This window comes from Streptomyces sp. PsTaAH-124, assembly GCF_000373685.1.
Classification (GTDB): Bacteria; Actinomycetota; Actinomycetes; order Streptomycetales; family Streptomycetaceae; genus Streptomyces; species Streptomyces andamanensis.
This window is the reverse complement of sequence record NZ_KB892167.1, coordinates 1-112,532: the sequence shown is the minus strand read 5'-3', so window position 1 is coordinate 112,532 and position 112,532 is coordinate 1. Positions and strand designations below refer to the sequence as shown.

The following is a 112,532-nucleotide window of genomic DNA, read 5'->3' as shown; positions in this document are numbered from 1 at the left end:
GGGACGGTGAGCAGGTTCATCAGGGCGAGGCCGCCGGCGCGGTAGACGACGTCCTGGGCGGCGAGGGAGGAGTGTCCGGCGCCGAAGGCGAACAGCCGGCCGCCCGCGGCGACGGTGTCGGCGAGCAGGGTGCCGGCGGCCGTGATGGAGTCGGCCTCCTCGTCCCGGACCCGCTGGAGCAGGCCGATGGCGGCGTCGAAGAACTGGCCGGCCAACGTGCGGTCGCTCATGCGGGGTCCGTCCCTTCGGCAGGTCTGCGTGTCGCGGATCACGGTGAGGTCTGAACCACAGCCGTGTCAATACGGCGTGTCCGCGCGGTGAACCGCCCCGGCGGCGCTCGGGAGGCTCAGGGGCTCAGCCGCTCCACCCGCCAGCCGCCGTCCGCCTCGGCGACGTAGCGCAGGCGGTCGTGGAGGCGGTTCTCGCGGCCCTGCCAGAACTCGACGGAGCGGGGTGCGACGCGGAAGCCGCCCCAGTGGGGCGGGACGGGGACCTCCTCGCCCTCGGGGTAGCGGGCGGCGAGTTCGGCGTAGGAGGCGTCCAGGACGCCGCGGGTGGTGATGACCGTGGACTGGGCGCTGGCCCAGGCGCCGAGCCGGGAGCCGTGCGGGCGGCTGCGGAAGTAGGCGGCGGTCTCCTCGCGTCCGGTGCGGCGGGCGACGCCCTCGACGATGACCTGGCGGGCCATGGGGTGCCAGGGGAACAGCAGGGAGATGTGCGGGTTCTCGGCGAGATCGCGTCCCTTGCGGGAGTCGTAGTTGGTGTAGAAGACGAAGCCCTGTTCGTCGAAGCCCTTGAGCAGGACCGTGCGGGAGCTGGGGCGGCCCGCGGCATCGGCGGTGGAGACGACCATGGCGTTGGGCTCGAACAGGCGTCCCTCGGCGGCCGCCTGCCGGAACCAGCGGGCGAACTGCGCCACGGGAGTGTCGGCCAGTTCGGCCTCGGACAGGCCCTCGGCGCGGTAGTGCTTGCGCATGGAGGCGAGGTCGAGCGGCGCTGATTCTCCGGCTTCTCGGTCGGTCACGCGGTCATCCTGCCGTATGGCGGCCCTTGGTCCGCAGCGTGTCCTTCGTCACTGCATGGCACTGAGTGCCGCACTCTCTCCCCAAAGGTGGCACTCAGGGATATCGTGCTGTTGCCGACCCGGTGGGGTGACCGCCGACCGCGCGGGGCATGACAGGGATGACCGCCCCGGACCGCGAGTCTGTGCCACGCGACCGCGGATCCGTACGGCGCGCGCCACTTCCGACCTCCGACAGCTGGGCGTCGTCTCCGTCGCCCCATCTGCCGCACAGACCACGAGGAGCCGCCTGATGTCCGATTTCGTGCCCGGACTCGAGGGAGTCGTCGCGTTCGAGACGGAGATCGCCGAACCCGACAAGGAGGGCGGCGCCCTGCGGTACCGGGGCGTCGACATCGAGGATCTCGTCGGCAAGGTCTCCTTCGGCAATGTGTGGGGGCTGCTCGTCGACGGCGCCTTCAACCCCGGGCTGCCGCCCGCCGAGCCGTTCCCGATCCCGGTGCACTCGGGCGACATCCGGGTGGACGTGCAGTCGGCGCTGGCGATGCTGGCGCCGGTGTGGGGCCTGAAGCCGCTGCTGGACATCGACGCCGAGCAGGCCCGCGACGATCTGGCGCGGGCGGCCGTGATGGCGCTGTCCTACGTCGCCCAGTCCGCGCGCGGGCAGGGCCTGCCGATGGTGCCGCAGAGCGAGATCGACAAGGCGGGCTCCATCACCGAGCGGTTCATGATCCGCTGGCGCGGCGAGCCCGATCCGCGGCATGTGGCGGCCGTGGACGCCTACTGGTCCTCCGCCGCCGAGCACGGCATGAACGCCTCGACGTTCACCGCCCGGGTCATCGCCTCCACCGGCGCCGACGTGGCCGCCGCCCTGTCGGGCGCGGTGGGCGCGATGTCCGGTCCGCTGCACGGCGGGGCGCCCTCCCGGGTGCTCGGCATGATCGAGGAGATCGAGCGGACCGGGGACGCGGCCGGGTACGTGCGCCGGACGCTGGACCGCGGCGAGCGGCTGATGGGCTTCGGCCACCGGGTGTACCGGGCCGAGGACCCGCGCGCGCGGGTGCTGCGCCGCACCGCCCGCGAACTGGGCGCGCCGCGCTACGAGGTGGCCGAGGCGCTGGAGAAGGCGGCCCTGGAGGAGCTGCACAGCCGCCGTCCGGACCGGGTGCTGGCCACGAACGTGGAGTTCTGGGCGGCGATCATGCTGGACTTCGCCGAGGTCCCGGCGCACATGTTCACGTCGATGTTCACCTGTGCCCGTACGGCGGGCTGGTCGGCGCACATCCTGGAGCAGAAGCGGACCGGCCGCCTGGTGCGTCCCTCCGCGCGGTACATCGGTCCCGGTCCGCGCGGTCCGCAGGAGATCGAGGGGTACGAGGCCATCGCGCACTGAGCGCACCCGCGCCGCCCGTCGGGGCGTCGGGGCGTCGGGTCAGCCCAGCGCGTCGTCGAGCATGGCCGCCCACTGGGCGACGACGCGGTCGCGGCGGGCCGCGTCGTCGGTGAGGAGGTTGGCCAGGCCCAGGCCGCGCGCCATGTCGAGGAAGCCCTGCACGCTCTCGCGGGCGCCGGGGCGGCTCTCGTCGGCGCCGAGGAGTTCCACGGCGATGCGGTGGGTCTCGCGGCCGACGCGGGCCTCCAGTTCGGTGACGCGGGCGCCGAGCTGGTCCTCGTTGGAGGCGGCCACCCACAGGTGCAGGGCGGCGCGGAAGAGCGGTCCGGTGAACAGGTCGACCAGGGCGCCCGCGACGGCCCGCCGGTCACCGCGCGCGCCCTGGGTGCCCTGCGGGAACAGGGCGCGCAGGGCGGTGGAGCGCTCCTCGGCGACGTACTCGACGGCAGCGGTGAACAGGTCCTCGCGGGTGGGGAAGTGGTGCTGTGCCGCGCCCCGGGAGACCCCGGCGCGCTCGGCGACGACGGACACCGTGGATCCGGCCCAGCCGTGTTCGGCGAGGCAGGCGACCGCCGCCTGGAGGAGCCGCTGCCGGGTGGCCCGGCTGCGGTCCTGCTTGGGGCGGCGGTCGGCGGGGGTCACAGCACCCATGCGGCATCCCGTCGTTCGAGGAAGGCCGTCATCCCCTCCCTGGCCTGGGCGGAGGCGAACAGCCGGGCCGAGAGCGCGGTCAGGCCGTCCGCCTCCCGGTCGAAGGTCTCCAGCACCTTAGCCGTGAGCAGCCGTTTCGTCGCGGCCAGGGCCTCGGGGGCCGAGCGGCGCAGCCCGTCGAGCATGGGGTCGAGTACGGCGTCGACGTCGTCGCCCGCGGCGGTGAGCAGGCCGATGCGCGCCGCCTCGGCCGCGTCGAAGCGCTCCCCGGTGAGGTAGTAGCGGGCCAGGGCGCGTGGGTCGGCGCGCGGCAGCAGCGGCAGCGAGATCACGGCGGGCGCGACCCCGATGCGCACCTCGGTGAACGCGAAGGTCGACGTGTGCGCACCGGCGGCGATGTCGCAGGCCGTGAGCAGGCCGAGGCCGCCCGCGCGGACGTGTCCGGTGACCCGGGCGAGGACCGGGCGGGGCAGTTCCACGATCCGGCGCAGCAGTCCGGTCAGGGCCTCGGGGGCGGGCGGGTCGCGCAGGTCGGCGCCCGCGCTGAAGGTGGTGCCGGTGTGGGTGAGGACGACGGCGCGGACGCCGGGGTCGGCGGCGCAGTCGGCGAGTGCCGCGTCGAGTTCGGCGACGAGCGCGGCGGACAGGGCGTTGCGGGTGGCGGGCGCGTCGAGGGTGAGGGTCTGCACGCCGCGGGTGCGGGTGCGGGTGACGAGCGCGGTGGTGTCGGTGGTCATGTGCGGTCCCTGAGCTGTCGTCGCAGGATCTTGCCGGAGGCGGCGCGCGGCACGGCGTCGGTGAAGGTGACGCGGCGCACCCGCTTGTAGGGGGCGGCGCGCTCGGCGACGTACCGCATGACCGCTTCCGCGGAGAGTCCGGCGGCGGCGGGGCCGCGCACCACGTGGGCGTGCGGGATCTCGTTGCCGTCGTCGTCGCGGGCGCCGACCACGGCGGCGTCGGCGATGTCCGGGTGGGTGAGGAGCAGGGCCTCCAGTTCGGCGGGTGCCACCTGGTAGCCCTTGTACTTGATGAGTTCCTTGACGCGGTCGACGACGAAGAGCCAGCCGTCGGCGTCGACCCGGCCGACGTCGCCGGTGTGCAGCCAGCCGTCGGCGTCGATCAGGGCGCCGGTCTCCTCGGGCCGCCCCAGATAGCCCTTCATGACCTGGGGGCCGCGCACCAGGATCTCGCCGGCCTCGCCGGGCCCGAGGTCGCGTGCCGGGTCGTCGAGGGCGACGATGCGCATCTCGGTACCGGCGATGAGCTTGCCGACGGTGCCGGGGGGCGCCTCGTGCAGGGCGGTGGGCGGGACGACATGCGTGCCCGGGGACAGTTCGGTCATGCCGTACGCCTGGCCGACCGGGGGCAGGCCCAGGCGCCGGGAGCAGGCGGCGGCGAGCTGGGCGTCCAGGGGTGCGGCCGCGCTGAGGACGTACTTCAGCGACGACAGGTCGTATCCGTCGACCGCCGGGTGCTTGGCGAGGGCGAGGACGATCGGCGGGGCGGCGTACAGGATGCCGATGCGGTGGTTCTGGACGGCGGCGAGGAAGGTGTCCAGCTCGAAGCGGGGCAGGACGACGACGGTGGCGCCTTTGCGCAGCGGGGCGTTCATCAGGGCGGTGAGCCCGTAGATATGAAAAAAGGGCAGGACGGCGAGGATGCGGTCGCCGGGGCCGATGGTGACCGCCGGTTCGAGCTGGGCGAGGTTGGTGCCGATCTGCCGGTGGGTGAGCATCACGCCCTTGGGGGTGCCGGTGGTGCCCGAGGAGTACGGCAGGACGGCGACGTCCTCCACCGGGTCGATCACGACGTCCGGTTCGGGCGCAGTGGAGGCCAGCATGGCGGTCAGCGAGCGGTGCCCCTCCGCGCTGTCGCAGACCAGGATCTCCCGCACCCCGCCCGCGAGGCGGGCGGCCTCGCGGGCGGTGCCGAGCAGCGGCGAGACGGTGACGATCCAGCGGGCCGCGGAGTCCCGTAGCTGCTTGGCGAACTCCTCGGGCGTGGCGAGCGGGTGCACGGTGGTGACCGAGGCACCCGCGCGCGTGGCGGCGTAGAAGGCGAGCGGGAAGGCGATCGTGTTGGGGCTGTGCAGGGCGAGGACGTCGCCCTTGCGCACGCCGGTCTCCGCGAGCGCCGCGGCGAGGCGGCGGTGGAACCGGTCGACCTGTGCGTAGGTGAGGGTGGTGCCGTCCGTGCCGTCGATCAGCGCGGGCGTGTCGCCGAAGTCGGCGGCGTGCCCCAGGACGGCTTCGTGGATGGGCAGTTCCACGGCCGGAACGTCTGCGTACTCGCTGCGGAACACGGTTCCTCCTCGCCCCGCCGACGGCGGGTCGGCGGGTCAGTACGACTTGGGCAGGCCCAGGCTCTGGTGGGACACGTAGTTCAGGATCATTTCCCGGCTGACCGGGGCGATACGGGCCACGCGGGACGCGGTGATCAGGGAGGCGAGGCCGAACTCGCGGGTGAGGCCGTTGCCGCCGAGGGTGTGCACGGCTTGGTCGACCGCCTTCACACAGGCTTCCCCGGCCGCGTACTTGGCCATGTTCGCGGCCTCCCCGGCGCCGATGTCGTCGCCCGCGTCGTACAGATGGGCGGCCTTCTGCATCATCAGGCGGGCCAGTTCGAGGTCGATGTGGGCCTGGGCGAGCGGGTGGGCGATGGCCTGGTGGGCGCCGATCGGGGTCTTCCACACGGAGCGCTCGCGGGCGTACTCCAGGGCCCGTTCCAGCGCGTAGCGGCCCATGCCGATGGCGAAGGCGGCGGTCATGATGCGTTCGGGGTTGAGTCCGGCGAACAGCTGGAGCAGGCCCGCGTCCTCGTCGCCGACGAGCGCGTCGGCGGGCAGCCGCACGTCGTCCAGGGTCAGCTCGAACTGCTTCTCGGCCGCGTTCAGTTCCATGTCGATGGGGCGGCGCCCGAAGCCCTCGGCGTCCGGCGGGACGATGAACAGGCAGGGCTTGAGGCGGCCGGTGCGGGCGTCCTCGGTGCGGCCGACGACGAGCACGGCGTCGGCGATGTCCACCCCGGAGATGAACACCTTGCGGCCGGTGAGCAGCCAGTCGTCGCCGTCGCGGCGCGCGGTGGTGGTGATGCGGTGGGAGTTGGACCCGGCGTCGGGTTCGGTGATGGCGAAGGCCATGGTGCGGGTGCCGTCGGCGATCCCGGGCAGCCAGGCGCGCTTCTGCTCCTCGGTGCCGAAGCGGGCGATGACGGTGCCGCAGATGGCCGGTGAGACGACCAGCATCAGCAACGGGGCTCCCGCGGCGCCCAGTTCCTCCAGGACGAGGCAGAGCTCGGCGACGCCGCCGCCTCCGCCGCCGTACTCCTCGGGCAGGTTGACGCCGAGGTAGCCGAGCTTTCCGGCCTCGGCCCACAGTTCGGCGGGGTGGTGGCCCTCGGCGACGGTGCGGGCGATGTAGTCGCGTCCGTAGCGCTTGCCGAGCGCCGACACGGCGGCGCGCAGGGCCTGGTGCTCTTCGGTTTCGATGACGGGGCTCATGCGGTCTCCCGGGTGCGGGTGGGCTGGGGTTGCTCGCGCGGTTCTCCGTGCCCCTGGTCCTCCCGCACCACCGCCAGCAGCGCGCCGGGCTCGACCTGCTGCCCGGGGGTGGCGTGCAGGGCCGTGAGGGTGCCGGTGACGGGCGCGGAGATCTTGTGTTCCATCTTCATCGCCTCCAGCCACAGCAGGGGCTCTCCGGCCCGTACGGCGGCTCCTTCGGCGAGGCCGTCGGCGAGGCGGACGACGGTGCCGGGCATGGGGGCGAGCAGGGACCCGGGGGCGCGCTGGGCGGCCGGGTCGGGGAAGCGGGGCAGGGCGGTGAGGGCGGTGCCGTTCACATGGACCCGGTCGCCGTAGCGGGTGACGGTGTACGGGCGCCGTACGCCGTCCGCCTCCAGGACGACCCGGCGCGCGTCCACGTGCACCACGCGCACCTCGCCGGTGTCGGCGGCCAGTCCCGCGCGGGTGTGCCGGTAGCGGACCTCGTGCTCCTCGCCCGCCATCAGGTAGCGCTTGACCTGCGGCTGCGAGGGCACGTTGCGCCAGCCGCCGAAGCGGGAGCGGCCGTGGGCGTCGGCGAGGGCGGCGGCCAGCGGGGCGTACGGGTCGCGCTCGGGCGCGGTCAGCCCGGCGAGGTGGCGGCCGTAGAAGCCGGTGTCCATGCGGCCGGCGGTGAACTCCTCGTGCCGCAGGGAGCGGACGAGCAGGTCGCGGTTGGTGACCGGGCCGTGCACCTCGGCGCGTTCCAGGGCCCCGGCGAGGCGGCGGACGGCCTCCGCGCGCGTGGGGGCGTGGGCGACGACCTTGGCGAGCATCGGGTCGTAGTGCACGCCGATGGTGTCGCCGTCGGTGTAGCCGGTGTCCAGGCGGACGCCGTCCGGGACGGCGAGGCGGTGCAGGGTGCCGGTCTGCGGGGCCCAGTCGCGGGCGGGGTCCTCGGCGTACAGGCGGGCCTCGATCGCGTGTCCACGCGCGCGTGGCGGTGCGGCGGGCAGGGCGTGGCCCTCGGCGACGCGGAGCTGCTCGGCGACCAGGTCGACGCCGAACACGGCCTCGGTGACGGGGTGTTCCACCTGGAGGCGGGTGTTCATCTCCAGGAAGTGCGCCCGGCCGTCGGCCACCAGGAACTCGACGGTTCCGGCGCCGGTGTAGTCGACGGCGCGCGCGGCCCGTACCGCCAGCTCGCGCAGTTCCTCTTCCAGGGCGGCGGACAGCCCGGGGGCGGGTGCCTCCTCGACGACCTTCTGGTGGCGGCGCTGGAGGGAGCAGTCGCGGGTGCCCAGCGCCCACACGGTGCCGTGGGTGTCGGCGAGCACCTGCACCTCGATGTGGCGGCCGTCCTCCAGGTACGGCTCGGTGAACACCTCGCCGTCGCCGAAGGCGTGCGCGGCCTCCGCGCGCGCGGCGGCCCGTTCGGTCTCCAGGTCCGCCAGGCGCCGTACGATCCGCATGCCGCGGCCGCCGCCGCCCGCCGCCGCCTTCACCAGGACGGGCAGGTCGGCCTCGGTGACCTCGTCCAGGGGCGCGATGCCCATGAGCTGCTTGGCGCGGGTCTTGGACGCCATCGCCTCGATCGCCTCGGGCGGCGGGCCGACCCAGACCAGGCCCGCATCCAGGACGGCGCGGGCGAATCCGGCGTTCTCGGAGAGGAAGCCGTAGCCGGGGTGCACGGCGTCCGCCCCGGCCGCGAGGGCCGCCTTCACGATCAGGTCGCCGCGCAGATACGTCTCGGCGGGGGTGTCCCCCGGCAGGCGTACGGCGGCGTCGGCCACGCGCGCGTGCAGGGCGTCCGCGTCCGCGTCGGAGTGCACGGCCAGGGTGCGGATGCCCAGTGCGCGGCAGGTGCGGAAGATCCGGCAGGCGATCTCGCCCCGGTTGGCGACGAGCAGGTGGGAAATCACAGGACGGTCCCTCACATCCGGAAGACGCCGAAGCCGCCGCGGGCGCCCTCGTAGGGGGCGGTGTGGACGGCGGACAGGCACAGGCCGAGCACGGTGCGGGTGTCGCGCGGGTCGATGACGCCGTCGTCGTAGAGCCGCCCGGACAGGAACATCGGCAGCGACTCGGCCTCGATCTGCTGTTCGACCATGGCGCGCAGCGCCGCGTCCGCGTCGTCGTCGTAGGGCTGCCCCTTGGCCGCCGCCGACTGCCGGGCGACGATCGACAGGACGCCCGCGAGCTGCTGCGGGCCCATCACGGCCGACTTGGCGCTGGGCCAGGCGAACAGGAAGCGCGGGTCGTAGGCCCGCCCGCACATGCCGTAGTGCCCGGCGCCGTAGGAGGCGCCCAGGAGCACGGACAGGTGCGGGACGCGGGAGTTGGCGACCGCGTTGATCATCATGGCGCCGTGCTTGATGATGCCGCCCTGCTCATACTCGCGGCCCACCATGTAGCCGGTGGTGTTGTGCAGGAACAGCAGCGGGATGTCGCGCTGGTTCGCGAGCTGGATGAACTGCGCGGCCTTCTGCGACTCCTCGCTGAACAGCACCCCCCGCGCGTTGGCCAGGATGCCGACCGGGTAGCCGTGCAGGCTCGCCCAGCCGGTGGCCAGGCTGGTCCCGTACAGCGGTTTGAACTCGTCGAAGTCGGAGGCGTCGACGATCCGGGCGATGACCTCGCGCGGGTCGAAGGGGACCTTCAGATCGCCCGGAACGATCCCGAGAAGGTCCTCGTTGTCGTATTTGGGTGAAAGCGCGAAGGGGGGGTCGGGATGGGCCTTGCGGTGGTTGAGCCGGGCGACGACCCGGCGCGCCTGGCGCAGCGCGTCGCGTTCGTCGACGGCGAAGTGGTCGGCGAGGCCGGACACGCGCGCGTGCATCTCGGCGCCGCCCAGCGACTCGTCGTCGCTCTCCTCACCGGTGGCCATCTTCACCAGTGGCGGCCCGCCGAGGAACACCTTGGCGCGCTCCTTGACCATGATCGTGTGGTCGGACATGCCGGGGATGTAGGCGCCGCCGGCCGTCGAGTTGCCGAAGACGACGGCGACGGTCGGGACACCGGCCGCCGAGAGCCTGGTGAGGTCCCGGAAGATGGCGCCGCCGGGGATGAAGATCTCCTTCTGGGAGGGCAGGTCGGCGCCGCCGGACTCGACCAGGCTGATGCAGGGCAGCCGGTTGGCGAGCGCGATGTCGTTGGCGCGCAGGGCCTTCTTCAGGCTCCACGGGTTGCTGGCGCCGCCGCGCACCGTCGGGTCGTTGGCGGTGATCAGGCACTCGACGCCCTCGACGACGCCGATCCCGGTGACCAGCGAGGCGCCGACGGTGTACTCGCTGCCCCAGCCGGCCAGCGGCGACAGCTCCAGGAAGGGCGTGTCGGGGTCGAGCAGCAGCTCGATGCGCTCGCGGGCGAGCAGCTTGCCGCGTCCGCGGTGCCGTTCGACGTACTTGGGGCCACCGCCCGCGAGCGCCTTGGCGTGCTCGGCCTCCAGTGCGGCGAGCCGGGCGAGCATGGCCTCGCGGTTCGCCCGGTGTTCGGCGGAGCCGGTGTCCAGGGCGGTGGGCAGGACCGTCACAGCAGAGCCTCCGGAATGTCCAGGTGGCGGGCGCGCAGCCACTCCCCGAGGGCCTTGGCCTGCGGATCGAAGCGGTGCTGGGCGGCGACGCCCTCGCCGAGGATCCCCTCGACGACGAAGTTCAGCGCGCGCAGCGCGGGCAGCGCGTGCCGGGTCACGGGCAGCGTGCGGGCCTCCGGGATCAGCTCCCGGAACCGGTCGGCGGTCAGCTCGTGCGCGAGCCACCGCCAGGCGTCGTCGGTCCGCGCCCACACCCCGACGTTGGCGCTGCCGCCCTTGTCGCCGCTGCGGGCCCCGGCGACCAGACCGAGCGGCGCCCGCCGCACCGGGCCGTCCGGCAGCGGCGGCGGCAGATCCGGCGCGGGCACGTCCGCCAGGGCGCGCGCCCGGGGCGCGGGCGGCACGGTGACACGGCGGCCGTCGTGCAGGACGGCGGTGTGCGGGATGGAGTCCTGGGGCACGTGGGCGGCCTCGAAGACGCCGTAGGGGGCGCCCTTGCCGGGCGGGGCGAGGACATGGAAGCCGGGGTATCCGGCGAGTGCCAGTTCCACGGCGGCGCCGCTGAGGGCCCGGCCCACCGCCTCCGGGTCCCGGTCGCGCACGACGAGCCGGAGCAGCGCGCTGGCCGTCTCCTCGGTGTCGGCGTCGGGCCGGTCGGTGCGCACGAGGTCCCAGCGGACCTCGGCGGGGGCGCGCTTCGCGGCGCGCAGCGTGTCGTCGAGCTGCCGCCGCACCAGCTCGGCCTTGCGCTCGATGTCGAGCCCGGTGAGGACGAAGGTGACCTCGTTGCGGAAGCCGCCGAGCCGGTTGACGCCGACCTTGAGGGTGGGCGGCGGCGCCTCCCCGCGCACCCCGTCCACCCGCACCCGGTCGGGCCCGTCCTGGCGCAGCCGTACGGTGTCCAGCCGCGTGGTGACGTCGGGCCCGGCGTAGCGGGCGCCGCCGGTCTCGTAGAGGAGCTGGGCGGTCACCGTGCCGGTGTCCACGACCCCGCCGGTGCCGGGGTGCTTGGTGAGGACCGCGCTGCCGTCGTCGTGGAGCTCGGCGAGCGGGAAGCCGGGGTGGCGCAGACGGTCGAGGGCGTGGTCGGCGAAGAAGGCGTAGTTGCCGCCGGTGACCTGCGCGCCGCACTCCAGCAGATGCCCGGCGACGGTGGCGCCCGCGAGCCGGTCCCAGTCGTCGGGCCGCCAGCCGAAGTGGGCGGCGGCGGGGCCGGTGACCAGGGAGGCGTCGGTGACCCGGCCGGTGACGACGACGTCGGCGCCCGCGCTCAGGCACGCGGCGATCCCGAAGCCGCCGAGGTAGGCGTGGGCAGCGAGGCCGCCCGGGTGGGAGGCGGTGAGGTCGTCGCCCTCGACATGGGCGACACGGACGGGCAGGCCGAGCCGGTCGGCCAGTTCCCGGACCCGTTCCGCGAGCCCGGCCGGGTTCAGTCCACCCGCGTTGGCCACGATCCGCACGCCCCGCTCGTGCGCGAGGCCGAGGCACTCCTCCAGTTGCCGCAGGAAGGTGCGGGCGTATCCGGCGGCCGGGTCCTTGAGGCGGTCGCGGCCCAGGATCAGCATGGTCAGTTCGGCGAGGTAGTCGCCGGTGAGGACGTCCAGGTCACCGCCGGTGAGCATCTCGCGCATGGCGTCGAAGCGGTCGCCGTAGAAGCCGGAGGCGTTGCCGATGCGCAGCGTCACGCGGCCGTCCCCCCGTCCGTCCTCGGCGCGCGCCCGGCGCCCGGCGGTCCGGCGAACGCCTGTGCGATGTCCAGCCAGCGGCCGGCGTCCGGCCCCTCGGCGCATACCGCGAGGTCGGCGCGGTGGGCGCGCTGGGTGACCAGCAGGCAGAAGTCGAGCGCGGGGCCGGTGACGCGCTGCGCGGCGCCCTCGGGTCCGTACGTCCACAGGTCGCCGGACGGCCCGCGCACCTCCACCCGGAACTCCTCCTGCGGCACAGGCAGCCCCCGCACCCCGAACGCGAAGTCCCGCGCCCGCACCCCGATGCGCACCACATGCCTGAGCCGGTCACTGGGTGCGCGCACCACACCCAGCGCGTCCGCCACGTCCTGTCCGTGCGCCCAGGTCTCCATCAGCCGCCCGGTGGCCACCGACGCGGCCGACATGGGCGGCCCGTACCAGGGGAAACGCGCGCCGGGCGGCGCGGCCCGCAGCGCCGTGTCGAGTCCGGCGCGGCCCTCCCGCCACCGGGCCAGCAGCACATCGGACGGCAGCCCGGCGCCTTCCTCCGCGCCCCGGTCCACGAACGCGTCGGGCTCGGCGAGCGCCTTCTCCACCAGCTCCCGGAACCCGTCCGCATCGGTGACGGCGCACAGCGCGGAACGGTCCGTCCAGGCCAGGTGCGCGATCTGATGCGCCACGCTCCACCCGGGCGCGGGCGTCGCCAGCCCCCACTCCCGCGGCGCCAACCGCGCGACCAGCCGGTCGAGTTCTTCGCTTTCCTGCCGCAGATCGTCGAACACGGGTGTCGGATCGGCCATGGCAGGGAGCATGGCAGTGCCCTTGAAAACAATCAAGCGTGCTTGCATGATTTTTTACCGGGCGTAGACGCCCCGGGGCAGTGGCCCGATGTCAGGAGTCCAGTCGGGGGGCCGGGGGCTTGCCTCGGCCTATCTGGGTGCGTACCGCGCCCATGCTCGCCGCGATGACCAGGGCTATCGCGACGAGTTCCAGGGGGGCCAGGGACTGGCTGAGGACGAGGAAACCGGCCAGGGCGGCGATGGCCGGTTCCAGGCTCATGAGGATGGCGAAGGTGGCGGCGGGCAGGCGGCGCAGGGCGAGCAGTTCCAGGGTGTACGGGAGGACGGAGGACAGCACCGCCACGGCGGCGCCCAGGCCGAAGGTCGTCGGGTCGGCCAGCTTCGTGCCGGACTCCGCGATGCCCAGCGGCAGGAACAGCACCGCGCCCACCGCCATCGCCAGGGCGAGTCCGTCGGCCTGCGGGAAGCGCCGCCCGGTGCGGGCGCTGAAGACGATGTACGCCGCCCACATCGCGCCCGCGCCCACCGCGAAGGCGGCTCCGGCCCCGTCGAGTCCGCCGAAGCCACCGCCGCCGAGGAGGAAGACGCCGACCAGGGCGAGGCCCGCCCAGACCGCGTTGACCGCCCGGCGCGAGGCCACCACCGACAGGGCGAGCGGGCCGAGGACTTCGAGGGTGACGGCGGGGCCGAGGGGGATACGGGCGACGGCCTGGTAGAAGAGGCCGTTCATCGCGGCCATGGCCACACCGAACGCGACCACCGTGCCCCAGTCGGCGCGCGAGTGCCCGCGCAGCCGGGGGCGGCAGACCACCAGCAGCACGATCGCGGCGACCAGCAGCCGCAGGCTCACCACGCCCAGCGCGCCCGCCCTCGGCATCAGCGTCACCGCGAGCGCGCCGCCGAACTGCACGGACACGCACCCGGCGAGCACCAGGCCCACGGGCCCGAAGGCCCCGAAGCGGCCCGAGCCGCCGGGGGTACCCTGCGCGCCCCGTGCGTCCTGTGCGCCCTGCGCGCCACCCGGCGCCGACGCCGACGGCAGGGGTGACGAGGACGGCGACGGGACGGAGGTCATGGGTGCGGTGTCGGGGGTGCTCACGGGCGGTCCAGGGGCTGGTGCGGGAAGGGTCGGGGCGGGGGGTGGGATGGGATGGGGTGGTGCGCGCGGGGTTCGCCGCCGGGAGGGGTGGTCCGGCATGCGTCCATCGCGGTGTACTGGTACGTCCACGGTAGTGGACCAGGTCAGGCGTGTGAACCTCTTATGGAACTTACGCCCCCGCGCCGGAGACTGTCATTCCGTGGCGGCACCTCCGTCCCCGCTCGTTCCTGCGTTCGGGTCCGGGTCCGTGTCCGGGGCCGCATCGTCGTCCAGTGCCGCGGCCAGCACCTCCGCCAGGTGTCTGCCGCGCACCCCGGCGAGCTGCTCCAGCTGTGTGCGGCAGGAGAAGCCGTCCGCCAGGACCACCGTGCCGTCCGGGGCGCTGCGCACGGACGGCAGGAGCTGCTCCTCCGCGCAGGCTGTGGACACCTCCCAGTGCCCCTTCTCGAAGCCGAAGTCGCCGGCCAGGCCGCAGCAGCCGCCGGAGAGGTCGCCGGTCAGGCCCGCCGCCGTGCGCAGCCGGCGCTCCGCCTCGTCGCCGAGGACGGCGTGCTGGTGGCAGTGGGTCTGACCGGCGACGGGGCGGTCGAGGCGGGGCGGCCGCCAGCCGGGGGCGTGGCGCTCAAGGGCCTGGGCGAAGGTCAGCACGCGATCGGCGAGGCGCTGGGCGCGCGGGTCCTCGGGCAGCAGGGCGGGCAGGTCGGTGCGGAGCGCGGCGGCGCAGCTCGGTTCCAGGACGACGACCGGGGCGGTGGTCTCCAGGACCGGTTCCATCAGGTCCAGGGTGCGGCGCAGCACCGTACGGGCGCGGTCGAGCTGGCCCGTCGAGACGTAGGTGAGGCCGCAGCAGACGCGGCCCCGGCCCCGCAGGACGGAGAGCGGGTTCACGGCGGCCGATCTCCCGTCGCCGATGCGCGCACCGGGCAGCCGCAGCGTCGGCGGCAGCGCCACCCGGAGTCCGGCCGCCTCCAGCACCCGTACGGCGGCGCTGCCCACGGACGGTGACAGGTGCTCGGTGAAGGTGTCGGGCCACAGGACGACCATGTCGCCGCCGCCCGCCGGGAGCGGCCACCGCCGGGTGCGCCACCAGCGGGTGAACGGCTGGGCCGCCAGGCGTGGGATGGCGCGCTCGGGCGCGATCCCGGCCAGGCGCTTGGCGACGGCGGCCAGCGGGGGGACGGCGGCGAGCGCGTTGAGGACCGGTGCCGTGCGGGTGGCGGCCGCCCAGCGCAGCCAGCGCGGGAGCAGGCCCATGGAGTAGTGGGCGGCGGGGCGGCGGCGCCCGGCGTAGTGGTGGTGCAGGAACTCCGCCTTGTACGTGGCCATGTCGACGCCGACCGGGCAGTCCGAGCGGCAGCCCTTGCAGGCCAGGCAGAGGTCGAGGGCGTCCCGCACCTCCGTGGAGCGCCAGCCGTCGGTGATCAGCTCGCCCGCCAGCATCTCGTGCAGCAGCCGGGCGCGGCCGCGCGTGGAGTGCTCCTCGGCGCCGGTCGCCCGGAACGAGGGGCACATCACGGCGGTCCCGGACGCCTCCGTCGTACGGCACTTGGCGACGCCGACGCACCGGCGGACCGCCGCGCCGAAGTCGCCGCCGTCGGCCGGGTACCCGAAGGCGACGTCCACCGGTTCGCGCGGCAGCACGGCGAAGCGGAGGTTGGCGTCCAGCGGGGCGGGGCGGACCAGCATGCCCGGGTTGAGCAGGTCGTCGGGGTCCCAGACGGCCTTGGCGCGCTCGAACAGGGCGACCGTCGGCGCGCCGTACATCTTCGGCAGCAGCTCGGCGCGGGCCTGGCCGTCGCCGTGCTCCCCGGACAGCGAGCCACCGTGCGCGACCACCAGGTCGGCCAGCTCCTCCGAGAACAGCCGGAACCGCCCGACGCCCGCCTCGCTCAGCAGGTCGAAGTCGATGCGGACATGGATGCAGCCGTCGCCGAAGTGCCCGTACGGAGTGCCGCGCAGGTCGTGGGCCCTGAGCAGGGAGCGGAAGTCCCGCAGATAGGGGCCCAGGCGGGCGGGCGGCACCGCGCAGTCCTCCCAGCCGGGCCACGCCTCGGTGCCGTCGGGCATCCGGGTCGCCGTACCGGCCGCGTCCTCGCGGATGCGCCACAGGGCGCGCTGCGCGCGCGGATCGGTGACGACCAGGGTGTCCACGGCGTCGGCCGCGCCGGTGATCGCCTCGGCACGCGCGCGTGCCTCCGCCTCCGTGTCGCCGCCCGTCTCCACGAACAGCCAGGCGCCGCCCCGGGGCAGCCCGGACGCCGAGGCGGGCACCAGGTCGCGAGCCATGCCCTCCACGGTGAGCGGCCGGTGGGGCAGCAGGGCGGGGGCCGCCTCGGCGGCGGCGCCCTCGTCCGCGTACCCGAGCACGGCCAGCGCCCGTGCGGCCGGAGCGCGGACCAGGGACACGACCGCCTCGGTCAGCACGCCCAGGGTGCCTTCCGAGCCGCAGAAGGACCGCGCCACGTCCGCGCCGCGCTCGGGCAGCAGGGCGTCCAGCGCGTACCCGGAGATGCGGCGGGGGAGGTCGGGGAAGCCGGTGCGCAGCCGGGCCAACTCGCCCTCGGCCAGCGCGCGCAGGCCGTCCGGTGCCCCGGCCCACTCCTTGCCGAGGCGCAGCCGCTCGCCGCGCGCGGTGAGCACGGACAGCTCGCGCACGCTGTCGGCGGTCGTGCCCCAGGCCACCGAGTGGGAGCCGCACGAGTTGTTGGCGATCATGCCGCCGAGCGTGCAGCGGCTGTGCGTGGACGGGTCGGGTCCGAAGCGGAGCCCGTGCGGGGCGGCGGCCTCCTGGAGCCGGTCGAGCACCAGCCCCGGCTGGACGACGGCGGTCCGGGTCCCGGGGTCGATCTCCAGCACCCGGTTCAGGTGCCGGGTGAAGTCCAGCACCACCCCGGTGCCGGTCGCCTGGCCCGCGATCGACGTGCCGCCGCCGCGCGGGACCACCGGCACGCCGTGCTCCCGGCACACGGCGAGCGCCGCCGCCACGTCGTCGGCGTCCCGCGGCGCCACCACGCCCAGCGGGACCCGGCGGTAGTTGGAGGCGTCCATGGTGACCAGCGCCCGGGAGGTGACGTCGAAACCGACCTCGCCCCGGACGGCGCGCCGCAGGTCCGCCTCAAGAGCTGAGGTGGAGGGGGCTGAAGAGCCCGGCCGGCCCGGGAGATCCGTCTGATCCGTCATGCGTCCAGAATGCATCCGGCCACGGATCGTCACCCGAAGTTGTCCACAACGCCTCCATTCTCGTCGTACGAAATGACGAGCACACCACTAGCCGATCTCGTCTCATCGGACGGACACGGTTACGTCCCGTTTCGCCCAGCGACTACCCTCCGATCCGTGGCCGACATCGAGATCCCCGCTGACATCAAGCCCGCCGACGGACGCTTCGGCGCGGGCCCCTCCAAGGTGCGCACCGAGGCGCTGGACGCCCTCGCCGCCACCGGTACGTCCCTCCTGGGCACCTCCCACCGTCAGGCTCCCGTCAAGAACCTGGTCGGCAAGGTGCGCGAGGGCATCAGCGCACTGTTCCAGCTCCCCGAGGGCTACGAGGTGGTCCTCGGCAACGGCGGCTCCACCGCCTTCTGGGACATCGCGACCCACGGTCTGATCGAGAACAAGTCGCAGCACCTCACCTTCGGCGAGTTCAGCTCGAAGTTCGCCAAGGCAGCCAAGCTCGCGCCGTGGCTGGCCGAGCCCACCGTCGTCGCCGCCGACCCGGGCACCCACCCCGAGGCGCGGGCCGAGGCCGGCACCGACGTCTACGCCCTCACCCACAACGAGACCTCGACCGGTGTCGCCATGCCCATCCGGCGCGTGGCCGGTGCCGACGAGGGCGCGCTCGTGCTGGTCGACGCCACGTCCGGCGCGGGCGGCCTGCCGGTCGACGTCTCCGAGACCGACGTCTACTACTTCGCCCCGCAGAAGTCCTTCGCCTCCGACGGCGGCCTGTGGATCGGCGTGTTCTCCCCCGCCGCGATCGAGCGCGCCGAGCGCGTCCACGCCTCCGGCCGCCACATCCCGGAGTTCTTCTCGCTGCCCACGGCGATCGACAACTCCCGCAAGAACCAGACGTACAACACCCCGGCGCTGGCCACCCTGTTCCTGCTCAACGAGCAGCTGGAGTGGATGAACGGCCAGGGCGGCCTGGACTTCACCACCGCCCGCACCAAGGACTCCTCGAACCGTCTGTACACCTGGGCGGAGGAGTCCAAGTACGCCACCCCGTTCGTCGCCGACCCGGCCAAGCGGTCCCAGGTCATCGGCACGATCGACTTCGCCGACGAGATCGACGCCACCGCCGTCGCCAAGGCCCTGCGCGCCAACGGCATCGTCGACACCGAGCCCTACCGCAAGCTCGGCCGCAACCAGCTCCGCATCGCGATGTTCCCGGCGATCGACCCGGCGGACGTCGAGGCGCTGACGAAGTGCGTCGACTACGTGATCGAGAAGCTGTGACCGTCCGTCGCCGACGGAGACTTGCACAGTGAAGGGCGCCCCCGGAGTACGTCTCCGGGGGCGCCCTTCGTCGTGCATACGCGCGCGTGCGTGCCGCCTACGCGAACTGCTGGAGGAACGCCTGCCAGCCGTCACGGGAGACGGTGAGGAGGGGGCCGTCCTGCTGCTTGCTGTCGCGGACGGCCCGGCCGTGGCCGGCGGTGGGGGCCACCTCTACACAGTTGCTCTCCGCACCGGAGTACGACGACTTCCGGAAGGGGCCTATAGCCTCGGTCACGATGAGTCTTCCTTCAAGGTCCGCAGTACACCCCGGATGAGCTTCGCGCTCGCGTCCGGCGCCAGTGCCGCCGATCGTAGTAGGTCGTACATATTCGCGTAAGCGGCAAGGTCTTCAGGCCCTTCAAGAACCGATGTCCCTCTGAGGTTCTCCAGGGCCACCGCCTGGACCGTCGGTTCCGAGTCGAAACTGAAGGTGGAGAAGGCCGAAGTCACTGTGGCCAGTGCTCCTACGCTGAATGGGAGCACCTGCACGGTGACGTTCTTCCGCTTCCCCACTTCAAGGATCGCCGAGAGCTGTTGCCGGTGGATCTCGACGCTCACCAGCGGATGGCTGATCACCGCTTCCCAGATGACAGCGGAGTACGCGGCGCCGCCCTCGTTGATCTTCGCCTGGCGCGCCTCCCGCACCTTGAGCATCTTGGCGACGCGTTCGGAAGGCATGTAGGTGGGGCTCGTCTGGATGACGGCCTCTGTGTAAGCAGAGGTCTGGAGGAGTCCGGGTACCAGGACCTGCTGCCACTCCCGGATATAGGTCGCATCGTCCTCCAAGGCGATGTGGTCCAGGTAGTCCGGTCGCAGGTGTTCCGCGTGTTCGAGCCACCAGCCGCGCTTCTTGGAGTGCTTGGCCAAATCCTCCAGCTTGGAGCGGACTTCCAGATCTTCAATCCCGTACGCGTCCAGCAGCAGCCGCACTTCAATGACGCGCGCGGTCACGCTGCCGCTCTCAAGCCTGCTGATCCTGGCCTGGCTCGCCGCGATGACCTCTGCCGCCTGCGGCTGATCCAGCTTCGCTGCCAGCCGGTACTGCCTCAGCGCCGTTCCCAGGCGCCTGCTGCGCACGGTCGGTCGTCCACCTGCGGGCATGGTGTCTCCCCTCTCCTGGCGGTCACGATGCCACAGAGGTCACCCACCCCGAGAGCCCATCACTCGATCGAGTGGACAAGTGAATGCATTCACTGAAGCCTATTGCAGGCAACTCGGATTCGGCCCTAGCTTCCGGGCATGCCCTCCACGGAAACCTTCCGCATCCCCAAGCACCGAAGGCACGTCCCCGCCGCACGCCAACGCACCGTCAAGGCGCTCGCGGACTGGGGCATCACCGGTGAACTCGCCGACGTTGTTGCCTTATTGACGAGCGAGCTCGTCACCAACGCCGTGCTCCACTGCCGGGTCACCTACGCCCAGGTCAGGGTCACCCTCACCCTGAACGGGCCGGATCTGCTCCTGGAGGTCTCCGATCCCGACCGGGACAGACTGCCCCGGCTCCACGACGCCGCCCCGGACGAGGAGGGCGGGCGCGGGCTGGCCCTCGTGGCGGCGCTGGCCGCCGCGTGGGGGTGCCGACAGGACCCGTACACGAAGTGCGTGTGGGCCCGGTTCACGCTCACGGAGGCCCGGCAGGCCGGCGTCAGGGCTTGATGCTCCGACGGACGCGGGCGATCACTTGCTGCGCGTCGGGACCGTAGACGGCCGACTCGGCGAGTGCGTCCCAGGCCCGGCGGTAGAGAGCGATCGTTTCGGCGTCGTCGAGCCAGAGTTCGGCATGCCAGTCCTCGACCGTGACCAGCCGGTCGTCCAGCACCCAGAACCCGTTCCCGGCCGGCACGCGCAGCGGAGCATCCAGGGGCACGACCCCCAGATGGACGGTGTCCATACCCACGACACCGAGGAGCCGGTCCAGTTGAGCGGCCAGGACTTCCGGCGCGCAAACACGGGACCGAAGCGCGGCTTCCCACATCAGCAGGTTCAACCGCTTGCCCGGCTGGTACAGCCACTCCTGCCGCTTCATGCGGGCTCGCACCGCGTTCTCCGTGTCCTGCGGAGAACGGCGGAGCCCTGCATGCGACGCGAAGAGGCTCCTGGCGTAGTCAGCGGTCTGGAGAAGGCCGTTGACGACATGGTCGTCCCACACATACAGCGTTCGCGACTCGCCGACGAGGGTGTTCCACGTCTCCTGCACCGGAGCATGCCCTGCCGCGAGCAGTCGTCGCCAGGACCGGATATGGCTCTCGAAGCCCTTCAGCCGAGCCCGTAGTTCATCGAAGACGGCCGGCTGCCCGACAGCTTCGGCCCATGCCCGGAGGTCGCCGACCGTGGGCGTCTGGCGACCGCTCTCCAGCTTGCTGACCTTCGACTGGGGCCACCCCAGCCGTTGGGCCAGTTCCGTACCGGTGAGCCGGCCATCAGAGCTCTCTGAGCGCAACTCCCGCAGTCTGCGGCCCAGTTCCTCACGCGCCCTCTGGTAGTCCGTGCTCACCGGTACCCGCTCTTGCCCCTACGTGTCGCTGCGCATCTCCGCCATGAACTGCTTCCACGGTACGGCGTGGTGCCAAGCAGCATCCCGGATCATGCAGCAGCGCACCACCTCCGCGGGCTCGGTGATCAGGTCCACGTGTGTGAGCTGGTCGTCGTCATCGAAGCGCAGGAGTGCGATGAGGCGGCTGTCGAACAACCAGAAGTCCTCGGCGGGCAGCCGGAGTCGGTCGGCGTCGGCCCGCCACATGTTCCGGATGTCCTCGCCGGACTCGATGTTCCACCGCGCGTGCCCCAGCAGGTAGCGCTGGCCGGTGGTGGGCACCTCGTCCACCAGCCGCACCCGTTCGATGCGCTTCCCCTCCGCGCTCTGGGCCTGGATCGTCTTGCGGAAGGCACTGACCGGTGTGTCCTCGGTCCAGTCCTCCGAGACGTGCCCGACCTCCATGAACTGCTTCCAGGCGTCGCCGGTCTCGTCGCTCGCGTACCGCCGCCGCGTCTCCAAGCGCCACGCGGTGTGCTCGAACGTGCCGAACAGGTCGCCGAACTCGTCCAGATCGATGGTCCGCGCCTGCCGCGTCCGCTCCTTCGGCGTCCAGTCCACCAGCAGGTCGCGCGGTACCACCACGGCGACCTCCCCCTCGGAGAGGTGCTGGAGCTGTGCGACGTCGTCCTGGCCGAGCGGAGGGCCGTGCACGATCACCTCGCCACTGTCCAAGTCCTCGTGCACGGACGGGCATCCGCCACCGTTGCTCCCCGTCCCGTTGAATCGCAGCCTGCGCGCCATCCGGATCCACTCCTCAAGGCTCGACGATGTTGGCGCGCTCAGCATGTCCGTGCCTCTGCGTGAATGTCCATGCATCCAGAGTCACCGCGCGAGAATATCGGAGAATATTCGCGCCTGAGTCGACCCCTTCCCGCCTAGCTTCGTCACGCAGAGAAGTCAGGCCGCCACATGGCGACACGGGAAGGACAGAACCCATGCTCAACGCAGACGACGACCTCTACGCCCTCGACCTCACCGACGCCTCCTTCGTCACAGCCTGCGGAGGCCCCTGCACCGAGGGGTGCGTGACCCTCGCCCGCATCGGCGTGGACGCCTGGGCCCTCGGGGACAGCAAGCGGCCGGACGCCGAGCCGCTGCGGTTCACCTCGGAGGAGCTGAGCGCGGCCGGGATCGATCCGACCCGGTTCGGGCTGCCGTTCTGACCCCGGTGCACCACCACGGCTACCTGTGGACCGGCCCGAAGGACCGTTTCGACCAGGACGCGCTGCGGCGCCCGCCGCACCCCGAGCCGCCCCCACCCGGCAGCCGGCCGGAGCTGGTCCAGCGGTACCGGGAGGTCGCCGCCGCGTTCCCGGACTCGGAGCTTCCGCCGCTGGAGACGTCGTACTGGCTGGTCAAGCCGGGCACGGCGGTGCGGGGCACCTGGCAGGAGCCAGCGGGGGCGGTGGACTGGCTCGGTGGGCGACTGGGCGCGTACGCACCACGGTTCGCGAGCGGGGCGGCTCGCGAACCGGGCCGCCTGGCCGCCCTCGTCAGCGCCGCCGCCGAGCGGCTGCGGGCAGGCGGTGACGTGGCCCTCGGGTTCTATCTGGAGCGGCCCTCGTACCTCTCCCTCGCCGTGGTGACCTGCTCGCCGAACCGGCTGCGTCCCCGCCTGCCGTGTCCGCTCACGCCGCGAACCACGGAACCCGGCAGGCGTGCGGAGCATCGCCCTCCGGGCACAGGGCGGTGAGGACCTGCTTGCGGATCGACCGCCAGGTGCGCAGGGAGCAGGCCAGACGGACATGGAGTTCGACGGGTTCGCGGGTGCCGGCCGGGCGGCCCGGGTGCTCGTAGAACCACTGTTCCGCGAGGAAGTCGTACATCTCGGCGGTCGTCAAACCGGTCCCGCTGCCAGGCAGTTCGCGGCGCACCTCCTGGCCCAGGAGCCGGGCGCCGCGGGACCGCGCGGCCTCCTGGACGAGGCCGGTGACCCAGGCCAGGCCCTGCTCGTCGGCGTAGAGGCCGAACCTCAGGGTGCGTGTCCTCATGTCCGCGGTCTCCTCCGCTCGCGTGCGGCGCGGCGCCGCGCCGTCCGGCCGGTGCTCAGGCGACGCCGTCCCGGACGATACTGCGGGCCACCTCGGCGCGCGCGGTGGCGAGTTCGGCGGCGATCCGCCGCTGCCGGGCCTCGTCGAGGACCACGGCGGGCTCGGCGGGCGGGCCGGTCAGGAGGAACGCGCGCCTGAGGTGGGTCGGCGGGTGGGTGGAGTCGACGCTGTGGCCGCGCCGGGCGCCGACGCGCCGCTGACGCTCGTACTCGTGCTCGGGTACGGACGCCAGGTGTGCGGCCAGCCGCGTCCAGAGGTCGCCCCCGTCCCGGGCGCCCGCCGCGTTCCTGCGGGCCGAACGCGCCCCGGCCAACGCCGCGTTGTTGGACTCGCGGCGCAGGAACACGTCGATGGAGTCCAGCACCAGCATCTGGTCCATCAGACCCGCGGCGGCCTCGGTGGAGGCGGTGCGGGCGGCCTCCCGGTCGGCCAGGTACTCGGCCCGCTGGGTCGCCCGCAGGGTGAGGTGGTCGAGCAGGGACAGCGTCCCCTGGACGAGCAGCAGGGGCACCGCGTAGACCGCGTTCACGATCATCTCGCCGAGGGACGGCCGCGGGGTCGGCAGGAAGTAGTAGCGCCAGGTGGCCAGTGAGCGCAGCGCGCTGCCCACCACCCTGCCGTGCCGGGTGTCGCCGTTGGCGTAGTGGCCCAGCTCATGGCCCAGGAGCGCGACCCGCTGCTGCGGCGTCAGCACCTCCCACAGGGGCAGGCCCAGATCCAGGGCGCGGCGTCCGCGCAAGCCGCGGGAGATGACACTGGCGTTGATCTCCTTGCCGACGCTGATCGTGTCCACGCCGCGGGTGCCGACGGCCCGTGCGACCTCGTCGACGAGCGCGTACAGCTCCGGCGCGTCGGCTCGGCGCAGTACGGTGCCGTCGCCGAGGGGCGAGGACAGGCGTGGCCGCAGTGCCACGGCCATCACCAGCAGCACGGCCCCCAGCAGCATCAGACCGCCGCCCCAGCCCCACACCAGGCACAGGACGCCCCCGGCCAGCAGCGCCGCGGTGACGCCGTGCACGGCGAGGGCGAGCGCGTACGCGAGGACCGAGGCACCGTCCCTCCGGGCGCGCAGGTCGGCGCCGTCGCGGGTCATCTCGGTGTGCAGCCGCTCGCCGTGCCGCCGGGCGAGCGCGCGCCGGGCCTCCTCCAGCCTGCCCTGTCCCGGCCGCTTCCCCCGCCGCTTCTCCGTCTCCTGCTTCTGCCGGTGCTCCTGGCGCTCCCCCGGGTCGACGTTCCAGTCGCAGGCGGCGCACCAGACGGTGAACCGCTCGTCGACCGGGACCCGTGCCCCGCATTCCGGACACGGGCGGGTCGTTCCCCCCACAGCGGTGGACATGACGGTGCCGCTCTCCCCTCCTCGCGGCCCCTCCCCAAGGGCCGCCCTGTGCATGACAGGGAGATCTGATCATGTCAACCCGGTCCGGTAAAGCGGCATTTCACGACCGGCGGCGCCGGAACAGCCGCCCCAGCCCGAACACCGCCAGGGCGACGGCGAGCACCGCGACGGCGCCCTTGGTGAGCTTGCCCGTGGTGCCGCTGCCCGCCGCGTCCGAGGCGCCGGACTTGCCGTCCTTGGACGACCCGGAGCCGTCCGCCCCTCCCCCGGGCGCGTCCTCCGCCTTCACGGGGCTCTCGGCGCCCTCGCTGCCGTAGAGGAGCTTGGTGCCGTCGGCGCTGTAGGTGACCGACTCGCCCTGCCGTTGCAGGGGCACGTCGAGGGTGCCGAGGCGTTTGATCTTCCCGCCGTTCCAGTCGTAGTAGATGCCGCCGAAGTAGCCGCGCACGGCGAGCCGGGTGCCGTCGGGGGAGAACGCGGCGTCGGTGGCCCACAGGTCGACGGGGGCGATCGGCCTGAAGACGTTGGTCCCGGAGGCGGACAGGTGGGCCGGGCCCTCGAAGAGGTGGCCGCCGTCCTCCTTCTTGTCGATGATGTAGACGCGTCCCGTCTTCGGGTGCACGATCAGCGACTCGGCGTTGCGGGCGCCGTCGGAGTACTTCACCACGTACTGCGTGGCCCGGACCGTCTGGTCCTTCAGCTCCTTCGGCTCGGGCAGCCGGTAGATCCACACATGGGGCCAGGTGCCGTCGAGGTTGTCGCCGATGTCGCCGACGTAGATCTCGTTGCCGGGGCCTATGGAGATCGCCTCGACGTCGCGGGGGCGGCCGATGCCCTTGAGGGTGACGGTGGCGACGGTCTTGCCGGTGCGGCTGTCCACGGCGTAGAGGTACGGACCGTCGTCGCTGTCGTTGTGGGTCCAGTAGATCCCGGGGTGCAGGTGCGAGGCGGCGAGGCCGCTGGACTCCTTGATCCTCGGGTCGGTGATGGTGAACCCGCCGTCCCCGTCGGCGGCGAGGACGGGCGAGGCGGCGGCGGGCACGGCGAACGCGCCCAAGAGCAGGGCCCCGGCAAGCAGGGCGGACGGTCGGCGCATGCCCCCAAGCCTGCCATCACCTGCGGGTGTTCAGGCGGCGTGGCCGTCCGCACACCCCAGGAACACCCTCCGGAGCAGCCCCGGAGTACCCGCGGAGCACCCCGGGAACACCCCCGGGCCGCCGCGCGCCGCGCCGATCGTCCATCATGAGCGGATGCTCAGGTTCATGCCCGTCGGTGACTCCATGACGATCGGGAGCGCGGGGGAGCACACCTGGCGCTACCGGCTGTGGCGGCATCTGCGCGCCACGTACGACGGCCCGTTCACCTTCGTCGGCCCGCGCGAGGCGCTGTACGACAAGGCAGCCGACGCGGCCGTGTCGTACGCGTACGCCGACCCCGACCCCGCTTTCCCGCGCGCCCACCTGGCCGGGTGGGGCGAGGGCTGGACGCACATGGCGCCGCTGATCGGCGAGGCGGTGCGCGCCTGCCGGGCGGACGTGCTGCTCGTCTCCCTCGGCCTGATCGACCTGGGCTTCTACACCGACGCCGGACAGACGGAGGAGAACGTGCGCGCCTTCGTCGCCGGGGCGCGCGCCAACCACCCGCGCGTCCGGATGGTGCTGCTCCCGGTCGCCCCGAACGTCCGCGCCCGCGACGACGCGCCCTTCGCCGCCCAGGTCGCCCTGTTCAACGACCTCCTCGCCAAGGCCGCCGCCGACCTCGACGAACCGCGCTCCCCGCTGCTGCTCGCCACCTGGCCCAACGGCCACGACCTCGACCGCGACACCTACGACGGCACCCACCCCAACACCCGCGGCGAACACGTCATCGCACGGGCGTTCGCGGACGCGATGCACCAGGGCTGGGGCATCGGACAGCCGTACGTGACGGGAACAGACTGACCAGAATGGCCGAATACCGGCGTCTCTCCGGCGCTGTGCGTATCGTTGTACCGCGCGGTTGCCCTCTCCGCGAGGCAGCCGGGGAGGAGCGCCACGATGACCGTCCTGGAAGACAGGATCGCGATGACCGACGCCAGTACCGAGCAGTTGGACGTGTGGTTCGAGCGTCTTGAGCGTATGCCCGTCCCCGAAGGATTCAGGGTCGAGATCGTCGGGGGCAGCGTCTTCATGACACCGCAGCGGGACACACACTGGAACATCATCTTTCGCATCGCGACAGCTGCGGCCGCCAAGTACGGGACGGAGAGGATGTTCTCCGACGTCCGCATCGACTTCCCCGGCCACCAGAACGGCTTCTGTCCGGACGTCGCCCTGCTCCGTGAGGGCGCGAAGAAGGACACCAAGGGCCACTGGCGCCACCAGGACGTCGTCTTCGTCGCCGAGGTCATCTCCGAGGGCACGGCACCGAACGACTACGGCCCCAAGAAGCTCGCCTACGCGGAGGCCGAGGTCCCCGTCTACGTCATCGCCGATCCCTACCAGGGGCGCTGCTTCGTGCACACCGACCCCAAGGACGGCGACTACGGCAGCAGGACCGTGGTCGACTTCGGTACCGACGTCGACCTGACCGGCACGACGGTCGGCCTCGTCGTGCCGACCGACGAGTTCCCCCGCGACACCCCGCGCGACTGAGGCGACTCGCTCTTGCCTGGAGCGCACTCCAAGCCGTTGGCTTGAGAGTCATGAAGTACACACAGCTCGGACGCACCGGACTCAAGGTCAGCAGGCTGGTCCTCGGCACGATGAACTTCGGTCCGCAGACCGACGAGGCGGACAGCCACGCGATCATGGACGCGGCGGTGGACGCCGGGATCAACTTCTTCGACACCGCCAATGTGTACGGCTGGGGCGAGAACAAGGGCCGTACCGAGTCGATCATCGGCAGCTGGTTCGCCCGGGGCGGCGACCGCCGGGACAAGGTCGTCCTCGCCACCAAGGTCTACGGCAACATGGGCACCGACGGCGAGCCCTGGCCCAACCACGACAAGCTCTCCGCGCTGAACATCCGGCGGGCCGTCGACGCCTCCCTCAAGCGGCTGGGCACCGACCACATCGACCTGTACCAGTTCCACCACATCGACCGCGCCACCCCCTTCGAGGAGATCTGGCAGGCCGTCGACGTCCTGGTGCGCCAGGGCAAGATCCTCTACGTCGGGTCCTCCAACTTCCCCGGGTACAAGATCGCCCAGGCGAACGAGACCGCGGCCCGGCTCGGCTCGTACGGCCTGGTCAGCGAGCAGTGCCTGTACAACCTGGTCGAGCGGCGCGCCGAGATGGAGGTCATCCCGGCCGCCCGGGACTACGGGCTCGGGGTCATCCCCTGGTCGCCGCTGCACGGCGGGCTGCTGGGCGGGGTGCTCAAGAAGCAGGCGGAGGGCGGCCGCCGCTCCGGCGGGCGCGCCGTCGACTCCCTCGCCGATCCGGAGCTGCGCGGCAAGGTCCAGGCGTACGAGGACCTGCTCGACAAGCACGGCCTCGAACCGGGCGAGACCGCGCTCGCCTGGCTGCTCACCCGGCCGGGGGTGACCGGTCCGATCGTCGGCCCGCGCACCGCCGGGCAGCTCGCGTCCGCGCTGCGCGCCGCAGAGCTGGAGCTGAGCGAGGAGCTGCTGACCGAGCTGGACGCGATCTTCCCGGGGCCGGGGCCGTCGCCGGAGGCCTTCGCCTGGTGAGGCGGAACAGGCAGCTGAGGAGGGTCCGGGGCATTTGAACGGGCGCGGGCGCGGTGGCCGTCGCCGCCGCGCCCGCGGTCACCGGCCGACCGCTGCCGCGATGGCGACGACGATCAACATCAGCACAAGCGCACCGGCCATGATCCGGTTCCGGGTTTTCGGGTCCACGCATGCGAGCCTAACCGGCGCCGCCCAGCGGCCAGCGGGCGACCGCGTCGTAGCGGGGCTGTTCGCCGGGCACCCCGGAGGCGGGCAGCAGGCTGCGGACGAGGACGATCTCGTCGACCGTCCAGGTGCGGCCGGTTAAGCCGGCCAGGGCGTCGGCGTGCGGACGGACGTCCGCCAGGGGCGGACGGCCGCGGGCCAGGGTCAGATGGGGCCGGTAGGGGCGGTGCCCGTCCGCCGCCGTACCCGGCGCGCCCGCCCTGCGGCCGGCCGCCTGGGCGCGTCCTGCCAGCAGCCGCAGCGCCGGCAGATCGCCCTCCGCGCCGGTCCACAGCGCCTTCCCGTGCCCGAACCGGCCGCCGCCGCGCAGGGCGAGCGGGAAGGGGCGGGTGCGGTGCGCGGCCTTCGCGAGGCGGGCCTCCAGCTCGGGCACGGTCTCCTCGGCGACCTCCCCGTAGAAGGCGAGCGTGAGGTGCCACCCGGCCCGCCCGGTCCAGCGCAGCCGGTCCGCGCCGGGCAGCGCGCGCAGCGCCGCCACCTCGTCCGCCAGGGCGTCCAGGACGTCCTGTGGGGGCAGGACGGCGGCGAAGAGTCTCATGGGGTCAGTGTCCCCGCCGTACGCCGGGACGTGACCTCCCGGCACGGCGACTACGCGACCGTCACCAAGGTCGGCTTCGGCGACGACATCGACCTGACCGGCACCCCCGTCGGTCTCGTCCTCAGGACCGGCGAGTTCCCCCGGGACTGGCCCGGGGGAACTCGTTCACGCCGCCGCCGCCAGTTCCTCCCGGCGCTCCCGCGGGACGAGGCCGACCCTGGGGTGGCCGCGGTGCCAGCCGACCGTGAGGCGCAGGCCGCCGAGGCGGGTCAGGACCAGGCCGATGGTGACGGCCGCGGTGAGCGAGATGAGACCGCCGAGGGCGAAGCCGACCCGGGCGCCGTAGGCGTCGGTGACCCAGCCGACCAGGGGCGCCCCCAACGGGGTGCCGCCCACGAAGACCATCATGAACAGGGCCATCACCCGGCCGCGCATGGCCGGGTCGGTGGACATCTGGACGGCCGTGTTGGCGGTGACGTTGACCGTCAGGCCGAAGACGCCGATGGGCGCCATCAGCAGCGCGAACAGCCAGTACGACGGGGCCAGCGCGGCGACGATCTCCAGCACGCCGAAGAGCGCGGCGGCGCCGACCAGCACCCGCAGCCGGGCGGTGCCGCGCCGGGCGGCGAGCAGGGCGCCGACCAGGGAGCCGACCGCCATGACGGTGTTGAAGAGGCTGTAGGCACCGGCTCCGGCATGGAAGACGTCATCGGCGTAGGCCGACAGCCACACCGGGAAGTTGAAGCCGAAGGTGCCGATGAAACCGACCAGCACGATCGGCCAGACCAGGTCGGGGCGGCCCGCGACATAACGCAGGCCCTCGCGGAGCTGGCCCTTGCCGCGCGGGGTGCGCCGGACGGCGTGCAGCTCACGGGCGCGCATCAGCAGCAGGCCGCCGATGGGCGCGACGAAGGAGAGGCCGTTGGCGAGGAAGGCCCAGCCGGTGCCGACCCCGGTGATCATGAGACCCGCGACGGCGGGGCCGACCAGCCGGGCGGACTGGAAGTTCGCCGAGTTCAGGCTGACCGCGTTCTGGAGCTGCTCGGGGCCGACCATCTCGGACACGAAGGACTGGCGGGCCGGGTTGTCCACGACCGTGGCCATGCCGACCGCGAACGCGGCGAGGTAGACGTGCCAGACCTGGACGTGGCCGGTGAGCGTGAGCGCGGCGAGCGCCAGGCCGGTGAGGGCCATCGCGGACTGGGTGACGAGCAGGGCGGGACGCTTGGGCAGCCGGTCGACGAGGACGCCGCCGTAGAGGCCGAACAGGAGCATCGGCAGGAACTGGAGGGCCGTGGTGATGCCCACGGCGGCGGAGGAGCCGGTGAGACTGAGGACCAGCCAGTCCTGGGCGATGCGCTGCATCCAGGTGCCGGTGTTGGAGACGACCTGGCCCAGGAAGAACAGCCGGTAGTTCCTGACCTTCAGCGAACTGAACATCGAGGACCTGCGGGGCGAGTCGTGGGCCGTCGGTGCGGGGGCGGAAGCTGCTCCGGATCCCGTACTCAAAGTGGGTTCGCCTCCTTGCGGCTGCTGACGTGCGTTACAGATGCGCGAGTTTCTCCAGCACGGGGGCGGCCTCGCGCAGCTTCGCCCACTCGTCCTCGTCGAGCCCGTCGACCAGGCGGGCCAGGAAGGCGTTCCGCTTGCGGCGGCTCTCCTCCAGCATGGTCTCGGCCTGCTCGGTGCGGGTGACGACCTTCTGGCGCCGGTCCTCGGGGTGCGGCTCCAGGCGGACCAGGCCCTTGGCCTCCAGCAGCGCGACGATGCGGGTCATCGACGGCGGCTGCACATGCTCCTTGCGGGCCAGTTCGCCCGGGGTGGCGCTGCCGCAGTTGGACAGGGTGCCCAGCACCGACATCTCGGTGGGGCTGAGCGACTCGTCGACCCGCTGATGCTTGAGCCGACGGGACAACCGCATCACGGCGGAGCGCAGGGAGTTCACGGCGGCTGTGTCGTCGCCATGGGTAAGGTCCGGCATGTTCTTTAGCGTAACTCATTACTCTCGCTAAAGACCACCGCGGACACGCACACCAACCGTGACCCCGGCCACTCCCGTCCGCTCACATCACTCATATGGGTGATACGGACGGGGAACGTGACACCTCATGCGGAACGGTGCCGCGACCCTCGTCTCCATGGGGACCAGCGTGCTCAGCCTGCGCGTGGACCGCGAGCTGCTCGACCGGCTCCGGTCCCATGCCGCGAAAAGAGGAATGAGCGTCCAGGACTATGTCGTCCAGACGCTCATCCGCAACGATTTCGACGAACGGTTCCGGTCCGCCGTCGAGGAGACGGACCGGTTCTACGGGGTCACCTGAGCGCCCCGGCCGCCGTCCCGCCCCCGCCCGCCAGGGCCACCGGGGCCACCGGGGCCACCGGGGCCACCGGGGCCACCGGGGCCACCGGGGCCACCGGGCTCAGGTGAGACCCAGGGCCGGCATCAGGTAGTAGAAGGCGAAGACCGCCGCGACCACGTACATCGCCACCGGCACCTCGCGGGAGCGCCCCGCGGCCAGGCGCAGCGCGACGAAGGTGATGAAGCCCATCCCGATGCCGTTGGTGATCGAGTAGGTGAACGGCATCATCAGCATCGTCACGAAGGCCGGGATCGCGATCGTGTGGTCGGCCCAGTCGATCTCCCGGATCGAGCCGGACAGGATCAGGAAGCCGACCGCGAGCAGCGCCGGGGTGGCCGCCTGGGACGGGACCATCGTGGCGATCGGGGTGAGGAAGAGCGCGACGGCGAAGAGCAGGCCGGTGACGACGTTGGCGAAGCCGGTCCGCGCGCCCTCGCCGACACCCGCCGTGGACTCCACGAAGCAGGTGGTGGCCGAGGCCGAGCTGGCACCGCCGGCGGCGACGGCGATGCCGTCGACGAAGAGCACCTTGTTCATGCCGGGCATCTGGCCCTGCGCGTCCGTCAGCCTGGCCTCGTCGCTGATGCCCATGATCGTGCCCATGGCGTCGAAGAAGCAGGACAGCAGCACGGTGAAGACGAACAGGATGCCGGTCAGCAGGCCGACCTTGTCGAAGCCGCCGAACAGGCTGACCTTGCCGAGCAGCCCGAAGTCCGGGGTGGAGACGGGGTTGCCCGGCCACTTGGGCGTGGTCAGGCCCCAGGACGTCACGTGCGCCACGGCGTTGATCACGACCGCGAGGACGGTCATGGCGACGATCGAGATGAGGATCGCGCCGGGCACCTTGCGCACGATCAGCGCGAGGGTGAGCAGCGCGCCCAGCACGAAGACCAGGACCGGCCAGCCGTTGAGGTGGCCGTCGGCGCCGAGCTGGAGCGGGACGGTGGTGTGGGCGGCGTCCGGGATGCGGGAGACGAACCCGGAGTCGACCAGGCCGATCAGCATGATGAACAGGCCGATGCCGATGGAGATGCCCTTGCGCAGGCCGAGCGGCACCGCGTTCATCACGCGCTCGCGCAGCCCGGTGGCGACCAGCAGCATCACCACGAAACCGGCGAGGACGACCATGCCCATCGCGTCCGGCCAGGACATGCGCGGGGCGAGCTGGAGCGCGACGACCGTGTTGACGCCGAGGCCGGCGGCCAGCGCGATCGGGACGTTGCCGATGACGCCCATGAGGAGCGTGGTGAAGGCCGCGGTCAGGGCGGTGGCGGTGACCAGCTGGCCGTTGTCGAGCTGGTGCCCGTACATGTCCTTCGCGCTGCCCAGGATGATCGGGTTCAGCACGATGATGTAGGCCATCGCGAAGAAGGTGGCGAAGCCGCCGCGGATCTCGCGGGGCAGGGAGCTGCCCCGCTCGGAGATCTTGAAGTAGCGGTCGAGGGCGCCGAAGGCGGGCGTTCCCGGCTTCTGGGGGGCGGGGACCTTGGCGGTGGCCGAGGTGGACATGCGGATGACCTCAGGGGTGCGGGAAGTACGTGAGTACCGGGCCGGGACGGGGACCAAACGTGAACGAGTCCGCCACTTCCGTCACCGGCAGGTTCCCCCCGGACTGCCCCATTGGTGCTTTTCTACGACAAGAAGTAGCCAGACTCAGACTGTTTCAGTATGAACATATGAAGCCGGAAAAGGCCATCTCCGCGCGTAGACCCCGCATCCGCCCCGCCCCGGACCCGGTGCCTGCCCGCTCCGGAGTCTCCTTCTGCCCGCCGCGCACCGGGCCGTAAGCTGGGGCCATGGCGAAGTGGACCCCCAAGCACGAGGCGCCGGAGCCCCTGGAGGGCCCCGTGGTCGCCACCATCACCGGCGGCACGATCGTGTGGTTCGTCCTCTTCCTGGTCCAGCTCCCCTTCTACGGCTGGTTCGACGACCACGGCCGCACCTGGTGGCTGTGGACCTGCCTGGCCGGCGGCGGCCTCGGCCTGATCGGCATCTGGTACGTGCGCAGGCGCGACGCGGCGATCAAGCGCGCGGCCCAGCGGCAGGACGCGGCTCCGGCGGGCCGCCCGGCCACCGCGGAGTAGCCGCCACGGCCGGGCGGCGGCCACCGCGAGGTGGCGGCCCCGGCGCAGCGGCGGCGGTCCGGCCGGGCATGGGTGCGGGGCACCAGTTCCCCCGGTCAGGGCCCCGACCGGCTACGACCCTCGCAGGACGTGCGTCATCCCCTGGTCGGATCTTGCCCCCGCTCGACGAGTGAAGGCGCACATCGCCACGTACCGTCGAAAGCATGAGCCATACCGACGCGGGCGCGGAGCTGGACCCCGTACACCCCCTACCCGTCCCGCCGGCGCGGGCGCCCGGACTGACCCATGCCGAGGTGGCCGAGCGCCTGGCCCGCGGCGAGGTCAACGACGTGCCGGTGCGCAGCAGCCGTTCCCTCGCCGAGATCGTCCGGGCGAACGTCTTCACCCGCTTCAACGCGATCATCGGCGTGCTCTGGCTGATCACGCTGTTCGTCGCGCCGATCCAGGACAGCCTCTTCGGCTTCGTGATCATCGCCAACACCGGCATCGGGATCATCCAGGAGTGGCGGGCCAAGAAGACCCTGGACTCGCTCGCCGTGATCGGCGAGTCCCGGCCCACCGTCCGGCGCGACGGCGCCGCCACCGAGATCGCCACCTCGGAGATCGTCCTCGACGACGTCCTGGAGATCGGCCCCGGGGACAAGATCGTCGTGGACGGCACCTGTGTCGAGGCCGACGGCCTGGAGATCGACGAGTCGCTGCTCACCGGCGAGGCCGACCCGGTCGTCAAGCACCCCGGCGACCAGGTCATGTCCGGCAGCTTCGTGGTCGCCGGGGGCGGCGCGTTCCGGGCCGTCAAGGTCGGGCACAAGGCCTACGCCGCCCAGCTCGCCGAGGAGGCGTCCCGCTTCACCCTCGTCCACTCCGAGCTGCGCACGGGCATCTCCACCATCCTCAAGTACGTCACCTGGATGATGGTGCCCACCGCGCTCGGCCTGGTCGTCAGCCAGCTCGTGGCGAAGGACGACGACCTCAAGGACTCGGTCGCCCGGACCATCGGCGGGATCGTCCCGATGGTCCCGGAGGGGCTGGTCCTGCTCACCTCGGTGGCCTTCGCCATCGGCGTCATCCGGCTGGGCCGCAAGCAGTGCCTGGTGCAGGAGCTGCCCGCCATCGAGGGCCTGGCCCGCATCGACACCGTCTGCCTGGACAAGACCGGCACCCTCACCGAGGGCGGCATGGACGTCACCGAGCTGCGCACGCTCGACGGCCGGCCCGAGCCGTACGTCCGCCAGGTGCTCGGCGCGCTCGGCGAGTCCGACCCCCGCCCCAACGCCTCCCTCCAGGCGATCATCGACGCCTGCCCGGACACCGAGGAGTGGCGCTGCGTGGAGTCGCTGCCCTTCTCCTCCGCCCGCAAGTACAGCGGCGCCAGCTTCAGCGAGAGCGACGGCGAGTCCAGTACGTGGCTGCTGGGCGCCCCGGACGTGCTGCTGCCCGAGGACTCGCCCGCGCTCGCCGAGACCGTCCGCCTCAACGAGCAGGGCCTGCGGGTGCTGCTGCTGGCCCGCGCCGGGCGCGAGCTGGACGATCCGGCGGTGGCCTCGGACGTCACCCCGGCCGCGCTGGTCGTGCTGGAGCAGCGGCTGCGCCCGGACGCCGCCGACACCCTGCGCTACTTCGCCGACCAGGACGTCCACGCCAAGGTCATCTCCGGTGACAACGCGGTGTCGGTGGGCGCGGTGGCCGCCAAGGTCGGGCTCACCGGCGCCGCCGTCGACGCGCGCCGGCTGCCCGCCGAACGCGACGAACTGGCCCGGGAGCTGGACGAGGCGACCGTGTTCGGCCGGGTCACCCCGCAGCAGAAGCGGGACATGGTGGGCGCCCTCCAGTCGCGCGGGCACACCGTCGCGATGACCGGCGACGGCGTCAACGACGTCCTCGCGCTCAAGGACGCCGACATCGGCGTCTCCATGGGCTCCGGTTCGGAGGCCACCCGGGCGGTCGCCCAGATCGTCCTGCTGAACAACAGCTTCTCGGTGCTGCCGTCCGTGGTCGCCGAGGGGCGGCGGGTCATCGGGAACATCACCCGGGTCGCGACGCTGTTCCTGGTCAAGACGGTCTACTCGGTGCTGCTCGCCGTGCTGGTGGTGTGCTCGCAGGTGGAGTACCCGTTCCTGCCCCGGCACCTGACCCTGCTGTCCACGCTCACCATCGGCGTCCCCGCCTTCTTCCTCGCCCTCGCCCCGAACACCGAGCGAGCCCGGCCGCACTTCGTCCGCCGGGTCATGCGGTACGCGGTGCCGGGCGGGGTGGTCGCCGCCGTCGCGACCTTCGTGACGTATCTGCTCGCCCGCCACCACTACACCGGCCCGCAGGCCCTGGACGCGGAGACCAGCGCGGCCACCCTCACCCTCTTCCTGATCTCCATGTGGGTGCTGGCGATCATCGCCCGCCCCTACACCTGGTGGCGGGTGCTGCTGGTGGCCGCGATGGGGGCGGCCTTCCTCGTCGTGCTGGCCGTGCCCGCGCTCCAGCAGTTCTTCGCACTGAAGCTGGTGGGGACGGCGATGCCCTGGACGGCGGTGGGCATCGCCGTGGCGGCGTCGGCCGTGCTGGAGTTCCTGTGGAAGTGGGTGGGGCGGCGCTTCCCCGTCTAGGGCGTGTCCGGCCCCCGGAGGGCCCGGGGGCGCCGGGTTCAGTCGAACCAGCGGTCCCGGGCCAGCTCCTCCGTGCGGGTCGGGTCCTCCAGCAGGGCGGCGACCTCGAAGCGGCGGGGCCACTGGCCCGCCGCCCAGGCCAGCCCCGCGGCCACGCCCTCCAGGGTGGCGGCGTGCAGGACCCCGTCGTCGGTGAGGCGCCAGTCCAGCTCGGTGCCGTCCACGACCAGTTCCTCGTGCTCGACGTAGGCGGCGGGCGTGCGCGGGCCGAGCAGCACCCGCACCGGCTCCGGTACGCCGTGCTCGGTGCCCTCGGAGTCCACCGCGCCGGTGACCGACTCGCTCAGCCGCCGCACCTGGAGCAGCTCGGCCAGTTCGGCGGCGCGCGCGGGCCGCACCGGCAGCAGCGGGACGCCCGCGGTGAAGGGCAGCAGATCCGGCGAGTCGCACACCACGGCCTCGGCCGCGTCCACCACCTCGACCCGGCCGTCCACGACGGCCCGCAGCTCGTCGGGCAGGGTGACCTGCTCCGGGTCCAGGTCGGCGAGCGCCCCGTACAGGGCGTGCAACTGGGCGGGGGCCACCGGGCGTTCGGGGTCGGCGAGCCGGTCGAGGAGTTCGGCGGCGCCGCCCGGCTCGTCCAGCAGGGCGGCCACGGAGGTGCGCACGCCCAGGGCGCGCAGCACCTGCTCGTCCTCGAAGCCGGTGGCGTCGGCCTCGTCGTACAGGCCGCGCAGCAGCGGGTCGGACCCGGCGGCGCGCAGACCGGCCGGGCGGCGCCCGCCGAGCACCGGGTGCCCGCGCAGCCACCACGCGGTGTAGGGGCGTACGACCTCGTGGGTGCCGTCCGGCAGCAGGATCCGCACCGGCTGGGTGAGCGCGTCGCGCAGCGGCGGGCGGGCGAGCAGGGCCAGCGCGCGCGGCCACTGGTCGTCGTCCACGAGGTCCAGGTCGCGCACGGCGACGAGTTCGGTGGCGACCGGCGGGACCGGGGTGTCCGGGAAGCGGTCGAGGACGTCCTCGCTCCACACGTCGACCGCGTCGAGCAGCCCCGGGTCGTCGGGCTCGGGGAAGTCGGCCTCGCGCGGCTCCAGTTCGTCCGGGTCGAGGACGACGTCGGTGGCGCGGACGAGCGCGAAGTCCACGAGCACCCCGCAGGCGGCCAGCGGCTGTTCGCCCCAGCGGGCGGCCAGCTCGCCGTCCGCGGCGGGCAGTTCGCCCTCGCGCATGACCTGGGCGAACGGGCCGCCGGGGAAGACCAGTTCACCGGCCGGGGCGAGTTCGCCGTCCTCGTCGGGCAGGGCGAGCGCGCCGAGCCAGGGCTCGTCGCCCGGCTCCAGGCCCGCGTCGCGGACCAGGGCGAGGACGGTGTCGGCGAGTTCCTCGGCGTCCGGGGTGTCCGCGTCCCAGGCGCCGCCGTCCTCGTCCAGGGAGGCGGCGACCGCGGCCCGCACCTGCGGGGTGGTGAGCACCGCGCGCGCGGTGGCGGGCAGCGCGCCCAGCTTCTCCAGGATCGGGTGGGCGGCGTCCGGGTGGGCGACCTTCAGACCCAGCCGGGCCAGCACCTCCGGGTCCGCGACGGCGGCGGCGTCACCGGTGGGCAGCAGCACCTGCCGGGGGCCGAGCGTGGTGCGCCCGTCGGCCAGCGGCACGGGCAGCCCGGTGAGCCGGTCCGGGTCGACACCGGCCAGGCTGTCGTACAGCCGCCGCCACCAGCCGGGCTCCTTCTCCAGACCGGCCAGCCGGTCCACGGCGTCGGTCAGCGGGACCCGGGCCACGCCCAGCGTGCGCAGCTCCACCCGCCGCTCCAGCCCGGCGGGCAGCAGGGTGGGCAGCACCTCGGCGAGAACCCGTACGGTCTCGGCGCCCGCGCCCTCCACCACCTCGGCGTCGCGCGGCCGCAGCGCGACGGGCAGCTCGTCGGCGGTGTCTGCGCTGTCTGCGCTGTCGGCGTTCTCCAGGTGGTCGGCGTCGTCCGGTCCGTCGTGGTGGTCCGGTCCCTGACCGTGGGCGGTGGCGGGCGGCAGGAAGGCGGTGCGCGGCAGCCGCTCCAGGATCGCCTGGCGCAGGGTGCCGTCCAGCTCGCCCTTGCCGAGCGGCCCGGGGACGAGCCCGATGAGCGCCTCGGACACCGGCCGCCAGTCGGCGAGGAGCCCGGCGTAGGCGTCGGCGGCGCGCTGGGCGAGGAAGTCGGTGAGCGGGCCGGGCGCGGTGTGCCGACGGGTGGTGTCCAGCGGGAACGAGGCGATGAGCAGGGCGGGGACACCCAGGGGCTCGTCGCTGGGGGTGGGCGCGTGCACGACCGGGCTGGTGCGCGGGGCGCGCGGGGCGCCGTCCTCGTCCACGGGGACCGCCCAGGTCAGGGACCAGTGGGGGCGCAGCCGCTCCTCCACCGGCCGGTCGGCCAGGAGGTCGGCGGTGAGCGGGCCGTGCGCGTCGGCGGTGCGCCAGCGGGTGGTGCCCTCGCGGGTGTCCTCCACGACCGTGAGCGCGCCCTCGGTGCGGCGGCGCAGCGTGCGCGGGGTGTCGTCACCGGTCTCGATCACGACCTCGGCCAGGCCCGGCAGGGCGAGCAGCAGGGCGTCGTCGACCGCGCGCAGCAGCCGCTCGGCGAGGTCGGCGGCGGCCGTGTCGCGCAACGGCAGGATGACGGCCGTGTCGTACGGGCCGGGTGCGGTGCCCTCGGCGGCGAACGGGAGCCGCAGCAGCGGGACATGGCCGTCGCGGCGGCGGATCTCGTCGCCGAGGCCGGGGCTGTGCCGGGCGGTCTCCTCGGCGAGGCTGCGGGCCTCGGCCAGCGACCAGCGCACCCCGCCGTGCCGTCCGACGACGGCGGGCTCGTCGGTGACGGCGAGCACGGCGGCGAAGCCGACGCCGAAGCGGCCCACGGAGGCCACGCGGCCGTCCCCGGTGTCCCGCTTCGCCGAGGCGCGCAACGTGGACAGCGACTCCACTCCGGTCGCGTCCAGCGGGGCACCGGTGTTGGCGGCGACGAGGACGCCGTCGCGCAGGGTGAGCCGCAGGCGGCCCGGTACTCCGGCGCGGGCGGCGGCGTCGGCGGCGTTCTGCGCCAGCTCGACCACGAGCCGGTCGCGGTAGCCGCCGAGGACCAGGTCCTCCTCGGCGTTGGCGTCCTCACGGAACCTGGCCGGGCTGGTCGCCCAGGCGTCCAGCACACCGCGGCGCAGGCGCGCGGTCCCGAACGGGTCCCCCCCGGCGGAGGGCTGCACCAACATGCTCACGTTCATTCTCCTCATGAGGGTGAGGAGAAGGTACCGCGCCGCCGGGAACGGGTGCGCCCCGTCCCGGACAGGGCCCCGGGCGGGGCGGAGAACGGGGTCCCGGGGGCCGCTGGGGGCGCTCCGGGACCGGGGTCCGGCGGGGGCGTACGCGCTACGAGTGCCCCAGCTCGGCGGTCTCGTCGTCGGTGACGGGCACCGAGCCCGAGTCGGGGGCGGGACGCAGCGGGAAGGGGTCCACCCGGGTCTCGTCGACGACCGGCGGGGCGGGCTGGGGCGGCTTCGGCATGACGGCCGCCTCGGAGTGGCCGCCGCAGCCGTACGCCAGGGAGACGACGCGGCCGTCCGCCGGGGAGAACTCGTTGGCGCAGATGCCGAAGGCCTGGCCCAGCGAGCCGCCGACGGGCACCAGGAAGGCGCAGCTCACACAGGACGCCGGGGCCGCCTGCGCCATGGGCGTCTGCGGGCCGTACGCCTCCTCCCAGCGGTCGGCGGCGGTGTGCAGGCCGTAGCGGGACAGGACGCGGGCGCGGCCCATGCCCAGTTCCTCGGCGACCGCGGCGACGGAGCCGCGCGAGGGCGCGGTGGGCAGGTTCCGGGGCGGGCCCGCGGTGACGTCGGCGTCCTCGGCCTCCGCCAGCTCGGCCATCTCCTCGGAGACGGCGGAGTTCGGCGCGGGCTCGTCCTCGCCGGAGAAGCCGGGCTCCAGGCGCAGATCCTCGGCGTCGGTGGGCAGCAGGTCGCCGGGGCCCATGTCGCCGGGGCGCAGCCGCTCGCTCCAGGGCACCCACTCGGGGGCGAGCAGGGCGTCGGGGCCGGGCAGCAGGACGGCCTCGTCCAGGGTGACGATCTTCGCGCGGGAGGCGCGGGCCACGGTCACCGCCCAGCGCCAGCCCCGGTAGCCCGGTTCCTTGCACTCGAAGAAGTGGGTGACGACGCGGTCGCCCTCGGACACCAGGCCCGCGTGCTCGCCGACGACGCCGGGGGCCGCCGCCTCCTCGGCTGCGGCACGGGCGAGGTCGACCGCCTCGGCGCACAGGCGGTCGGGGGTGCGGCTTCGCGTGGTCGCTGCGCTCACAGGTATCGCTTCTCTCCTACGCCGTCTCTCGGGTGCGCCGGCCTGAAGGCGGCGGGGCGGACGGAGCGGACCCTGGACCGCGTCGACGTCCGCGCCCGATCGCGCTCGGGCGCACCTACGTCATCCATTCTGCGGTATGCACGTAAGGCGCGCGGCCGAGAACGTTCGCCACGGCGCGCTACGCACGCTACCTTCTCGTCGCCGCTGGGCCTACACCGACGGTGGCTTCACGCCCGCGCGGCGACCTCCGCGGGGGCGCGCGGGACGCCGCGGGCGGCTGTGTCGCGGGGGCGGGGGGCGCGCATTCCCGGGGCGCGCGGGGGCGATTTCGGGGGCCGGGGCTTGTCGGGCGGCTTCTGCGGGGGACGGCTTCCGGGGCGAGCGGAACTTCTTTCGGGGCACGCAAAACTTCTTTTCGGCGGGCGGCCGGGGCACGGGGTGGGGCGTGCCGGGGCAGGGCGGGGTGCGGGGTGGTCCGGCACGCTCGCGGAGCGGCGGAGGAGGCGGGGCCGGTCCGGGCCGAGGTCCGGCGGCCGGTGTCCGGTGTCCAGGACGCCGGGACGCCGGGACGCCGGGAAGCCGGGAAGCCGGGCGAGTCGGGACGCCGGGCGAGTCGGCTCCCGGTGGGCGCCCCGGGGCTGGGCGGATCCGTCCCGGCGGACGGACGTACCGGGAGCCAGGCGCGTTCTCCTGCTGGCCGGGGCCCCGGAGTCCCGTCGAGTCCTGGCCCGGCAGGCGGCCTGCGGCCGGGCGAGCCCGTCCCCCTCCCCGGCCGGAAGCCGGACCCGAGCAGAGCGGCCGCCGGGGCGGCGGGTGCGGGGTGCGGCCACCGGGGCGGGCGGTGCGGGGATGCGGTGCGGCCATCGGGCCGCCGCGTGCGGGGGGGGGCAGCCGGTGGGGCCGTCGGGGCGGTCCGGGACGGGTGTTCGGGGGTGGTGGCGCTAGGGGCGGCCGTATCGGGGCACTATGACGGAGTGGCAGCCGCGAGGACGCCCCCGGAGACCGCCGGGCTCGAAGAGCCCGAAGAGGTGACGGCGGGCAGCAGCCGGGGCAGCGGTTCGGGCCGGTTCGGCGGTTCCGTCCGCGCGGTGGGCCGTGCCCTGCGGCTGCCGTTCACCGGCACCGCGCGCGGGATCCGCCGGGTCACGCACGCGCACGGCGCGGGCGAGTCCGGCCTCGGCAAGCTGATCGAGCTGCACGCGGTGAACGGCGCCGGTGACGTGATGATCACCGTGGCACTCGCCTCCACCGTCTTCTTCTCGGTCCCCACCGACGAGGCCCGCGGCCGGGTCGCGCTGTACCTGGCCATCACCATGGCCCCGTTCACGGTCCTCGCCCCGGTGATCGGCCCGCTCCTGGACCGGCTGCCGCACGGGCGCCGCGCCGCGATGGCCGCCGCGATGCTGGCCCGCGCGCTGCTCGCGCTGATCATCGCGGGGGCGGCCGCGGGCGGCGGGCTCGAACTGTATCCGGCGGCGCTCGGCGTGCTGGTCGCCTCCAAGGCGTACGGCGTGGTCCGCAGCGCGGTGGTGCCGCGGCTGCTGCCGCCGTCGTTCTCGCTGGTCAAGGCGAACTCACGGGTCACGCTCGGCGGACTGCTCGCCACCGGTGCGGCCGCGCCCATCGGGGCCGGGCTGCACCTCGTCGGGTCGGGCTGGCCGCTGTACGGCGCCTTCGTGATCTTCGTCGCGGGAACGTTCCTGTCCTTCTCGCTGCCCCGCAAGGTCGACTCCGCCAAGGGCGAGCACCGGGCGCTGCTCGCCGCCGACGCGCCGTCCCGCCCCCGCGGGCCGCGCCGCAAGCCGCCCCGGCGTCCCGGGCTGCGCGGTGTCGGTACGGCCGTCACACACGCCCTCGCCGCCAACGCGGCCCTGCGCTGCCTGTCCGGCTTCCTGATCTTCTTCCTCGCCTTTCTCCTGCGCGAGCACCCGCTGGCCGGGCAGAACGCGGCCGTCTCGCTCGGCATCGTGGGCGTGGCGGCGGGCGCGGGCAACGCGCTGGGCACGGCGGTCGGCGCATGGCTGCGCTCGCGCGCCCCGGAGGTCATCGTGGTGACGGTCGTCGCGATCGTGCTCGGGGTGGCGGTGCTGGCGGCGGTGCTCTTCAGCGCGGTCCTGGTGGCGTGCCTGGCCGCGTTCGCCGGGTTCGGGCAGGCGCTGGGCAAGCTGTCGCTGGACGCGCTGATCCAGCGGGACGTGCCCGAGGCGGTGCGCACCTCGGCGTTCGCGCGCTCCGAGACGCTGCTCCAGATGGCCTGGGTGCTGGGCGGCGCGATCGGCATCGTGCTGCCTCTCAACGGCGTGCTGGGCCTGTCCGTGGGCGCCGCGATCGTCGCGTGCGGCTGGCTGCCCACGGCCCGGGGCCTGCTGGCCTCCGCCCGCCGCGGCGGCGCGCCGGACCGCCCCGGGGCACCGGCCTGAGGGCCCGCGCCACGGCCACCGCAGCCACGGGAGGGCAGGCCGACGCGCGGTGCGCCGCGCCGCGGTGCGGGAGCGGCCCGCGGGTGGTCGGGGCGTGCCCCGGGGGGCCGTTCGGGCGCACGCCGCACCCCCGCGTGGCCGGAGGGCTGGACGTGCCCGATAGCCTTCCGCCATGACCTCGCTGCAATCCGCCGTGCGACGCCGCCGCGCCGTCGCCGCTGCCGGCGCCGTTTCCGCCGGACTGCTTCTCCTGACGGCCTGCGACAAGCCGACGCCGATGGCCACGATCACCGTGGGCGACGACTCGGTGCACTCGGAGGCGACCTGCTACAACGACGGCAAGGCGATCAAGACCGCCGACCTGCCGAAGTGCCTGAAGTCGGACAAGTCGATCAAGGTCGACCCCGACGAGACCGTCCGCTTCGGTGTCGACCCGGACATCGCGGACAAGGGCTGGACCATCCTGATGAACGGTCAGCCGCTGACCGACTCCAGCAAGAAGTCGTACCGCACCATCCCGGGCAGCGTGTTCTTCAACGCCCAGTACGGCGCCAGCGGCAACTCGACCTGGATCGCCGTCAAGGAGGGCGACAAGGACGTGACCGGTGTGTGGTCCTTCAAGCTCGAGAAGGACTCCTGACACGTCCTCCGTACGCGTACTCGTCGCCACCGCGGTCCCGGCCGAACGGGACGCGGTGGCGCGGGCGTTCGCGTCCGCCGGGCCGCCCCGCGAGGTGCCGCTGCCCGGGGTGGCCGTGCACCGCCTCGGCGGTCCCGGCACCGGCCTCGACCTGATCGCCGCCGGCGTCGGCCCCGCCCTCGCCGCCGCGTCCACCGCCACCGCCCTCACCGCCGCCGCGCTCGCGGGCGCCCCGTACGGCCTGGTCGTCTGCGCCGGCATCGCGGGCGGCTTCGCCCCCGCGGCGACAGACCTTCCCGGCCGTCCCGGCTCTCCCGGCTCTCCCGGCTCTCCCCGCCGTCCCCGGCTGCCCGGCGCGCCCGTCGGCTCGCTCGTCCTCGCCGACGAGATCACCGCCGCCGACCTGGGCGCCGAGACCGCCGACGGCTTCCTGCCGGTGACCGACCTCGGCTTCGGCACCGTCACCCACCGTCCCCCCGAATCACTCGTACGGGCCGCCGCGTCCGCGACCGGCGCGGCCACGGGCACGGTGCTGACCGTCTCGACCGTGACCGGCACCGCCGCCCGCGCCGCCGCCCTGCGCGCCCGCCACCCCCGTGCCCTGGCCGAGGCCATGGAGGGGTTCGGCGTCGCCGAGGCCGCCGCAGCACACTCGGTCCCCGTGCTGGAACTGCGCGCGGTCTCCAACCCCGTCGGGACGCGCGACCGCGCCGCCTGGCGCATCGGCGACGCGCTCGCGGCCCTGACCGAGGGCTTCGGGAAGCTCGCCCCCGTACTGGAGAGTTGGAACGCCCATGAGCCCCCAGAATCCGCAGAGCCCACACAGCCCGCAGAGCCCGCACAGTCCGCAGAGCCCGCGGATTCCTGAGCAGGTGCGGATCGCCTACTCGCCCTGCCCCAACGACACCTTCGTCTTCGACGCCCTCGCGCACGGCCGGATCCCCGGCGCGCCCGCCCTCGACGTCACCTTCGCCGACATCGACATCACCAACGGCATGGCCGAGCGCGGCGAGCACGACGTGCTGAAGGTGTCGTACGCGGTGCTGCCCTACGTCCTGGACGAGTACGCGCTGCTGCCGTGCGGCGGCGCGCTGGGCCGGGGCTGCGGGCCGCTGGTGCTGACCCGGGAGCCGGACGCCGATCTGAAGGGGCGCACGGTCGCGGTGCCGAGCGAGCGGTCGACGGCGTACCTGCTGTTCCGGCTCTGGGCGGCGGACACCGTGCCCGGCGGGGTGGGCGAGATCGTCGTGATGCCGTTCCACGAGATCATGCCCGCGGTACGGGACGGGAAGGTCGACGCCGGTCTGGTGATCCACGAGGCCCGCTTCACTTACCAGAACTACGGTCTGCACAAGCTCGCCGACATGGGCGAGCACTGGGAGGACACCACCGGGCTGCCCATCCCGCTCGGCGCGATCATCGCCAGGCGGTCCCTGGGCGCGGCGGCGCTGACCGGGCTCGCCGACGCGATCCGCGCCTCCGTGCGCGCCGCCTGGGACGACCCCGAGGTGTCCCGGCCGTACGTCATGGAGCACGCCCAGGAGATGGACCCGGCCGTCGCCGACCAGCACATCGGGCTGTACGTCAACGAGTTCACCGCGGGTCTGGGCGAGGACGGCTACGCGGCGGTCCGCGGCCTGCTCACCCGGGCGGCGGCCGAGGGGCTGGTACCGGCCCTCGGACCCGACGCGCTGGCCTTCCCCTGAGCGGGGACCTGCGAGGCGGCCCGGCGGTTCACGCGCAACGGGCCGGCCCCGGCGTCCGTCCGGGCCGGTTCAGGCGTCCGTCCGGCCCGGCGTCCGTCAGGCCCCGGCGACCGTCCGGGTCAGACGTCCGTCCGGGTCAGACGTCCAGCTGGTCGGCGACCGCGCGCAGCAGTCCGGCGACCTTCTTGCCGGAGGTCTTCTCGGGGTAGCGGCCGCGCTCCAGGGTCTGGCCGACGCTCTCCAGGAGCGTCGTCAGGTCCTGCACGATGGAGAGCAGCTCGTCCGGCTTCTTGCGCTGGGCCGCCGCGACCGAGGGCGCCGGCTCCAGGAGCGTCACCGTCAGTGCCTGGTCGCCGCGCTGCCCGGCGACCACGCCGAACTCCACGCGCTGTCCCGGCTTGAGCGCGTCTACTCCGGCGGGAAGGACCGAGGAATGGACGAAGACGTCACCGCCGTCGTCGCGGGAGAGGAAGCCGAAGCCCTTCTCGCTGTTGAACCACTTGACCTTGCCAGTCGGCAAAGCACACACTCCCTCGATCGGTCCCGGACGCCCTTGAACTGCCGTTGAACCACCTTACCGGGGCTCTCCCCCGCCGAACACGTGCTTAACCACGCCCCGTAACGGCTCCCGGCCGCCGTCCGTCCGGATCCCGACGCCCCGGATCGCGCTCCCGCGCGCGGTGGCGCGAGCGGTCACCGGCTGGCCGCCGCCGGACTGCCGCTGGGACTCCGCCAGGTCGCCGATGGGCTGTCGACGGGCCGCCGACGGGCCGTCCGCGCGGGGGCCTACCCTGGTCGGGTGCGTGACAAGACCCAAGAGAATCCCGCCCCCGGCGACCGGCTGATCCGGGCCGGGGCCATCGTGTTCTTCATCGGCACGCTGGCCACCATGGTCACGGTGGCGCCCCTGTTCTTCGGGGCGAAGCCGTTCCCCACCTATATGTTCGGCCTGAGCATGCTCATGGGCGTCGGCTTCCTGATCGCCGCCGCCGGGGTGCTCCAGTCGATCGCCGCGGGCCGCCGCCAGGCGCGCGGCGAGGCCGGGTAGCCGTCAGGCCACGGACTCACCGGGCAACCGTCAGGCCACGGACTCGTTCTCGGCCGAAACGCGCGCCTGCGCGTCCGGAATCCGGCCCGCGGACCAGCCCGCGAACCACTCGGGGAACGCGGTGAGCGCCCCGAGGACCACGTCCGCGCCCGCCTCCGTCAGCTCCCGCTCGTCGCACGGCCCGGTGGCCACCGCCACCGAGAGGGCACCGGCCGCGCGGGCACCGCGCACGTCGCCCACGTGGTCGCCGACGTACACCCCGGCGCCGTACGCGCGCAGCGCCTCCGCCTTGCGCTCCGCCCACAGACCACCGATCACCGCGTCCGGCTCGATGTCCAGGTGCTCCAGGTGCAGCCGGGCGTTCGGCTCGTGCTTGGCGGTGACGACGATCGCCCGGCCGCCCGCCTTCCGCACGGCCACGACCGCCTCGCGGGCGCCCGGGAGGGCGAGCGTGGGCGCGACGGCGGTCGCCGGGTACAGCTCGCGGTACAGGTCCGCGACGGCCTCGACCCGGTCGGCCGGGAACCAGTTGACCAGTTCGTCCTCCAGCGGCGGCCCGAGCCGGGTGACCGCCAGGTCGGCGTCGACGTGCGTCCCGGTCCGCGCGGACAGTTCCACGTAGCAGGCGTGGATGCCGGGGCGGGAGTCGATGAGGGTCATGTCGAGGTCGAAGCCGACGGTCAGCGGGCGCGAGGTCATGGGGCCATTGTGCCCAGGGGCGACGGCGGCGGGGCGGCCGGTCCGGGATCCAGGACCTCAGCCGCGCCGCCGCTGCGAGCGCCACACCAGGAACAGCGCCGACAGCACGGCCGCCGTCCGCAGCACCCAGGGCCAGGTCTGGCCGACGGCGTCGTTCATCTGCCCCTGGGCGATGGGGGCGCCCCAGCGGCCCTCGCCCCGGCCCCACAGCCACAGGAGCCCGGCGGCGAGGGCCAGTCCGGGCATGCCCAGGACGGCCCACTTGGTCTCCATCGGCGTCAGCCGCCGGGAGCCGTACGCGATGACCCAGCCGAGCAGCAGGGCGAACAGGTTGCCGGTCACCGCGCCGCCCACCAGCAGCGCGGCGGCGAGCAGGAGCAGCGGGTTGCTCCACCGGGCGCGGGCGGTCTCCTTCGCCGCCCGCCGGGGCAGCAGGCCGAAACGCCGACGCGGTGTGCTCTCCGGCACGGCCTCCGCCGCGTCCGGTGCCCGCGGTACCGCGTCCGCCACGTCCGCCGCGTCCGCCGGTGCGGTGCCGGGACCCGCCGGGCCGCCGGGCCGTCGCGGCGGCGGGGCCTTGAGCAGGTCGGGGATCTCCACCCCGCCGACGAAACCGGCCGGCACGTCGTCGCCGAGGCCGAACGGGCTGTCCTCCCCGCGCCACCAGTCGGGGCGGATCCGGGCGTCGCCCAGGTCGTCGGCGGTCGCCAGGTGCGGCGGCAGCGCGCCGCCGGGCGGGGGCGGAGGCGGGGGCGCGGGATTCGGGTCCGGGTTCAGGTCCGGGTCCGGCCGGGCGGGGCGCGGCCTGGGCACGACCCGGCGCAGGCTCTTCAGCAGCGACGGTTCCGCTTCGTCGCCGGTCCCGCCGGAACGGCCGGACCGGCTGGACGGGCCGGAACGGCCGGACGCGGTCCCGGTGGGCCGGGCCGGGCCGGGGTCCCGCTGCACGGGTACGGCGGGCGGCGGCGGGGCGGGCGCGGCACCCGGAGCGGCGCCGAAGACCGCGGCCGCGCCCGCGCCCGGGGCGCCGGTGGCGCCCGTGCTGCCGCCCGCCGCCGTGACGATGTCGTCGGGGCTGCCGAGGCGGTCCAGGATGCGGCGGACGGCGGCGGGACTGTCGACGGCGGTCCTGGCCCGGCAGCGGTCGATCTCGTCGCGCAGCTGCGACACCAGCCGCATCCGGGTGGCCGAGGACAGCTGGCGCTGCTGGGCCACGTCCCCGACGCGGCTCAGATACTCGTAGACGACCTGGTCGCTCTCGATCCCCACGAACCCCTCCGGGGCGGCTGGCCGATGACCCCGTGGCACGACGGTACCGCGTGCCGGGCGGCTCCCGGGGCCGCCCGCCGCGACCCGCCCGCCGCGACCCGCCCGCCGGTGCCCCGCACGCGGTCCGCCCGCCGCCCGTCCGTGCTCCGGACCGGCCCGACGCCTGCCCGGCCGCCGGGGGCACCCGCTACCGTGGGTCGGATGAGCAGCGACGAGAAACCGGTGGCAGTCCCCCGCTCGCTCGCGGAGGACCTGCGCGCGCGGGACGACGCCTCCCTGACCGCGCTCCTGCGCAGCCGCCCGGACCTCATCACGCCGGTCCCCGCCGACCTGACCCAGCTCGCCACCCGGGCCGGTACCCGGGCCTCGGTGGTGCGCGCGCTGGAGCGGCTGGACCGGTTCGCCCTCCAGACGGCGGAGGCGCTGGCCGTGGCGGCGGACCCGGCGGCGTACGGCGAGCTGCTGGGGCTGATGGCCGGGGACGAAGGGGACGGTGCCGTCGCCGCCGCGCTGCCCCGCGCGCTGGCCACCCTGCGCGAACAGGCGCTGGTCTGGGGCGACGACGACCGGCTGCGCCTGGTGCGCACCGCCCGCGAACTGCTCGCGCCCTCCGCGCAGCACCCCTCCCCCACCGGGCTCGGCCCGACGGTGCAGGAGGCCACGGCGGGCATGTCGCCGGGACGCATCCAGGAGATCGTGGCCGCCGCCGGGCTGCCCTCCACCCATGACTCGGTCTCGGCGGCGGCCGCGCTCACCGCCCTGTTCGCGGACCGGAAGCGAATGGCCGCGCTCCTCGCGGATCTGCCGGAGGACTCCCTGGAGGTGCTGGACCGGCTGGTGTGGGGGCCGCCGTACGGGCAGGTGACCGCCGATCCGGCGCCCCGGCTGCGGCGGCTGCTCGACCGGGGGCTGCTGCTGCCCACCGCGCCCGGCACGGTCGTCCTGCCGCGCGAGGTGGCGCTGCATCTGCGCGCCGGACGCGCGCACCGGGCGCCCGAGCCGCTGCCGCCCGCCGTGGAGGCCGCCGCCGCGCACAGCGCGCAGGTCGTCGACGCGACCGCGGCCGGGCAGGCGTACACCGCGCTGGCCACCGTCGAGGAACTGCTGAAGGACTGGGACGAGGGCGGCCCGAACGTGCTGCGCGCGGGCGGTCTGAGCGTGCGCGACCTCAAGCGCGCCGCCGTCGCCCTGGACGTGGCCGAGCCGGTGGCCGCCTTCTGGATCGAACTCGCCTACGCGGCCGGGCTGCTGGCCTCCGACGGCGACGTGGACGAGCGGTACGCGGCGACCCCGGCGTACGACGAGTGGCGGGAGCGGCCCGCCGCCGAACGCTGGGCGCTGCTGGCGCAGGCGTGGCTGGCGGCGACCCGGACCCCGGGAGTGGCCGGCGGGCGCGACGCCAAGGACCGCGTGCTGTCCGCGCTCGGCCCCGGGCTCGACCGCTCGGCCGCGCCGGAGGTACGGCACCGGGTGCTGGCGCTGCTGGCGGGCCTTCCGCAGGGCACCGCGCCGGTCGCCGATTCGGTGCTCGCCCGGCTGCGCTGGGAGCGCCCGCTGCGCGGGGCGCAGCGCGATCACGAGCACGACCTGCGCGAACGCCTCGCCCGGTGGACGCTGTCCGAGGCGGAGCTGCTCGGTGTCACCGGCCGGGGCGCGCTGTCCGCGCACGGCCGGGCGCTGCTCGGGGCGCCGCCCGCGCCGGAAGCGGTCCCTGCGCCCGAGCCCACCGGGCCCGGCGACAAGCTGCCCGTCCACCACCACCGGGGCACCGACGCCCCGCAGGCCCGGCAGTCCGTACAGGCCGCACCCACCGCACAGGCCGCGCGGGCCGCCGCGGCCCAGGCCGCCGCCCGGCTGCTCGCGCCACTGCTGCCCGAACCGCTGGACCATGTCCTGCTCCAGGCGGATCTGACGGCGGTGGCGCCCGGCCCGCTGAGACGTCCGCTGGCGGACACGCTCGGTGTGCTCGCCGACGTGGAGTCCAAGGGCGGCGCGACGGTCTACCGCTTCACCCCGGCCTCGGTGCGGCGCGCCCTGGACGCCGGGCGCACCGCCGCCGACCTGCACGCCTTCCTCGGCCGGCACTCCCGGACGCCGGTGCCGCAGCCGCTGGCGTACCTGATCGACGACGTGGCCCGGCGGCACGGGCATCTGCGGGTCGGCGCGGCGTCGGCCTACGTCCGCTGCGACGACGACGCGCTGCTGAACGAGATCCTGGCCGACAAGCGGTCCGCCGGGCTGCGGCTGCGCCGCCTCGCGCCGACCGTGCTGGCCACCCCCGCCGATCCGGCCGCCCTGCTGGAGGGGCTGCGGGCGATGGGCTACGCACCGGCGGCCGAGTCCGCCGAGGGCGATGTGCTGATCGCGCGCGCCGACTCCCACCGGACGCCGCCGCGCACCGCTCCCGAACCGGTGCCCGACGGTCCGCCGCTGCCCGACGCCACGCTGCTGTCGGCGGCGGTGCGCGCGATCCGGGCGGGCGACCTGGCGTCCACCGCGCCGCGCAAGCCGTCCGCCACGGCCACGGCCGACGGCGGGCTGCCCCGCACCACCGCGGCCGAGACCCTGGCCACGGTGCAGGCCGCCGTGCTCACCGGGGAGGCCCTGTGGATCGGCTACGTCAACGCCGAGGGCACCGCCGGTCAGCACGTCATCGCCCCGATCCGTGTCGAGGGCGGCTTCGTGACCGCGTACGACCACACGGCGGACGAGGTGCGCACCTACCCGCTGCACCGGATCACGGGGGTGGCGGAGCTGGAGGCGGACACCGGCTGAGAGCACGTCAGTCAGCCTCGACCAGGCTTTCCGGCCCGCCTTCCTGACGTCGCGCCAGGTGCGCCGGGGGCCGCGAGTTCGCCCGCCCGCCGGGAACCGATTCCCTGCCCGCCCGGCCCCCGTAACACCTCGCACCCAGTGTTCACCCGTCAACCAGACCCCTGACGACGGGTGCGACACATGGACCTCAGCAGACGCCGTCTGCTCGGCCGGGCAGGAGCGGGCGCCGCCACGCTCGGCCTGTTCACCGCGGGCTTCAGCACGGCGGGCGCCTGGGCGGCGCCGCGCTTCCCCGACGACCCCTTCCGGCTGGGCATCGCCTCCGGCGACCCGCACGACGACGGGTTCGTGCTGTGGACGCGGCTCGCGCCGGACCCGCTGGCCGTGGACAGCCGCGGCGGCATGCCCGAGCGGACGGTGCCGGTGCAGTGGCAGGTCGCCACCGACGAGCGGTTCCGGCACGTGGTGCGGTCCGGGACCGCACGGGCCGTGCCCGAACTCGCCCACTCCGTCCACCCGGAGGTGCGCGGCCTGCGGCCGGGGACCGAGTACTTCTACCGCTTCCGGGCCGGGCACGCGATCAGCCAGGCGGGCCGCGCCCGGACCGCCGCCTCGCCGCACGGCCGCGGCGGCGACCGGCTCAGCATGGCCTTCGTCTCCTGCCAGTGCTGGTACGAGGGCTACTACACGGCCTACCGGCACCTGGCCGACGCCGGCCACGACCTGATCGTGCACCTGGGCGACTACCTCTACGAGAACGGTGTCGGCGCCACCGCGGGCGTGCGGGGCATGCCGGAACTCGACGCGCAGTACCGGCGCGAGACGTACACCCTGGCCGAGTACCGCAACCGGTACGCGCTCACCAAGCTGGACACCGACCTCCAGGCCGCGCACGCCGCCGCCGCCTGGGCGCTGACCTGGGACGACCACGAGGTCGAGAACAACTGGGCCGGTGACGTCGCCCAGGTGGACGGCGACGGCTTCCCGGACGGCGACCCGGCCGCCTTCCGCGCCCGCAAGGCCGGCGCCTTCCAGGCCTACTACGAGCACCAGCCGCTCCGGCTGCCGCAGAAGCCGCACGGGGCGCGGGCCCGTATGTACCGCAGGCTGACCTTCGGGCGGGTCATGGACCTGCACGTCCTGGACAGCCGCTCCTACCGCGACGACCAGGTCGGCGGCGACGGCACCAAGCCCGGTTTCGACGCCGAGCGGCGCGCCCCCGGCCGGCAGATGCTGGGCGCCGAGCAGGAGGCGTGGCTGCTGCGCGGCGCGGCCCGCTCGCACGCCACCTGGAACGTGCTCGCCAACCAGACGCTGATCGCCCAGGTCGACCAGGACCCGGACCCGGCGGTGCTCTCCTCCGGCCTGGACATGTGGGACGGGTACGTGGACGCCCGGACCCGGCTGCTGGGCGGCCTGTACGAGCGCGGTGTGCGCAACACGGTCGTCCTCACCGGTGACATCCACCGCAGCGTCGTCGCCGACCTCAAGCTCGACTTCGACGACCCGTCCTCGCCGGTGGTGGCCACCGAGTTCGCCGGTACGTCGGTCACCTCGGGCAAGAACGGCTCGGCCTCCGACCAGGTCGGCGCCAACTGGCTGGCCGAGGGCGTCAACCCGCATCTGAAGTGGCACAACGCGCAGCGCGGCTACACCACGCTGCATCTGAGCCATGACGAGCTGCGGGCGGAGTACCACGTCACGGACTACGTGACCGCGCCCGGCTCCCCGGTCTCCACCGCCGCCGCCTTCACCGTCGCCCCCCGCCGTCCGGGCGCCCGGCAGGTGTGATCCGCTCCCGCGGCGGGCGGGCGCGGGCCGCCCCGGGCCCGCCCTCCGCGGCACGGCCGGGCCGCGCGGGCGGTGGTGCACACTGGAGTGTTGGCCGAGCCGTCCGGCCGCGTCAGCGAAAGGGTGCCGCGCGTGAATGGTCCGTTGATCGTCCAGTCCGACAAGACCCTGCTCCTGGAGGTCGACCACGAGCAGGCCGACGACTGCCGTCGTGTCATCGCTCCGTTCGCCGAGCTGGAGCGGGCGCCCGAGCACATCCACACCTACCGGGTGACGCCGCTGGGGCTGTGGAACGCGCGCGCGGCGGGGCACGACGCCGAGCAGGTCGTGGACGCGCTGGTGCAGTACAGCCGCTACCCGGTGCCGCACGCGCTGCTGGTGGACATCGCCGAGACGATGGACCGGTACGGGCGGCTGACCCTCAGCAAGCACCCGGCGCACGGGCTGGTGCTGACCACGACGGACCGGCCGGTGCTGGAGGAGGTGCTGAAGTCCAAGCGGATCGCCCCGCTGGTCGGGGCGCGCATCGACCCGGACACCGTGGCCGTGCACCCCTCCGAGCGCGGGCAGATCAAGCAGACGCTGCTGAAGCTGGGCTGGCCCGCCGAGGACCTGGCCGGGTACGTCGACGGCGAGGCGCACCCGATCGAGCTGGCCGAGGACGGCTGGGCGCTCCGGCCCTACCAGAAGCAGGCCGTGGAGAACTTCTGGCACGGCGGCAGCGGAGTGGTGGTGCTGCCCTGCGGGGCGGGCAAGACCCTGGTCGGCGCCGGTGCGATGGCGCAGGCCCGGTCGACCACGCTGATCCTCGTCACCAACACCGTCTCCGCCCGGCAGTGGAAGCACGAGCTGGTGAAGCGGACCTCGCTGACCGAGGACGAGATCGGCGAGTACAGCGGGACGAAGAAGGAGATCCGGCCGGTCACCATCGCCACCTACCAGGTGCTGACCACCCGGCGGAAGGGCGTCTACCCGCACCTGGAGCTGTTCGACTCCCGGGACTGGGGGCTGATCGTCTACGACGAGGTGCACCTGCTGCCCGCGCCGGTCTTCAAGTTCACCGCCGACCTCCAGGCGCGGCGGCGGCTCGGGCTGACCGCGACGCTGGTGCGCGAGGACGGCCGGGAGTCCGACGTCTTCTCGCTGATCGGGCCCAAGCGGTTCGACGCGCCGTGGAAGGAGATCGAGGCGCAGGGCTACATCGCGCCCGCCGACTGCGTCGAGGTCCGGGTGAACCTCACCGACTCCGAGCGGCTGGCCTACGCCACCGCCGAGACCGAGGAGAAGTACCGCTTCTGTGCGACCACCGCGACCAAGCGGAAGGTCACGGAGGCGATCGTGCGCCGCTTCGCCGGGCAGCAGGTGCTGGTGATCGGCCAGTACATCGACCAGCTCGACGAGCTGGGCGAGCATCTGGACGCCCCGGTCATCAAGGGCGAGACGTCCAACGCGCAGCGGGAGAAGCTCTTCGACGCCTTCCGCGCGGGCGAGATCACGGTGCTCGTGGTGTCGAAGGTGGCGAACTTCTCCGTCGACCTGCCGGAGGCGACGGTCGCGATCCAGGTCTCGGGCACCTTCGGCTCCCGCCAGGAGGAGGCGCAGCGCCTGGGCCGGGTGCTGCGGCCCAAGGCCGACGGCCACCAGGCGCACTTCTACTCGGTGGTCGCCCGCGACACCATCGACCAGGACTTCGCGGCGCACCGCCAGCGCTTCCTGGCCGAGCAGGGCTACGCCTACCGGATCATGGACGCGGACGAGCTGCTGGCGGAGGAAGGCTGACCGGGACGGGGTCATCGCGCGTCCGTCCCGGGCGGCGCGGGAGGGCGGCCGCCGCGAGCAGGGCAAGGCCCAGCAGCACGTAGGGCGAGGCCAGGGGCTGCTGCCACCACGGCAGGCGCAGATCCAGCTCGCCCGCGTGCGGCACCAGCCACAGGGTGCGGGCCGTGAAGCAGAGCGCGGTGAGCGCCGCCGCGCCGCGGTGCCCCTCGGCCAGCAGCACGGCGGCCAGGGGGACGCACCACACCCAGTGGTGGGACCAGCTGATCGGGGAGACCAGCAGCGCGGTGAAGGCGGTGAGCAGCACGGCCCACCGCTCCCGGGGCGCCCGCCGGACGAGCCAGAGTCCGGCGGCGGCCACCGCGAGGTCCGGCAGCAGCCAGGCGAGGCCGGGCTCCGGGTCCCGCAGCAGGCGGGCGATCAGCCCTTGGAGGGACTGGTTGTCGACGATCCACAGCTTCCCCACTCGGTCGGTCTCGAAGACATGGCGGGTCCAGTAGGCGACGCTCGCGCCGGGCTGGGCGAGCAGGCCCACGACGACGGTCGCGGCGAAGGCCGCCGTCGCGGTGGCCGCCTCGCGTCCGCGTCCGCGCAGCAGCAGATGGACGACGAAGAGGCCGGGGGTGAGCTTGATGCCGGCCGCGAGGCCGATCGCGGCGCCCCGGCCGCGCGCTCCGGGCGGCCGGGTCAGGTCCCACAGCACGAGGCAGGCCAGGGCGAGGTTGATCTGGCCGTAGCGGAAGGTCTGGAAGACCGGTTCGCACCACAGGGCGAGCGCGGTCGCGGTGCACAGCAGCGGCCACCCGGCCGCCCGGCCCGCGAGCCGCGCGGACAGCTGGACCAGCTTGCCCAGCAGCAGCGCGTTGCCCGCGAGGAAGACCAGCTTCAGCACCGGGGCGGGCAGCAGGGCCGTGGGGACGAACAGCACGGCCGCGAAGGGCGGATAGGTGGCGGGCAGGCGCCCGGCGGTGACCGCGAAGCCGTACAGATCGCGGCCGTGCAGGACGGCCGCGCCCTCGGCCCGGTACACCAGCGCGTCGGGCATCGGCAGCCGCAGATGGGCGAACAGGACCGCCAGGGCGAGGAAGGAGGCGGCGAGGAGGGCCGGAGCAGCCGCCGTGTGTGACCGGAGGGCCACCGTCCGTTCTGTCACGGACCGACCCTAGTAGGTCACTTGTGGCGTATGCCCGCTTCCTCGCCGTACTCCCCGAGGATGATCACGTCGAACGCCGCGCCCGCGTACACCTTCACGGCGTGCAGGGCGTCGCCCAGGCGGTGGTGGTGGCTGCCCCGGACAGCCGTGGCGCCGGCCGGGCGAGCGGCGGGGGCCGGATGGATGGTCGCTGCACTCATGACTCAATGGTGGATCTCGGAGGGCGTGGTCGGCATCGGTCTGCGGAGCCAACCTTCTTGCCCTCCGCGTACCCCTCTGGAGGGAGCACACCCCCTACACCGGACGGGCGATTCCCCCTAGGGGTCACCCGACAAACCGGACACAACAGGACCGGGAGCGGGGCGGCGGACCGGGACCCGGCCGCCCGGCGGGAAAACGGTTGGCCTCCCCCGCACCCGGCGCACTAGACTCTCCGCCCTTGCCCGCCTCCCCACGGAGTGCCGTCGGCCGGACGGAAACCGGCCGGCAGATCCCGCGTGCCCGCGCCCCGCCGCACGGCGCCGCGCAGCGCGCACCGCGCCGCCCGTCCCCGCAGGTCCTCCGGAGGCACCGCCTTGTCGTCGTCCACGCCCACCGACCCCGCCGCACGTCCCACCGGCACCCCCGCGGCCTCCACCGCTGCCACCGCGCCCGCGCCCGCGCCCGCCGCGGACGATCCGCTCGGCCGCGAGCGGTCCCATCTGGCCGCCTCCCGCGCCGCCCTGCGGACCATGCGCGCGGACGTCGAGTCGCTCGACATCCGCGACGTCAGCGCGAACTGGGTCAACGCCGAGGTGCTCGCCCGCCAGATCGACGAGCGCATCAAGGCACTGGCCGACCTGAGCGACACCCCCCTCTTCTTCGGCCGCCTCGACTACCTGCACGCCCCGGGCGCCGACCAGGCAGAAGGGGCGGAGGGCGAGCGCTTCTACATCGGGCGGCGGCATGTGCACGACACCGAGGGCGACCCGATGGTCATCGACTGGCGCGCGCCCGTCTCGCAGCCGTTCTACCGGGCGTCGAAGAAGGATCCGATGGACGTCGCCCTGCGCCGCCGCTTCGGCTACACCGGCGGTGACCTCACGGCCTACGAGGACGAGCACCTGTCCGACCCGGCCGACCCGGCGGGGGCCACGGTCACCAGCAAGCTGCTCCAGCAGGAGATCGAACGCCCGCGCGTCGGTCCCATGCGCGACATCGTGGCCACCATCCAGCCCGAGCAGGACGAGATCGTGCGCTCCGGCCTGTCCGGCACCGTCTGCGTCCAGGGCGGCCCCGGCACCGGGAAGACCGCCGTCGGCCTGCACCGGGTCGCCTTCCTCCTCTACGCCCACCGCGACCGCCTGGCCCGCACCGGCACCCTCGTCATCGGCCCGAACCGCTCCTTCCTGCACTACATCGAGCAGGTGCTTCCGGCCCTGGGCGAGCTGGCCGTGCAGCAGGCGACCGTGGACGACCTGGTGGCCCACGCCGAGGTGCGCGGCACGGACGACGCGGCGGCGGCGCTGGTCAAGGGCGACGCGCGGATGGCGGAGGTGCTGCGCCGGGCGCTGTACTCGCACGTCACGCTGCCCACCGAGCCGGTCGTGGTGGTCCGCGGCTCCCGCCGGTGGCGCGTCGCGGCGTACGAGCTGGAGGAGATCGTCAAGGAGCTGCTGGACCGGGGCATCCGCTACGGCGCCGCCCGCGAGGCCCTGCCGCAGCGCGTCGCGCACGCCGTGCTGGTGCAGATGGAGCGGGCGGGCGAGGCGCCCGACGACCGGGTGCAGGACACCGTGGCCCGCAACACGGCGGTGAAGGCCGCCGTCAAGGCCGTCTGGCCGCCCGTCGACCCGGCGAAACTGGTGCTGCGGCTGCTCACGGACGCGGACTTCCTGGCCGCGCACGCCGAGGGGATCCTCACCGAGGAGGAACAGAAGACGATCCTGTGGGCGAAGCCGGTGCGGTCGGTGAAGTCGGCCAGGTGGTCGGCGGCCGACACCGTGCTGATCGACGAGGCCACCGATCTGGTGGAGCGCACCCATTCCCTGGGGCACGTGGTCCTGGACGAGGCGCAGGACCTGTCCCCCATGCAGTACCGCGCGGTCGGCCGCCGCTGCACCACCGGTTCGGCGACCGTGCTGGGCGACCTGGCGCAGGGCACCACCCCGTGGGCGACCCGCACCTGGGAGGAGGCGCTGGCCCACCTCGGCAAGAGCGAGGGCGTGATCGAGGAGCTGACGGCCGGTTTCCGCGTGCCGACGGACGTCATCACGTACGCCTCCCGGCTGCTGCCGCACATCGCGCCGGGCCTCACCCCGGTCGCCTCGGTCCGCGAGAACCCGGGCTTCTTCCGGATCCGGGCGGCTGAGGGGGACACCGACGTGGTCGCCGCCTGCGAGGAGCTGCTGCGCCACGAGGGCTCGACCGGTCTGATCGCGGCCGACGCCCGGATCCCCGCGCTGGCCGAGGCCCTCGCGGCGGCGGGTCTGACCCACCTCTCCCCCGGTGAGGAGACGACGGCCGAGACCCGGCTCACCCTGGTCCCGGCGTCCCTCGCCAAGGGCCTGGAGTACGACTACGTGGTCCTGGACGACCCGCAGGCCGTGGTGGACGGCGAACCGGACGAGCGGACCGGCCTGCGCCGCCTGTACGTGGCGCTCACCCGTGCCGTCTCCGGTCTGATCGTCACCCACACGGCACCGCTCCCGCGGCAGCTGGTCTGAGCCGCCCGGCGGCCGCGCCGGGCCCCGGCAGCACGACGGCGCGGGCCGCACCGGACAAGGGCGCGGCCCGCGCCGCCGTGCACACGTGGCGTCCCGCCCCCGCGCGGAGCGCCCCGCGCCGCGCCGGTCCGCCGTTCAGACCGCGAGCTGCTGCGCGCTCAGGCCGTCGAGGACCGAGCGCCACTGGGCGACCGCGTCGGCGCAGACCGCGCCGGACCAGCCGCCGGACCGGGCGGCGCCGCCGATGTGGAAGGCGTCGATCCCGGCGGTGCGCAGCGGCGGCACGTGCTCCAGGCGCAGCCCGCCGCCGACCATGATCCGCTGCTCGTAGCCGGGCTCCCCGCCGCGGGCCGCCTCGGCGACCAGGGTGGGCAGGCCCTCGTCCACGCCGCCCGCCGCGCCCGCGGTCAGGTACGTGTCCAGGCCGGGCAGTCCGTCCAGCTGCTTGCGCACGGCGTCGCGGTCGGCGGAGCTGTCGATGGCCCGGTGGAAGGTCCACGGGCAGCCGTCCAGCGCGGTGACCACGCGTTCCACGGCCGCCATGTCCACCAGGCCGTCCCCGTCGAGGAACCCGAACACGAACTCCCCGGCGCCCGCGGCCCGCATGTCGCCGACCACCTCGGCCAGCCTGTCCACGCCCCCGGCCCCGCCCGAGGAGAAGCCGTCCGCGAGCCGCACCATCACGCGCAGCGGGATGTCGACGGCGGCGCGGATCGCGGCGACGGTGGCCACCGGCGGGGTCAGCCCGTCGGCCGCCATGTCGGTGACCAGCTCGAGGCGGTCCGCGCCTCCGGCCTGGGCGGCGACCGCGTCCTCGGCGTCGAGGGCGATCACCTCCAGGACTGCACGCATGCTCATAGGACCCCTTTCCTCGGTTTCCCCTGGGGCTTGACAGGTCTAGTCCAATATCAGGGTACGCCGGATGGCGGCCCCGGCGCAGAACCGGTCACCCGAAGATGTTCAGCTCGGCCTGTTCCGCGCCCGCCAGCTCGTAGCCCGAGGCGGGCAGCGGGCGGCCGGTGCAGAGCCGGACCAGGGTGGCCGCGTCCCCGATGTAGCGGGCCGGGGGACGCGCGGCGCGCACGTCACCGAGGCGCAGCGGCTCGTCGACGTCGTCCAGATCGGCGTGCAGCGGCAGCCGGCGCTTGATCCGGGTGACCCGGGCGAGCAGCGGAAGCGCGCAGGACAGGGCGGCTCCGGCGTACGCGCCCGGCGCACCGAAGGTCTCGCGCACATCACCGGCGTGCACCCATTCGCCCAGCGCGAGCCCGTCCAGCGCCCCGTCGGACCGGGCGATCACCGCACCCGCCTCCGTCATGCCGCGTTCCAGTTCGTCCACCACCCGGCCGTCCGTCCACTCCGCCCGCTCCGCGATGTCCCGCTCATTGCACTCTGGCGAGAACACGCCCTCCTCGAAACGATTCTCCACCACCCTGGTCAGCGCGGCGGAGCAGTGCGCGAGCACATCGCGCACCGTCCAGCCCGGACACGCGGCGGTCGGCAGCGCGAAGTCCGCCGCCGACCGCGCCCGCAGCAGCGGGATCAGCGCGTCACGTTCCATGGCGAGCAGCCGTCCGGGCAGGTGCGGATCGCGTACCTCGTGCAGGTCAGCAGAAGTCATGGTCCCCACGCTAGGGGTTACGGCCGGTCCCGCGACGGGAGAATGAGCGCATGGCCGATCACGTCGACACCGAAGCCCTGCGCATCCGGTGGGCCCGCGCCCTGGAAGGGGCCCGCGGCCCCGCCGGCGGGCCGGACCCCGTCCCGTACGCCGACCGTCTGATCGCCCGCTGGCGCGAGCCGCAGCGGCGCTACCACACACTGACCCACCTCGACGCGGTCCTGGACCACGTCGACGTGCTGGAGGAGTACGCCGCCGCACCGGACACGGTGCGGCTGGCCGCGTGGTTCCACGACGCGGTCTACCTGCCCGAGCGGTCCGAGAACGAGGAGCGCTCCGCCCGGCTGGCCGAGCGGGCGCTGACGGAGGCCGGGGTGCCGGCCGGGACGACGGCGGAAGTGGCCCGGCTGGTGCGGCTGACCACCGCCCACGACCCGGCCGCCGACGACCGCGACGGCCAGGTCCTGTGCGACGCCGACCTGGCGGTCCTGGCCGCGCCCCCGTCCGCGTACGCCGCCTACACGGCCGCCGTCCGCGAGGAGTACCACTTCGTGCCCGCCGACGCCTTCCGCGAGGGCCGGGCCGCGATCCTGCGCCGCCTCCTCGGCCGGCCGCTGCTGTTCCGCACCCCCTACGGCCAGCGGCACTGGGAGGCGACGGCCCGCTACAACCTCGCCTCGGAGCTGGAAATGCTGTCGCTCTGAGGGCGTCGCCGCCCCTACCCTGCGCCCATGGAGCCATGGGGTGGGGAACAGGTGGAGCGGGCCGTCGCCGACGCCGTCGCGGTGCTGCGCACGGCGGTGGACCGCGAGTGGGACGGCGTGCCCGCCGGACGGCTGGAGTGGGACTGCCGGCAGACGGCGGAGCATGTGGCGGGCGATCTCCTCGCCTACGCCGGGCAGTTGGCCGGGCGGGCGGGCAGCGCGTACGTCCCGTTCGAGATCACCCTCGACGAGGGGACCGGCAACGCGGACGTGCTGGACGTGATCGTGACGACCGGCGCGCTGCTCGCCGCCACCGTCCGCACCACCCCGGCCGATGTGCGCGCCTTCCACCCGTACCCCTTCCGCGGCGCGGACCGCGAGGGCTTCACCGCGATGGCGGTGGCCGAGATGCTGCTGCACACCCATGACATCACCGCCGGTCTGGGCCTCTCCTACGAGCCGCCCGCCGAACTGGCCGCGGGCGTGCTCGAACGCCTCTTCCCGCACGTGCGGCCCGCCGATGCCCCCTGGCCGACGCTGCTGTGGGCCACCGGCCGCGGCGAACTGCCCGGCCGCGCGCCGGTGTCCGGGTGGCGCTGGGTCAATCCGCCCGAGGTCGCCGCCGACCGCCTCGTCCTGCGCAGCGTCGTCCCCGCCGCCGCGCGGGATCTGGCCGCCGGTGGCGACGGCGGGTTCCGCTGGGTCGAGGACGGCCCGTGGCGCGGGACGCGCGAGGCCGCCGGGATGACCGTGAAGGCGTACGAGAGCGGGGTGCACCGGGCCGAGTGGGGCCTGTTCGTGCTGGTGCGGCGCGAGGACGGGCGCGCGGTCGGCGGCATGGGCTTCCACGGCGCGCCCGACGAGGACGGCTGCGCGGAGGTCGGCTACGACCTCGCGCCCTCCGCCCGCGGCCGGGGCTACGCCACCGAGGCGTTGCGTGCGCTGTCGGCGTGGGCGCTGGCGCGTGACGGCGTACGGCGGCTGATCGCGCTGATCGAGCCGGACAACGGGCCCTCGCAGCGGGTGGTGACCCGCGCCGGATACCTGCCCGCCCAGGACGCGGACGGCCTGCTCGGCTTCGAACTGCTGCCCTGACCGAGCAGCCGCCGAGCGCGTCCGGCGAGCGCGCGGTGTCCGGGGATCGGGGGCCCGAGGACTGACGTCAGGGCGCAAGGCCGTGCGGGACGTAAAAACACACGGGCGTGCGGAGGTAAGGGCGTACGGGCGTGCGGCCGGGAAGGCCGTGCGGGGCGAGCGTCTCGCGCGTCTCGCACGCCTCGCGCGCTCCTGCGGGCGGCGACGAGGTTCATGACACCTGGTCACCGCCCGCTGTCGTCAGGGCTGTTCCACAGGAGGGGCGACGGGTGACGGGCCGTCCGGCCCACGCGGGGGCGGTCCGCTCGCACCGGTCGCGGGCGGCCCCGCGGGTCAGCGGCGGGACGCGTCCCAGATGACGTCCCAGGACGCCGTTCGCACTGGTGGGACGGTGCTGCCGTGGCCAAGGATGGGGGTCGCCGGCCGGCACCCCCCACTCCTTCGTCCGTCCCACCCGGGCCCGTCCCGGGACTTCAGGGAGAGAGTTCCCGTGCCCACAACGATCCTCCGCGCACCCGGACAGGCGGGCGGCGCCCGCGCCGCCGCGCTGGTGCTCGCCCTCGCCGCGGTCCTGGCCGGACTGCTGCTCGGCCCGACGGCGGGGCAGGCCCACGCGGCGACCGACGTACGCCTGCTCCAACGCGACCTGGCCGGCCTCAGCTACGCCCCGCTCAGCGGGGTCGACGGCGTCTACGGAAGCCGGACCACGGAATCGGTGCGCCACTTCCAGCGCGACAACGGCCTGGACGCGGACGGCGACGCCGGACCCGCCACCCTGTCCGCGCTCACCGCGAAGGTGAAGCAGGTGCAGAGCAAGGCAGGCACCCCCGCCGACGGCGACTACGCCACCGCCACCCTCAACGCGGTCAGGACCTACCAGAGCGCGCACGGCCTGGACGCCGACGGCATCGCCGGGCCCCTGACCATGGGCGCGATGAACATCGACCGCATCACCTCCAGCGGCACCGGCACCAGCGCGGACACCAAGCTGCTCCAGCGCAACCTGGCGGGCCTCGGCTATCTGGCCGCGAACGGCGTCGACGGGATCTACGGCCCCGCCACCAAGGACGCGGTGCTGTCCTTCCAGAGCGACAACGCGCTGTCCGTCGACGGCATCGCCGGACCGCAGACCGACGCCGCGCTCTCCGCGAAGGTGCAGCAGGTGCAGAGCAAGGCAGGCACCCCCGCCGACGGCGACTACGGCACCGCCACCCTCAACGCGGTCAAGACCTACCAGAGCGCACACGGCCTGGACGCCGACGGCATCGCCGGGCCCGTGACCATGGCGTCCATGGGCATCGCCCGCGAGCTGGGCGGTGGCAGCCCCGGGGGCGAGAGCGGCGGCACGCCCACCGTCCCCCCGCTGTCCGGCAGCGCCCGGGACAAGATCGTCCAGGCCGCCCGCTCCCAGCTCGGCGTGCACGAGTGGGGCGCCAACTGCAACCCGTACGGCCCGTGCGAGGCGTGGTGCGCGCTGTTCGCCAGCTGGACCTGGCGGCAGGCCGGGATCAGCTTCAGCACCGCCTTCAGCGGCGACTTCTACTACTACGGACGCAACCACGGCACGCTGCACAGCGGTCTGAGCGACCCGCAGCCCGGTGACGCCATCGTCTTCGGTTCCGGCCCGCAGAACACCAGCACCAGCGTGCACGTCGGCATCATCGAGAAGGCCAACGCGGACGGCACCGTCGACACCATCGAGGGCAACTCCGACGACCAGGTGATGCGCCGCCACTTCGTCCCGGCCACGCGCGGCGCCTACGCGATCGTCTCGCCCGCCGGAGCCTGACCGCGCCTCCGGCCGTCACCGGAGGCGGCCCGGGCGACGCCGTCAAGGCCGTGCCCCGCACGCTGAACCGCGGCGTGCGGGGCGCGCGTCCCGCCGCCGCGACGCGAGCCGCCGAGGCGGCGTGTCGCGGCGGCAGTATGCTTCCTCTCGAATTTCAGGACCGGAGCACCGGGGCTGGTTCGGGGGGCAGTTCCATCAACGGACCGGCGGGGGCGCCGGTCCGCCGCTGTGTCTTCGGTCCGTCCAGGTGGTCCATCAGCGAATGGGCCCACAGTGAGCGAGAGCGACAGAGATCTCCCCGTATCCCCGTCTCCGCCGGATCCCGCAGCCGCGCTGCACGCGGAACTGCTGTCGCTGAAGCAGCGGTCGGGGCTCAGCTACGTCCGGATCGGCGCCCTCACCCACTACTCGAAGTCGTCCTGGGAACGGTGGATCAACGGGAAGCAGTTCCCGCCCCGCGGCGCGGTGGAGAGCTTCGCCGAGGCCGTGCGCACGGACGCGGGTCCGCTGCTGGAGCTGTGGGACCGGGCCGAACTGCTGCGCTCCGCGGTCGGGTCGGGCCCGGAAGGGGAACTCACCGAGGGGGAAGGGGAGTCGGCGGGGACCGAGACGGGTACGGAGCCCGGGACGGCCGGGCCGGAGGCAGCGGGCGCACCGGCCTCCCTCCCCGTCGCGGACTCCCTCCCCGTCGCGGACTCCCTCCCCGTCGCGGACTCCGTCCGCGGGCCCCGGCGGTGGCGGTCGGCGCGGCTGATCGGTGCCGTGGCCGCGGCGTGCGCGGTGCTGGCGGCCGGGGCCTTCGCGGCCGTCCACTACGCCACGGACCGCTCGGGCGGCAGGACGGACAGCGGCAGTACGGCCGACACCGCCATGTCCGCGTACGCCGACCCGGTCGGCTGCACCCGGGCCGGCTGCACGGCCAAGGACCCGGCAGCCATGGGGTGTTCCCGGGACGGGCAGACGCTCGCCCTGATCCGCAACGAGGAGATGGTGATCGAACTCCGCTACAGCAGGGCGTGCGGCGCGGCCTGGGGGCGGATCACCTACGCGAAGCCCAGGGCGGTCGTCGACGTGAACAACTCCGGGGGCACCAGCGAGGCCAGCCCGGTGCACTGGGGCAACGACGTGTACTCCCCGATGACCGAACTGAGCGGCGCCCAGAAAGCCTGGGCGTGCGGGACCCGGCCGGACGGCAAGGGCCGTACCTGCACCGTGCACAGCCCGGTGCCCGCGGCCCGCTGACGGCCGCCGCCCGGTGGGGGCCGCGGCTCAGGCGGGGCCGTGCCGCTTGCGCCGCCGCAGTCCCGAGGCGTGCAGCAGCCGCACCACCTCGCGGCTGCCGACCTCGACGGCTCCGGCGGCCACCGCGTCCGGGTAGCGGTGGGCGGGCAGGTCGTAGTGGTCGCGCTCGAAGGCGCGTCCGGGCACGCCCAGGGCGGCGGCGAAGCGGTGCAGTTCGGCGTAGGAGTCGTCGCTGACCAGGTGCGACCACAGACGGCCGTGGCCGGGCCAGGACGGCGGGTCGATGTAGACGGTCACGACGACGGCTTCCCGCCGAACGCGCGGGCCAGTGCGCCCACCGGCGCGACCTTCACGCCCGCCTGCGCGCACACCCAGTGCGGGTCGGGGCCGAGTTCGGGTTCGACGTCCAGGGCGTGCGGGTCGCCGTAGCCGCACACCGGGCACAGCGGCCAGCGGCCGTACCGCTCCAGCAGGGCGTCCTGGACGTCCTGCGCGACCAGCCCGGCCACGTACCGGGAGCCGTCCGGCCACTGCTCCACCCACCAGCGGCGCTGTACGACGGACTCCTCCACCAGCGAGACGACGTCCGCGTCGGCGACCTCACCGGCGACCAGATCGGCGAGGACCAGGGCGCGCGCGGCGTGCAGGGCCTGCTCCAGGGGGCTGAGGGATTCCATGGCTCCATTGTGCGCATCCGGACCGTCGGCGTGCGCGGGTGCGCCGTCGCGCACTCTTGACCGCACACCGGACAGAAAATATCTTTCATATGTGACCCAGGACGTGAAGGAAATTTTCGCAGGCTCGGGCACCCCCGCGGGCCTGGCCCCGCCCGCGCCCGCCGCCCTCGCCGCCAAGGTGCGCACGCTCGCGCCGTCCATGACCCGCTCCATGCAGCGCGTCGCGGAGGCCGTGGCGAACGACCCGGCCGGCTGCGCCGCCCTGACCGTCACCGGTCTCGCCGAGCTGACCGGCACCAGCGAGGCCACCGTCGTACGGACCGCCCGGCTGCTCGGCTACCCCGGCTACCGCGATCTGCGCCTCGCGCTCGCGGGCCTCGCCGCCCAGCAGCAGTCCGGCCGCGCCCCCGCCATCACGACCGACATCGCGGTGGACGACCCCATCGCCGACGTCGTCGCCAAACTGGCCTACGAGGAGCAGCAGACCCTCGCCGACACCGCCGCCGGACTGGACACGGTCCAGCTCGGCGCGGCCGTCGCCGCCCTGGCCGGTGCCCGCCGCACCGATGTGTACGGCATCGGCGCCTCCGGCCTGGTCGCCCAGGACCTCACCCAGAAGCTGCTGCGCATAGGGCTGATAGCGCACGCCCACAGCGACCCGCACCTGGCCGTCACCAACGCGGTGCAGCTGCGTTCGGGCGACGTGGCCATCGCGATCACCCATTCGGGTTCGACGGGCGACGTGATCGAGCCGCTGCGGGTGGCCTTCGAGCGCGGTGCGACCACCGTCGCCATCACCGGCCGCCCCGACGCGCCCGTCAGCCAGTACGCCGACCACGTGCTGACCACCGCCACCTCCCGGGAGAGCGAGCTGCGCCCGGCCGCGATGTCCTCCCGGACCAGTCAACTGCTGGTCGTGGACTGCCTGTTCGTCGGTGTGGCGCAGCGGACGTACGAGACGGCGGCGCCCGCGCTCGCGGCGTCCTACGAGGCCCTGGCGCACCGGCACAGCCCACGCGGCGGATCCCAGCGCTCCTGACCGTCCGCTGCGAGCCCCGCTCCGACCGCCCTGCTCCCGCCCCGCCCGCTCCGGGCCGCCCCCTCCGGGCCGCACATCCGGCCCGGACCGGCCTCGCGGCCGGGACGGACGGCACCACCACCGTCCATACCGCCGAGCCCACCGGCACCGCCCGCACCGCCGCTCCGGCGCACCCTCACCGCACCCGCACCCGCACCGCACGCACGGAGAGAGCCACCCCTCATGACCTCCACCTCCCACTCCCCCTCGCCCTACGGCCGGCTGCGCGCCGAGCTGGAGTCGCTGACGACCGAGGCGTTCCGTCCCGAGCTGTCCGAGATCGACCGGCTGCCCACGCTGGAGATCGCCCGGCTGATGAACGCCGAGGACACCGCCGTGCCCGCCGCCGTCGCCGAGCGGCTGCCGCAGATCGCCGCCGCGATCGACGCGGTGGCCGAGCGGATGGCGCGCGGCGGCCGGCTGATCTACGCGGGCGCGGGCACGGCCGGGCGGCTCGGGGTGCTGGACGCCTCCGAGTGCCCGCCCACCTTCAACACCGACCCGGCCCAGGTCGTCGGGCTGATCGCGGGCGGCCGTGAGGCGATGGTGACGTCGGTCGAGGGCGCGGAGGACTCCAGGGAACTGGCCGTGGAGGCGCTGGACGCCCTGGGCCTGACCGCCGACGACACGGTGGTCGGCATCTCCGCCTCCGGGCGGACCCCGTACGCGATCGGAGCGGTCGAACACGCCCGCGCGCGGGGCGCGTTGACGATCGGCCTGGCCTGCAACGCGCACAGCGCGCTGGCCGCCGCCGCCGAGCACGGCATCGAGATCGTGGCCGGTCCCGAGCTCCTCACCGGCTCGACCCGGCTGAAGGCGGGCACGGCGCAGAAGCTCGTCCTGAACATGCTGTCGACGATCACCATGATCCGGCTGGGCAAGACGTACGGGAACCTGATGGTCGACGTGCGCGCCTCCAACGAGAAGCTGCGCGCCCGCTCGCGCCGCATCGTGGCGCTGGCCACCGGGGCGCCGGACGAGGAGATCGAGCGGGCGCTGACGGCCACCGACGGCGAGGTGAAGGACGCCATCCTGGTGCTGCTCGCCGGGGTCGACGGACCGACGGCGGCCCGCCTGCTCACGGAGTCCGGCGGCCATCTGCGCGCCGCGCTGGCGGCCCCGGACGCGCGCGGACCGGAGACCGGCCACGGCGTCCCCGCGGTCTAGGGCCTGAGACTCGCTGCCCCGGCCCCGACCCGCGCCCCGGAGCCGATCTAGGACACGATCCGACCTATAGCGGTCCTACCGTGGTGCACGTACGAAGGAACACGGGACAGGACACCACGGAGGGCCGGCCATGACCGAGACCACGCAGAACGAGACCGTGCGCACCGACCGGGCGGCCGTCACCGGCGAGCGCGCGGATCTGCTGGCGGCGCTGGCCAAGCAGCGCCACTTCCTGACCTTCCCCGCCCGCGGCCTCACCGACGAGGAGGCCGGGCGGCGCACCACGGTCAGCGAACTGTGCCTGGGCGGCCTGATCAAGCACGTCACCGCGGTCGAACGCAGCTGGACGGCCTTCATCGAGCAGGGCCCCTCCGCGATGCCCGACTTCTCGGCGCTGACGGAGGCGGACTTCGCCCGGCGGGCCGACGAGTTCCGCATGCTGCCCGGGGACACCCTGGACGGGGTGCTGGCCGCGTACGCGGAGGCGGCCCTCGGCACCGACGAGCTGGTCGTGTCGCTGCCCGACCTGGACGCCGACCACCCGCTGCCCAAGGCGCCCTGGTCCGAGCCCGGCGCGCGCTGGTCGGCCCGCAGGGTGCTGCTGCACATCATCGCGGAGACCGCGCAGCACGCCGGGCACGCCGACATCGTCCGCGAGGCCCTGGACGGCGCGAAGAGCATGGGCTGAGGTCCCGGGGGCCGGCGTCCGGGACCGGTGAGGTGTGCGACGCTGGCCGGTATGAACCACGCACAGCTCACCGCTCTCGGACGGGCCCTGCGGGTGATCGGGGAGCACGGTGAGGAGCTGGCCTCCGACACCCCGGCCGCGCGGCTGCACGAGGTGAAGGCGGATCTGCGGCGGGCGCTGGACCTGCTGGAGGAGAGCGTCTCGCAGGACCGGCCCTCGACGCGGTGCGCCGAGCATCCGACCGGGCCGGTCGACGAGGACGCCCCCGACCTGTGCCTGCTGTGCGAGACCCGCCGCCGCGCGGCCCGCCGCGACCGGTACGACGGCGGCTCGCGCCCCGCCTCCGGGCCGGGCTCGGGCACCGCCTCCTCCCGCTACGGCGTCCGCGAGGACCGCCCGCAGCCCCAGCAGCGCTGGCTGCCGGAGCTGTGGAACGGCCGGGAGTGGCAGCTGTGCGGCACCCCGCGCCGGGACCGGCGCGAGGCGGAGCTGTTCGTCGCGGCCCAGCGGCGCGGCCCGCACGCGGCGGCGGCCTACCGCCTGGTGCACGAGTTCACCGACTACGAGGTGGTGCGCACCTGGGGGACGCCGGTACGGGTGGACATCGAACCGATGGGCAACCTGTGAGGGCCCCCGGGGCGGTCGGCCGGGCAGGCCCTGGCTAGCCCTTCGGTCCGACCGCCCCGGTACCGGCGACCCGCGCCGCCGGGTCCGCCGCGCCCGGGGCGCCCGGGGCGGGGGCGGTGCGCCGGCCCGGGATGAAGGCGGCGATGACGAAGCCGAGCAGGGCGGCGCCCGCGCCCAGCGCGAGGACGGTACGGAAGCCGTTCTCCGAGGGCAGCTCGTAGGGGCCGAACCGGGTGGTCAGATGGGCGAGGACCACACCGGCGACCGCGCTGGCGGTGGAGGTGCCGATGGACCGCATCAGTGTGTTGAGGCTGTTGGCGGCGCCCGTCTCGGAGGCGGGCACGGCGCCCATGATGAGGGTGGGCATCGCCCCGTAGGTGAAGCCGATGCCCGCGCTGATGACGCAGGGGGCCAGCACGAAGTGCCACACCTGGTCCATCAGGACGATGTTCAGCAGGTATCCGGCGGCCACGATCAGCGCGCCGGTCATCAGGGTCACCTTGGCGCCGCGGGCCCGGGACAGGGCCGCCGAGAACGGGGCCACCGCCATCATCACCAGCCCGGAGGGCGCCATGACCAGGCCGGTGGCGAGCAGCGACTTGCCGAGGCCGTAGCCGGTCTGCGAGGGCAGCTGGAGCAGCTGCGGGATGACCAGGGACATCGAGAACATCGCGAAGCCGATCGCGATGGAGGAGAGGTTGGTCATCAGCACCTGGCGGCGGGCCGTGGTGCGCAGGTCCACCAGCGGTGCCTGGACGCGCAGTTCGAAGGCGCCCCAGGCGAGCAGGATCACCACGGCGGCGGTGAACAGGCCCAGCGTGGAGCCGCTGCCCCAGCCCCAGTCGGCGCCCTTGGAGACCGCGAGCAGCAGGCACATCAGGCCCGCCGCCATGCCGAGGGCGCCCACGGCGTCGAACCGGCCGCCGGAGCGCACCTTCGACTCCGGTACGAGCAGCAGCACGAGGACCGCCGCTACGGCGCCCAGGACCGCCGAGGCCCAGAAGAGCATGTGCCAGTCGAAGTTCTCGGCGATGACCGCGGCGGCGGGCAGCCCGAGGGCGCCGCCCACACCGAGCGAGGCGCTCATCATCGCGGTCGCCGAGCCGAGCCGCTCGGCGGGCAGTTCGTCGCGCATGATGCTGATGCCGAGCGGGATCACCCCGGAGGCGAGGCCCTGGAGGGCACGGCCGACGACCATCGGGGCAAGGGAGTCGCTGAGCGCGGCGACGACCGAGCCGGCCACCAGCATGACGAGGCTGAGCAGCAGCATGCGGCGCTTGCCGTACATGTCGCCGAGGCGGCCCATGACGGGGGTCGCGATGGCCGCGGCGAGCAGTGTGGCGGTGATGACCCACGCGGCGTCCGACGCGGAGGCGTGCAGCAGCTTCGGCAGCTCCGAGACGATCGGGATCACCAGGGTCTGCATCAGCGAGACCACGATGCCGCCGAAGGCCAGGACGGCCACGATGGCGTTGGGTCTGGGCAGGGCCTCGGCGGCGGTGGGCCGGGCGGGTGCGTCGGACATGGAAGAGGTCTCCGGGAGGGCAGGGGTACTTGACTCAAGCAACCATAATTCGACTTGATTGACTTAAGCAAGCTAAATGGGCGACGGCCGGAGACTCTGCGGCGTGGTTCGCCGGTCTGCCTATGCTCAGGCCCATGGCACTGGAATGGGAACAGATCATCGTCGACTCCGCCGACCCCGTCGCTCTCGGGCGCTGGTGGGCCGAGGCCCTCGGCTGGGTCGTGGTCGACGAGTCCGAGGAGATCATCGAGATCCGGCCCGAGCCGGACCGGATGCCGGGCCTCCTCTTCGTGCCTGTCCCCGAGGGCAAGACGGCGAAGAACAGGCTGCACCCCGACTTCCGCCCCGACGACCAGGAGGCCGAGGTCGCGCGGCTGCTCTCCCTCGGCGCCCGGCGCGCCGACACCGCGCGGGACGGGCAGCACTGGGTGACCCTCCTCGACCCGGAGGGCAACGAGTTCTGCGTCCTGAGCGCGCGTAAGAGCTGAGCGGGGTCGCTGCCGGAGAGCCCGGGAACCGGCTGCGCCCGGCTGCGGCCGACGAGTCCCGGCCGCGGGCGGTCGCCCCGGAAACGCCCGAGGGCGGCACCCCCTGTCTCCAGGGAGTGCCGCCCTCGGCAGGGACGGGCTGATCCGCGGGCGGATCAGAAGTCCATGTCACCGCCCGGCATGCCGCCCGGAGCGGCCGCGGCGGCCTTCTCCGGCTTGTCGGCGATGACGGCCTCGGTGGTGAGGAACAGCGCGGCGATCGACGCGGCGTTCTGGAGCGCGGAGCGCGTCACCTTCGCCGGGTCGATGATGCCCTCGCCGACCAGGTCGACGTACTCGCCGGTCGCGGCGTTCAGGCCGTGGCCCGGGGTCAGGTTGCGCACCTTCTCCACCACGACACCGCCCTCGAGGCCGGCGTTGACGGCGATCTGCTTCAGCGGGGCTTCCAGGGCCAGCTTGACGGCGGCGGCACCGGTGGCCTCGTCGCCCTCCAGCTCCAGCTTCTCGAACACCTGGGAGGCCTGGAGCAGGGCCACGCCACCACCGGCGACGATGCCCTCCTCGACGGCCGCCTTGGCGTTGCGCACGGCGTCCTCGATGCGGTGCTTGCGCTCCTTCAGCTCCACCTCGGTGGCGGCACCGGCCTTGATGACGGCCACGCCGCCCGCGAGCTTGGCCAGGCGCTCCTGGAGCTTCTCGCGGTCGTAGTCCGAGTCGCTGTTCTCGATCTCGGCGCGGATCTGGTTGACCCGGCCGCCGACCTGCTCGGAGGAGCCGGCGCCGTCGACGATGGTGGTCTCGTCCTTGGTGATGACCACCTTGCGGGCCTTGCCCAGCAGGTCGAGGGTGGCGTTCTCCAGCTTGAGGCCGACCTCCTCGGAGATGACCTCGCCGCCGGTGAGGATGGCGATGTCGCCGAGCATGGCCTTGCGGCGGTCGCCGAAGCCCGGGGCCTTGACGGCGACGGACTTGAAGGTGCCGCGGATCTTGTTGACGACCAGGGTCGACAGGGCCTCGCCCTCGACGTCCTCGGCGATGATCAGCAGCGGCTTGCCCGACTGCATGACCTTCTCCAGGAGCGGGAGCAGGTCCTTGACCGAGGAGATCTTGGAGTTGGCGATGAGGATGTACGGGTCCTCGAGCACCGCCTCCATGCGCTCCATGTCGGTCGCGAAGTAGGCGGAGATGTAGCCCTTGTCGAAGCGCATGCCCTCGGTGAGCTCGAGCTCGAGCCCGAAGGTCTGCGACTCCTCGACGGTGATGACGCCTTCCTTGCCGACCTTGTCCATGGCCTCGGCGATCAGCTCGCCGATCTGGGTGTCGGCGGCGGAGATGGAGGCGGTGGAGGCGATCTGCTCCTTGGTCTCGACCTCCTTGGCCTGGTCGAGCAGGGCGGCGGAGACGGCCTCGACGGCCTTCTCGATACCGCGCTTCAGGGCCATCGGATTGGCACCGGCGGCCACGTTGCGCAGGCCCTCGCGGACCAGGGCCTGGGCCAGCACGGTCGCGGTGGTCGTACCGTCGCCGGCAACGTCGTCCGTCTTCTTGGCGACTTCCTTGACCAGCTCGGCGCCGATCTTCTCGTACGGGTCCTCGAGCTCGATCTCCTTGGCGATGGAGACACCATCGTTGGTGATCGTGGGGGCGCCCCACTTCTTCTCGAGGACGACGTTGCGACCCTTGGGGCCGAGCGTCACCTTGACGGCGTCCGCGAGCTGGTTCATGCCGCGCTCGAGGCCGCGCCGTGCCTCCTCGTCGAACGCGATGATCTTGGCCATGTGAAGTGGTCCCTCCAGGACTGGGGGTGATTCCTTCGGACCGCGCCCGCGCCCGCGACGGACGGCTCGCCGGCCTCGTGGTTCCTTGCCCCACCCGGCCTGCGGGCCTCACCGACCCGGTCCTCGTTGTCACTCTCACCTTCAGAGTGCTAACGCCAATGATTAGCACTCGGCATGGTCGAGTGCAAGCGCCTCTGGCGGGGAGCGCGCCTCGACCGGCCGGGATCAGCCGGAGGCGAACAGAGGGGAGGGGGCGGGGCCCGGCGGGCAGGACGAAGGGCCCACACCCGGCAAGGTGTGGGCCCTTCGCGTGACGTACGTTCAGGCGGTGACGCGAACCATGTCGGCCTGCGGGCCCTTCTGACCCTGCGAGATCTCGAACTCGACCCGCTGGCCCTCTTCCAGCGTGCGGTAGCCGTCCATCTGGATCGCGCTGTAGTGGACGAAGACGTCCGCACCACCGTCGACCGCGATGAAGCCGTACCCCTTCTCCGCGTTGAACCACTTGACGGTGCCCTGAGCCATGCCTAACTCCCCTATTACTGGCCCTTGCACAGATCCGCACTTCGCGGATCCGGGTCAGACCTCACCGCCCGTGAATCGGGGGCGTGCGCCGGAACGCGTCGACCGCGGCTGAATGTATCTGTCCAACTGCCGTCTGCAACAGGTCAATCGGACGAGAAATCCGGGCGGGAGCGGTCCGGAATGTGACGCGAATTCAGCCGAACCCCGGGCAAGTCGGGCCCCATAAACACCGCAAAAGCCGCAAAATACCCGCGGATTTTGGCTGTTTCTCATCGGCGGGCGGCAGAAATCAAGGGGCGCTCGACCGGGAGATCCGGGGCGCCTTCCCCAACTCTACCGCGCTCAATCACATGGAATTGCCCCCTCCGCTTCTCCCGCGGAGGGGGCAATTCACCGGATACTCCGATCACCGTCATTACCGACGGTAATGATCAGCCGCCGGCGACCGCCGGGATGATCGAGACGCCCGCGCCGTCCGGGGTGGCCGTCTCCAGGCCCTGCTCGAAACGGACGTCGTCGTCGTTGACGTAGACGTTGACGAAGCGGCGCAGCTTGCCCTGGTCGTCCAGGACGCGCGCGGCGATGCCCGTGTGGTTCTTCTCCAGGTCGGAGATGACCTCGGCGAGGGTGGCGCCGTCGGCGCTCACCTCGGCCCGCCCGCCGGTGTAGGTGCGCAGGATGGTGGGGATGCGAACGGTCACGCTCATGCGAGGCCAGCCTCTCGGAAGGAGTCCAGGGTGGGGCGGATGGTGGCGGTCAGACCGGTACCGGCCACCGCGTCCAGGGTCTTGAGGCCGTCACCGGTGTTGAGCACGACGGTGGTCTTCGACGGGTCGAGCAGACCGCTCTCGACGAGCTTTTTGGTGACGCCGACCGTCACCCCGCCCGCGGTCTCCGCGAAGATGCCCTCGGTGCGGGCCAGCAGCTTGATCGCGTCGACGACCTGCTCGTCCGTCACGTCCTCCACGGCGCCGCCGGTGCGGCGCGCGATGTCCAGGACGTAGGGGCCATCGGCCGGGTTGCCGATGGCGAGGGACTTGGCGATGGTGTCCGGCTTCTGCGGGCGCACCACGTCGTGTCCGGCCTTGAAGGCGGTGGAGACCGGCGAGCAGCCCTCGGCCTGGGCGCCGAAGATCTTGTACGGCTTGTCCTCGACCAGGCCGAGCGCGATCAGCTCGCGCAGGCCCTTGTCGACCTTGGTGAGCTGGGAGCCGGAGGCGATCGGGACGACGATCTGGTCGGGCAGCCGCCAGCCGAGCTGCTCGCAGATCTCGTACGCCAGCGTCTTGGAGCCCTCGGCGTAGTACGGCCGCAGGTTGACGTTCACGAAGCCCCAGCCCTCGCCGGCCGGGTCGCCGATCAGCTCGGAGCAGAAGCGGTTCACATCGTCGTAGTTGCCCTCGATGCCGACGAGTTCGCCGCCGTAGATCGCGGCCATGACGACCTTGCCCTGCTCCAGGTCGTGCGGGATGAACACGCAGGAGCGCAGTCCGGCGCGGGCGGCGGCGGCGCCGACGGCACCGGCCAGGTTGCCGGTGGAGGAGCAGGACAGGGTGGTGAAGCCGAAGGCGCGGGCGGCCTCCAGCGCCTGGGCGACGACGCGGTCCTTGAAGGAGTGCGTCGGGTTGCCGGAGTCGTCCTTGACGAACAGCTTGCCGGGGTCGACGCCGAGTTCGGCGGCGAGGCGGTCGGCCTGGACGAGCTTGGTCCAGCCGGGGTTGATGTTCGGCTTGCCGGCCACGTCGGCGGGGACGGGCAGCAGCGGGGCGTAGCGCCAGATGTTCGCGGGGCCCGCTTCGATCCGCCCGCGCAGTTCCTCGGTGTCGTAGCCCGAGAAGTCGTAGGCGATCTCCAGCGGGCCGAAACACTCCTCGCAGGCGAAGACCGGGCCGAGGGGCACGCGGTGACCGCACTCGCGGCAGCTGAGCGCCGCGGCGGGACCGAGGTCGACGGTGGAGTCGGTGCTGGTGGCAACTGTCTGCACAGCCATGGAGGCGAGGCCCTTTCTCCTCATCTTCCCCACGACGCATCTCGCCGTGAGACGGAATTGGCACCTTCCCGAGCCGGGAGCCTCGCGGTGGCGACCGCGCGACGGCGATCGGTACGAGACCGGCTGGAGGGTTGCCGGGGCTTCATCGGGCCGTGTCCCTCTGCCCCTCTGGATGAGCGGTATTCGATTGTGGGTCGCGGCGACCCCGGCATGCGACGGTCGTCCGCGTTGTTCAAGACTGTAACCGACGGCCAGGACAGCGAGAGACCGTCGTCCGAACCGCGAGACAGATCACACGATGATGTGATCCGGTCCGTACCGCAGGCCGCAGCGAGCCGCGCGGGAGTGCCGCGCAGGAGTGAGGAGCCACCGACCGTGCTGGAAGAAGTCGAGCGCTGGCTGAGGACACGTTCCTGGTCCGTCGCCGACCGGCCGCTCCCCGGCGTCCTGGCCGCCAAACGCGCGAGCGGCGCCACAGTCAGCGTGGTGCTGCCCGCGCTGAACGAGGAGGAGACGGTCGGGGACATCGTCGCCGTGATCCGCCGCGAGCTGATGACGCGGGTGCCGCTGGTCGACGAACTCGTCGTGGTCGACTCGGGCTCCACCGACCGCACCTCGCGGGTGGCCGCCGCGGCGGGCGCGCGGGTGGTGCACCGCGACACCATCCTGCCGCGCATCCCCGCCGTGCCCGGCAAGGGCGAGGTGCTGTGGCGCTCGCTGCTGGTGACCCGCGGGGACGTCGTCTGCTTCGTCGACGCCGATCTGCGCGAGTTCTCCGCCGACTTCGTCACCGGGATCGTCGGCCCGCTGCTGACCGACCCCGGCGTCCAGCTGGTCAAGGCCATGTACGACCGGCCGCTGGGTACCGCCGCCGGGCAGGGCGGCCGGGTCACCGAGCTGATGGCCCGGCCGCTGCTGAACATGCACTGGCCGCAGCTGGCCGGTTTTGTGCAGCCGCTGGGCGGCGAGTACGCGGCCCGCCGCTCCCTGCTCGAACAGCTGCCGTTCCCGGTCGGCTACGGCGTCGAGCTGGGCATGCTCGTGGACGCGCTGCACCTGGTCGGCCTGGACGCGCTGGCCCAGGTCGACGTCGGTGAGCGCCTCCACCGCCACCAGGACGGGCAGGCGCTCGGCCGGATGTCCGCCGCGATCTACCGCACCGCCCAGCTCCGGCTGGCCCGCGGCCATCTGGTGCGCCCCTCGCTCACGCAGTTCGAGCGCGGCGCAGACGGCTTCGAGCCGCGCACGTACTCAGTCGACACCGAGGAACGGCCGCCGATGAGCGAGATCGCGGAGTACGCGGCCCGGCGGGTCGCCTGACCGGCGGCCCGCCGCGCCGGGGCCGCCCCCGTCAGCCGGCCACGCCGTCGGACCAGCGCCAGCGGCCCGCGCCGTCCTGTGCGCAGGTCAGGTACTCGCCGCCCTTGCCGTAGGTGCTCATGCCGTGGTGCCGCGCGGCGCAGAACTGGCCGTCGGCGTAGCAGTTGCCGGCCGGGCTGGTGAGGGCGCACGCCTTGCTGCCGCCGCCGCTGTTCCCGCCGCCGCTGCCGCCGGTCGTGCCGCCACCGCCGCTGTTCCCGCCGCCGCTGCCGCCGCCGGAGGCGGTCTTCGCGGGGGCCGGGGTGTGCAGCGGCTCACCGGCGCAGTCGCGGCCGTCGCGCGCCACGGTGAACGTCACCGCGCCGCCGTCGGCGCGCTGCTCGCAGACCTTCTCGGCGGCGCCCCAGGAGGAGGCGCTCCGGCCGGTGCCCTGGAGATGGACGGCGTAGCGCAGGCCGCCGGCCCGCGCCGCGGCGACGGCCGCGCCGACGCCGGAGCCGGTGTAGTCGCGCAGGGTGGCGGCCGGGGCGGGAGTGGCGGACGCGGCGGGCCGCGGGCTCGCCGACTCCGTCGCCGGTTCCCCGGACGGCTCCGGAGCGGCGCTGCCGGCCGCCGCGGTGGCCGTGGCCGGTGCCGAGTGCGCCGCCGGCGTCCCGGAGTCGTCGTCGCAGCCGGCCAGCGCCAGCACACCGGCGGCGAGCAGCGCCGCGGTGCCGGCGATCCGGCGCACGCGCAGAAGTTGCATGGAACCCCACCCCTCACAGACCGTCCCGCGCACGGCACGGGACGGAGATCACTGACATGCACCGCACATCTTCCGGGTCTTCACAGTTCCTTTACAAGTCGGCGGGCGGCGAAATCCGCACCGGCCCGCCGCCGCGCACGTTTGAGCGATCGGGGGCCGGGCTAGGTTGAGGACCATGGCTGCAACGCACGGTGCCGAGGTGCTGGTCGCGTCCAATCGCGGACCCGTTTCGTACGAGCTCGGCGAGGACGGTTCGCTGCACGCGAGACGCGGCGGCGGCGGACTCGTCTCCGGTCTGTCCGCGATCGGCCCGGACGCGGGCGCGGTGTGGGTGTGCGCCGCGCTCGGCGACGCCGACCGCGAGGCCGTACGGCGCTACGAGGACGGGCGCAGGCTGCCCGCCGGGGACACCGGCGGACAGCGGGTCCGGATGCTCGACATCGCCCCGGACGTCTTCTCCGACGCCTACAACGGCATCGCCAACTCGGTGCTGTGGTTCGTCCACCACATGCTCTACCAGACCCCGCTGGAGCCCGTCTTCGACGCGGAGTTCCGGCGGCGATGGGCGTCGTACGAGGCGTACAACCGCGCCTTCGCCGAGGCGCTCGCGGAGGAGGCCGCCGAGGGCGCGGCCGTGGTGGTGCAGGACTACCACCTGACGCTGGTGCCGGGCATGCTGCGCGACTTCCGGCCGGATCTGCGCATCGGGCACTTCTCGCACACCCCGTGGGCGCCGGTCGACTACTTCCGGATGCTCCCCGACGACATCGCCCGCCAGGTGCTGCGCGGCATGCTGGGCGCGGACCGGCTCGGCTTCCTCACCCAGCGGTGGGCGGACGCCTTCGCCCAGTGCTGCGAGGCCCTGACGGACGGGCTCGGCGGCACCCGGCTCGGGGTGCACGGGCTCGGCGCGGACGCGGAGTTCCTGCGCGAGCGCGCCCACCGCGCCGACGTCAAGGAGCGGATGGCGCTGCTGCGCGAGGAGATCGGCACGGCCCCGGACGGCGGCCCCCGCCGGACGGTCGTCCGGGTGGACCGCACCGAGCTGTCCAAGAACATCGTCCGCGGGCTGCTGGCCTACCGGCACCTGCTGGAAGAGCGCCCCGAGTGGCGCGAGCGGGTGGTGCACGTCGCCTTCGCCTACCCCTCGCGCCAGGACCTCGCCGTCTACCGGGAGTACACGGCCGAGGTGCGGCGGCTGGCCGAGGAGATCGACGAGCGGTACGGCACGCCCGGGTGGCGGCCGGTGCTGCTGCACGTCGAGGACGACTTCGCCCGCTCCCTCGCGGCCTACCGGATCGCGGACGTGGCGCTGGTCAACCCCATCCGCGACGGCATGAACCTGGTCGCCAAGGAGGTACCGGTCGTCTCCGACGCCGGGTGCGCGCTGGTCCTGTCGCGAGAGGCGGGCGCCTTCGCCGAGCTGGGCCCGGACGCGGTGACGGTGAACCCGTACGACGTCGTCGGCACCGCCGAGGCCCTGCACACGGCGCTCACCATGCCGGTGGCGGAGCGGGCCGAGCGCTCCGGGCGGCTGGCCGCCGCGGCGACCGCCCTGCCTCCGGCCCGGTGGTTCCTGGACCAGCTGAGGGAACTGGACGCGGGCTGAGCCCACGTCCGCCCGCCGCTCACATACGGGCCGCCAGGGCGGCCAGCAGGCGCACCACTCCCTCCGGGCCCGGCACCACCAGGTCGGCCCGTGAGGAGAGTTCGGTGACCTCGGCGCTGCCGCTGCACACCAGGACGCCCGGCAGGCCGTCGGAGCGCAGCTTGTCGACGGCGGTGAAGGCGGGCAGGTCGCCGAGGTCGTCACCGGCGTAGAGCACGGAGCCGGCGCCCAGGGCGCGGACGTGCTCCAGCAGGGCGACGCCCTTGTCCATGCCCGGCGGGCGCAGTTCGAGGACCATGCGGCCCGGCTCGACGATCAGTCCGTGGCGGGCCGCGAGACCGGCGAGCGGGCCGCGCAGCGCCTCGAAGGCGGCCTGCGGGTCCTCGGCGCGGCGGGTGTGCACGGCCAGGGAGCGGCCCTTCTCCTCGATCCAGGTGCCCTGCCAGGCGCCGATCCGGTCGAGGAAGCCGGGCAGCTCGGCCCGGACGGCGGCGACCCCGGGATGCGGGTCCGGGGCGGTCACCTCCCCGGTGGCCGCGTCCCAGCGTTCGGCGCCGTAGTGGCCGAGGACGACGAGGTGGTCGAGGCCGGGGACACCGGCGAAGCCGCCGTTGCGCACGGCGACCCCGGCGGGGCGGCCGGTGACCACCACCACGGCGGCCACCTCGGGGGCGAGCGCGGCGAGCGCCGGGAGCGCCTCGGGATGCGCTCTGGCCCGGTCCGGGTCGGGCACGATCGGCGCCAGGGTGCCGTCGAAGTCGAGCGCGATCACCGCGCGCTCGGGCCGCGCCAGCAGCGCGGCCAGCCCGTCCCGCCCGGCCTGTGTGGCGGGCTCGGGCAGCGCGGGTGCGTCGGGAACGGGGTCGGTCGAGTCCGTGTCGTGGCCCATGTGCCGAACCTATCCACACACGGCGCGGCCCACTCCTCGGCGGCGCCGGGTCTCAGCGCTCGGACCGGCGGGCGTCGCGCACCCGGCGCAGCCGGTTGACCGTCACCGGGTCGTGCTCCAGCGCGCGCAGGTCGTCGAGCAGCGCGTTGAGCAGCTGGTAGTAGCGGACCGGGGAGAGGCCCAGCTCCTCGCGGATCGCGCGTTCCTTCAGGCCCGGCCCGGTGAAGCCCCGGCGCTCCAGGGCGAGGATGTCCCGCTCCCGGCGCGCGAGGTGCCGCCCGGGTACCTGCTCCGGTCCGCCGCCCGGTTCGTCGTCCGCGTCCATACGGGCACCGTAACCGCCGCCACCGACAGCCGCCGCGGCACGGCGCCGGGCGGCGCGGTGCCGGGCGGCCGGGCTCAGCGCGCGTTCTCCTTGGCCTCCGCCTCCGAGGCCGCGGTCTGGAGCTGGTTGAGCACGCCGGTGGGGTCGCCGCCGGGGGCCACCGTGCCGCCGATGCGCTTCTTGACCTCGGCGCTGACCTGGGCCCAGGAGGTCTTGCCCGCCGGGTAGAGCTGGGCCAGCGACAGTTCCTGGAGGAAGGGCCACAGGTTCTTGTCCTGCGGCGCCTCGGCCATCGCCTCGGAGGCGGAGGTGGTGACGGGCAGCAGGTCGTACTCGCGGGAGAAGTCGAGGACGTTCTTCTCGCTGTAGACGTAGTCGAGGAACTCGCCGATCTGCTTCTTGTGGCCGCCCTTCTTGAAGGCCATCATCCAGTCGGTGACGCCCATGGTGGCCTTGGGCGTGCCGTTCTTGCCCGGCACCGGCACCATGCCGAACCGCACGCCCGCCTCGGCGGCCTTCTTCATCAGCGTGGGGTGGCCGTTGAGCATGCCGACCTGGCCCTTGGCGAAGGCGTCGAAGGCGTCCGCGCGGTTGAGCTTGCCGGGTGCGACGGGGCCGGTCAGGCCCTTGCCGACCAGCTCGTCGCGCAGCCAGGTGAAGGTCTCGGCGTTCTGCGGGGAGTTGATGGTGTACGTACCGATGTCGTCGGTGTACCCGGCGCCGCCGCTGAGCAGCCACTGCATGGTCTCGGCCTGCGCCTCCTCGGGGCCGAGCGGCAGCGCGTAGGGGTACTTCACGCCCTTGGCCTTCAGCGCCTCGGCGTCCGCGGCGAGGTCGTCCCACGACTTGGGCGGGGTGAGGTGCGCCTGGTCGAAGAGGGTCTTGTTGTAGAAGAGCACCCGGGTGGAGGCGGCGAACGGGATGCCGTACTGGAGGTGGCGCACCTGGCCCGCGTCGGAGAGCTGGTCGAGGAAGTCGGCCTGCACGGCTATGGAGAGCAGGTCGTCGGCCTTGTAGAGGCGGTCCTGGGCGGCGTAGTCGGCGTACGCGCCGATCTGGGCCAGGTCCGGCGGGTCACCGGCGTCGACCATCTCCTTGACCTTGCGGTCGACGTCGGTCCACGAATAGACCTTGACGTCGATCTTCACGCCGGAGTGCCGGGACTCGTATGCTCGGGCGAGCTTGTCCCAGTACTTCTGGGAGTTGTCGGCCGGGGAGTCGCCGTAGTCGGCGGCGACCAGTTTGAGCGTGACGTCGGAGGAGCCCGTGCTCCCGCAGCCGCCGAGGACCGAGGTCATGCCCAGTGCGGACACTGCCGCGATCATTCCTGCTCTACGCCGCTGCACTGTGTTCCCGCCCCAACCGTCTCGTGTTCACCATGCGGACACGATAGGTCTACACCACGTGAGTGGACTAGACCTCTCGCGGGTCAAAGGGCCACACTGTCATCTGTGAGACACGTCATCGCGCTCGATGTGGGCGGCACCGGGATGAAGGCCGCACTGGTCGACGAGAACGGCGGGCTGCTCCACCAGGCGCGTCGGCCCACCGGCCGCGAGCGCGGCCCCGACGCCGTCGTCGAGGGCATCCTCGGCTTCGCCGCCGAACTGCGCGCCCACGGCGCCGAGCGCTTCGGCGAACCGGCCGCGGCGGCCGGTGTCGCCGTCCCCGGCATCGTCGACGAGGACGAGGGCGTCGCCGCCTACGCCGCCAACCTCGGCTGGCGCGACGTCCCCCTGCGCGACCTGCTCGGCCGGCGCCTCGGCCTGCCCGTCGCCCTCGGCCACGACGTACGCACCGGCGGGCTCGCCGAGGGCCGGATCGGCGCGGGCAAGGGCGCCGACCGCTATCTGTTCGTCCCGCTGGGCACCGGCATCGCGGGCGCCATCGGCATCGACGGCCGGGTCGAGGCCGGCGCGCACGGCTTCGCCGGCGAGATCGGGCACATCGTCGTCCGCCCCGGCGGCACCGAATGCCCCTGCGGCCAGCGCGGCTGCCTGGAGCGGTACGCGTCCGCCTCCGCGGTCAGCCTGGCCTGGGCCGAGGCGTGCGGCGACCCGGACGCGGACGCGGCCGACTGCGCCAAGGCCGTGCGGTCCGGCGACCCCCGGGCCGGCGCGGTGTGGCAGGAGGCCGTGGACGCCCTCGCCGACGGCCTGGTCACCGCGCTCACCCTGCTGGACCCGCGCACCCTGATCATCGGCGGCGGGCTCGCCGAGGCCGGGGAGACGCTCTTCGCCCCGCTGCGCGAGGCCGTACGCCGCCGGGTCACCTTCCAGAAACTGCCCGCCATCGTCCCCGCGGCCCTCGGCGACACCGCCGGCTGCCTCGGCGCGGGCCTGCTCGCCTGGGACCTCCTCGGCGGCACGTCCGCCGCGGCCGCACCGCACTCTTCCTCTTCCACGACTCCCCGGAGGTAGCCACCAGATGGCCCCCAGCAAGGTTCTCGACGGCGCCCGGGTGGTGCTGCCCACCGGGATCGCGGACGGCGGCCGGGTGATCGTCGACGGCACGCGGATCGCCGGGACCGCACCGGAGAACACCCCGACCGTCGATGTCAGCGGGCACTGGCTGGTCCCCGGCTTCGTCGACCTCCACAACCACGGCGGCGGCGGCGCGGCCTTCTCCGGCTCCGCCGACGACGTCATGACCGCCGTACGCACCCACCGGGCGCACGGCACCACCACCGTCGTCGCCTCCACCGTCACCGACGACATGGGCATCCTCACCAAGCAGGCCGGACTGCTGTCCGAACTGGCCGAGCAGGGCGAGATCGCCGGCATCCACTTCGAGGGCCCCTTCATCTCCCCGTGCCGCAAGGGCGCCCACTCCGAGGCCCTGCTGCGCCACCCGGACCCGGCCGACGTGCGCAGGCTGGTCGACGCGGCCCGCGGCCAGGCCAAGATGGTCACCCTCGCCGCCGAACTGCCCGGTGGCCTGGACTCCGTACGGCTGCTCGCCGAGCGCGGGGTGATCGCGGCCATCGGGCACACCGACGCCACCTACGAGCAGACCGTGGAGGCGATCGACGCCGGGGCCACCGTCGCCACCCACCTGTTCAACGCGATGCCGACGCTCGGCCACCGCGCGCCCGGCCCGATCGCCGCCCTGCTGGAGGACGAGCGGGTCACCGTCGAGCTGATCAACGACGGCGTCCATCTGCACCCCGCCGCCCTGGAACTCGCCTTCCACCACGCCGGTGCGGCCCGGGTCGCCCTCATCACCGACGCCATGGACGCCGCCGGGTCCGGCGACGGCCGCTATCTGCTCGGCCCGCTGGAGGTCGACGTCACCGACGGCGTCGCCCGTCTGGTGGAGGGCGGCTCCATCGCCGGTTCGACGCTCACCCTGGACCGGGCGTTCCGGCGCGCGGTCACCGTCGACGGGCTGCCCGTCGAGGACGTGGTGGCCGCGCTGTCCGCCAACCCGGCCCGGCTGCTCGGCGTCGACGACCGCGTCGGCTCCCTGGAGCCCGGCAAGGACGCCGACCTCGTCCTGCTCGACGAGGACTTCGTCCTCAAGGGCGTGATGCGGCGCGGCGAGTGGGTGGTCGATCCCCAACTGCGCTGATCCGTCCGCCCGTCCACCGGACGTCCTGGCCCGGTGCGGGGCGTGAGGGGTGGGCGGCGCGCCGTCCGTTTGACATGATCGGAGCTCCGGCGCACCGCCGGAGCTCCGTGCACGCGTACTACCCCGGGGAGGCCGGCCCACGTGATCCTCACGGTCACGCTGAACACCGCTCTCGACATCACCTACCGGGTGCCGTCCCTGCGGCCCCACGGCTCGCACCGGGTGTCGGAGGTGACCGAGCGGCCCGGCGGCAAGGGCATCAACGTGGCCCGCGTCCTGGCGGCCCTCGGCCACCGGGTGACCGTCACCGGCTTCTCGGGCGGCGCCACCGGCGACGAGGTGCGCACCCGGCTCGCGGACGAGCCCGGTGTGACGGACGCGCTGGTCCCGGTGGCCGGCGCGACCCGGCGCACCGTCGCGGTGGTGGACGAGCACACCGGCGACACCACCCAGCTCAACGAGCCGGGCCCGCTGGTCACCGCCGCCGAGTGGGCGGCCTTCCAGGACGCCTACGAGGACATGCTGTCCGGTGTGGCGGCGGTGGCGCTGTGCGGCAGCCTGCCGCCCGGACTGCCGGTGGGCGCCTACGCCGTCCTGGTGCGCGCGGCCCGCGCGGCGGACGTGCCGGTGCTGCTGGACACCAGCGGCGAGGCGCTGCGGCGCGGACTGGCCGCCCGCCCCGACATCATCAAGCCCAACGCCGACGAGCTGGCCGAGCTGACCGGCTCCCACGAGCCGCTGCGCGCCACCCAGGACGCCCGCAGGCGCGGCGCCCGCACGGTCATCGCCTCCCTGGGCGCCGAGGGCCTGCTCGCCCGCACCCCGGACGGCATGTGGCGGGCCGCCCCGCCCGCCCGTGTGCACGGCAACCCGACCGGCGCAGGCGACTCGGCCGTCGCCGGGCTGCTCTCCGGCCTGGTGGAGAACCTCCCCTGGCCGGACCGCCTCGCCCGCGCGGTCGCCCTCTCCGCCGCGACGGTCCTGTCCCCCACGGCGGGCGACTTCGACCGGGCCGCCTACCGGGAGCTGCTGGAGCGGGTGGAGGTCAGCGGCGAGGGCGGTTCGGCGTGAGGGTCAGCCGTTCTCGCCGGTGAGATACATCTGATCCAGGTTGGCGTTGCACTGATTGCCGTCGTTGCAGGCGATCTCGATCGTGTTGGTGCCCTTGTTCAGGTTCACGTTGGCCCAGGTGGTCTGCCAGTCGTTCTTCCAGTCGCCCTCCGGCAGCTTGCCGAAGTTCTTCATGTTCAACGTCTGCGTGCTGGACTTGCCGTTGACCACCAGCGTGGCATCGGCGTCCACGCCCGGGATGCCGTACCGCACGTACAGCCGGTACGTGCCGGTCTTCTGGATGCCGTTCACGGACCAGGTGACCTTCGCCCCGACGTGGTTGAAGCCGGTGACGTAGATTCCGCCGTCCGCCTTTGCTCCCTCCACCTCGGACGCCGTGGAGGTACCCGTCAGGAGCAGGGCCTTCGCGTCGATCTTGGGGAGTTCGCCGTCGGGGGCCACGGTGCTGTTCGACGAGGGGCTGGGCGGGGCGCTCTGGGTGGCCGGCGGGGCCGTGGTGCCGCCCGTGGCGCCGTCCTTGGTGTCGTCCTTGTCGTTGAGCATGGCGAAGGTGATGCCTATGACCACGGCGGCGACCACCACGACGGCGCCGATCAGCAGTCCCTTGGTGTTGGGCCCGCGCCGGCCACCGCCGCCGGGGCCGCCCTGGGCCGGCTGCCGGGGCGGCTGCTGGCCGCCGGGCAGGGTCTCCGGGGCCGCGTAGTGGGCGCTCGGCCGGCCGTACGCGCCCTGCTGCTGAGGAGCCTGGCCGTAGGCCGCCGTGGGGGCCTGCTGCGTCTGCTGGGGCTGCTGGCCGTACTGACGCTGGCCGACGGCGCGGACCCGGTTGACCGAGCCCGGGTAGCCGTAACCGCCGGAGGGCGGCTGGGCTCCGTTGGCCTGACCGTCGGCGTACAGATAGCCGAACGGGTCGTCGTCCTCGGGCGTGCTCGGGCCGTTGTCGCCGGGCGTCATCCCTAGGTCTCCTCAACAGGTGCGGGTCGGATGCGGTACGTCGTGAGGATGGCGAGCCTACCCGCTCCCGTGGGCCCGAACGGGTGACTCACCCCGCATCAACGCGCTGACCTGCGGATCAACCGGCGCGGCGATGTTGTTTGGGACGAGATCGTTTCTCGACGTACATCCGCTCGTCGGCGGACTTCAGCACTTCGTCCGCCGTCATCCCGCAATGGGCCCAGCCGATGCCGAAGCTGGCGCCGACCCGGACGGCCCGGCCCTCGGCGCGGATGGGCTGGATGATCTCGTTGCGCAGCCGCACGGCGAGGTCCTGGGCATCGGCGCGGCCGAGGCCGTCGGCGAGGATCACGAACTCGTCGCCGCCGAGCCGGGCCACCGTGTCGCCGTCGCGGACGCCGCCCGACAGCCGCCGGGCCACCTCGATGAGGACGGCGTCGCCCGCGTTGTGCCCGAAGCGGTCGTTGATCGACTTGAAGCCGTCCAGGTCGCAGAAGAGGACCGCGAGCCCCTTGGTGCCGTCGTCCCGGTCGCCCTCGGGGGCGATGGTGTGCACATGGTGGTCGTAGCCGTCGTAGGGCTGCGGACCGGAGTCGAAGTCGAAGCCGTGGTCATGGCCGCCGTCGCCCGCCGGGTGGACCGGGTGGCCGTAGGCCGCGTCCAGCGAGGCGAGTTCCTCGGCGTGCGCCGACTGCGGGCGGCGGCACAGGCGGGCGGCGAGCCGGGAGCGCAGTTCGGCGCTGTTGGGCAGACCGGTCAGGGAGTCGTGGGAGGCGCGGTGGGCGAGGTGCAGCTCGCGGCGCTTGCGCTCCTCGATGTCCTCGACGTGGGTGAGCAGGAAGCGGGGCCCGTCGGCGGCGTCGGCGACCACCGAGTTGCGCAGGGAGACCCAGACGTAGCTGCCGTCGCGGCGGCCCAGGCGCAGCTCGGCCCGGCCGCCCTCGGCGGAGGTGCGCAGCAGGGTGCCTATGTCCTCGGGGTGGACGAGGTCGGAGAAGGAGTAGCGGCGCATCGCGGAGGCGGGGCGGCCCAGCAGCCGGCACAGGGCGTCGTTGGTGCGCAGGATCCGGCCGTGCTGGTCGCCGCCCATCTCGGCGATGGCCATGCCGGAGGGCGCGTACTCGAAGGCCTGCCGGAAGCTCTCCTCGCTGGCGCGCAGGGCCTGCTGCTCGCGCTCCAGGCGCACCAGGGCGCGCTGCATGTTCGCGCGCAGCCGGGCGTTGCTGATCGCGATGGCCGCCTGGAACGCGTACACCTGGAGCGCCTCGCGGCCCCAGGCGCCGGGGCGGCGGCCGTTGCGCGGGCGGTCCACGGAGAGCACGCCGAGCAGCTCGCCCGGGGAGCCGCCGGGTGCGCCGGGCGAGTACATCGGGGCGAAGAGCCGGTCGGAGGGGTGCCACTCGTCCTCGAAGCGGGGAGCGGGCCCGTCCGTGTACCACTGCGGGACGTCGTCGTCGTCGAGGACCCAGCCCTCGGTGTGCGAGATGAAGACCAGGTCGCCCCAGGTCTCGCCCATGGTCAGCCGGCGCTCCCAGGAGGCGCGGGAGCCGACCCGGCCGGTGATCAGGGCCTCGGCGGCGGGGTTCCCGGAGAAGGCGGCGACGACGAGGTCGCCGTCGGGGCGTACGAGGTTGACGCACGCCAGTTCGTACCCGAGGCCGGTCACGACGCCGTCGGCCACGGTCTGGAGCGTGTCGGCCAGACTGCGCGCGGTGTTCATGTCCGCCATGACCTGGTGCAGCTGCCGCAGGGTCGCAAGGCGGACGTACGGCTCCGACTCGGTCTCCATGCTCGCCCTCCCCCCGAGACCTCGCAGTGAATCAAAGGGTCTTCTTCGGCGTATCGTGCGTGCGGTCTACGCCACTGAATCACAGCGTGAAGCCCACTCGGTACACAGGGTCAACAATTCACGCTGCTTGTGACTCAAGTCACAGGCGAACATGAACAATTGGGTAGAGTTTCTGCTTTTTTCCCAAGCGTTGACGGAACGCAAACTCTCTCGTGTGCGGACATGATGCACGAGACGGCCGCCGAACGGGTCGGAATCGCTGGTTCCGATGATGTCGCGGGGGTTCGACGACGGCTGCGAGGGTTCGACGGCTGCGGGGATCCGACGGCTGCCCGCTGGGTCCGTGGACCTAGGTCCGGGCTCGGGCCATGGCCCGATGCGGGCGGCGCGGGCCGGTCATTAGCGTTGATGTGTGCTGAACACTTCCTCCGCCCCGTCCTCCGCCCTCGCCCCGGCCATTCCCGGGCATGCTGAGGGGGTGACCGACGACGAGTTCCGTGCCGCGATGTCCCGGCTGGCCGCGGGCGTGGTTCTGGTGACCGCGCAGGAGCCGCCGCTCGACGCGGAGGACCCGCTGGCGCCGGTCGGCGAGGACGTGGGCATGACCGCGACGGCGTTCCTCTCGGTGTCCCTGGACCCGCCGCTGGCCCTGGTCAGCCTGCGCACCGGCTCCCGCATGGACGACCTGCTCGCGGAACAGCCGCTGTGGGCGGTGTCCGTCCTGACCGGGAACCAGCGGCACATCGCGGGCCGCTTCGCGATGAAGGGCCGCATCAGCGACCGTCTGCTCTTCGCGGACGTCCCCCACACGCGCGGCGAGGTGTCCGGCGCCCCGCTGGTGGACGACGCGCTGGCCACCCTGGAGCTGCGCACCGAGCAGCGGGTCCCGGCGGGCGACCACACCCTGGTCGTCGGCCGCGTCCTGACGGCCCGCCTCCCGGGCGCCGGTGACGGCCCGCTGGTGTACTTCCGGGGGCGGTACCGGCAGCTGGGCTGAGCGGGATCTCCGGGGGCGGTGGCCCCCCGGCCCGCCCCTGTCTCCCTCGTCCCGCGGCCCTCGGACCGGCCGTAATCCGGTGGCCGCGCGGCGGACGCGCCGCCTACGGTGCGCGCATGACGAACCCCGGCCCCGGCCCCGGTCCCGGCACCGGCTCAGCGCCCCGCCTCGAAGAGATCACCCCGGCGAACCTGGACGCCGCGCTCGGCATCCGGGTCCGCCCCGACCAGGAGTACGCGGTCGCGCCGGTCGTGAAGTCCCTCGCCGAGGCGTACGCGTGGCCGGGCGTCGCCTGGCCGCGCCTGATCGTCGACGGCGGGCGTCCCGTGGGCTTCCTGATGGCCTTCCTCGGCATCGACTGGCACCAGGACGGCAGCGAGCGGCGCTCGGGGCTGTGGCGGCTGAACATCGCGGCCGGTGAGCAGGGCCGCGGCTACGGCCGGTTCGCCGTCGGCGCCGTCGCGGCGGAGATCCGCCGCCGGGGTGGGACGGAGCTGTACGTGTCCTGGCACCCGGGTCCGGACGGCCCGGAGCGCTTCTACCTCGGGCTCGGCTTCCGTACGAACGGGGAGACGAGCGGCGGCCAGACGGTGGGCGTGCTCGGCCTGGCTGCGGTCCCGGCCGGGACGTGAGCGCGCCCGCGGGCCCATGACCGCGACAGCGACCGCGACAACGACCGGTGTGCCTGCCGCCTACCCCCAGTCGCGACCCGTGCGGCCCCGCTTCGTCTCCGAGCGCTGCTTCTTCTCGCGCAGCCGCCGCTCGTTGATGCCGCGGGGGATGCGGGTGGGCCTGCGGGGCTTGGGCGGGGGCGCGGTCGCCTCGGCGAGGAGCGCGGCGAGGCGTACGGCCGCGGTCTCGCGGTTGCGCCACTGGGAGCGGTGCTCGGAGGCGCGGACGGTGACGACGCCGTCGACGAGCCGGCCGGCCAGCCGGTGCAGGGCGCGCTCCTTCCACACCTCGGGCAGCGCCTCGGTGTGCGCCAGGTCGAAGCGCAGCTCGACCTGGCTGTCGGAGGTGTTGACGTGCTGGCCGCCGGGCCCCGAGGACCGCGAGAAGCGCCAGACCAGCTCGGCCTCGGGGAGCACGACGGAGCCGCGGATGACATGGGGACCGGACATGTCCTCCATGGTCCCTCGCGTGTCCGGGTCACGTCACCGGAATTTCGGCACCGGTGGTGCCGGTGGTGCCCGTGGTGCCCGTGGTGCCGGTCCGGGGCTGTCCGGGGCTCTCCGGGGCTGTCCGGGCGTTCGAACCCACCTTGGTAAAAAAGGTAAAGGCGTCAGGAACCATGGGGACCCTCTCGGCGTTCCTAGGGGTGGCGGTAGCTTCGTCCGCACACGCAACGAGGGAAGGGACTCCCCACAATGGCTGTAAGCCTCTCCAAGGGCGGCAACGTCTCGCTCACCAAGGAAGCTCCGGGCCTGACCGCCGTCACCGTGGGCCTCGGCTGGGACGTCCGCACCACCACCGGCACGGACTTCGACCTCGACGCCTCCGCGATCGCGGTCAACACCCAGGGCAAGGTCTACTCCGACGGCCACTTCGTCTTCTTCAACAACAAGCAGACCCCGGACAACACCATCGTCCACACCGGTGACAACCGCACCGGCGAGGGCGAGGGCGACGACGAGGCGATCAACGTCAACCTGGCCGGCCTCCCGGCCGACATCGACAAGATCGTCTTCCCGGTCTCCATCTACGACGCCGAGAACCGCGGCCAGAACTTCGGCCAGGTCCGCAACGCGTACATCCGCATCATCAACCAGGCCGGCGGCGCCGAGATCGCCCGCTACGACCTGTCGGAGGACGCCGCCACCGAGACCGCCATGGTCTTCGGCGAGCTGTACCGCAACGGCGCGGAGTGGAAGTTCCGCGCCGTCGGCCAGGGCTACGCCTCGGGCCTCGTGGGCATCGCGCAGGACTTCGGCGTGAGCGTCTGACCCGCCGCCACGCCAGGCCCGGAGCCCGGATCCGCGACGGCGGTCCGGGCTCCGGCGCGCTCACGGCGCGGCCCGCGCGTAGGTTCCCCCTGTGATCATCGAACCTCTCGCGCTCTCCCCCGACCACGCTCTGCCGGGCGAGCTGCTGACCGAACTCACCGCGCTCTACGCCTCGCAGCGCGACTTCCACGCCCTGAGCGGTGACTTCCCCGACCCGGACGACGTCCGCCCGGAGCAGGTCGCCGCCGCGCTCGCCGACGAACTGGCCCACCCCGGCGCACAGGTGCTGCTGGCCCGCAGCGAGGGCGCCCTGGTCGGCGTCGCGATCACCCTGAACCACCACCCCGACCCGGCCGACCCCGATCCGTGGATCGGCCTGCTGATGGTGGACGCGGCGGCCCGCCGCCGGGGCCACGGCCGCCGCCTCGCCTCCCTCGTGGAGGACCGCTTCCGCGCGGCCGGCCGCACCGCCGTACGCCTCGCCGTCCTGGACGGCAACCACCCGGCCCTCGCCTTCTGGACCGCCCTCGGCTACCGCCCCCTCGCCCACCGCCGCGACCGCAAGGGCAACCGCCCGTGCACGGTCCTGCGCAAGGAACTGGACACCGGCTCCAGCCAGACGGCCTGAAGAAAGGCGAAGGCGAAGGCGAGGGCGAAGGCGAAGACAAAGGCGAAGGCGGAGCGGTCGTCAGGGCCGGGTGAAGGTCATGTGGGTGATGCCGCTGGGGGTCGTCACGGACTCGACCCGGAAGCGCTGCTCAAGCCCTTCGAGTCCGTCCCACAGGCGCTCGCCCCGGCCCAGGACGATCGGGACGACGGCGATGTGCAGATGGTCGACGAGGTCTTCGGCGAGGAACTCGCGGACCGTGGTCGGGCCGCCGCCGATCCGCACGTCCAGGCCGCCCGCGGCGTCGCGCGCCTGGCGGAGCGCCTCCTGCGGCGTGGCGTCGATGAAGTGGAAGGTGGTGCCGCCCTCCATCTCCACCGAGGGGCGCGGGTGGTGGGTCAGGACGAACACCGGGGTGTGGAAGGGCGGGTTGGGCCCCCACCAGCCGACCCAGTCGTCGTCCTCCCACGGTCCGCGCTGGGGGCCGAACTTGTTGCGGCCCATGATCTCCGCTCCGATGCCGGCGTCCCAGGTCCCGGCGACGGCGTCATCGGCCCCATGGCTCCCGTCCGGCTTGTCCTGCATCCGCCGGAAGGTACTGGTCGGGAAGAACCACTCGTGGAGCCGCGCGCCGGCGTGGCCGAACGGGGCGTCGAGGCTCTGCCCCTCACCGGTGGCGAATCCGTCGACGGAGACGGAGAAGTTGTGGACCCTCACGCGGGACATTGCACGGACTCCTGCCCTCGAAGCGATGTGATTGCGAAATGCAATCACCAGCCGCGGGCGAGCCTAGACTCGGTGCTGGCGGAGTGCAATCACTGGAGGTGGGAATGCGGGACGAACCGCGGTCCGGATGCGCGATCAACGCGGCGGTGGAGGCACTCGGGGACCGGTGGAGCCTCATCGTCCTGCGCGACGTGGTCTTCGGCGGACGCAGGCACTTCCGCGAGCTGCTCGGCCACTCCGAGGAGGGGATCGCGTCGAACATCCTCAGCAGCCGCCTCAAGGCCCTCGTCACCGGCGGCCTCCTCACCCGTGAGCAGGCCGGGCGAGGGCACCGGGCGACCTACAGCCTCACGGAAGCGGGCATCCAGACGGTCCCCGTCATGGTCGCGCTCGGCTCCTGGGGCATGCGGCACCGCCCGACCACCCCCGAACTCACCGTCCGCGCCCGCCTCCTGGAGGAAGGCGGCCCGCAGCTCTGGCAGAACCTCATGGACGAACTCCGCGAGACCCACCTGGGCACCCCCCGCCCCGACCCGGACCAGCCCCGCGCCTCCGAACTCCTCCGGACGGCCTACGAACAGGCGCTCACGGAGTCCCGCTGACACGGTCCTCCGACCGCGCGGACGGAGGGCACCAGGTCTCGCCCGCCTCAGGAGTGGGCCGGTTTGCCCTCGCCGTACAGCCAGTCGTGCCAGATGAGGGTGAAGTCCTTGTGGGGGGCCTTCTTCTCGACGTAGGCCGTGAAGTCGGCGGTGGAGGCGGTGCCGTGGCGGTGGGTGGTGGCCCAGCCCTGGATGATGTCGTAGAAGGCGTCGTCGCCGACAGTCTGGCGGATCTTGTGCAGGACCATGGCGCCGCGCGAGTAGACGGGTTCGTCGGAGATGTGCGCGGCGCCGGAGGGGCGGGCCGGCGGGAAGGACCACAGTTCGTCGCTGTCGACGCCGCTGTCCTTGGCGCCGTCGTACAGCTCCTGGAAGGTCTCCTGGGCGCTGGGGCCGTCGTGGTCCTCGTCCCAGAGCCACTCCGCGTAGGTGGCGAAGCCCTCGTTGAGCCACATGTCCCGCCAGCTCCTGGGGGTGACGGAGTCGCCGTACCACTGGTGGGCCAGTTCATGGACGAGGGTGGCGGTGTCGGGGACGCCGGGGAAGGTGGGCCGGTTCTGGGTCTCCAGGGCGTAGCTGCCGTCCGGGAGGCGGTCGACGATCGCTCCGGTGGAGGAGAAGGGGTACGGGCCGAAGTTGTACTCCGCCCAGTCCATGATCTCGGGGAGCTGCCCGAGCACGGCGTCGCTCGCCTTGGCCAGGGACGGGTCGACGGCCGTGTAGACCGGCAGGCCGTTCTTCAGCGTGGAGCGGCGCACGTCGAAGTCGCCGATCGCGACCGTGGCGAGATAGCTGGCCATCGGCTCCCCGGTGTGCCAGCGGTAGGTGGTGCGGCCCTTGGCGGTGGTCGTACCCGTCAGCTCGCCGTTGGAGACGGCCGTCAGCTTCCCGTCCGCCGGCACGCTCACGGCGATGTCGTAAGTGGCCTTGTCGGAGGGATGGTTGTTGGAGGGGAACCAGGCCATGGAGCCGACCGGCTGGCCGAGGGCCAGCGCGCCGTCGGACGTGGGCAGCCAGCCCTCCTTGGACCCGTCGGGGTCGGTGAGGGTCTGCGGGGTGCCCGTGTAGCGGACCGTGGTGCTGAACGTCTCGCCCTTGTCCAGCCCGTCGTGCGGCCGGACCGTCAGTTCCTGACCGGCCCGGTTGAACCGGGCGTCCCGGCCCTCCACGGTCACGCTCCGCACCTCCATCCCCTGGAGGTCGAGGTCGAAGGCGGACAGGTCCTCGGTGGCGCGGGCGGTGATCACTGCGGTGCCGGTGAGGCGGCGCGGGCCGGGGTCGTAGGCGAGCGTGAGCCCGTAATGGGTCACGTCGTACCCACCGTTGCCCGCCTTCGGGAAGTACGGGTCGCTCAGGCCGGAACCGCCCGGCTTGCCATGGACACCTCCGTCGCAGGCGGTCAGGGGGAGGGCGCAGAGCAGTAACACGCCGACGGCTCGGGCAAACGGTGCGGTACGGGACACGAGTGCGATCTTATGCGGCTGCCGTGACACCATCCCTTACGTGCTCGACATCGGCTACGCGCTCTCCACCCGTTTCCCCGACCCGCCGCAGACGGACTACCGGCGCGCGGACGTCCACGCCCTGCGCCACGACCTGTTCTGCGGGGACGTCTATCTGGCCGACACCGAGACCGACCGGGAGCTGGCCACCGCGTGGGGCTGGGTGCCGGTGCTGGACTTCGCCTGGGCGCTGTGCGACATCGTGGAGCAGGTGGACCGGGACCCGGCTGGCTCGCGCGCGTCCCGGCCGCAGCGGGCGGAGCTGGACTTCACGGAGTCCACCGACCGGATGCTCTTCGAGCGCCGCTTCGGCTGGGTGGACGTCGAGGCCGACTGGATGCCCGCCGAGGAGCCCCCGCTGTCCTTCTCCCACAGCGCGCTGCGCCGGGAGGCCCGGGACTTCCTGCACGACCTGATCGCGGACCTGTGCGACCTGCACGAGGATCTCGCGGAGAACCCGGCCCTGTGGACCCTCCAGGCCCGCTTCCCCCGCCTGCCCTGAACCGCGCCCGCGCCCCCGCGCCCACCGGGTGGCGCTCAGTCCTCCACCCTCACCCCCAGCTCCGCCGCCAGCACCGGCGCCAGGTCCAGCAGCTGGCCCGTACTGATCACCGCACCCGCCAGCCGGTCCACCCCGCGGGCGATCTCCAGCGAGGCGGCCCCGCGCAGATCGACGTCGGTGAGCACCGCCCCGCCGAGATCGGCGCCCTTGAGGACGCAGTCCGTGAACGCGACCCGCTCCAGCCGGGCGCCCCCGAAGTCCGGCTCGACCAGGACACAGCCCTCGAAGACCACGTCCCGCAGCCGCGCCGCGCGCAGATTGAGATAGTCGATCTTGCCGCCGCGGATCCGCACCCGCTCCAGGACCGCGCCGTGCAACTGCGCCCCGCCGAGCCGGGCGTCCGTCAGCTCCACATCGCGCAGGGTCGCGTCCGCGAGGTTCGTGCCGACGCCCCGTACGCCGGTGAGGACCGTGTCGAGGAACCGCGCGTGGCGCAGCGAGGTGTCGTCCAGGACGCAGCCGCGCAGCGCGCAGTCCAGGAAGCGGGCGCCCGCGCCGTCCTGCCCGGCGAGGTCCGTCTCGCGGAACTCCAGCCCGTCGTAGTCCCCGTCCGGCGCCAGCCCCGCACCGGCGTACGCCTCCAGGGCGGGCAACCGCACCTCGGGCGGCCGCGGCGGCTTCACCCCGGCCCGCCCGGCCCCCGTACCGCTCCCGCCGCCCGCTCTCCTCGCCATGCCCCCATGCTGCACCCGACCACTGACAACCCCCCGGCCCCGCCCCGCTCCCCCGGCGGACGGCCCCGCCCGGCACGGCAACCGGAGATGCGATGTGCCCCGATCCGTGCTCTTCTGGCGGGATGAGTATCACCCGAAAAGGTGAATCCTCCGCTCTGCACCGGCACGCTCCGCGACACCACCCACGGCATCAGCCCCGGCACGCCCGCCCCTCCGACGCGCACCGCTGGTGGGCGCTGGTGGTGATCGCGACCGCGCAGCTCATGGTGGTACTGGACGCGACCATCGTGAACATCGCCCTCCCCTCCGCGCAGCGCGCCCTGCACATGTCGGACGCCAACCGCCAGTGGGTGATCACCGCCTACACCCTCGCCTTCGGCGGGCTGCTCCTGCTGGGCGGGCGGATCTCGGACCTGGTGGGCCGCAAGCGCACCTTCGTCATCGGGCTCGTCGGCTTCGCCGCCGCCTCCGCGTTCGGCGGCGCGGCCACCTCCTCGGGCATGCTCTTCGGCGCGCGGGCCCTCCAGGGCGCCTTCGCGGCCGTGCTCGCCCCGGCCGCGCTCTCCCTGCTCACCACCACGTTCACCGATCCGCGCGAGCGCGGGAAGGCGTTCGGGATCTACGGCGCGCTGGCGGGCAGCGGCTCGGCGATCGGCTTCATCCTCGGCGGTCTGCTGACCGAGTACCTGGACTGGCGCTGGTGCCTGTACGTGAACGTGCCCATCGCCGCCGTCGCGGTGCTCGGCGCGTTCGCCCTGCTGCGCGACCGGCCGGCGCACACCGGCGTACGCCTCGATGTGCCGGGCGCCGTGCTGGGCTGCGGCGGTCTGGTCGCCGTCGTCTACGGCTTCAGCGAGGCGCAGCCGCGCGGCTGGACGGATCCGCTGGTGCTCGGCCTGTTCGCGGCGGGCGCCGCGATGCTCGCCGCCTTCGTGTGGTGGCAGACCCGGGCGCCGGTGCCGCTGCTGCCCCTGCACGTGCTGCGCGAGCGCAACCGGGCCGGCTGTCTGCTGACCATGCTGCTGGCCGTGATCGGCATGTTCGGGCTGTTCCTGTTCATGACGTACTACCTCCAGGAGATCCTGGGCTACTCGCCGCTGCGGACCGGGCTGGCCTTCCTGCCGCTGACCGCCGCGATCGTCGTCGGCTCCACGCAGATCTCGGCCCGGCTGCTCCAGCACGTGGCGCCGCGCGCGCTCATGGTCCCCGGGATGCTGCTGGCGGCGGCCGGACTGCTGCTGCTCACCCGGCTGACGGTCACCTCGCGCTATCCCACCGAGGTGCTGCCCGCGCTGCTGCTCCTGGGCCTGGGCATGGGCCTGACCTTCATGCCGGTGTTCGCCACCGCCACCGCGGGCGTCGCCCCGAAGGACTCGGGCGTGACCTCCGCGACCGTGAACACCGCACAGCAGGTGGGCGGTTCCATCGGGACCGCGCTGCTCAACACGGTCGCCATCTCCAGCAGCACCGCGTACATCACCGCCCACCTGCGCTCCCCCGCCGACCGGAGCAGAGTGGTACCGGAGGGTGTCGTGCACGGCTACACCGTCGCCATCTGGTGGGCCGCGGCCGTCATGCTGCTGGCCGGGCTGGTCGCGGGCCTGATGGTGACGGCCCGCGCGCCCAAACACACCACGGCCCCGGAGGCGGTGCCGGAGTCGCCGGTCTGAGAGACAGATCTGAAAGAGAGATCTGAAAGAGAGATCTGAAAGACAGAAGAGAGACCCGCGAGGGGCAGAGAGGGTCCCGAGTTCGCACCCGGGACCCTCCTTCTGCGCCCAGGACCCCGCACGGCCTGCACGTGAGGAGCCTCAGTGCCGTCCGGCCACCCGGTCCGCGACCCGGGCCAGCCGGGAGGAGCGGGCGCTGTGGGTGAGCGCCTCCCGGCGGTCGGCCGTGCGGTAGGTGGCGTACATGCCCTGCACGCCCAGCCAGCGCAGCGGCTCCGGTTCCCACTTGCGGACCTTGTGGCCGGTCCAGGGCAGCCCGGTCAGCTCGGTGGGGCCCGCCTGCCCGGAGTCGAGGCGGACCAGGTCGGCCAGGGTGCGGGCGGCGAGGTTGGCGGTGGCGACGCCCGAGCCGACGTAGCCGCCGGCCCAGCCGAGGCCCCGGGACGGGTCCAGGGTGACCGTGGCGCACCAGTCGCGCGGCACGCCGAGCACCCCGGACCAGGCGTGCGCGATGCGCACCCCGGCCAGCGAGGGGAAGAAGCCGGTGAGGATGTCGCGCAGGTCGCGGACGGTCTCCGGGCGGGTGCTGCCGTCATTGTCGGTGCGCGAACCGAAACGGTAGGGGATGCCGCGTCCGCCGAGCGCGATCCGGTCGTCGGCGGTGCGCTGCGCGTACATGTAGGCGTGCGCCATGTCGCCGAGGGCCTCGCGGCCGTCCCAGCCGAGCTCCTCCCACTGCGCGCCGGTCAGCGGCTCGGTGGCGATCATCGAGGAGTTCATCGGCAGCCAGGTGCGGCGCTGCCCCTTGAGGGAGGCGGTGAAGCCCTCGGTGCAGCGCAGCACGTAGGGGGCGCTGACGGTGCCGTACGGGGTGAGCGCGCGACGGGGGCGGATCTCGGTGACCGGGGTCGCCTCGTGGATCGTCACACCGAGCGCGGCCACCGCTCCGGCCAGGCCCTTGACCAGCTTGACCGGGTTCAGGCGGGCGCCGTGCGGGGTCCAGGTGGAGCCGACCGCGTCCGCGACCCGGATGCGTGCGGCGGTCTCGCGGGCGCCGTACAGCTCGCGGTCCTGCTCGCCGTAGGACAGTTCGTGCGCGTGGAAGTCCTTCAGGCGGGCCAGCTGGGCGGGGGTGCGGGCCACCTCCAGGACTCCGCCCTTGTGGAGGTCCGCGTCGATGCCCTCCTCGGCGGCGACGCGGATCACCTCGTCCACGGTGTCGTTCATCGCCCGCTGGAGCCGTACGGCGGCCTCCCGGCCGTGCAGGCGCGCGTACCGGTCGCGGCCCGCCACGCCGTTGTAGAGCCAGCCGCCGTTGCGGCCGGAGGCGCCGTAGCCGCAGAACTTCTGCTCCAGGACGGTGATCCGCAGCGCGGGCGCGGCCTTCTTCAGGTAGTACGCGGTCCACAGGCCCGTGTAGCCGCCGCCGACGATCACCACGTCGGCGCTCGCGTCCCCGGTCAGCGGCTCCCGCACGGCCGGGAGGCCGTCGTCGGCGAACCAGTGGGAGATGCCGCCGTTCACGGTGCCGCCGTGCCTGCCGCCGCCCGCGGCCGTGCTTGCCGAGCTGCTCATGTCCGGGACGCTAATGCCTGGTGGCGGCCGGTGTCTCCTTCGGATTCCGTGTTTTTCCGGGTCCCGCGACCAGCGGCCGGCAGGCCAGTCCGATCAGTACGGCGGTGAAATGCCCGAGATCGGTGAAGGTGCGCCCGGCCAGCAGCGGCACCCCGAAGAAGAGGAGCACGGCGGCGGCGTACGGATACCGCCACGGCCTGCGGATCCGGTAGGTCAGCACGGCGACCACCCCGGCCAGCGCGTAGCTGACGCCCACGTCCAGGGTGTCGACCGCGGAGGCGGGCGCCACACCGCGGCGGATCGCCCACAGCAGCGCGCCCTCGCTGATCAGCGTGGCCAGCACATGCGCGGCCGCGCACACCGCCAGCCAGCGCACGGTGCCCGTCCACCGCTCGGCCTGCGCGTGGAAGACCGTGTAGAGGACGGCGTACGGCAGCCAGCGCCCGCTGGGGATCCACATGGCGCTGGCCAACAGGACCCGCACCGGGTTGTCCGACAGCTCGTGGATGTTCGTGGACCGCTGCCGCAGGAAGTCCGCCTCGAACGACGGCGACATGTGGTGCAGCGCGACGGTGGTGACGAACAGGACCGTCAGCCAGACGTACGTCCCCGGGGCGGCGCGCACATACGCGACCACCGCCCGCAGCCCGCGCCGAAACCGGATGACCCCGTCCACACCGGCCAGTATGGTCAACACCGTGATCGAGGTGCCCGCCGAGCTGGCCGCCGCGCAGGAGAAGTTCAACGGCGCGGCGGGCCGGGATTTCGTCGCCGGTCTGCCCGAGCGGGCAGACCGCTTCCTCGCGCACTGGGACCTGCGCGTGGACGGCCCGGCGATGTACGGGCGGTGCGCGCTGGTCCTTCCGGTGGTACGCGCCGACCGCACACCGGCCGCGCTCAAGCTCCAACTACTGGACGAGGAGAGCGCGGGCGAGCCGGACGCGCTGCGCGCCTGGGACGGCGACGGGGCCGTACGGCTGCTGGCGCACGACGCGCCCACCTGCACCCTTCTCCTCGAACGGCTGGACGAGTCCCGGGCGCTGTCGGCCCTGCCGGACAGCCGTGCGGCCGTCGAGGTGATCGGCGCGCTCCTCGCCCGGCTCACCGCGGTGCCCGCCCCGGCGGTCGTACGGCGGCTGGGTGACGTGGCGCGCGCGATGCTGGAGCAGGTGCCGCGAGCGCTGACGCGGGTGCCGGACACCGCCGACCGGCGGCTGCTCGCCGACTGCGCGGCGGCCGTGCGCGAGGTCGCCGACCGCCCCGGCGACCGGCTGCTGCACTGGGACCTGCACTACGACAACGTGCTGGCCTCCGGCCGCGCGCCCTGGCTCGCCATCGACCCCAAGCCGCTCGCCGGCGACCCCGGTTTCGACCTGTTGCCCGCGCTCGGCAACCGCTACGACCCCGCCGAGACCCGGTGGCGCTTCGACGCGCTGACCGCGCGGCTCGGCCTGGACCGGGCGCGGGCGCGCGCCTGGACGCTGGGGCGGGTGCTCCAGAACTGCCTGTGGGAGATCGAGGACGGCCGGCCGCCGGAGACCGTGCAACTGGAGATCGGGCGCACGCTGCGCGCGTGAGGGCGGCCCCGCGCAAAGGCGCCAGGGCGTGGGCCGCATCCGACCGGCGGGCGTCCGTGCCGACACGCCGCCGGACGGCCCATCGGGCAGTCCAGAGGGTCATCAGGTCATAGCGTACAGAATATGACGAAACGCCACATCTCCCTGCTGGTCTGCGCCGCGGCGCTCGTCGGCTCCGGTGTCGCCGCCGCCGCGCCGGTCTCGGTGCCGACGACGCACCTGGTCCACGCCGGGGAATCGATCCAGAAGGCGGTGGACGCCGCACAGCCCGGCGACACCGTGCTGGTCCTGCCCGGCACCTACCGCCAGAGCGTCAAGATCACGACGCCCGGTCTGACCCTGCGCGGCAGCGGCCCCGCCACCGTCCTCACCCCGGCCGCCAAGGCCACGGACGACTGCGGCAAGCGCGGCAACGGCATCTGCGTGGCGGGCACCAAGACGAAGCGCCTGATGGGCGTCACCGTCTCCCACCTGGCCCTGACCGGTTACTCCCGCGCCGGGATGGTCTCCGTCGGCGCCGACGGACTGACCGTGCGGCACGTGCTCTCCGACAAGAACGGCGTGTGGGGCTTCGCCGAGGAGCGCTCCGAGCACAGCACGTACGAGCACGACGCCGCCCGCGACAACGGCGACGCCGGCATCTTCCTCGCCAACACCATCACCGCCGAACAGGGCGCGGCCGACAGCAAGGAATCGCTGGTCGCGCACAACCTGCTCAGCGGCAACCGGATCGGCGTCACCGTCCGCCGGCTGCGCAACCTCACCGTCGCCGCCAACGAGGTCACCGGCAACTGCGCGGGCGTCTTCGTCGTCGGCGACGAGAACAAGCCCAAGGCCGGCGCGCTGACCGTGCGCGACAACCGCGTCGTGCAGAACAACAAGTACTGCGCCAAGACCGACCGGCTGCCCTTCCTCCAGGGCTCCGGCATCGTCCTGACCGGCGCCGAGAAGACCGACGTCACCGGCAACACGGTCACCGGCAACTCGGGCACCTCGCCGCTGTCCGGCGGCATCGTCCTCTTCAAGAGCTTCGTGGGCGCCACCAGCGACGACAACCGCGTCCACGGCAACACGCTCCGCAGCAACGCCCCCGCCGACCTGGTCGACCAGGAGAGCGCCCAGCGCGGCAACACCTTCCAGGACAACTCCTGCGCGGCCTCCAGGCCCGCGGGACTGTGCTGAACCGGGCCACCCGGCACCCACCGAACACCCAAGGAAGGAAGGCGGCACATGACGACCGCTCAGACCGCCCCACCGCCGTCCATGCGGCTCAGGGAGCTCGTGTTCGGGGCGGCGTGTGCCGCCGCCCTGCGCGCCGCTGCCCGCCTCGGCGTGGCCGACGCCCTCGGCGACACCCCGCTGGCCGCGGAGGACCTCGCCGCCGCGGTGAAGACCGAACCCAAGCCGCTGCGCCGCCTGCTGCGCGCCCTGGCCTGCTACGGCGTCTTCGAGGAGCGCCCCGACGGCACCTTCGCGCACACCGACATGTCGCGGCTGCTGCGCGAGGACGACCCGAACAGCCTGCGCAACATCTCCCTGTGGTGCACCGAGCCGTGGACCTGGGACGCCTGGCCCAAGCTGGACGAGGCGGTGCGCACCGGCCGCAACGTCGTCGAGGACCTGTACGGCAAGGAGTTCTTCGTCTACCTCAACGAGGACGCCCCCGAGTCGGCGGACGTCTTCAACCGGGCGATGACCACCTCCTCCCGGCAGTCCGCCCGCGACGTGGCCGAACTCCTCGACCTGTCCGGGGCCGACTCGGTCGCCGACATCGGCGGCGGGCAGGGCCATGTGGTGGCCAGCCTGCTGGAGAAGTACCCCCGGATGCACGGCACCCTGATGGACCTGCCGCGTGTCGTGGACAACGCCGACCCGCGGCTGCGCGAGGGCGGCGCGCTCGCCGGCCGGGTCGACATCGTGCCCGGCGACTGCCGCGAGGCCGTCCCGGTCCGGGCCGACGTCTACATCATCAAGAACATCCTGGAGTGGGACGACGACTCCACCGCCCGCTGCCTGCGCAACGTGATGGAGGCGGGCGGTCCCAAGGCCCGCGTCGTGGTCATCGAGAACCTCGTCGACGACACCCCGTCGATGCGCTTCAGCACCGCCATGGACCTGCTGCTGCTGCTCAACGTCGGCGGCGCCAAGCACACCACCAAGTCCATGGTGAGCCGACTTGAGGCGGCCGGTCTGGTCATCGACGACATCAGCCCGGTCAACCCGTACCTCCACGCCTTCGACTGCACCGTGCCCGCCTGACACCCGGGCGCGACGCTCACGACGACGGCCGCCGGGCCCGCGACAGTGCGGGCCCGGCGGCCGTTGTCCGTCCGCCGCACGCCGACGCGTGCGGCGCCTCCCGTGCCGCGCGGGCGTCAGCCGCGGCCGTCGCGCTCCCAGAGGTAGAAGCGCCGGGCCATCGCGTCCTTCGGCGAACGCCACGTCTCGGGGTCGTACGCGCTCACGTACGCCGACAGCCGCTCGCTGATGCCGCGGAACTCGGGGTGTCCGGCCACCTTCGCGATGGCCGGGCCCGGGTCCCGGTCGGCCTCGACGAGGTGCATGTACACATCGCCGAACTGGAAGAGGCTGCGCCGGGTGACACCGACCAGGTGCGGCAGCTCCCCGCGGTCGGAGTCCTCGAAGACCTGCGCGATGTCCGGGGCCGAGCCCGGCGCCATCCGGGCCACGATCAGGGCCTGGTGCATGGATCCGCTCCTGTCGTCCGGTCCGGCTCAGTCGGTGGTCAGGGCCGGCTCGGGCCGCCGCCCGGACGCCGCCGCCTGCTCGACCTTGTCCCGGATCAGCGCCATCTGGACCTTGGAGTTCCGGTTGATGTTGTCGGTCATCCAGTCGTCGTCGACCGGCGCCTCCGGCTTCATCGCGAAGTCCTGGGTCCACACCATGCGGGTGCCGCCCGGGACCTCCTCGTAGCTCCAGTGGATGTCCATGTGCGCGAACGGCCCGGTCTCCACGCGCCGCGCCCGCACGGTCAGCGTGGCCCGGTCCGGCACGCGCTCGGAGACCCAGCTCCACACCGTGCCGTTCTCGTCGGGGTGCATGGTCAGCCGGAAGGTGCACCGGGCACCGTCCTGCTCCAGGATCTCGGCGGAGGCGTACTCGCTGAACAGCTGCGGCCACTTCTCCACGTCGTTGGTCATCTCCCACACCAGGTCCACCGGTGCGGCGATGGTGATCTCGTTCTGGGTGTGTCCGGCCATCTCAGGCTCCTGCCAGAAGGGTGCTGTTGACGAGGTCGAGGAACTTCCGGGGCGTCTTGCAGCGCTCCGCGTCGGCCGGCATCGGCATGCCGTGCCGGTTCTCCAGTTCGCCCACGATGCCGAGCAGGCCGAGCGAGTCGATGCCGAGCTCGTCGAAGCCGGTGTCGGCCCGGTCCGCCAGCTCCTGCGGGCTGACGGTGATACCGGCGGCCTTCTTCATGAGTTCGGACAGTTCTTCCACGGTGATTCGGTCACTCATGCGGGTTCCTCTCCTTGTTGCTCCCGGCGTGTTCCTCCCGGCGCCGCCCGGCCTGACGTCAGACCTAAGGGACGCCGGCGGTGCCGTGCCGCAGCACCAGCGCCGAGTTCGAGCCCATGAGCCCCCGGCTGAGGACCAGCGCCGTGCGCACCTGCGCCGCACGGGCACTGCCGGTCACCAGATCGAGGTCATGGCAGATGTCGAAGACATTGGGGGTGGGCGGGATCAGACCGTGCTCCATCGCGAGCACCGCCGCCGCCGCGTCCAGCACGGGCGCCGCGCAGTACGCCCGGCCCGTACCGGTCTTGGGCGCCGTCACCGGCACCCGCCGTCCGTGCGCGCCGAGCGCGTCGGCGATCGCCAGTGCCTCGGCCCGGTCCGCCTCCGGGACGCCGAGCGCGTCCGCGAAGACCACGTCGACCTCCTCCGGGGCGCAGTCCGCCTCCGCCAGCGCCGCGCGGACCGCCTCCGCGAGACCCTCGCGCGACAGCTCCCAGCGGGAGGCACCCGTGAAGGTGGACGCGTGCCCGGCCACGGTCGCCCGCACCGGCGCACCCCGCTCCCGGGCCCGCTCCGCCGCCTCCACGACGAACATCGCGCCGCCCTCGGCGGGCACGAACCCGCACGCCGACTCCGTGAACGGCCGGTACGCCCGCTCCGGATCGGCCACCGGACTCAGCTCGCCGTAACCGAGCTGGCAGACCATCGAGTACGGGGCGAGCGGCGCCTCCGTCGAACCGGCCACCATCACGTCCGTACCGCGCCGCACCGCCCGCGCGGCGTGCGCCAGCGCGTCCAGGCCGCCCGCCTCGTCCGCTGCCACCACCGAGCACGGCCCCTTGAAGCCGCGCCGGATGGAGATCTGGCCGGTGCTCGCCGCGTAGAACCAGGCGATCGACTGCCAGGGGCCCACATAGCGGCGGCCCTTGCCCCACAGCTTCTGCAACTCCCGCTGGCCGAACTCGCCGCCGCCCGAGCCGGCCGCCGTCACCACACCCGCGGCGAACGGCGCCTCGTCGGTGTCGGCCCGGCCGAGACGGGCGTCCTCCAGTGCCGCGTCGGCCGCCGCCATCGCGAAGTGCGTGTACCGGTCGGTCTGCACGAGGTAGCGCTCCTCGACCGAGACCGACGGATCGAAGGCCCGCACCTCACCCGCCACCTTCAGCGGCAGCCGCTCGCAGCCCTCGCGGGTGACCCGGTCCAGGACGCTCACACCCTGCTGGGTGGACTTCCAGAAGGTCTCGGTGCTGGTTCCGTTGGGCGCCACGACACCGATACCGGTGACGGCCGCCCGCCGTTTCACGGGTGCGCTCATGCCCTCTCCCTCTGCCGGGTCAGGATCACCGCGGACTGGAAACCGCCGAACCCGCTGCCCACGGAGAGCACGCTGTCCAGCTTCCGCTCCCGGGCGACCCGCGGGACGTAGTCCAGGTCGCACTCGGGATCGGGGGTCGTGTAGTTCGCCGTCGGCGGGACCATCTGGCGGTCCAGCGCCAGCACGCACGCCACCACCTCGATCGCCCCGATCGCGCCCAGCGAGTGGCCCACCATCGACTTGATGGAACTTATCGGGGTGTCGTAGGCGTGGCCGCCCAGCGCCCGCTTCACCGCGGCCGTCTCGTGCCGGTCGTTCTGCCGGGTGCCGGAGCCGTGCGCGTTGACGTAGCCGATCGCCGTGGCGTCCAGCCGGGCATGGTCCAGCGCCGTCTCGATGGCCCGCGCCATCTCCAGCCCGTCACTGGTCAGACCGGTCATGTGATAGGCGTTGCCGAAGGTGGCGTAGCCGCTCAGCTCGCAGTAGATCCGCGCACCGCGCGCCCGAGCGTGCTCCAGCTCCTCCAGCACCAGCACCGCGCCGCCCTCGCCCATGACGAACCCGTCACGGTCGTTGTCGAAGGGCCGCGAGGCGTGCGCCGGATCGTCGTTGTTCGGCGACGTGGCCTTGATCGCGTCGAAGCACGCCATCGTGATCGGCGATATCGGCGAGTCCGACGCCCCGGCTATGCAGATGTCGGCCCGGCCCTCCTCCACGGTGTGCAGCGCGTACCCGACCGCGTCGAGCCCCGACGTGCACCCGGTGGACACCGACTGCACCGGACCGCGCGCCCCGAACCGCTCGGCCACCGTCGAGGCCAGCGTGCTCGGCGTGAACGCCCGCTCCAGATACGGCCGCGCCCGCTCGTGGTCCACGTCCCAGCGCTCACCGCCATGGCTGACCAGCACATAGTCGTTCTCCAGCCGCGTGGTGCCGCCGACCGCGGTGCCCAGCGAGACCCCGACCCGCCAGGGGTTCTCCCCGGCGAGGTCCAGCCCGGAGTCCCGCACCGCCTCCAGACCCGCGGCCAGCGCGAACTGGATGTAGCGGTCGCAGCGCGCCACCTGCTCCTCGGAGAGCCCCGCGGCCACCGGGTCGAAGTCGCACTCCGCGGCGATCTGCGACCTGAGCCCGGACGGGTCGAAGAAGGTGATGCCCCGCGTCGCGGTCCGCCCGTTCGCCAGCAGGTCGAAGAAGGCCGGGGCGCCGATACCGCCCGGCGCCACCACGCCTATGCCGGTGACCGCCACCCGCCTGGTCATGACCGGGCCTCGGCCGCGTCCGCCGGCACCGGCTCCCCGGCCCCGGCCACGACCCGCACCGCCTCCTCCGCGGTGCCCTCCGTGTCGACATGCCCCAGCTGCGGGCGCGGCGCCAGCGGACCGAGGTGGAAGACGAGCCGCGCCTCCACATCGCCCACATTGCGGAACCGGTGCCGCATGTACGCCGGGATCATCAGCCCCTGCTCGGGCCTGAGCGGGTGGGCCTCACCGTCCAGGTCCACCTCCAGCTCACCGCACACCACGTACACGAACTCCTCGGAGTACGGGTGGTAGTGCTCACCGATGCGGTCACCGGGCTGCACCAGCGCCACCCCCATGAAGCCGCTGGTGGAACCCACCGTGGCCGGGGTCAGCATGGCGCGCAGATCGCCTCCGCGCCGGGTGTTGGGCTCGGTCTCACCGAGATCCACGATCTTGGGCCTGGCTTTGATCATGTCGTTCCTCCGGTGGTGTGTACGTCGGCTGAAGAGGGGCGTCAGGCGTCCGGCGCCGAGCGCCGGTCGGTGACGAGGTCCATCCGGGCCAGGGCGAGCAGCCGCGCCAGATCGCCGTCCTTCTTCGCGGCGCCCTCGTCGAGCAGCGTCGTCAGCTCCGACACCTGCGCCGCGTCCGCCAGACCCAGCGCCGCCGCCGGATCCACGTCGAGACCCGCCCGTACGTCGATCAGCCGGACCACCACGTCGTCCCGCTCGAAGACCGTGCTGCGCAGGATCGGGCTGGCCGGGTCGCCCGCCACCCGCTCGTCGTGCTGGGCCAGCAGCTCCGCCAGCCGCATCCCCATCCCCGGCCGCGCCGGGTACGACAGCGCCTGCCGCTGCGCGCCCTCGTCGTCCTGACCGCGCGTCACGTGATGCACCGCCGGGAGGGCCGCCCGGGTGAAGAACACCCGCACCGACTCCTGGTCGGCGAAGTCCCGCTCCTGCTCCAGATACGGGTTGATGGCCTCCTCCACCGCCCGGATCTCCGGCTGCCGCGCCACGTGCCGCAGCGCCGCCAGCAGGTCACCGCGCACCTCGATGGCCCGCACCACCCGGTTGCCGTGCATGAACAGCGACGTACGGCACAGCTTCGTGGTGTCGTCCACCCGCGCCGTGGGCGACTCGTAGTTCGCCAGCAGCTCGGCCACCTTCTTCTCGCTGCCCGGCTTCACCGTGAACGTCAGCGCGTGCCGGATCACCCCGTCACCGATGCGCGGCGACGTCTGCAACCGGCGCTCACCCGCCGCCGCCCGGCCCGCCTCGCCGCCGGTCTCCCGGACGATGTGGAAACGCAGCGACCGCGTGTCACGGATGCAGCTGTGCATCGGCTGCACCATCCGCACGTGCTCCTCGCTGTTCACCCAGGCGAGGAACGGCGGCGCGCTCTCCCACTCGCTGGTGATCAGCCACTGCGAAGGGTTCTCGATCGACTGGCACAGCTGGTCGCTGACATGCCCGGGGACGGACGAGACCTGCTTGCCCATCTCCTCGTACGCCTCCAGGAACTGCTGCTGGGCGCCGTCGTAGACGTCCACCAGCAGGACGACCCGGAGCCGGGAACCGTCGAAGACGGACTGGGAGACACGTTTCGAGTCCTGCTGCTCGGTGGGTTCTGAAACACGCTCAGAGATGGCGGTCATCTGCGTACGTCTCCTTGACGGGGCTGAAGAGGGCTTCGCTCCGCCGACATCCCGCCGCGGGTGACGCGACGTCAGCGTGATCTCGATCCTGTGCCGGTTGTGATCAGTGCGCGACTCGTGTGCACCACGTGGGTGATCACAGGGGTGATTGCCCCCGCGAACGCACGCGGACCGCCCCCGCACCGGGCATGGAGACACCGACGGGCCCCCACCCGCCCGCGCCCCCACGCCCCCGCGCGCCCCCCACGACGCACCCGCGCCCCACCCCGCCCCTGGAGGCACCGATGCACCGAGAAGCCGACCACCGGGTACCCGTCCTCATCGTCGGCGGCTCCCTGGTGGGCCTGTCCACCTCGCTCTTCCTGGGCCGCCTCGGCGTGCCCCACCTGCTCGTCGAACGGCACTCCGGCACCTCCCACCACCCCCGCGGCCGCGGCAACAACGTGCGCACCATGGAGCTGCTGCGCACGGCCGGCGTCGAGGACGCCGTCAAGGACGCCGCCGCCCTGCTCGCCGACAACCACGGCATCCTCCAGACCCCCACCCTCGTCGGCGACGCCGGCGAATGGCTGTTCAAGCACATCGACCCGGGCGGCGGCATGGCCCGCTTCAGCCCCACCGGCTGGTGCCTGTGCAGCCAGAACGACCTCGAACCCGTCCTCCTCGACAGCGCCCGCGCCCTCGGCGGCGACCTGCGCTACTCCCACGAGCTGGAGACCTTCGAGCAGGACGCCGACGGAGTCACCGCCACCGTCCGCGACCGCGCCACCGACGAGCGGTACACCGTCCGCGCCGACTACCTCGTCGCCGCCGACGGCCCCCGCAGCCCCGTCCGCCGCGCCCTCGGCATCGGCCGGTCCGGACCCGGCGACCTCTTCGCCAACGTCAGCGTCACCTTCCGCTCCAAACTCCTCGCCGACGTCGTCGGCGACCGCCGCTTCATCTGCTGCTACCTCACCGATCCGGAGGCCGACGGAGCGCTGCTCCCCGTCGACAACAAGGAGCACTGGGTCTTCCACGCCCCCTGGCACCCCGAGCACGGCGAGAGCCTCGACGAGTTCACCGAGGAACGCCTCCAGCGGCACATCCGCCGCGCCATCGGCGCCCCCGACCTGGACGTCGAGATCACCGGCAAGGCGTCCTGGCGCGCCGCCGAACGCGTCGCCGACGCCTACTCCGCCGGACGGGTCTTCCTCGCCGGCGACTCCGTCCACGAGATGTCACCCACCGGCGCCTTCGGCTCCAACACCGGCATCCAGGACGCCCACAACCTCGCCTGGAAACTCGCCGCCGTCCTCGGCGGCTGGGCGGGCCCCGGCCTCCTGGACACCTACGACACCGAGCGCCGCCCGGTCGCCACCGCCACCAGCGCCCGCGCCTCCGCCCGCTCCGTCGAGCACAGCCACCCCGGCTTCGCACCCGCGCCCGGCATCGGCGGCGGCAAGCGCGGCGGCATCCTCAACGTCGTCCTCGGCTACCGCTACCTCCGGGGCGCCGTCGTCGGCGCCGACGACAGCCAGGACGTCGTGCCCGACGCGCTCCGCCTCACCGGCGAGCCCGGCACCCGCGCCCCCCACCTGTGGGTACGGCACGACGGCGCGCGCGTCTCCACCCTCGACCTGTACGAACGCTCCCTGGTCCTGCTCAGCGACGCCCGCTCCACCGCCGACTGGCACACCGCGGCCCGCCGCGTCGCGGAGACCACCGGCATCCCCCTGGTCTCCCACCGCTTCGGCACCGACCTCACGGTCGAGGCCCCGCCCGCCGCCCCGGCCCCCGACTGGACCGAGGCCCACGGCACCACCCCCGACGGCGCGGTCCTCGTCCGCCCCGACGGCTTCGTCGCCTGGCGCACCCGGACCACCGCCCCGGACCCGGAGGCAACCCTGCGGGAAACCCTGACGACGCTCCTGCGCACCCCCTGACCCACCCGCCCCAGCCCACAGAAAAGGCCAGGTCAGACAATGTCTGACCTGGCCTTTCGCGGAGCCCCCTGTCGGAATCGAACCGACGACCTACGCATTACAAGTGCGTTGCTCTGGCCAGCTGAGCTAAGGAGGCGTACCGGGTGGTGCCCGTGCAGTGTACCCAGGTCGCGGCGGGTGCCCGTCGAGAATTTCCGCGAAGTTCACACCCCTTCAAGTACTGACAGACCAGGTGAACGCCAGGTACCGTCCTGTGCCAGTTCACTCTTGTGGACCACGCGATCACCACAGCGGACGATCCTTCGGGCATCCGTCGTGGCAACCGCCTTCCTACTCGGATCGTCCGGCACGTTCCTGCCGGTAGAAGGGGGCCCATTCACCATGGCCACTGTGCAGTTCGACAAGGCGACCCGGATCTACCCGGGTTCCGAGAAGCCCGCCGTCGACGCTCTGGAGATCGACATCGCGGACGGCGAGTTCCTCGTCCTGGTCGGCCCGTCCGGTTGCGGCAAGTCCACCTCGCTGCGGATGCTCGCGGGCCTGGAGGACGTCAACGGCGGTGCGATCCGCATCGGCGACCGTGACGTCACCCACCTGCCGCCCAAGGACCGGGACATCGCCATGGTGTTCCAGAACTACGCGCTCTACCCGCACATGTCGGTCGCCGACAACATGGGCTTCGCGCTCAAGATCGCCGGTGTGAACAAGGCGGAGATCCGGCAGAAGGTCGAGGAGGCCGCGAAGATCCTCGACCTGAGCGAGTACCTGGACCGCAAGCCGAAGGCGCTCTCCGGCGGTCAGCGCCAGCGTGTGGCGATGGGCCGCGCGATCGTGCGTGAGCCGCAGGTGTTCCTCATGGACGAGCCGCTGTCCAACCTGGACGCCAAGCTCCGTGTGTCCACGCGTACGCAGATCGCCTCGCTCCAGCGCCGCCTGGGCATCACCACCGTCTACGTCACCCACGACCAGGTCGAGGCCATGACGATGGGCGACCGGGTCGCGGTGCTCAAGGACGGCCTGCTCCAGCAGGTGGACTCGCCGCGCAACATGTACGACAAGCCCGCGAACCTGTTCGTCGCCGGGTTCATCGGCTCCCCGGCCATGAACCTGGTCGAGGTGCCGATCACCGACGGCGGTGTGAAGTTCGGCAACAGCGTCGTCCCGGTCAACCGCGACGCGCTCAAGGCCGCCGCCGACAAGGGTGACAAGACCGTCACCGTGGGTGTGCGCCCCGAGCACTTCGACGTGGTCGAGCACAACGGCGGCGCGGCCGCCTCCCTGACCAAGGACAGCGCCGACGCCCCGGCCGGCCTCGCCGTCTCGGTGAACGTCGTCGAGGAGACCGGCGCCGACGGCTACATCTACGGCACCGTCGAGGTCGGCGGCGGGACGAAGGACCTGGTCGTCCGCGTCAGCAGCCGTTCGGTCCCGGAGAAGGGCGCCACCGTGCACGTCGTACCGCGGGCGGGCGAGACCCACGTGTTCTCCACCTCGACCGGCGAGCGCCTGACGGACTGACCCCCGGCAGCCAGGCGCATGACGCTTACGGCTGAAACCCCGGGAATGATCCGGGTGATTCACCCGAGTTGACGAGAAGGGCCCCGCGAACTGCTGCGGGGCCCTTCTCGCTGTCTCCGGACCACCCTGACACACGGGACATTTCGAGCCGTGTGCGTCAACACGCCACCAGGAAAAGGGCGGTACGCCGTCGCCCGAAGGGGTGACTAAATGTCGCCAAATCATCACCGGGCGCTACCCTCACTCGCGTGAAGCACTCCACCACGCAACCCAAGCGACGCGGCCGGGGCCCCGCCCGCCGGATCGGCCGCTCCCTCGCCCTCGTCCTGCCCGTCGTCCTGGTGCTCTCCGGGACCCTCGCGGTCACCCGAGTCAACTGGTCGGGGAACCCCTCGAACTCGGTGCTCACCGCGTCCGACATGTCCGCGCCCGGGGTCGCCGCCCCGCCCCGGGCCCCGCAGGACGTGCTCCGCGACCATCTGCTGACGGAGTTGCAGGAGAAGGACCCGGGCGTCGCGCTGACCCACCTCCAGCAGGCGGTCAACGACCGGCCCTCGCTGGCCGGGCACTGCGCGTCCATCGCCCGCACCCTCGGCCGGGCCGCCGTGCGCATCTACGGCCCCACGCGCGCCCAGGCCTTCTCCCGCCCCGTCTGCGACACCTCCTTCGCCTCCGGGGTCCTCGCGGCCCAGGGCTGAGCCGGGACCGGGCCACCGGCAGCGCCCGGCAGAGTCAGGGCCCGCGCCGGACGGGCGCCGTACAGCGGCGTACCGGTCACCGGCGCGGGCCGCCGCGCGGGGGCACGTAGAGTTCCGGCATGACCCATCCGAACGCGGCGTCCCGCCCCACCCAAGCCGTGGTCCTGGCCGGTGGCCAGGGCTCCCGGCTGCGCCCCTACACCGACGACCGGCCCAAGCCGATGGTCGAGATCCCCGGTACGGGCACTCCGATCATCGGCCACCAGCTCGCCTGGCTGGCCGAGGAGGGCGTCACGGACGTGGTGATCTCCTGCGGCCACCTCGCCGAGGTGCTCCAGGAGTGGCTGGAGTCGGCGGAGCTGCCCGTCCGGGTGACCACGGTCGTCGAGCCGGAGCCCCTCGGCCGCGGCGGCGGCCTCAAGTTCGCCGCCGCCCGCCTCCCGCACCCCGAGCGCGCCTGGTACGCCACCAACGGCGACATCTGGACCCGTTTCTCGCTGCGGGACATGGCGGACTTCCACACCGAGCGCGACGCGGTCGCGACCCTCGCGCTGGCCCGACCGCGCATCCCGTGGGGCGCCGTGCAGACGGACGGCTTCGGGCACATCACCGACTTCATCGAGGCGCCGCCGTCGACCTTCGAGATCAACGCGGGCGTCTACGTCTTCTCCCCCGGCTTCACCTCCCTGCTGCCCGAGCGCGGCGACCACGAGCGCAGCACCTTCCCGCGGCTGGCCCGGGAACTGCGGCTGGCCGGCTTCCCGATCCCGCAGGGCGCCTACTGGCGCGCCATCGACACCGCCAAGGACCTCACGGAGGCCGCCAAGGAACTGGCCGCGCTGGGCCGATGACGCCCCGGCAGGACGCCTGCGCCCCTCCCCGTACGCAGCCGAAGGGCCCCACACCACGGTGGTGCGGGGCCCTTCGGGCCGTCACGGCCGGAGCCAGGACAGGTCCTAGGGCCTGTCGTCAAATTGCCGTCGTCCGCCCGGAGGGCGGGCCTCGCGGCGTCAGGTGCGTGCTCTCGGCGTGCCGGGTCCTGACCCGCGTACTGGACGTACTCGGGTCGGGTCCCGGTGCGGCGAGAGTGCGTGCATGGCGTCGCGGGGCAGGCGGGAATTTGACGACAGGCCCTA

At 73.3% G+C, this 112,532-nt stretch carries 106 protein-coding genes, 1 tRNA gene and 1 riboswitch (1 of these 108 running past the window's edge); of the genes, 48 read left to right on the top strand and 59 right to left on the bottom strand.

From position 1 onward, the window contains the following. Positions 1-230, bottom strand: partial view of an SIS domain-containing protein gene (locus B086_RS0114360; protein ID WP_018567112.1) — the beginning only. It extends 526 nt beyond the left edge of the window; the window shows 230 of its 756 coding nt (coding positions 1-230); it begins with the start codon at positions 228-230; its stop codon lies off the left edge, out of view. Between the two features lie 116 nt (positions 231-346). Then, positions 347-976, bottom strand: a complete 630-nt coding sequence (gene pdxH / locus B086_RS0114355) for a pyridoxamine 5'-phosphate oxidase (protein ID WP_018567111.1) — start codon at positions 974-976, stop codon at positions 347-349. A gap of 337 nt (positions 977-1,313) precedes the next feature. Between pdxH and B086_RS0114350 the strand changes: the two genes are divergently transcribed. Further along, positions 1,314-2,414: a citrate synthase 2 gene (locus B086_RS0114350; protein ID WP_018567110.1), complete on the top strand. Its 1,101-nt coding sequence runs from the start codon at positions 1,314-1,316 to the stop codon at positions 2,412-2,414. Between the two features lie 39 nt (positions 2,415-2,453). On the opposite strand, the gene B086_RS0114345 is transcribed toward B086_RS0114350, so the two are convergent. The 10 genes from B086_RS0114345 to B086_RS0114300 form a co-directional block, all read right to left on the bottom strand. Next, positions 2,454-3,065, bottom strand: a complete 612-nt coding sequence (locus B086_RS0114345; RefSeq protein WP_026252418.1) for a TetR/AcrR family transcriptional regulator — start codon at positions 3,063-3,065, stop codon at positions 2,454-2,456. Continuing rightward, complete coding sequence (locus B086_RS0114340) at positions 3,053-3,802, bottom strand: enoyl-CoA hydratase family protein (RefSeq protein ID WP_018567108.1); 750 nt, start codon at positions 3,800-3,802, stop codon at positions 3,053-3,055. The genes B086_RS0114345 and B086_RS0114340 overlap by 13 nt, the downstream gene beginning before the upstream one ends. Beyond that, positions 3,799-5,367 carry a 4-coumarate--CoA ligase family protein gene (locus B086_RS0114335; RefSeq protein WP_018567107.1) on the bottom strand — a complete coding sequence of 523 codons (1,569 nt, stop codon included), beginning with the start codon at positions 5,365-5,367 and terminating at the stop codon, positions 3,799-3,801. Before B086_RS0114335 ends, B086_RS0114340 begins: the two co-directional genes overlap by 4 nt. 36 nt (positions 5,368-5,403) lie before the next feature. Then, on the bottom strand, positions 5,404-6,564 hold the full coding sequence (locus B086_RS0114330; protein ID WP_018567106.1) for an acyl-CoA dehydrogenase family protein: 1,161 nt from the start codon (positions 6,562-6,564) through the stop codon (positions 5,404-5,406). Next, the gene (locus B086_RS0114325; protein ID WP_018567105.1) at positions 6,561-8,465 is read right to left on the bottom strand and encodes a biotin carboxylase N-terminal domain-containing protein; all 1,905 of its coding nucleotides are present in this window, start codon (positions 8,463-8,465) and stop codon (positions 6,561-6,563) included. The genes B086_RS0114330 and B086_RS0114325 overlap by 4 nt, the downstream gene beginning before the upstream one ends. An 11-nt stretch (positions 8,466-8,476) precedes the next feature. After that, complete coding sequence (locus tag B086_RS0114320; protein WP_018567104.1) at positions 8,477-10,075, bottom strand: acyl-CoA carboxylase subunit beta; 1,599 nt, start codon at positions 10,073-10,075, stop codon at positions 8,477-8,479. Next, a complete protein-coding gene (locus B086_RS0114315) occupies positions 10,072-11,760 on the bottom strand; it encodes an acyclic terpene utilization AtuA family protein (RefSeq protein WP_018567103.1) in 1,689 nt (562 codons plus the stop codon). Before B086_RS0114315 ends, B086_RS0114320 begins: the two co-directional genes overlap by 4 nt. Next, complete coding sequence (locus tag B086_RS0114310) at positions 11,757-12,560, bottom strand: TIGR03084 family metal-binding protein (RefSeq protein ID WP_018567102.1); 804 nt, start codon at positions 12,558-12,560, stop codon at positions 11,757-11,759. The genes B086_RS0114315 and B086_RS0114310 overlap by 4 nt, the downstream gene beginning before the upstream one ends. Before the next feature lie 91 nt (positions 12,561-12,651). Next, positions 12,652-13,635, bottom strand: a complete 984-nt coding sequence (locus B086_RS0114305; RefSeq protein ID WP_078531092.1) for an EamA family transporter — start codon at positions 13,633-13,635, stop codon at positions 12,652-12,654. Positions 13,636-13,851: 216 nt separating this feature from the next. Then, entirely contained in the window at positions 13,852-16,839 is a 2,988-nt protein-coding gene (locus tag B086_RS0114300; RefSeq protein WP_018567100.1) for an FAD-binding and (Fe-S)-binding domain-containing protein, read from the bottom strand. A gap of 156 nt (positions 16,840-16,995) precedes the next feature. Here B086_RS0114300 and serC point away from each other — a divergent pair, with 156 nt between their 5' ends. Further along, positions 16,996-18,114 carry a phosphoserine transaminase gene (gene serC / locus B086_RS0114295; protein WP_018567099.1) on the top strand — a complete coding sequence of 373 codons (1,119 nt, stop codon included), beginning with the start codon at positions 16,996-16,998 and terminating at the stop codon, positions 18,112-18,114. A gap of 97 nt (positions 18,115-18,211) precedes the next feature. On the opposite strand, the gene B086_RS0114290 is transcribed toward serC, so the two are convergent. Then, positions 18,212-18,391, bottom strand: coding sequence for a DUF397 domain-containing protein (locus B086_RS0114290; RefSeq protein WP_018567098.1), 180 nt, complete (start codon positions 18,389-18,391; stop codon positions 18,212-18,214). Continuing rightward, on the bottom strand, positions 18,388-19,257 hold the full coding sequence (locus tag B086_RS0114285; protein ID WP_026252416.1) for a helix-turn-helix domain-containing protein: 870 nt from the start codon (positions 19,255-19,257) through the stop codon (positions 18,388-18,390). Before B086_RS0114285 ends, B086_RS0114290 begins: the two co-directional genes overlap by 4 nt. A gap of 138 nt (positions 19,258-19,395) precedes the next feature. Here B086_RS0114285 and B086_RS0114280 point away from each other — a divergent pair, with 138 nt between their 5' ends. After that, a complete protein-coding gene (locus B086_RS0114280) occupies positions 19,396-19,812 on the top strand; it encodes an ATP-binding protein (RefSeq protein WP_018567096.1) in 417 nt (138 codons plus the stop codon). Here the strand turns inward: B086_RS0114280 and B086_RS0114275 are convergent. Beyond that, a complete protein-coding gene (locus tag B086_RS0114275) occupies positions 19,802-20,650 on the bottom strand; it encodes a helix-turn-helix domain-containing protein (RefSeq protein ID WP_018567095.1) in 849 nt (282 codons plus the stop codon). The two genes, B086_RS0114280 and B086_RS0114275, sit on opposite strands and share 11 nt — an antisense overlap. A gap of 18 nt (positions 20,651-20,668) precedes the next feature. Then, complete coding sequence (locus tag B086_RS0114270) at positions 20,669-21,433, bottom strand: DUF6879 family protein (RefSeq protein ID WP_018567094.1); 765 nt, start codon at positions 21,431-21,433, stop codon at positions 20,669-20,671. 194 nt (positions 21,434-21,627) lie between these two features. On the opposite strand from B086_RS0114270, the gene B086_RS0114265 reads away from it, so the two are divergent. Continuing rightward, on the top strand, positions 21,628-21,855 hold the full coding sequence (locus B086_RS0114265; RefSeq protein WP_018567093.1) for a DUF397 domain-containing protein: 228 nt from the start codon (positions 21,628-21,630) through the stop codon (positions 21,853-21,855). 5 nt (positions 21,856-21,860) lie between these two features. Next, positions 21,861-22,385 (top strand): hypothetical protein, encoded by a 525-nt coding sequence (locus tag B086_RS42820; RefSeq protein ID WP_078531088.1) that lies wholly within the window; start codon positions 21,861-21,863, stop codon positions 22,383-22,385. Here the strand turns inward: B086_RS42820 and B086_RS0114260 are convergent. The 3 genes from B086_RS0114260 to B086_RS0114250 all read right to left on the bottom strand — a co-directional run bounded on the left by B086_RS0114260 (position 22,321) and on the right by B086_RS0114250 (position 25,175). Further along, entirely contained in the window at positions 22,321-22,683 is a 363-nt protein-coding gene (locus B086_RS0114260; RefSeq protein ID WP_018567092.1) for a hypothetical protein, read from the bottom strand. The two genes, B086_RS42820 and B086_RS0114260, sit on opposite strands and share 65 nt — an antisense overlap. A 55-nt stretch (positions 22,684-22,738) precedes the next feature. Next, positions 22,739-24,079 (bottom strand): M48 family metallopeptidase, encoded by a 1,341-nt coding sequence (locus tag B086_RS0114255; RefSeq protein WP_018567091.1) that lies wholly within the window; start codon positions 24,077-24,079, stop codon positions 22,739-22,741. 100 nt (positions 24,080-24,179) lie between these two features. After that, positions 24,180-25,175 (bottom strand): hypothetical protein, encoded by a 996-nt coding sequence (locus tag B086_RS0114250; protein ID WP_018567090.1) that lies wholly within the window; start codon positions 25,173-25,175, stop codon positions 24,180-24,182. 154 nt (positions 25,176-25,329) lie between these two features. Here B086_RS0114250 and B086_RS0114245 point away from each other — a divergent pair, with 154 nt between their 5' ends. The 3 genes from B086_RS0114245 (at position 25,330) to B086_RS0114235 (ending at position 27,752) form a co-directional block, all read left to right on the top strand. Then, positions 25,330-26,019, top strand: a complete 690-nt coding sequence (locus tag B086_RS0114245) for a GDSL-type esterase/lipase family protein (RefSeq protein WP_018567089.1) — start codon at positions 25,330-25,332, stop codon at positions 26,017-26,019. A gap of 96 nt (positions 26,020-26,115) precedes the next feature. Next, a complete protein-coding gene (locus B086_RS0114240; RefSeq protein WP_018567088.1) occupies positions 26,116-26,712 on the top strand; it encodes a Uma2 family endonuclease in 597 nt (198 codons plus the stop codon). 50 nt (positions 26,713-26,762) lie between these two features. Further along, positions 26,763-27,752: an aldo/keto reductase gene (locus B086_RS0114235; protein WP_018567087.1), complete on the top strand. Its 990-nt coding sequence runs from the start codon at positions 26,763-26,765 to the stop codon at positions 27,750-27,752. Positions 27,753-27,930: 178 nt separating this feature from the next. Here B086_RS0114235 and thpR read toward each other — a convergent pair whose 3' ends face one another. The 3 genes from thpR to B086_RS0114220 all read right to left on the bottom strand — a co-directional run bounded on the left by thpR (position 27,931) and on the right by B086_RS0114220 (position 30,496). After that, positions 27,931-28,515, bottom strand: coding sequence for an RNA 2',3'-cyclic phosphodiesterase (gene thpR / locus B086_RS0114230; protein WP_018567086.1), 585 nt, complete (start codon positions 28,513-28,515; stop codon positions 27,931-27,933). A 165-nt stretch (positions 28,516-28,680) separates the two neighbouring features. Next, on the bottom strand, positions 28,681-29,955 hold the full coding sequence (locus tag B086_RS0114225; protein WP_018567085.1) for an MFS transporter: 1,275 nt from the start codon (positions 29,953-29,955) through the stop codon (positions 28,681-28,683). Positions 29,956-30,058: 103 nt separating this feature from the next. Beyond that, positions 30,059-30,496, bottom strand: a complete 438-nt coding sequence (locus B086_RS0114220) for a MarR family winged helix-turn-helix transcriptional regulator (RefSeq protein ID WP_018567084.1) — start codon at positions 30,494-30,496, stop codon at positions 30,059-30,061. A gap of 127 nt (positions 30,497-30,623) precedes the next feature. On the opposite strand from B086_RS0114220, the gene B086_RS0114215 reads away from it, so the two are divergent. After that, a complete protein-coding gene (locus tag B086_RS0114215) occupies positions 30,624-30,836 on the top strand; it encodes a ribbon-helix-helix protein, CopG family (protein WP_018567083.1) in 213 nt (70 codons plus the stop codon). Positions 30,837-30,935: 99 nt separating this feature from the next. Here the strand turns inward: B086_RS0114215 and B086_RS0114210 are convergent, their stop codons facing one another. After that, positions 30,936-32,384: an NCS2 family permease gene (locus tag B086_RS0114210; protein WP_018567082.1), complete on the bottom strand. Its 1,449-nt coding sequence runs from the start codon at positions 32,382-32,384 to the stop codon at positions 30,936-30,938. Between the two features lie 287 nt (positions 32,385-32,671). Between B086_RS0114210 and B086_RS0114205 the strand changes: the two genes are divergently transcribed. Both B086_RS0114205 and B086_RS0114200 read left to right on the top strand, forming a co-directional pair. Then, a complete protein-coding gene (locus B086_RS0114205) occupies positions 32,672-32,959 on the top strand; it encodes a DUF2530 domain-containing protein (protein WP_018567081.1) in 288 nt (95 codons plus the stop codon). A 203-nt stretch (positions 32,960-33,162) separates the two neighbouring features. Continuing rightward, positions 33,163-35,559, top strand: coding sequence for a cation-translocating P-type ATPase (locus tag B086_RS0114200; protein WP_018567080.1), 2,397 nt, complete (start codon positions 33,163-33,165; stop codon positions 35,557-35,559). A 38-nt stretch (positions 35,560-35,597) separates the two neighbouring features. On the opposite strand, the gene B086_RS0114195 is transcribed toward B086_RS0114200, so the two are convergent. Continuing rightward, positions 35,598-38,801 (bottom strand): sacsin N-terminal ATP-binding-like domain-containing protein, encoded by a 3,204-nt coding sequence (locus tag B086_RS0114195; RefSeq protein ID WP_026252415.1) that lies wholly within the window; start codon positions 38,799-38,801, stop codon positions 35,598-35,600. A 151-nt stretch (positions 38,802-38,952) separates the two neighbouring features. Continuing rightward, positions 38,953-39,876 (bottom strand): DUF3027 domain-containing protein, encoded by a 924-nt coding sequence (locus B086_RS0114190; RefSeq protein WP_018567078.1) that lies wholly within the window; start codon positions 39,874-39,876, stop codon positions 38,953-38,955. Between the two features lie 974 nt (positions 39,877-40,850). Here B086_RS0114190 and B086_RS0114185 point away from each other — a divergent pair. The 4 genes from B086_RS0114185 to B086_RS0114170 all read left to right on the top strand — a co-directional run bounded on the left by B086_RS0114185 (position 40,851) and on the right by B086_RS0114170 (position 44,642). Continuing rightward, positions 40,851-42,296 (top strand): MFS transporter, encoded by a 1,446-nt coding sequence (locus B086_RS0114185; RefSeq protein ID WP_199790753.1) that lies wholly within the window; start codon positions 40,851-40,853, stop codon positions 42,294-42,296. A 172-nt stretch (positions 42,297-42,468) separates the two neighbouring features. After that, positions 42,469-42,936 carry a hypothetical protein gene (locus tag B086_RS0114180; protein ID WP_018567076.1) on the top strand — a complete coding sequence of 156 codons (468 nt, stop codon included), beginning with the start codon at positions 42,469-42,471 and terminating at the stop codon, positions 42,934-42,936. Between the two features lie 55 nt (positions 42,937-42,991). Then, complete coding sequence (locus B086_RS0114175) at positions 42,992-43,804, top strand: futalosine hydrolase (protein WP_018567075.1); 813 nt, start codon at positions 42,992-42,994, stop codon at positions 43,802-43,804. A 10-nt stretch (positions 43,805-43,814) separates the two neighbouring features. Further along, positions 43,815-44,642: a 1,4-dihydroxy-6-naphthoate synthase gene (locus tag B086_RS0114170; protein ID WP_037873498.1), complete on the top strand. Its 828-nt coding sequence runs from the start codon at positions 43,815-43,817 to the stop codon at positions 44,640-44,642. A 136-nt stretch (positions 44,643-44,778) separates the two neighbouring features. On the opposite strand, the gene B086_RS46085 is transcribed toward B086_RS0114170, so the two are convergent. After that, positions 44,779-45,162 carry a cold-shock protein gene (locus B086_RS46085; protein WP_018567073.1) on the bottom strand — a complete coding sequence of 128 codons (384 nt, stop codon included), beginning with the start codon at positions 45,160-45,162 and terminating at the stop codon, positions 44,779-44,781. Positions 45,163-45,441: 279 nt separating this feature from the next. On the opposite strand from B086_RS46085, the gene B086_RS0114160 reads away from it, so the two are divergent. Further along, entirely contained in the window at positions 45,442-45,690 is a 249-nt protein-coding gene (locus B086_RS0114160; protein ID WP_018567072.1) for a hypothetical protein, read from the top strand. 30 nt (positions 45,691-45,720) lie between these two features. Here the strand turns inward: B086_RS0114160 and B086_RS0114155 are convergent, their stop codons facing one another. Beyond that, positions 45,721-46,389, bottom strand: coding sequence for an HAD family hydrolase (locus tag B086_RS0114155; protein ID WP_018567071.1), 669 nt, complete (start codon positions 46,387-46,389; stop codon positions 45,721-45,723). Between the two features lie 57 nt (positions 46,390-46,446). Next, positions 46,447-47,658, bottom strand: coding sequence for a hypothetical protein (locus B086_RS0114150; protein ID WP_018567070.1), 1,212 nt, complete (start codon positions 47,656-47,658; stop codon positions 46,447-46,449). Positions 47,659-47,859: 201 nt separating this feature from the next. Between B086_RS0114150 and B086_RS0114145 the strand changes: the two genes are divergently transcribed. The 3 genes from B086_RS0114145 (at position 47,860) to B086_RS0114135 (ending at position 54,003) form a co-directional block, all read left to right on the top strand. Continuing rightward, complete coding sequence (locus tag B086_RS0114145; RefSeq protein ID WP_018567069.1) at positions 47,860-50,433, top strand: helicase-associated domain-containing protein; 2,574 nt, start codon at positions 47,860-47,862, stop codon at positions 50,431-50,433. Between the two features lie 180 nt (positions 50,434-50,613). Further along, positions 50,614-52,224: an alkaline phosphatase D family protein gene (locus B086_RS0114140; protein WP_018567068.1), complete on the top strand. Its 1,611-nt coding sequence runs from the start codon at positions 50,614-50,616 to the stop codon at positions 52,222-52,224. A gap of 132 nt (positions 52,225-52,356) precedes the next feature. Further along, positions 52,357-54,003 carry a DNA repair helicase XPB gene (locus B086_RS0114135; protein ID WP_026252413.1) on the top strand — a complete coding sequence of 549 codons (1,647 nt, stop codon included), beginning with the start codon at positions 52,357-52,359 and terminating at the stop codon, positions 54,001-54,003. Here the strand turns inward: B086_RS0114135 and B086_RS0114130 are convergent. Together B086_RS0114130 and B086_RS0114125 are read right to left on the bottom strand one after the other, a co-directional pair. After that, entirely contained in the window at positions 53,966-55,153 is a 1,188-nt protein-coding gene (locus B086_RS0114130) for a glycosyltransferase 87 family protein (RefSeq protein ID WP_026252412.1), read from the bottom strand. The genes B086_RS0114135 and B086_RS0114130 overlap by 38 nt on opposite strands. Positions 55,154-55,170: 17 nt before the next feature. Continuing rightward, positions 55,171-55,353 (bottom strand): hypothetical protein, encoded by a 183-nt coding sequence (locus B086_RS0114125; protein ID WP_018567065.1) that lies wholly within the window; start codon positions 55,351-55,353, stop codon positions 55,171-55,173. 375 nt (positions 55,354-55,728) lie between these two features. Here B086_RS0114125 and B086_RS0114120 point away from each other — a divergent pair, with 375 nt between their 5' ends. Beyond that, a complete protein-coding gene (locus tag B086_RS0114120) occupies positions 55,729-57,858 on the top strand; it encodes an ATP-binding domain-containing protein (protein WP_018567064.1) in 2,130 nt (709 codons plus the stop codon). Between the two features lie 135 nt (positions 57,859-57,993). Here B086_RS0114120 and B086_RS0114115 read toward each other — a convergent pair whose 3' ends face one another. Further along, on the bottom strand, positions 57,994-58,716 hold the full coding sequence (locus B086_RS0114115; protein ID WP_018567063.1) for a copper homeostasis protein CutC: 723 nt from the start codon (positions 58,714-58,716) through the stop codon (positions 57,994-57,996). A gap of 88 nt (positions 58,717-58,804) precedes the next feature. Further along, on the bottom strand, positions 58,805-59,479 hold the full coding sequence (locus tag B086_RS0114110; RefSeq protein ID WP_026252411.1) for a maleylpyruvate isomerase family mycothiol-dependent enzyme: 675 nt from the start codon (positions 59,477-59,479) through the stop codon (positions 58,805-58,807). 50 nt (positions 59,480-59,529) lie between these two features. On the opposite strand from B086_RS0114110, the gene B086_RS0114105 reads away from it, so the two are divergent. The 4 genes from B086_RS0114105 to B086_RS0114090 all read left to right on the top strand — a co-directional run bounded on the left by B086_RS0114105 (position 59,530) and on the right by B086_RS0114090 (position 64,309). Beyond that, the gene (locus B086_RS0114105) at positions 59,530-60,183 is read left to right on the top strand and encodes a hypothetical protein (protein WP_018567061.1); all 654 of its coding nucleotides are present in this window, start codon (positions 59,530-59,532) and stop codon (positions 60,181-60,183) included. Between the two features lie 51 nt (positions 60,184-60,234). Continuing rightward, the gene (locus tag B086_RS0114100; protein WP_018567060.1) at positions 60,235-61,278 is read left to right on the top strand and encodes a GNAT family N-acetyltransferase; all 1,044 of its coding nucleotides are present in this window, start codon (positions 60,235-60,237) and stop codon (positions 61,276-61,278) included. Positions 61,279-61,768: 490 nt separating this feature from the next. After that, positions 61,769-63,067 (top strand): peptidoglycan-binding protein, encoded by a 1,299-nt coding sequence (locus tag B086_RS41950; RefSeq protein WP_018567059.1) that lies wholly within the window; start codon positions 61,769-61,771, stop codon positions 63,065-63,067. A gap of 273 nt (positions 63,068-63,340) precedes the next feature. After that, positions 63,341-64,309, top strand: coding sequence for a helix-turn-helix domain-containing protein (locus B086_RS0114090; RefSeq protein WP_026252410.1), 969 nt, complete (start codon positions 63,341-63,343; stop codon positions 64,307-64,309). 27 nt (positions 64,310-64,336) lie between these two features. Here B086_RS0114090 and B086_RS0114085 read toward each other — a convergent pair whose 3' ends face one another. Both B086_RS0114085 and B086_RS0114080 read right to left on the bottom strand, forming a co-directional pair. Further along, complete coding sequence (locus B086_RS0114085) at positions 64,337-64,606, bottom strand: DUF4031 domain-containing protein (protein WP_018567058.1); 270 nt, start codon at positions 64,604-64,606, stop codon at positions 64,337-64,339. After that, positions 64,603-64,986 (bottom strand): hypothetical protein, encoded by a 384-nt coding sequence (locus B086_RS0114080; protein WP_018567057.1) that lies wholly within the window; start codon positions 64,984-64,986, stop codon positions 64,603-64,605. Before B086_RS0114080 ends, B086_RS0114085 begins: the two co-directional genes overlap by 4 nt. 91 nt (positions 64,987-65,077) lie before the next feature. Here B086_RS0114080 and B086_RS0114075 point away from each other — a divergent pair, with 91 nt between their 5' ends. From B086_RS0114075 to B086_RS0114060, 4 genes are all read left to right on the top strand, one after another. Continuing rightward, entirely contained in the window at positions 65,078-66,025 is a 948-nt protein-coding gene (locus B086_RS0114075) for a MurR/RpiR family transcriptional regulator (RefSeq protein WP_018567056.1), read from the top strand. A gap of 222 nt (positions 66,026-66,247) precedes the next feature. Continuing rightward, positions 66,248-67,231: an N-acetylmuramic acid 6-phosphate etherase gene (gene murQ, locus B086_RS0114070; protein ID WP_018567055.1), complete on the top strand. Its 984-nt coding sequence runs from the start codon at positions 66,248-66,250 to the stop codon at positions 67,229-67,231. 130 nt (positions 67,232-67,361) lie between these two features. After that, positions 67,362-67,919 carry a DinB family protein gene (locus tag B086_RS0114065; RefSeq protein WP_018567054.1) on the top strand — a complete coding sequence of 186 codons (558 nt, stop codon included), beginning with the start codon at positions 67,362-67,364 and terminating at the stop codon, positions 67,917-67,919. 51 nt (positions 67,920-67,970) lie between these two features. Next, a complete protein-coding gene (locus tag B086_RS0114060) occupies positions 67,971-68,546 on the top strand; it encodes a hypothetical protein (RefSeq protein ID WP_018567053.1) in 576 nt (191 codons plus the stop codon). A 34-nt stretch (positions 68,547-68,580) separates the two neighbouring features. On the opposite strand, the gene B086_RS0114055 is transcribed toward B086_RS0114060, so the two are convergent. Beyond that, complete coding sequence (locus tag B086_RS0114055) at positions 68,581-70,071, bottom strand: MFS transporter (protein ID WP_018567052.1); 1,491 nt, start codon at positions 70,069-70,071, stop codon at positions 68,581-68,583. 134 nt (positions 70,072-70,205) lie between these two features. Between B086_RS0114055 and B086_RS0114050 the strand changes: the two genes are divergently transcribed. Then, positions 70,206-70,559: a VOC family protein gene (locus tag B086_RS0114050; protein ID WP_199785699.1), complete on the top strand. Its 354-nt coding sequence runs from the start codon at positions 70,206-70,208 to the stop codon at positions 70,557-70,559. Positions 70,560-70,714: 155 nt separating this feature from the next. Here B086_RS0114050 and groL read toward each other — a convergent pair whose 3' ends face one another. The 4 genes from groL to thrC form a co-directional block, all read right to left on the bottom strand. Next, positions 70,715-72,337, bottom strand: a complete 1,623-nt coding sequence (gene groL, locus B086_RS0114045) for a chaperonin GroEL (RefSeq protein WP_018567050.1) — start codon at positions 72,335-72,337, stop codon at positions 70,715-70,717. A 321-nt stretch (positions 72,338-72,658) separates the two neighbouring features. After that, the gene (locus B086_RS0114040) at positions 72,659-72,862 is read right to left on the bottom strand and encodes a cold-shock protein (RefSeq protein WP_004986573.1); all 204 of its coding nucleotides are present in this window, start codon (positions 72,860-72,862) and stop codon (positions 72,659-72,661) included. A 431-nt stretch (positions 72,863-73,293) separates the two neighbouring features. Continuing rightward, positions 73,294-73,569: a MoaD/ThiS family protein gene (locus B086_RS0114035; RefSeq protein ID WP_018567049.1), complete on the bottom strand. Its 276-nt coding sequence runs from the start codon at positions 73,567-73,569 to the stop codon at positions 73,294-73,296. After that, positions 73,566-74,852: a threonine synthase gene (gene thrC / locus B086_RS0114030; protein ID WP_026252408.1), complete on the bottom strand. Its 1,287-nt coding sequence runs from the start codon at positions 74,850-74,852 to the stop codon at positions 73,566-73,568. Before thrC ends, B086_RS0114035 begins: the two co-directional genes overlap by 4 nt. Positions 74,853-74,869: 17 nt before the next feature. Further along, a riboswitch (SAM riboswitch) is annotated at positions 74,870-75,031 on the bottom strand. A gap of 196 nt (positions 75,032-75,227) precedes the next feature. Here thrC and B086_RS0114025 point away from each other — a divergent pair. Further along, entirely contained in the window at positions 75,228-76,172 is a 945-nt protein-coding gene (locus tag B086_RS0114025) for a glucosyl-3-phosphoglycerate synthase (protein ID WP_018567047.1), read from the top strand. 31 nt (positions 76,173-76,203) lie between these two features. Here the strand turns inward: B086_RS0114025 and B086_RS44985 are convergent, their stop codons facing one another. Further along, a complete protein-coding gene (locus tag B086_RS44985; RefSeq protein WP_018567046.1) occupies positions 76,204-76,917 on the bottom strand; it encodes a hypothetical protein in 714 nt (237 codons plus the stop codon). 175 nt (positions 76,918-77,092) lie between these two features. Here B086_RS44985 and B086_RS0114015 point away from each other — a divergent pair, with 175 nt between their 5' ends. Further along, the gene (locus B086_RS0114015; RefSeq protein WP_078531083.1) at positions 77,093-78,526 is read left to right on the top strand and encodes an alpha,alpha-trehalose-phosphate synthase (UDP-forming); all 1,434 of its coding nucleotides are present in this window, start codon (positions 77,093-77,095) and stop codon (positions 78,524-78,526) included. 19 nt (positions 78,527-78,545) lie between these two features. On the opposite strand, the gene otsB is transcribed toward B086_RS0114015, so the two are convergent. The 3 genes from otsB to B086_RS0114000 form a co-directional block, all read right to left on the bottom strand. After that, positions 78,546-79,415: a trehalose-phosphatase gene (gene otsB, locus B086_RS0114010; protein WP_018567044.1), complete on the bottom strand. Its 870-nt coding sequence runs from the start codon at positions 79,413-79,415 to the stop codon at positions 78,546-78,548. 52 nt (positions 79,416-79,467) lie between these two features. Continuing rightward, positions 79,468-79,740 (bottom strand): DUF3263 domain-containing protein, encoded by a 273-nt coding sequence (locus B086_RS0114005; protein WP_018567043.1) that lies wholly within the window; start codon positions 79,738-79,740, stop codon positions 79,468-79,470. A gap of 74 nt (positions 79,741-79,814) precedes the next feature. Then, on the bottom strand, positions 79,815-81,065 hold the full coding sequence (locus B086_RS0114000; protein ID WP_037873485.1) for an ABC transporter substrate-binding protein: 1,251 nt from the start codon (positions 81,063-81,065) through the stop codon (positions 79,815-79,817). Between the two features lie 126 nt (positions 81,066-81,191). Between B086_RS0114000 and B086_RS0113995 the strand changes: the two genes are divergently transcribed. The 3 genes from B086_RS0113995 to B086_RS0113985 all read left to right on the top strand — a co-directional run bounded on the left by B086_RS0113995 (position 81,192) and on the right by B086_RS0113985 (position 84,381). Then, the gene (locus B086_RS0113995) at positions 81,192-82,160 is read left to right on the top strand and encodes an ROK family protein (protein ID WP_018567041.1); all 969 of its coding nucleotides are present in this window, start codon (positions 81,192-81,194) and stop codon (positions 82,158-82,160) included. A gap of 7 nt (positions 82,161-82,167) precedes the next feature. After that, a complete protein-coding gene (nagA, locus tag B086_RS0113990; RefSeq protein ID WP_018567040.1) occupies positions 82,168-83,310 on the top strand; it encodes an N-acetylglucosamine-6-phosphate deacetylase in 1,143 nt (380 codons plus the stop codon). Positions 83,311-83,451: 141 nt separating this feature from the next. Then, a complete protein-coding gene (locus B086_RS0113985) occupies positions 83,452-84,381 on the top strand; it encodes a 1-phosphofructokinase family hexose kinase (RefSeq protein WP_018567039.1) in 930 nt (309 codons plus the stop codon). Positions 84,382-84,384: 3 nt separating this feature from the next. Here the strand turns inward: B086_RS0113985 and B086_RS0113980 are convergent, their stop codons facing one another. Together B086_RS0113980 and cdgB are read right to left on the bottom strand one after the other, a co-directional pair. After that, positions 84,385-85,335 carry a CBM35 domain-containing protein gene (locus tag B086_RS0113980; RefSeq protein WP_018567038.1) on the bottom strand — a complete coding sequence of 317 codons (951 nt, stop codon included), beginning with the start codon at positions 85,333-85,335 and terminating at the stop codon, positions 84,385-84,387. Positions 85,336-85,453: 118 nt separating this feature from the next. Further along, entirely contained in the window at positions 85,454-87,124 is a 1,671-nt protein-coding gene (gene cdgB / locus B086_RS0113975; RefSeq protein ID WP_018567037.1) for a diguanylate cyclase CdgB, read from the bottom strand. A gap of 412 nt (positions 87,125-87,536) precedes the next feature. Here cdgB and B086_RS0113970 point away from each other — a divergent pair, with 412 nt between their 5' ends. Both B086_RS0113970 and B086_RS0113965 read left to right on the top strand, forming a co-directional pair. Next, positions 87,537-88,121 carry a flavin reductase family protein gene (locus tag B086_RS0113970; protein ID WP_078531082.1) on the top strand — a complete coding sequence of 195 codons (585 nt, stop codon included), beginning with the start codon at positions 87,537-87,539 and terminating at the stop codon, positions 88,119-88,121. A gap of 116 nt (positions 88,122-88,237) precedes the next feature. Then, positions 88,238-88,753, top strand: coding sequence for a GNAT family N-acetyltransferase (locus tag B086_RS0113965; protein WP_018567035.1), 516 nt, complete (start codon positions 88,238-88,240; stop codon positions 88,751-88,753). 60 nt (positions 88,754-88,813) lie between these two features. Here the strand turns inward: B086_RS0113965 and arfB are convergent, their stop codons facing one another. Beyond that, positions 88,814-89,242, bottom strand: a complete 429-nt coding sequence (gene arfB / locus B086_RS0113960; protein WP_026252406.1) for an alternative ribosome rescue aminoacyl-tRNA hydrolase ArfB — start codon at positions 89,240-89,242, stop codon at positions 88,814-88,816. 246 nt (positions 89,243-89,488) lie between these two features. Between arfB and B086_RS0113955 the strand changes: the two genes are divergently transcribed. Next, positions 89,489-90,064: a TerD family protein gene (locus tag B086_RS0113955; RefSeq protein WP_018567033.1), complete on the top strand. Its 576-nt coding sequence runs from the start codon at positions 89,489-89,491 to the stop codon at positions 90,062-90,064. 91 nt (positions 90,065-90,155) lie between these two features. Continuing rightward, positions 90,156-90,692, top strand: a complete 537-nt coding sequence (locus B086_RS0113950; protein ID WP_018567032.1) for a GNAT family N-acetyltransferase — start codon at positions 90,156-90,158, stop codon at positions 90,690-90,692. Positions 90,693-90,752: 60 nt separating this feature from the next. Here B086_RS0113950 and B086_RS0113945 read toward each other — a convergent pair whose 3' ends face one another. Further along, on the bottom strand, positions 90,753-91,397 hold the full coding sequence (locus B086_RS0113945; RefSeq protein WP_018567031.1) for a dihydrofolate reductase family protein: 645 nt from the start codon (positions 91,395-91,397) through the stop codon (positions 90,753-90,755). A 104-nt stretch (positions 91,398-91,501) separates the two neighbouring features. Here B086_RS0113945 and B086_RS0113940 point away from each other — a divergent pair, with 104 nt between their 5' ends. Beyond that, a complete protein-coding gene (locus B086_RS0113940; protein ID WP_018567030.1) occupies positions 91,502-91,999 on the top strand; it encodes a winged helix-turn-helix transcriptional regulator in 498 nt (165 codons plus the stop codon). Positions 92,000-92,046: 47 nt separating this feature from the next. Here B086_RS0113940 and B086_RS0113935 read toward each other — a convergent pair whose 3' ends face one another. Next, positions 92,047-93,495 (bottom strand): M1 family metallopeptidase, encoded by a 1,449-nt coding sequence (locus B086_RS0113935; RefSeq protein ID WP_078531081.1) that lies wholly within the window; start codon positions 93,493-93,495, stop codon positions 92,047-92,049. A 7-nt stretch (positions 93,496-93,502) separates the two neighbouring features. Here B086_RS0113935 and B086_RS0113930 point away from each other — a divergent pair, with 7 nt between their 5' ends. Then, positions 93,503-94,003 carry a hypothetical protein gene (locus tag B086_RS0113930; RefSeq protein WP_018567028.1) on the top strand — a complete coding sequence of 167 codons (501 nt, stop codon included), beginning with the start codon at positions 93,503-93,505 and terminating at the stop codon, positions 94,001-94,003. A gap of 35 nt (positions 94,004-94,038) precedes the next feature. On the opposite strand, the gene B086_RS0113925 is transcribed toward B086_RS0113930, so the two are convergent. Then, positions 94,039-94,737, bottom strand: a complete 699-nt coding sequence (locus B086_RS0113925; RefSeq protein WP_051115832.1) for a pentapeptide repeat-containing protein — start codon at positions 94,735-94,737, stop codon at positions 94,039-94,041. Positions 94,738-94,859: 122 nt separating this feature from the next. Between B086_RS0113925 and B086_RS0113920 the strand changes: the two genes are divergently transcribed. Then, positions 94,860-96,407: an MFS transporter gene (locus tag B086_RS0113920; RefSeq protein ID WP_078531080.1), complete on the top strand. Its 1,548-nt coding sequence runs from the start codon at positions 94,860-94,862 to the stop codon at positions 96,405-96,407. A gap of 141 nt (positions 96,408-96,548) precedes the next feature. Here B086_RS0113920 and B086_RS0113915 read toward each other — a convergent pair whose 3' ends face one another. Both B086_RS0113915 and B086_RS0113910 read right to left on the bottom strand, forming a co-directional pair. Then, positions 96,549-97,982, bottom strand: coding sequence for an NAD(P)/FAD-dependent oxidoreductase (locus B086_RS0113915; protein WP_018567025.1), 1,434 nt, complete (start codon positions 97,980-97,982; stop codon positions 96,549-96,551). 10 nt (positions 97,983-97,992) lie between these two features. Further along, the gene (locus B086_RS0113910; RefSeq protein ID WP_018567024.1) at positions 97,993-98,658 is read right to left on the bottom strand and encodes a rhomboid-like protein; all 666 of its coding nucleotides are present in this window, start codon (positions 98,656-98,658) and stop codon (positions 97,993-97,995) included. A 10-nt stretch (positions 98,659-98,668) separates the two neighbouring features. Here B086_RS0113910 and B086_RS0113905 point away from each other — a divergent pair, with 10 nt between their 5' ends. The 3 genes from B086_RS0113905 to B086_RS0113895 all read left to right on the top strand — a co-directional run bounded on the left by B086_RS0113905 (position 98,669) and on the right by B086_RS0113895 (position 101,818). After that, positions 98,669-99,559 carry an aminoglycoside phosphotransferase family protein gene (locus tag B086_RS0113905; RefSeq protein ID WP_018567023.1) on the top strand — a complete coding sequence of 297 codons (891 nt, stop codon included), beginning with the start codon at positions 98,669-98,671 and terminating at the stop codon, positions 99,557-99,559. 123 nt (positions 99,560-99,682) lie between these two features. Then, positions 99,683-100,741 carry a right-handed parallel beta-helix repeat-containing protein gene (locus B086_RS0113900; protein ID WP_018567022.1) on the top strand — a complete coding sequence of 353 codons (1,059 nt, stop codon included), beginning with the start codon at positions 99,683-99,685 and terminating at the stop codon, positions 100,739-100,741. 48 nt (positions 100,742-100,789) lie between these two features. Further along, positions 100,790-101,818 (top strand): methyltransferase, encoded by a 1,029-nt coding sequence (locus B086_RS0113895; RefSeq protein ID WP_018567021.1) that lies wholly within the window; start codon positions 100,790-100,792, stop codon positions 101,816-101,818. Between the two features lie 116 nt (positions 101,819-101,934). Here the strand turns inward: B086_RS0113895 and B086_RS0113890 are convergent, their stop codons facing one another. The 7 genes from B086_RS0113890 to B086_RS0113860 all read right to left on the bottom strand — a co-directional run bounded on the left by B086_RS0113890 (position 101,935) and on the right by B086_RS0113860 (position 107,255). After that, a complete protein-coding gene (locus B086_RS0113890) occupies positions 101,935-102,267 on the bottom strand; it encodes a TcmI family type II polyketide cyclase (protein WP_018567020.1) in 333 nt (110 codons plus the stop codon). 27 nt (positions 102,268-102,294) lie between these two features. After that, positions 102,295-102,780 (bottom strand): SRPBCC family protein, encoded by a 486-nt coding sequence (locus B086_RS0113885; protein ID WP_018567019.1) that lies wholly within the window; start codon positions 102,778-102,780, stop codon positions 102,295-102,297. Position 102,781: 1 nt separating this feature from the next. Further along, a complete protein-coding gene (locus tag B086_RS0113880; protein WP_018567018.1) occupies positions 102,782-103,039 on the bottom strand; it encodes an acyl carrier protein in 258 nt (85 codons plus the stop codon). A gap of 64 nt (positions 103,040-103,103) precedes the next feature. Next, positions 103,104-104,354, bottom strand: coding sequence for a beta-ketoacyl synthase N-terminal-like domain-containing protein (locus tag B086_RS0113875; protein WP_018567017.1), 1,251 nt, complete (start codon positions 104,352-104,354; stop codon positions 103,104-103,106). Further along, the gene (locus B086_RS0113870) at positions 104,351-105,616 is read right to left on the bottom strand and encodes a beta-ketoacyl-[acyl-carrier-protein] synthase family protein (RefSeq protein ID WP_018567016.1); all 1,266 of its coding nucleotides are present in this window, start codon (positions 105,614-105,616) and stop codon (positions 104,351-104,353) included. Before B086_RS0113870 ends, B086_RS0113875 begins: the two co-directional genes overlap by 4 nt. Then, a complete protein-coding gene (locus tag B086_RS0113865) occupies positions 105,613-106,071 on the bottom strand; it encodes a cupin domain-containing protein (protein ID WP_018567015.1) in 459 nt (152 codons plus the stop codon). The genes B086_RS0113870 and B086_RS0113865 overlap by 4 nt, the downstream gene beginning before the upstream one ends. A gap of 41 nt (positions 106,072-106,112) precedes the next feature. Continuing rightward, positions 106,113-107,255, bottom strand: a complete 1,143-nt coding sequence (locus tag B086_RS0113860) for a SchA/CurD-like domain-containing protein (protein ID WP_018567014.1) — start codon at positions 107,253-107,255, stop codon at positions 106,113-106,115. Between the two features lie 284 nt (positions 107,256-107,539). Here B086_RS0113860 and B086_RS0113855 point away from each other — a divergent pair, with 284 nt between their 5' ends. Then, positions 107,540-109,180 (top strand): FAD-dependent oxidoreductase, encoded by a 1,641-nt coding sequence (locus tag B086_RS0113855; protein ID WP_018567013.1) that lies wholly within the window; start codon positions 107,540-107,542, stop codon positions 109,178-109,180. Positions 109,181-109,242: 62 nt separating this feature from the next. Here B086_RS0113855 and B086_RS0113850 read toward each other — a convergent pair. Beyond that, positions 109,243-109,316: transfer RNA gene (locus B086_RS0113850), tRNA-Thr, on the bottom strand. Positions 109,317-109,561: 245 nt separating this feature from the next. Here B086_RS0113850 and msiK point away from each other — a divergent pair. The 3 genes from msiK (at position 109,562) to B086_RS0113835 (ending at position 112,247) form a co-directional block, all read left to right on the top strand. Further along, on the top strand, positions 109,562-110,698 hold the full coding sequence (msiK, locus tag B086_RS0113845) for a diacetylchitobiose ABC transporter ATP-binding protein MsiK (RefSeq protein WP_018567012.1): 1,137 nt from the start codon (positions 109,562-109,564) through the stop codon (positions 110,696-110,698). A 248-nt stretch (positions 110,699-110,946) separates the two neighbouring features. Next, positions 110,947-111,396 (top strand): hypothetical protein, encoded by a 450-nt coding sequence (locus tag B086_RS0113840; RefSeq protein WP_018567011.1) that lies wholly within the window; start codon positions 110,947-110,949, stop codon positions 111,394-111,396. A gap of 119 nt (positions 111,397-111,515) precedes the next feature. Beyond that, the gene (locus tag B086_RS0113835) at positions 111,516-112,247 is read left to right on the top strand and encodes a nucleotidyltransferase family protein (RefSeq protein ID WP_018567010.1); all 732 of its coding nucleotides are present in this window, start codon (positions 111,516-111,518) and stop codon (positions 112,245-112,247) included. Positions 112,248-112,532 lie beyond the last annotated feature (285 nt).

Bases quoted from the DNA above. Each gene is read 5' to 3' on its own strand.
- pdxH (WP_018567111.1), bottom strand. From the start codon at position 976: ATGCGCAAGCACTACCGCGCCGAGGGCCTGTCCGAGGCCGAACTGGCC.
- B086_RS0114350 (WP_018567110.1), top strand. From the start codon at position 1,314: ATGTCCGATTTCGTGCCCGGACTCGAGGGAGTCGTCGCGTTCGAGACG.
- B086_RS0114345 (WP_026252418.1), bottom strand. From the start codon at position 3,065: ATGGGTGCTGTGACCCCCGCCGACCGCCGCCCCAAGCAGGACCGCAGC.
- B086_RS0114340 (WP_018567108.1), bottom strand. From the start codon at position 3,802: ATGACCACCGACACCACCGCGCTCGTCACCCGCACCCGCACCCGCGGC.
- B086_RS0114330 (WP_018567106.1), bottom strand. From the start codon at position 6,564: ATGAGCCCCGTCATCGAAACCGAAGAGCACCAGGCCCTGCGCGCCGCC.
- B086_RS0114310 (WP_018567102.1), bottom strand. From the start codon at position 12,560: ATGGCCGATCCGACACCCGTGTTCGACGATCTGCGGCAGGAAAGCGAA.
- B086_RS0114305 (WP_078531092.1), bottom strand. From the start codon at position 13,635: ATGACCTCCGTCCCGTCGCCGTCCTCGTCACCCCTGCCGTCGGCGTCG.
- B086_RS0114300 (WP_018567100.1), bottom strand. From the start codon at position 16,839: ATGACGGATCAGACGGATCTCCCGGGCCGGCCGGGCTCTTCAGCCCCC.
- B086_RS0114285 (WP_026252416.1), bottom strand. From the start codon at position 19,257: ATGCCCGCAGGTGGACGACCGACCGTGCGCAGCAGGCGCCTGGGAACG.
- B086_RS0114280 (WP_018567096.1), top strand. From the start codon at position 19,396: ATGCCCTCCACGGAAACCTTCCGCATCCCCAAGCACCGAAGGCACGTC.
- B086_RS0114270 (WP_018567094.1), bottom strand. From the start codon at position 21,433: ATGGCGCGCAGGCTGCGATTCAACGGGACGGGGAGCAACGGTGGCGGA.
- B086_RS0114265 (WP_018567093.1), top strand. From the start codon at position 21,628: ATGCTCAACGCAGACGACGACCTCTACGCCCTCGACCTCACCGACGCC.
- B086_RS0114260 (WP_018567092.1), bottom strand. From the start codon at position 22,683: ATGAGGACACGCACCCTGAGGTTCGGCCTCTACGCCGACGAGCAGGGC.
- B086_RS0114255 (WP_018567091.1), bottom strand. From the start codon at position 24,079: ATGTCCACCGCTGTGGGGGGAACGACCCGCCCGTGTCCGGAATGCGGG.
- B086_RS0114250 (WP_018567090.1), bottom strand. From the start codon at position 25,175: ATGCGCCGACCGTCCGCCCTGCTTGCCGGGGCCCTGCTCTTGGGCGCG.
- B086_RS0114245 (WP_018567089.1), top strand. From the start codon at position 25,330: ATGCTCAGGTTCATGCCCGTCGGTGACTCCATGACGATCGGGAGCGCG.
- B086_RS0114240 (WP_018567088.1), top strand. From the start codon at position 26,116: ATGACCGTCCTGGAAGACAGGATCGCGATGACCGACGCCAGTACCGAG.
- B086_RS0114235 (WP_018567087.1), top strand. From the start codon at position 26,763: ATGAAGTACACACAGCTCGGACGCACCGGACTCAAGGTCAGCAGGCTG.
- thpR (WP_018567086.1), bottom strand. From the start codon at position 28,515: ATGAGACTCTTCGCCGCCGTCCTGCCCCCACAGGACGTCCTGGACGCC.
- B086_RS0114225 (WP_018567085.1), bottom strand. From the start codon at position 29,955: ATGTTCAGTTCGCTGAAGGTCAGGAACTACCGGCTGTTCTTCCTGGGC.
- B086_RS0114220 (WP_018567084.1), bottom strand. From the start codon at position 30,496: ATGCCGGACCTTACCCATGGCGACGACACAGCCGCCGTGAACTCCCTG.
- B086_RS0114215 (WP_018567083.1), top strand. From the start codon at position 30,624: ATGCGGAACGGTGCCGCGACCCTCGTCTCCATGGGGACCAGCGTGCTC.
- B086_RS0114210 (WP_018567082.1), bottom strand. From the start codon at position 32,384: ATGTCCACCTCGGCCACCGCCAAGGTCCCCGCCCCCCAGAAGCCGGGA.
- B086_RS0114205 (WP_018567081.1), top strand. From the start codon at position 32,672: ATGGCGAAGTGGACCCCCAAGCACGAGGCGCCGGAGCCCCTGGAGGGC.
- B086_RS0114200 (WP_018567080.1), top strand. From the start codon at position 33,163: ATGAGCCATACCGACGCGGGCGCGGAGCTGGACCCCGTACACCCCCTA.
- B086_RS0114180 (WP_018567076.1), top strand. From the start codon at position 42,469: ATGACCTCGCTGCAATCCGCCGTGCGACGCCGCCGCGCCGTCGCCGCT.
- B086_RS0114155 (WP_018567071.1), bottom strand. From the start codon at position 46,389: ATGACCTCGCGCCCGCTGACCGTCGGCTTCGACCTCGACATGACCCTC.
- B086_RS0114145 (WP_018567069.1), top strand. From the start codon at position 47,860: ATGAGCAGCGACGAGAAACCGGTGGCAGTCCCCCGCTCGCTCGCGGAG.
- B086_RS0114140 (WP_018567068.1), top strand. From the start codon at position 50,614: ATGGACCTCAGCAGACGCCGTCTGCTCGGCCGGGCAGGAGCGGGCGCC.
- B086_RS0114125 (WP_018567065.1), bottom strand. From the start codon at position 55,353: ATGAGTGCAGCGACCATCCATCCGGCCCCCGCCGCTCGCCCGGCCGGC.
- B086_RS0114115 (WP_018567063.1), bottom strand. From the start codon at position 58,716: ATGAGCATGCGTGCAGTCCTGGAGGTGATCGCCCTCGACGCCGAGGAC.
- B086_RS0114110 (WP_026252411.1), bottom strand. From the start codon at position 59,479: ATGACTTCTGCTGACCTGCACGAGGTACGCGATCCGCACCTGCCCGGA.
- B086_RS0114105 (WP_018567061.1), top strand. From the start codon at position 59,530: ATGGCCGATCACGTCGACACCGAAGCCCTGCGCATCCGGTGGGCCCGC.
- B086_RS0114080 (WP_018567057.1), bottom strand. From the start codon at position 64,986: ATGGAATCCCTCAGCCCCCTGGAGCAGGCCCTGCACGCCGCGCGCGCC.
- murQ (WP_018567055.1), top strand. From the start codon at position 66,248: ATGACCTCCACCTCCCACTCCCCCTCGCCCTACGGCCGGCTGCGCGCC.
- B086_RS0114065 (WP_018567054.1), top strand. From the start codon at position 67,362: ATGACCGAGACCACGCAGAACGAGACCGTGCGCACCGACCGGGCGGCC.
- B086_RS0114060 (WP_018567053.1), top strand. From the start codon at position 67,971: ATGAACCACGCACAGCTCACCGCTCTCGGACGGGCCCTGCGGGTGATC.
- B086_RS0114055 (WP_018567052.1), bottom strand. From the start codon at position 70,071: ATGTCCGACGCACCCGCCCGGCCCACCGCCGCCGAGGCCCTGCCCAGA.
- B086_RS0114050 (WP_199785699.1), top strand. From the start codon at position 70,206: ATGGCACTGGAATGGGAACAGATCATCGTCGACTCCGCCGACCCCGTC.
- groL (WP_018567050.1), bottom strand. From the start codon at position 72,337: ATGGCCAAGATCATCGCGTTCGACGAGGAGGCACGGCGCGGCCTCGAG.
- B086_RS0114040 (WP_004986573.1), bottom strand. From the start codon at position 72,862: ATGGCTCAGGGCACCGTCAAGTGGTTCAACGCGGAGAAGGGGTACGGC.
- B086_RS0114035 (WP_018567049.1), bottom strand. From the start codon at position 73,569: ATGAGCGTGACCGTTCGCATCCCCACCATCCTGCGCACCTACACCGGC.
- thrC (WP_026252408.1), bottom strand. From the start codon at position 74,852: ATGGCTGTGCAGACAGTTGCCACCAGCACCGACTCCACCGTCGACCTC.
- B086_RS44985 (WP_018567046.1), bottom strand. From the start codon at position 76,917: ATGCAACTTCTGCGCGTGCGCCGGATCGCCGGCACCGCGGCGCTGCTC.
- B086_RS0114015 (WP_078531083.1), top strand. From the start codon at position 77,093: ATGGCTGCAACGCACGGTGCCGAGGTGCTGGTCGCGTCCAATCGCGGA.
- otsB (WP_018567044.1), bottom strand. From the start codon at position 79,415: ATGGGCCACGACACGGACTCGACCGACCCCGTTCCCGACGCACCCGCG.
- B086_RS0114005 (WP_018567043.1), bottom strand. From the start codon at position 79,740: ATGGACGCGGACGACGAACCGGGCGGCGGACCGGAGCAGGTACCCGGG.
- B086_RS0114000 (WP_037873485.1), bottom strand. From the start codon at position 81,065: ATGATCGCGGCAGTGTCCGCACTGGGCATGACCTCGGTCCTCGGCGGC.
- nagA (WP_018567040.1), top strand. From the start codon at position 82,168: ATGGCCCCCAGCAAGGTTCTCGACGGCGCCCGGGTGGTGCTGCCCACC.
- B086_RS0113980 (WP_018567038.1), bottom strand. From the start codon at position 85,335: ATGACGCCCGGCGACAACGGCCCGAGCACGCCCGAGGACGACGACCCG.
- cdgB (WP_018567037.1), bottom strand. From the start codon at position 87,124: ATGGAGACCGAGTCGGAGCCGTACGTCCGCCTTGCGACCCTGCGGCAG.
- B086_RS0113965 (WP_018567035.1), top strand. From the start codon at position 88,238: ATGACGAACCCCGGCCCCGGCCCCGGTCCCGGCACCGGCTCAGCGCCC.
- arfB (WP_026252406.1), bottom strand. From the start codon at position 89,242: ATGTCCGGTCCCCATGTCATCCGCGGCTCCGTCGTGCTCCCCGAGGCC.
- B086_RS0113955 (WP_018567033.1), top strand. From the start codon at position 89,489: ATGGCTGTAAGCCTCTCCAAGGGCGGCAACGTCTCGCTCACCAAGGAA.
- B086_RS0113945 (WP_018567031.1), bottom strand. From the start codon at position 91,397: ATGTCCCGCGTGAGGGTCCACAACTTCTCCGTCTCCGTCGACGGATTC.
- B086_RS0113940 (WP_018567030.1), top strand. From the start codon at position 91,502: ATGCGGGACGAACCGCGGTCCGGATGCGCGATCAACGCGGCGGTGGAG.
- B086_RS0113935 (WP_078531081.1), bottom strand. From the start codon at position 93,495: ATGGTGTCACGGCAGCCGCATAAGATCGCACTCGTGTCCCGTACCGCA.
- B086_RS0113925 (WP_051115832.1), bottom strand. From the start codon at position 94,737: ATGGCGAGGAGAGCGGGCGGCGGGAGCGGTACGGGGGCCGGGCGGGCC.
- B086_RS0113920 (WP_078531080.1), top strand. From the start codon at position 94,860: ATGAGTATCACCCGAAAAGGTGAATCCTCCGCTCTGCACCGGCACGCT.
- B086_RS0113915 (WP_018567025.1), bottom strand. From the start codon at position 97,982: ATGAGCAGCTCGGCAAGCACGGCCGCGGGCGGCGGCAGGCACGGCGGC.
- B086_RS0113905 (WP_018567023.1), top strand. From the start codon at position 98,669: ATGGTCAACACCGTGATCGAGGTGCCCGCCGAGCTGGCCGCCGCGCAG.
- B086_RS0113900 (WP_018567022.1), top strand. From the start codon at position 99,683: ATGACGAAACGCCACATCTCCCTGCTGGTCTGCGCCGCGGCGCTCGTC.
- B086_RS0113895 (WP_018567021.1), top strand. From the start codon at position 100,790: ATGACGACCGCTCAGACCGCCCCACCGCCGTCCATGCGGCTCAGGGAG.
- B086_RS0113890 (WP_018567020.1), bottom strand. From the start codon at position 102,267: ATGCACCAGGCCCTGATCGTGGCCCGGATGGCGCCGGGCTCGGCCCCG.
- B086_RS0113885 (WP_018567019.1), bottom strand. From the start codon at position 102,780: ATGGCCGGACACACCCAGAACGAGATCACCATCGCCGCACCGGTGGAC.
- B086_RS0113880 (WP_018567018.1), bottom strand. From the start codon at position 103,039: ATGAGTGACCGAATCACCGTGGAAGAACTGTCCGAACTCATGAAGAAG.
- B086_RS0113875 (WP_018567017.1), bottom strand. From the start codon at position 104,354: ATGAGCGCACCCGTGAAACGGCGGGCGGCCGTCACCGGTATCGGTGTC.
- B086_RS0113870 (WP_018567016.1), bottom strand. From the start codon at position 105,616: ATGACCAGGCGGGTGGCGGTCACCGGCATAGGCGTGGTGGCGCCGGGC.
- B086_RS0113865 (WP_018567015.1), bottom strand. From the start codon at position 106,071: ATGATCAAAGCCAGGCCCAAGATCGTGGATCTCGGTGAGACCGAGCCC.
- B086_RS0113860 (WP_018567014.1), bottom strand. From the start codon at position 107,255: ATGACCGCCATCTCTGAGCGTGTTTCAGAACCCACCGAGCAGCAGGAC.
- B086_RS0113855 (WP_018567013.1), top strand. From the start codon at position 107,540: ATGCACCGAGAAGCCGACCACCGGGTACCCGTCCTCATCGTCGGCGGC.
- msiK (WP_018567012.1), top strand. From the start codon at position 109,562: ATGGCCACTGTGCAGTTCGACAAGGCGACCCGGATCTACCCGGGTTCC.
- B086_RS0113835 (WP_018567010.1), top strand. From the start codon at position 111,516: ATGACCCATCCGAACGCGGCGTCCCGCCCCACCCAAGCCGTGGTCCTG.